This window comes from Meiothermus taiwanensis WR-220 (assembly GCF_003568585.1).
Classification (GTDB): domain Bacteria; phylum Deinococcota; class Deinococci; order Deinococcales; family Thermaceae; genus Meiothermus; species Meiothermus taiwanensis.
Window position 1 is genome coordinate 497,914 of the sequence record NZ_CP021130.1, and the last position, 110,958, is coordinate 608,871.

General features: G+C 61.7%; 113 protein-coding genes, 2 tRNA genes and 1 pseudogene (1 of these 116 only partly in view). 64 read left to right on the forward strand and 52 right to left on the reverse strand.

All coding sequences use genetic code 11. From position 1 onward, the window contains the following. A protein-coding gene (locus MTAI_RS02525) for a hypothetical protein (RefSeq protein ID WP_027887503.1) crosses the window boundary here: on the forward strand, positions 1 to 519 show its 3' portion. It extends 72 nt beyond the left edge of the window; the window shows 519 of its 591 coding nt (coding positions 73-591); the start codon falls outside the window, past its left edge; its stop codon occupies positions 517 to 519. 5 nt (positions 520 to 524) lie between these two features. Here the strand turns inward: MTAI_RS02525 and hisD are convergent, their stop codons facing one another. Together hisD and MTAI_RS02535 are read right to left on the reverse strand one after the other, a co-directional pair. Then, complete coding sequence (hisD, locus tag MTAI_RS02530; RefSeq protein ID WP_376738252.1) at positions 525 to 1,724, reverse strand: histidinol dehydrogenase; 1,200 nt, start codon at positions 1,722 to 1,724, stop codon at positions 525 to 527. A 155-nt stretch (positions 1,725 to 1,879) separates the two neighbouring features. Then, positions 1,880 to 2,671 carry a DUF3108 domain-containing protein gene (locus MTAI_RS02535; RefSeq protein WP_027887505.1) on the reverse strand — a complete coding sequence of 264 codons (792 nt, stop codon included), beginning with the start codon at positions 2,669 to 2,671 and terminating at the stop codon, positions 1,880 to 1,882. Positions 2,672 to 2,894: 223 nt separating this feature from the next. On the opposite strand from MTAI_RS02535, the gene aceA reads away from it, so the two are divergent. After that, positions 2,895 to 4,190, forward strand: a complete 1,296-nt coding sequence (gene aceA / locus MTAI_RS02540) for an isocitrate lyase (RefSeq protein WP_027887506.1) — start codon at positions 2,895 to 2,897, stop codon at positions 4,188 to 4,190. A 50-nt stretch (positions 4,191 to 4,240) separates the two neighbouring features. Here the strand turns inward: aceA and abc-f are convergent, their stop codons facing one another. After that, positions 4,241 to 6,124 (reverse strand): ribosomal protection-like ABC-F family protein, encoded by a 1,884-nt coding sequence (gene abc-f, locus MTAI_RS02545; RefSeq protein WP_027887507.1) that lies wholly within the window; start codon positions 6,122 to 6,124, stop codon positions 4,241 to 4,243. A 45-nt stretch (positions 6,125 to 6,169) separates the two neighbouring features. Next, complete coding sequence (locus MTAI_RS02550; RefSeq protein ID WP_027887508.1) at positions 6,170 to 6,739, reverse strand: glycerol-3-phosphate acyltransferase; 570 nt, start codon at positions 6,737 to 6,739, stop codon at positions 6,170 to 6,172. 126 nt (positions 6,740 to 6,865) lie between these two features. On the opposite strand from MTAI_RS02550, the gene MTAI_RS02555 reads away from it, so the two are divergent. Then, complete coding sequence (locus MTAI_RS02555) at positions 6,866 to 7,879, forward strand: LacI family DNA-binding transcriptional regulator (protein ID WP_027887509.1); 1,014 nt, start codon at positions 6,866 to 6,868, stop codon at positions 7,877 to 7,879. 122 nt (positions 7,880 to 8,001) lie between these two features. Here MTAI_RS02555 and MTAI_RS02560 read toward each other — a convergent pair whose 3' ends face one another. The 7 genes from MTAI_RS02560 to mqnE all read right to left on the reverse strand — a co-directional run bounded on the left by MTAI_RS02560 (position 8,002) and on the right by mqnE (position 14,881). After that, positions 8,002 to 8,373 (reverse strand): hypothetical protein, encoded by a 372-nt coding sequence (locus tag MTAI_RS02560; protein WP_223299735.1) that lies wholly within the window; start codon positions 8,371 to 8,373, stop codon positions 8,002 to 8,004. A 375-nt stretch (positions 8,374 to 8,748) separates the two neighbouring features. Continuing rightward, on the reverse strand, positions 8,749 to 9,051 hold the full coding sequence (locus MTAI_RS02565; protein WP_027887511.1) for a Rieske (2Fe-2S) protein: 303 nt from the start codon (positions 9,049 to 9,051) through the stop codon (positions 8,749 to 8,751). 1 nt (position 9,052) lies between these two features. Then, positions 9,053 to 10,387: a Fe-S cluster assembly protein SufD gene (gene sufD / locus MTAI_RS02570; RefSeq protein ID WP_027887512.1), complete on the reverse strand. Its 1,335-nt coding sequence runs from the start codon at positions 10,385 to 10,387 to the stop codon at positions 9,053 to 9,055. A gap of 146 nt (positions 10,388 to 10,533) precedes the next feature. Next, entirely contained in the window at positions 10,534 to 11,943 is a 1,410-nt protein-coding gene (gene sufB, locus MTAI_RS02575; RefSeq protein WP_027887513.1) for a Fe-S cluster assembly protein SufB, read from the reverse strand. 11 nt (positions 11,944 to 11,954) lie between these two features. Continuing rightward, on the reverse strand, positions 11,955 to 12,710 hold the full coding sequence (sufC, locus tag MTAI_RS02580; protein ID WP_036196936.1) for a Fe-S cluster assembly ATPase SufC: 756 nt from the start codon (positions 12,708 to 12,710) through the stop codon (positions 11,955 to 11,957). 149 nt (positions 12,711 to 12,859) lie between these two features. Beyond that, the gene (locus MTAI_RS02585; RefSeq protein WP_027887515.1) at positions 12,860 to 13,672 is read right to left on the reverse strand and encodes a menaquinone biosynthetic enzyme MqnA/MqnD family protein; all 813 of its coding nucleotides are present in this window, start codon (positions 13,670 to 13,672) and stop codon (positions 12,860 to 12,862) included. Positions 13,673 to 13,693: 21 nt separating this feature from the next. Then, positions 13,694 to 14,881, reverse strand: a complete 1,188-nt coding sequence (mqnE, locus tag MTAI_RS02590) for an aminofutalosine synthase MqnE (protein WP_027887516.1) — start codon at positions 14,879 to 14,881, stop codon at positions 13,694 to 13,696. A 501-nt stretch (positions 14,882 to 15,382) separates the two neighbouring features. Between mqnE and MTAI_RS02595 the strand changes: the two genes are divergently transcribed. The 42 genes and pseudogenes from MTAI_RS02595 to MTAI_RS02800 all read left to right on the forward strand — a co-directional run bounded on the left by MTAI_RS02595 (position 15,383) and on the right by MTAI_RS02800 (position 47,574). Then, entirely contained in the window at positions 15,383 to 17,395 is a 2,013-nt protein-coding gene (locus tag MTAI_RS02595) for a GGDEF domain-containing protein (protein WP_150118014.1), read from the forward strand. Positions 17,396 to 17,477: 82 nt separating this feature from the next. Further along, positions 17,478 to 20,252, forward strand: a complete 2,775-nt coding sequence (locus MTAI_RS02600) for a CHAT domain-containing protein (RefSeq protein ID WP_187388584.1) — start codon at positions 17,478 to 17,480, stop codon at positions 20,250 to 20,252. A 186-nt stretch (positions 20,253 to 20,438) separates the two neighbouring features. Further along, a complete protein-coding gene (locus MTAI_RS02605; RefSeq protein ID WP_425373722.1) occupies positions 20,439 to 21,599 on the forward strand; it encodes an ABC transporter substrate-binding protein in 1,161 nt (386 codons plus the stop codon). A gap of 271 nt (positions 21,600 to 21,870) precedes the next feature. Then, positions 21,871 to 23,154, forward strand: coding sequence for an NAD(P)/FAD-dependent oxidoreductase (locus MTAI_RS02610; protein ID WP_027887520.1), 1,284 nt, complete (start codon positions 21,871 to 21,873; stop codon positions 23,152 to 23,154). Between the two features lie 607 nt (positions 23,155 to 23,761). Further along, positions 23,762 to 24,831, forward strand: a pseudogene (locus MTAI_RS02615) (integrase core domain-containing protein); the annotation flags it as partial. 249 nt (positions 24,832 to 25,080) lie between these two features. Continuing rightward, positions 25,081 to 25,497, forward strand: coding sequence for a 30S ribosomal protein S12 (gene rpsL / locus MTAI_RS02620; protein ID WP_013014872.1), 417 nt, complete (start codon positions 25,081 to 25,083; stop codon positions 25,495 to 25,497). 46 nt (positions 25,498 to 25,543) lie between these two features. Beyond that, positions 25,544 to 26,014, forward strand: a complete 471-nt coding sequence (rpsG, locus tag MTAI_RS02625) for a 30S ribosomal protein S7 (protein ID WP_027888959.1) — start codon at positions 25,544 to 25,546, stop codon at positions 26,012 to 26,014. 2 nt (positions 26,015 to 26,016) lie between these two features. Then, positions 26,017 to 28,110, forward strand: coding sequence for an elongation factor G (gene fusA / locus MTAI_RS02630; RefSeq protein ID WP_027888960.1), 2,094 nt, complete (start codon positions 26,017 to 26,019; stop codon positions 28,108 to 28,110). 64 nt (positions 28,111 to 28,174) lie between these two features. After that, on the forward strand, positions 28,175 to 29,392 hold the full coding sequence (gene tuf, locus MTAI_RS02635; protein ID WP_063843310.1) for an elongation factor Tu: 1,218 nt from the start codon (positions 28,175 to 28,177) through the stop codon (positions 29,390 to 29,392). A gap of 12 nt (positions 29,393 to 29,404) precedes the next feature. Next, a complete protein-coding gene (rpsJ, locus tag MTAI_RS02640; protein WP_013014868.1) occupies positions 29,405 to 29,719 on the forward strand; it encodes a 30S ribosomal protein S10 in 315 nt (104 codons plus the stop codon). Beyond that, entirely contained in the window at positions 29,719 to 30,363 is a 645-nt protein-coding gene (gene rplC / locus MTAI_RS02645; protein WP_027888538.1) for a 50S ribosomal protein L3, read from the forward strand. Before rpsJ ends, rplC begins: the two co-directional genes overlap by 1 nt. Continuing rightward, a complete protein-coding gene (gene rplD / locus MTAI_RS02650) occupies positions 30,363 to 30,983 on the forward strand; it encodes a 50S ribosomal protein L4 (protein WP_027888539.1) in 621 nt (206 codons plus the stop codon). The genes rplC and rplD overlap by 1 nt, the downstream gene beginning before the upstream one ends. Beyond that, entirely contained in the window at positions 30,983 to 31,273 is a 291-nt protein-coding gene (locus MTAI_RS02655) for a 50S ribosomal protein L23 (protein ID WP_013014865.1), read from the forward strand. Before rplD ends, MTAI_RS02655 begins: the two co-directional genes overlap by 1 nt. A gap of 185 nt (positions 31,274 to 31,458) precedes the next feature. Further along, positions 31,459 to 32,286: a 50S ribosomal protein L2 gene (gene rplB, locus MTAI_RS02660; protein ID WP_027888540.1), complete on the forward strand. Its 828-nt coding sequence runs from the start codon at positions 31,459 to 31,461 to the stop codon at positions 32,284 to 32,286. Between the two features lie 9 nt (positions 32,287 to 32,295). Then, on the forward strand, positions 32,296 to 32,574 hold the full coding sequence (gene rpsS / locus MTAI_RS02665; RefSeq protein WP_013014863.1) for a 30S ribosomal protein S19: 279 nt from the start codon (positions 32,296 to 32,298) through the stop codon (positions 32,572 to 32,574). Positions 32,575 to 32,695: 121 nt separating this feature from the next. Then, the gene (gene rplV / locus MTAI_RS15215; RefSeq protein ID WP_223299656.1) at positions 32,696 to 33,082 is read left to right on the forward strand and encodes a 50S ribosomal protein L22; all 387 of its coding nucleotides are present in this window, start codon (positions 32,696 to 32,698) and stop codon (positions 33,080 to 33,082) included. After that, positions 33,075 to 33,836 carry a 30S ribosomal protein S3 gene (gene rpsC, locus MTAI_RS02675; protein ID WP_027888542.1) on the forward strand — a complete coding sequence of 254 codons (762 nt, stop codon included), beginning with the start codon at positions 33,075 to 33,077 and terminating at the stop codon, positions 33,834 to 33,836. Before rplV ends, rpsC begins: the two co-directional genes overlap by 8 nt. Positions 33,837 to 33,838: 2 nt before the next feature. After that, entirely contained in the window at positions 33,839 to 34,264 is a 426-nt protein-coding gene (rplP, locus tag MTAI_RS02680; protein ID WP_027888543.1) for a 50S ribosomal protein L16, read from the forward strand. Beyond that, complete coding sequence (gene rpmC, locus MTAI_RS02685; protein ID WP_027888544.1) at positions 34,242 to 34,466, forward strand: 50S ribosomal protein L29; 225 nt, start codon at positions 34,242 to 34,244, stop codon at positions 34,464 to 34,466. The genes rplP and rpmC overlap by 23 nt, the downstream gene beginning before the upstream one ends. A 14-nt stretch (positions 34,467 to 34,480) precedes the next feature. Beyond that, positions 34,481 to 34,774, forward strand: coding sequence for a 30S ribosomal protein S17 (gene rpsQ, locus MTAI_RS02690; protein WP_027888545.1), 294 nt, complete (start codon positions 34,481 to 34,483; stop codon positions 34,772 to 34,774). Beyond that, a complete protein-coding gene (gene rplN, locus MTAI_RS02695; protein ID WP_013014857.1) occupies positions 34,771 to 35,139 on the forward strand; it encodes a 50S ribosomal protein L14 in 369 nt (122 codons plus the stop codon). The genes rpsQ and rplN overlap by 4 nt, the downstream gene beginning before the upstream one ends. A gap of 204 nt (positions 35,140 to 35,343) precedes the next feature. Further along, positions 35,344 to 35,673, forward strand: a complete 330-nt coding sequence (gene rplX, locus MTAI_RS02700) for a 50S ribosomal protein L24 (RefSeq protein ID WP_013014856.1) — start codon at positions 35,344 to 35,346, stop codon at positions 35,671 to 35,673. 11 nt (positions 35,674 to 35,684) lie between these two features. Then, positions 35,685 to 36,233: a 50S ribosomal protein L5 gene (gene rplE, locus MTAI_RS02705; RefSeq protein WP_013014855.1), complete on the forward strand. Its 549-nt coding sequence runs from the start codon at positions 35,685 to 35,687 to the stop codon at positions 36,231 to 36,233. Positions 36,234 to 36,289: 56 nt separating this feature from the next. Further along, positions 36,290 to 36,559 (forward strand): 30S ribosomal protein S14, encoded by a 270-nt coding sequence (rpsN, locus tag MTAI_RS02710; protein ID WP_013014854.1) that lies wholly within the window; start codon positions 36,290 to 36,292, stop codon positions 36,557 to 36,559. A gap of 162 nt (positions 36,560 to 36,721) precedes the next feature. Beyond that, complete coding sequence (gene rpsH, locus MTAI_RS02715; RefSeq protein ID WP_027888546.1) at positions 36,722 to 37,117, forward strand: 30S ribosomal protein S8; 396 nt, start codon at positions 36,722 to 36,724, stop codon at positions 37,115 to 37,117. Then, the gene (gene rplF, locus MTAI_RS02720; RefSeq protein WP_027888547.1) at positions 37,117 to 37,656 is read left to right on the forward strand and encodes a 50S ribosomal protein L6; all 540 of its coding nucleotides are present in this window, start codon (positions 37,117 to 37,119) and stop codon (positions 37,654 to 37,656) included. Before rpsH ends, rplF begins: the two co-directional genes overlap by 1 nt. A gap of 14 nt (positions 37,657 to 37,670) precedes the next feature. Further along, positions 37,671 to 38,009: a 50S ribosomal protein L18 gene (rplR, locus tag MTAI_RS02725; RefSeq protein WP_027888548.1), complete on the forward strand. Its 339-nt coding sequence runs from the start codon at positions 37,671 to 37,673 to the stop codon at positions 38,007 to 38,009. Between the two features lie 79 nt (positions 38,010 to 38,088). Then, positions 38,089 to 38,577 carry a 30S ribosomal protein S5 gene (gene rpsE / locus MTAI_RS02730; RefSeq protein WP_027888549.1) on the forward strand — a complete coding sequence of 163 codons (489 nt, stop codon included), beginning with the start codon at positions 38,089 to 38,091 and terminating at the stop codon, positions 38,575 to 38,577. Beyond that, positions 38,577 to 38,753 carry a 50S ribosomal protein L30 gene (gene rpmD, locus MTAI_RS02735; RefSeq protein WP_013014849.1) on the forward strand — a complete coding sequence of 59 codons (177 nt, stop codon included), beginning with the start codon at positions 38,577 to 38,579 and terminating at the stop codon, positions 38,751 to 38,753. The genes rpsE and rpmD overlap by 1 nt, the downstream gene beginning before the upstream one ends. Further along, on the forward strand, positions 38,750 to 39,211 hold the full coding sequence (gene rplO, locus MTAI_RS02740; protein ID WP_027888550.1) for a 50S ribosomal protein L15: 462 nt from the start codon (positions 38,750 to 38,752) through the stop codon (positions 39,209 to 39,211). The genes rpmD and rplO overlap by 4 nt, the downstream gene beginning before the upstream one ends. A 1-nt stretch (position 39,212) precedes the next feature. Continuing rightward, complete coding sequence (gene secY, locus MTAI_RS02745) at positions 39,213 to 40,535, forward strand: preprotein translocase subunit SecY (protein WP_013014847.1); 1,323 nt, start codon at positions 39,213 to 39,215, stop codon at positions 40,533 to 40,535. 11 nt (positions 40,536 to 40,546) lie between these two features. Beyond that, the gene (locus MTAI_RS02750; protein WP_027888551.1) at positions 40,547 to 41,122 is read left to right on the forward strand and encodes an adenylate kinase; all 576 of its coding nucleotides are present in this window, start codon (positions 40,547 to 40,549) and stop codon (positions 41,120 to 41,122) included. A gap of 22 nt (positions 41,123 to 41,144) precedes the next feature. After that, a complete protein-coding gene (gene map, locus MTAI_RS02755; protein WP_027888552.1) occupies positions 41,145 to 41,936 on the forward strand; it encodes a type I methionyl aminopeptidase in 792 nt (263 codons plus the stop codon). Between the two features lie 26 nt (positions 41,937 to 41,962). After that, positions 41,963 to 42,181: a translation initiation factor IF-1 gene (gene infA / locus MTAI_RS02760; protein ID WP_013014844.1), complete on the forward strand. Its 219-nt coding sequence runs from the start codon at positions 41,963 to 41,965 to the stop codon at positions 42,179 to 42,181. Positions 42,182 to 42,232: 51 nt separating this feature from the next. Beyond that, positions 42,233 to 42,346, forward strand: coding sequence for a 50S ribosomal protein L36 (gene rpmJ / locus MTAI_RS02765; RefSeq protein ID WP_013014843.1), 114 nt, complete (start codon positions 42,233 to 42,235; stop codon positions 42,344 to 42,346). Positions 42,347 to 42,372: 26 nt separating this feature from the next. Further along, positions 42,373 to 42,753, forward strand: a complete 381-nt coding sequence (rpsM, locus tag MTAI_RS02770) for a 30S ribosomal protein S13 (protein ID WP_027888553.1) — start codon at positions 42,373 to 42,375, stop codon at positions 42,751 to 42,753. 150 nt (positions 42,754 to 42,903) lie between these two features. Continuing rightward, positions 42,904 to 43,305: a 30S ribosomal protein S11 gene (rpsK, locus tag MTAI_RS02775; RefSeq protein ID WP_013014841.1), complete on the forward strand. Its 402-nt coding sequence runs from the start codon at positions 42,904 to 42,906 to the stop codon at positions 43,303 to 43,305. Positions 43,306 to 43,415: 110 nt separating this feature from the next. Continuing rightward, positions 43,416 to 44,033 carry a 30S ribosomal protein S4 gene (gene rpsD / locus MTAI_RS02780; protein WP_027888554.1) on the forward strand — a complete coding sequence of 206 codons (618 nt, stop codon included), beginning with the start codon at positions 43,416 to 43,418 and terminating at the stop codon, positions 44,031 to 44,033. Positions 44,034 to 44,077: 44 nt separating this feature from the next. Continuing rightward, positions 44,078 to 45,049, forward strand: coding sequence for a DNA-directed RNA polymerase subunit alpha (locus MTAI_RS02785; RefSeq protein ID WP_027888555.1), 972 nt, complete (start codon positions 44,078 to 44,080; stop codon positions 45,047 to 45,049). Between the two features lie 67 nt (positions 45,050 to 45,116). After that, positions 45,117 to 45,602, forward strand: coding sequence for a bL17 family ribosomal protein (locus MTAI_RS02790; RefSeq protein WP_027888556.1), 486 nt, complete (start codon positions 45,117 to 45,119; stop codon positions 45,600 to 45,602). Between the two features lie 100 nt (positions 45,603 to 45,702). Further along, complete coding sequence (locus MTAI_RS02795; protein ID WP_027888557.1) at positions 45,703 to 46,803, forward strand: amino acid ABC transporter permease; 1,101 nt, start codon at positions 45,703 to 45,705, stop codon at positions 46,801 to 46,803. A gap of 27 nt (positions 46,804 to 46,830) precedes the next feature. After that, positions 46,831 to 47,574: an amino acid ABC transporter ATP-binding protein gene (locus MTAI_RS02800; RefSeq protein ID WP_027888558.1), complete on the forward strand. Its 744-nt coding sequence runs from the start codon at positions 46,831 to 46,833 to the stop codon at positions 47,572 to 47,574. A gap of 31 nt (positions 47,575 to 47,605) precedes the next feature. Here the strand turns inward: MTAI_RS02800 and MTAI_RS02805 are convergent. Beyond that, positions 47,606 to 47,681 (reverse strand) — tRNA-Asn (locus MTAI_RS02805). A 126-nt stretch (positions 47,682 to 47,807) separates the two neighbouring features. On the opposite strand from MTAI_RS02805, the gene dnaB reads away from it, so the two are divergent. The 3 genes from dnaB to uvrA all read left to right on the forward strand — a co-directional run bounded on the left by dnaB (position 47,808) and on the right by uvrA (position 52,816). Further along, positions 47,808 to 49,163 carry a replicative DNA helicase gene (dnaB, locus tag MTAI_RS02810; protein WP_027888559.1) on the forward strand — a complete coding sequence of 452 codons (1,356 nt, stop codon included), beginning with the start codon at positions 47,808 to 47,810 and terminating at the stop codon, positions 49,161 to 49,163. Between the two features lie 36 nt (positions 49,164 to 49,199). Next, the gene (locus MTAI_RS02815) at positions 49,200 to 49,802 is read left to right on the forward strand and encodes a hypothetical protein (protein WP_027888560.1); all 603 of its coding nucleotides are present in this window, start codon (positions 49,200 to 49,202) and stop codon (positions 49,800 to 49,802) included. Between the two features lie 74 nt (positions 49,803 to 49,876). Beyond that, positions 49,877 to 52,816 (forward strand): excinuclease ABC subunit UvrA, encoded by a 2,940-nt coding sequence (gene uvrA, locus MTAI_RS02820; RefSeq protein WP_027888561.1) that lies wholly within the window; start codon positions 49,877 to 49,879, stop codon positions 52,814 to 52,816. On the opposite strand, the gene MTAI_RS02825 is transcribed toward uvrA, so the two are convergent. The 5 genes from MTAI_RS02825 to lptB form a co-directional block, all read right to left on the reverse strand. Next, on the reverse strand, positions 52,813 to 53,433 hold the full coding sequence (locus tag MTAI_RS02825) for a deoxynucleoside kinase (RefSeq protein ID WP_027888562.1): 621 nt from the start codon (positions 53,431 to 53,433) through the stop codon (positions 52,813 to 52,815). The two genes, uvrA and MTAI_RS02825, sit on opposite strands and share 4 nt — an antisense overlap. Before the next feature lie 13 nt (positions 53,434 to 53,446). Then, positions 53,447 to 54,067: a deoxynucleoside kinase gene (locus tag MTAI_RS02830; protein WP_027888563.1), complete on the reverse strand. Its 621-nt coding sequence runs from the start codon at positions 54,065 to 54,067 to the stop codon at positions 53,447 to 53,449. A 101-nt stretch (positions 54,068 to 54,168) separates the two neighbouring features. Continuing rightward, positions 54,169 to 55,227 (reverse strand): S1C family serine protease, encoded by a 1,059-nt coding sequence (locus MTAI_RS02835; protein WP_027888564.1) that lies wholly within the window; start codon positions 55,225 to 55,227, stop codon positions 54,169 to 54,171. 271 nt (positions 55,228 to 55,498) lie between these two features. After that, positions 55,499 to 56,944 carry a DUF3084 domain-containing protein gene (locus tag MTAI_RS02840; protein WP_027888565.1) on the reverse strand — a complete coding sequence of 482 codons (1,446 nt, stop codon included), beginning with the start codon at positions 56,942 to 56,944 and terminating at the stop codon, positions 55,499 to 55,501. A gap of 26 nt (positions 56,945 to 56,970) precedes the next feature. Continuing rightward, positions 56,971 to 57,741, reverse strand: a complete 771-nt coding sequence (gene lptB / locus MTAI_RS02845; protein WP_027888566.1) for an LPS export ABC transporter ATP-binding protein — start codon at positions 57,739 to 57,741, stop codon at positions 56,971 to 56,973. 130 nt (positions 57,742 to 57,871) lie between these two features. On the opposite strand from lptB, the gene gltX reads away from it, so the two are divergent. Beyond that, entirely contained in the window at positions 57,872 to 59,311 is a 1,440-nt protein-coding gene (gltX, locus tag MTAI_RS02850) for a glutamate--tRNA ligase (RefSeq protein WP_027888567.1), read from the forward strand. A 15-nt stretch (positions 59,312 to 59,326) separates the two neighbouring features. Here gltX and ppsR read toward each other — a convergent pair whose 3' ends face one another. Both ppsR and MTAI_RS15080 read right to left on the reverse strand, forming a co-directional pair. Then, positions 59,327 to 60,142: a posphoenolpyruvate synthetase regulatory kinase/phosphorylase PpsR gene (gene ppsR / locus MTAI_RS02855; protein WP_027888568.1), complete on the reverse strand. Its 816-nt coding sequence runs from the start codon at positions 60,140 to 60,142 to the stop codon at positions 59,327 to 59,329. 54 nt (positions 60,143 to 60,196) lie between these two features. Continuing rightward, the gene (locus tag MTAI_RS15080) at positions 60,197 to 61,210 is read right to left on the reverse strand and encodes a hypothetical protein (protein WP_198525971.1); all 1,014 of its coding nucleotides are present in this window, start codon (positions 61,208 to 61,210) and stop codon (positions 60,197 to 60,199) included. 410 nt (positions 61,211 to 61,620) lie between these two features. Between MTAI_RS15080 and ppsA the strand changes: the two genes are divergently transcribed. Continuing rightward, positions 61,621 to 63,993 carry a phosphoenolpyruvate synthase gene (gene ppsA / locus MTAI_RS02865; RefSeq protein WP_027887362.1) on the forward strand — a complete coding sequence of 791 codons (2,373 nt, stop codon included), beginning with the start codon at positions 61,621 to 61,623 and terminating at the stop codon, positions 63,991 to 63,993. Positions 63,994 to 64,029: 36 nt separating this feature from the next. On the opposite strand, the gene MTAI_RS02870 is transcribed toward ppsA, so the two are convergent. Genes MTAI_RS02870 through pyrE form a run of 3 tightly spaced genes read right to left on the reverse strand, consistent with a single transcriptional unit; the run spans position 64,030 to position 66,732 of the window. Continuing rightward, positions 64,030 to 65,037, reverse strand: coding sequence for an NAD(P)H-dependent glycerol-3-phosphate dehydrogenase (locus tag MTAI_RS02870; RefSeq protein ID WP_043982233.1), 1,008 nt, complete (start codon positions 65,035 to 65,037; stop codon positions 64,030 to 64,032). A 55-nt stretch (positions 65,038 to 65,092) separates the two neighbouring features. After that, entirely contained in the window at positions 65,093 to 66,157 is a 1,065-nt protein-coding gene (locus tag MTAI_RS02875; RefSeq protein WP_036196922.1) for a stage II sporulation protein M, read from the reverse strand. 23 nt (positions 66,158 to 66,180) lie between these two features. After that, on the reverse strand, positions 66,181 to 66,732 hold the full coding sequence (gene pyrE / locus MTAI_RS02880; RefSeq protein ID WP_027887365.1) for an orotate phosphoribosyltransferase: 552 nt from the start codon (positions 66,730 to 66,732) through the stop codon (positions 66,181 to 66,183). 38 nt (positions 66,733 to 66,770) lie between these two features. Between pyrE and MTAI_RS02885 the strand changes: the two genes are divergently transcribed. Continuing rightward, positions 66,771 to 67,514, forward strand: a complete 744-nt coding sequence (locus MTAI_RS02885; protein ID WP_027887366.1) for a DEAD/DEAH box helicase family protein — start codon at positions 66,771 to 66,773, stop codon at positions 67,512 to 67,514. Next, positions 67,507 to 68,589 (forward strand): enolase C-terminal domain-like protein, encoded by a 1,083-nt coding sequence (locus MTAI_RS02890; protein WP_027887367.1) that lies wholly within the window; start codon positions 67,507 to 67,509, stop codon positions 68,587 to 68,589. Before MTAI_RS02885 ends, MTAI_RS02890 begins: the two co-directional genes overlap by 8 nt. A 292-nt stretch (positions 68,590 to 68,881) precedes the next feature. Here the strand turns inward: MTAI_RS02890 and MTAI_RS02895 are convergent, their stop codons facing one another. Further along, entirely contained in the window at positions 68,882 to 69,751 is an 870-nt protein-coding gene (locus MTAI_RS02895; protein WP_027887368.1) for a GNAT family N-acetyltransferase, read from the reverse strand. Between the two features lie 90 nt (positions 69,752 to 69,841). On the opposite strand from MTAI_RS02895, the gene MTAI_RS02900 reads away from it, so the two are divergent. The 3 genes from MTAI_RS02900 to MTAI_RS02910 all read left to right on the forward strand — a co-directional run bounded on the left by MTAI_RS02900 (position 69,842) and on the right by MTAI_RS02910 (position 73,285). Beyond that, positions 69,842 to 70,735, forward strand: a complete 894-nt coding sequence (locus tag MTAI_RS02900) for a diacylglycerol/lipid kinase family protein (protein ID WP_027887369.1) — start codon at positions 69,842 to 69,844, stop codon at positions 70,733 to 70,735. A gap of 115 nt (positions 70,736 to 70,850) precedes the next feature. After that, positions 70,851 to 72,845, forward strand: coding sequence for a GGDEF domain-containing phosphodiesterase (locus MTAI_RS02905; protein WP_043982253.1), 1,995 nt, complete (start codon positions 70,851 to 70,853; stop codon positions 72,843 to 72,845). A 170-nt stretch (positions 72,846 to 73,015) separates the two neighbouring features. Next, entirely contained in the window at positions 73,016 to 73,285 is a 270-nt protein-coding gene (locus MTAI_RS02910) for a hypothetical protein (protein WP_027887371.1), read from the forward strand. A 36-nt stretch (positions 73,286 to 73,321) separates the two neighbouring features. Here MTAI_RS02910 and MTAI_RS02915 read toward each other — a convergent pair. Next, positions 73,322 to 73,398, reverse strand: a tRNA-Arg gene (locus MTAI_RS02915). A gap of 152 nt (positions 73,399 to 73,550) precedes the next feature. On the opposite strand from MTAI_RS02915, the gene mnmA reads away from it, so the two are divergent. Next, entirely contained in the window at positions 73,551 to 74,648 is a 1,098-nt protein-coding gene (gene mnmA / locus MTAI_RS02920; protein WP_027887372.1) for a tRNA 2-thiouridine(34) synthase MnmA, read from the forward strand. A 128-nt stretch (positions 74,649 to 74,776) separates the two neighbouring features. Here mnmA and MTAI_RS02925 read toward each other — a convergent pair whose 3' ends face one another. From MTAI_RS02925 to MTAI_RS02950, 6 genes are read right to left on the reverse strand one after another with little or no spacing between them, the layout of a single operon-like run. Then, positions 74,777 to 75,787: an Ldh family oxidoreductase gene (locus tag MTAI_RS02925; RefSeq protein WP_027887373.1), complete on the reverse strand. Its 1,011-nt coding sequence runs from the start codon at positions 75,785 to 75,787 to the stop codon at positions 74,777 to 74,779. Next, the gene (locus MTAI_RS02930; protein ID WP_027887374.1) at positions 75,787 to 76,542 is read right to left on the reverse strand and encodes an SDR family NAD(P)-dependent oxidoreductase; all 756 of its coding nucleotides are present in this window, start codon (positions 76,540 to 76,542) and stop codon (positions 75,787 to 75,789) included. The genes MTAI_RS02925 and MTAI_RS02930 overlap by 1 nt, the downstream gene beginning before the upstream one ends. A gap of 9 nt (positions 76,543 to 76,551) precedes the next feature. After that, positions 76,552 to 77,277, reverse strand: coding sequence for an SDR family NAD(P)-dependent oxidoreductase (locus tag MTAI_RS02935; protein WP_027887375.1), 726 nt, complete (start codon positions 77,275 to 77,277; stop codon positions 76,552 to 76,554). A 3-nt stretch (positions 77,278 to 77,280) separates the two neighbouring features. Beyond that, a complete protein-coding gene (locus MTAI_RS02940) occupies positions 77,281 to 78,564 on the reverse strand; it encodes a TRAP transporter large permease (protein ID WP_027887376.1) in 1,284 nt (427 codons plus the stop codon). Then, a complete protein-coding gene (locus MTAI_RS02945; RefSeq protein ID WP_027887377.1) occupies positions 78,561 to 79,019 on the reverse strand; it encodes a TRAP transporter small permease in 459 nt (152 codons plus the stop codon). The genes MTAI_RS02940 and MTAI_RS02945 overlap by 4 nt, the downstream gene beginning before the upstream one ends. Before the next feature lie 49 nt (positions 79,020 to 79,068). Next, positions 79,069 to 80,046 carry a C4-dicarboxylate TRAP transporter substrate-binding protein gene (locus MTAI_RS02950; RefSeq protein ID WP_027887378.1) on the reverse strand — a complete coding sequence of 326 codons (978 nt, stop codon included), beginning with the start codon at positions 80,044 to 80,046 and terminating at the stop codon, positions 79,069 to 79,071. A 155-nt stretch (positions 80,047 to 80,201) separates the two neighbouring features. On the opposite strand from MTAI_RS02950, the gene MTAI_RS02955 reads away from it, so the two are divergent. Together MTAI_RS02955 and MTAI_RS02960 are read left to right on the forward strand one after the other, a co-directional pair. Next, positions 80,202 to 81,227: a LacI family DNA-binding transcriptional regulator gene (locus tag MTAI_RS02955; protein WP_027887379.1), complete on the forward strand. Its 1,026-nt coding sequence runs from the start codon at positions 80,202 to 80,204 to the stop codon at positions 81,225 to 81,227. 123 nt (positions 81,228 to 81,350) lie between these two features. Next, on the forward strand, positions 81,351 to 82,280 hold the full coding sequence (locus tag MTAI_RS02960) for a sodium:calcium antiporter (RefSeq protein ID WP_027887380.1): 930 nt from the start codon (positions 81,351 to 81,353) through the stop codon (positions 82,278 to 82,280). Positions 82,281 to 82,374: 94 nt separating this feature from the next. Here MTAI_RS02960 and MTAI_RS02965 read toward each other — a convergent pair whose 3' ends face one another. From MTAI_RS02965 to MTAI_RS02990, 6 genes are all read right to left on the reverse strand, one after another. Further along, complete coding sequence (locus MTAI_RS02965; protein ID WP_027887381.1) at positions 82,375 to 83,631, reverse strand: ABC transporter substrate-binding protein; 1,257 nt, start codon at positions 83,629 to 83,631, stop codon at positions 82,375 to 82,377. 83 nt (positions 83,632 to 83,714) lie between these two features. After that, entirely contained in the window at positions 83,715 to 84,863 is a 1,149-nt protein-coding gene (locus MTAI_RS02970; RefSeq protein ID WP_063843309.1) for a carbohydrate ABC transporter permease, read from the reverse strand. Between the two features lie 93 nt (positions 84,864 to 84,956). Then, positions 84,957 to 86,210, reverse strand: a complete 1,254-nt coding sequence (locus tag MTAI_RS02975) for a carbohydrate ABC transporter permease (protein WP_027887383.1) — start codon at positions 86,208 to 86,210, stop codon at positions 84,957 to 84,959. A gap of 140 nt (positions 86,211 to 86,350) precedes the next feature. Further along, positions 86,351 to 87,127, reverse strand: coding sequence for a succinate dehydrogenase/fumarate reductase iron-sulfur subunit (locus MTAI_RS02980; protein ID WP_027887384.1), 777 nt, complete (start codon positions 87,125 to 87,127; stop codon positions 86,351 to 86,353). A 1-nt stretch (position 87,128) separates the two neighbouring features. Continuing rightward, positions 87,129 to 88,958 (reverse strand): fumarate reductase/succinate dehydrogenase flavoprotein subunit, encoded by a 1,830-nt coding sequence (locus tag MTAI_RS02985; protein WP_027887385.1) that lies wholly within the window; start codon positions 88,956 to 88,958, stop codon positions 87,129 to 87,131. A 12-nt stretch (positions 88,959 to 88,970) separates the two neighbouring features. Continuing rightward, entirely contained in the window at positions 88,971 to 89,627 is a 657-nt protein-coding gene (locus MTAI_RS02990) for a succinate dehydrogenase (protein ID WP_245453128.1), read from the reverse strand. Between the two features lie 366 nt (positions 89,628 to 89,993). Between MTAI_RS02990 and speD the strand changes: the two genes are divergently transcribed. Further along, complete coding sequence (gene speD / locus MTAI_RS02995) at positions 89,994 to 90,434, forward strand: adenosylmethionine decarboxylase (protein ID WP_027887387.1); 441 nt, start codon at positions 89,994 to 89,996, stop codon at positions 90,432 to 90,434. 9 nt (positions 90,435 to 90,443) lie between these two features. On the opposite strand, the gene MTAI_RS03000 is transcribed toward speD, so the two are convergent. Then, complete coding sequence (locus MTAI_RS03000) at positions 90,444 to 91,241, reverse strand: IclR family transcriptional regulator (RefSeq protein ID WP_027887388.1); 798 nt, start codon at positions 91,239 to 91,241, stop codon at positions 90,444 to 90,446. 129 nt (positions 91,242 to 91,370) lie between these two features. On the opposite strand from MTAI_RS03000, the gene aceB reads away from it, so the two are divergent. Further along, positions 91,371 to 92,945, forward strand: a complete 1,575-nt coding sequence (aceB, locus tag MTAI_RS03005) for a malate synthase A (RefSeq protein ID WP_027887389.1) — start codon at positions 91,371 to 91,373, stop codon at positions 92,943 to 92,945. A gap of 196 nt (positions 92,946 to 93,141) precedes the next feature. Here the strand turns inward: aceB and MTAI_RS03010 are convergent, their stop codons facing one another. Beyond that, a complete protein-coding gene (locus MTAI_RS03010) occupies positions 93,142 to 93,873 on the reverse strand; it encodes a single-stranded DNA-binding protein (protein ID WP_027887390.1) in 732 nt (243 codons plus the stop codon). Positions 93,874 to 94,476: 603 nt separating this feature from the next. On the opposite strand from MTAI_RS03010, the gene MTAI_RS03015 reads away from it, so the two are divergent. Together MTAI_RS03015 and pth are read left to right on the forward strand one after the other, a co-directional pair. After that, complete coding sequence (locus MTAI_RS03015) at positions 94,477 to 95,097, forward strand: 50S ribosomal protein L25 (RefSeq protein ID WP_027887391.1); 621 nt, start codon at positions 94,477 to 94,479, stop codon at positions 95,095 to 95,097. 254 nt (positions 95,098 to 95,351) lie between these two features. Next, positions 95,352 to 95,960: an aminoacyl-tRNA hydrolase gene (gene pth, locus MTAI_RS03020; protein WP_043982241.1), complete on the forward strand. Its 609-nt coding sequence runs from the start codon at positions 95,352 to 95,354 to the stop codon at positions 95,958 to 95,960. 209 nt (positions 95,961 to 96,169) lie between these two features. Here the strand turns inward: pth and pstB are convergent, their stop codons facing one another. The 4 genes from pstB to pstS form a co-directional block, all read right to left on the reverse strand. After that, positions 96,170 to 96,979 carry a phosphate ABC transporter ATP-binding protein PstB gene (pstB, locus tag MTAI_RS03025; RefSeq protein WP_376738251.1) on the reverse strand — a complete coding sequence of 270 codons (810 nt, stop codon included), beginning with the start codon at positions 96,977 to 96,979 and terminating at the stop codon, positions 96,170 to 96,172. 14 nt (positions 96,980 to 96,993) lie between these two features. Next, complete coding sequence (gene pstA / locus MTAI_RS03030; RefSeq protein WP_027887393.1) at positions 96,994 to 97,824, reverse strand: phosphate ABC transporter permease PstA; 831 nt, start codon at positions 97,822 to 97,824, stop codon at positions 96,994 to 96,996. Positions 97,825 to 97,834: 10 nt separating this feature from the next. After that, complete coding sequence (gene pstC / locus MTAI_RS03035; protein ID WP_036196924.1) at positions 97,835 to 98,821, reverse strand: phosphate ABC transporter permease subunit PstC; 987 nt, start codon at positions 98,819 to 98,821, stop codon at positions 97,835 to 97,837. A gap of 62 nt (positions 98,822 to 98,883) precedes the next feature. After that, positions 98,884 to 99,963, reverse strand: a complete 1,080-nt coding sequence (gene pstS / locus MTAI_RS03040) for a phosphate ABC transporter substrate-binding protein PstS (protein ID WP_027887395.1) — start codon at positions 99,961 to 99,963, stop codon at positions 98,884 to 98,886. A 173-nt stretch (positions 99,964 to 100,136) separates the two neighbouring features. Between pstS and mobA the strand changes: the two genes are divergently transcribed. Next, positions 100,137 to 100,685, forward strand: coding sequence for a molybdenum cofactor guanylyltransferase (gene mobA, locus MTAI_RS03045; protein ID WP_036196925.1), 549 nt, complete (start codon positions 100,137 to 100,139; stop codon positions 100,683 to 100,685). A 13-nt stretch (positions 100,686 to 100,698) separates the two neighbouring features. Here mobA and MTAI_RS03050 read toward each other — a convergent pair whose 3' ends face one another. From MTAI_RS03050 to MTAI_RS03085, 8 genes are all read right to left on the reverse strand, one after another. After that, on the reverse strand, positions 100,699 to 101,316 hold the full coding sequence (locus MTAI_RS03050; protein WP_027887397.1) for a YceH family protein: 618 nt from the start codon (positions 101,314 to 101,316) through the stop codon (positions 100,699 to 100,701). Positions 101,317 to 101,336: 20 nt separating this feature from the next. Beyond that, entirely contained in the window at positions 101,337 to 102,755 is a 1,419-nt protein-coding gene (gene xylB, locus MTAI_RS03055; RefSeq protein WP_027887398.1) for a xylulokinase, read from the reverse strand. Positions 102,756 to 102,783: 28 nt separating this feature from the next. Further along, positions 102,784 to 103,638, reverse strand: a complete 855-nt coding sequence (locus MTAI_RS03060) for an ATP-binding cassette domain-containing protein (RefSeq protein WP_027887399.1) — start codon at positions 103,636 to 103,638, stop codon at positions 102,784 to 102,786. A 4-nt stretch (positions 103,639 to 103,642) separates the two neighbouring features. Further along, positions 103,643 to 104,629 (reverse strand): ABC transporter permease, encoded by a 987-nt coding sequence (locus MTAI_RS03065; protein WP_027887400.1) that lies wholly within the window; start codon positions 104,627 to 104,629, stop codon positions 103,643 to 103,645. 169 nt (positions 104,630 to 104,798) lie between these two features. After that, on the reverse strand, positions 104,799 to 105,803 hold the full coding sequence (locus tag MTAI_RS03070; RefSeq protein WP_027887401.1) for a sugar ABC transporter substrate-binding protein: 1,005 nt from the start codon (positions 105,801 to 105,803) through the stop codon (positions 104,799 to 104,801). Between the two features lie 51 nt (positions 105,804 to 105,854). After that, entirely contained in the window at positions 105,855 to 106,895 is a 1,041-nt protein-coding gene (locus tag MTAI_RS03075) for a LacI family DNA-binding transcriptional regulator (protein ID WP_027887402.1), read from the reverse strand. 498 nt (positions 106,896 to 107,393) lie between these two features. Continuing rightward, complete coding sequence (locus MTAI_RS03080; RefSeq protein ID WP_027887403.1) at positions 107,394 to 107,888, reverse strand: hypothetical protein; 495 nt, start codon at positions 107,886 to 107,888, stop codon at positions 107,394 to 107,396. After that, on the reverse strand, positions 107,888 to 108,244 hold the full coding sequence (locus tag MTAI_RS03085; protein WP_027887404.1) for a DUF6152 family protein: 357 nt from the start codon (positions 108,242 to 108,244) through the stop codon (positions 107,888 to 107,890). Before MTAI_RS03085 ends, MTAI_RS03080 begins: the two co-directional genes overlap by 1 nt. A 159-nt stretch (positions 108,245 to 108,403) precedes the next feature. On the opposite strand from MTAI_RS03085, the gene MTAI_RS03090 reads away from it, so the two are divergent. Further along, positions 108,404 to 108,976, forward strand: coding sequence for a phospholipase A2 (locus MTAI_RS03090; RefSeq protein ID WP_036196926.1), 573 nt, complete (start codon positions 108,404 to 108,406; stop codon positions 108,974 to 108,976). Positions 108,977 to 108,990: 14 nt separating this feature from the next. On the opposite strand, the gene pdxY is transcribed toward MTAI_RS03090, so the two are convergent. Both pdxY and MTAI_RS03100 read right to left on the reverse strand, forming a co-directional pair. Next, positions 108,991 to 109,872 (reverse strand): pyridoxal kinase PdxY, encoded by an 882-nt coding sequence (pdxY, locus tag MTAI_RS03095; RefSeq protein ID WP_027887406.1) that lies wholly within the window; start codon positions 109,870 to 109,872, stop codon positions 108,991 to 108,993. 161 nt (positions 109,873 to 110,033) lie between these two features. Beyond that, on the reverse strand, positions 110,034 to 110,924 hold the full coding sequence (locus MTAI_RS03100) for a histone deacetylase family protein (protein ID WP_027887407.1): 891 nt from the start codon (positions 110,922 to 110,924) through the stop codon (positions 110,034 to 110,036). Positions 110,925 to 110,958: the final 34 nt, after the last annotated feature.

Below are 110,958 nucleotides of genomic sequence, written 5' to 3' on the forward strand. Positions count from 1 at the left end.
CTGCGCCAGGCCGCCGCCGAACTGGACGAGGGCCGCCCACCCTCCCCCGATCTTGCCGCCAGCCTGGTTGAGGTTTCGCAGGCCTTTGACGGGCTGCACGCAAGGGTGCAGCGCCTGCTGGGGGGTGGGCCGATTGAGCCACTCTTACCGAAGGTGCTGGAAGCCCTCGAGGCCCACCGCAAGGCGCTGGAGGCGGCCGCCCTGCGCCAGCAAGCCCTGAATGTGCTGGAGCAGGTGAGCAGCCTGGTCTACCGGGGCGGTGAGGAGTTCCTGCCGCTGTCTGCGGTGCAGTTCGATGCTTTGGGCCTGATGCGCCAGCAAAAGGAAAGCACAGAACTCAACGCGACCGTTCTGGCTTTGGCTAACGGCAGCCACCCCTACAACCTGCTGATTAAGCTGGTGGTGGACAAAGGCATGAGCAACGAAGAGTGGGTTAGGGTGTACCAGCAGGTGGCCCAGGAGATCGGCCAGGATATTGCTGTGGCGGCTGCACGCGGCCAGATTGTGCTGCCCGAGTAAACCATCTACCCCTTGGCCCTGCGATCCAGGGCCCGGGCGTGGGCTTCCAGGCCCTCTTCGCGGGCCATGCAGGCCCCGAGCGCGGCCAGCTTGCTGGCTGCTGCCTGGTTGAGACCCACCACCGGGATGACCTTGAGAAAGTCCCGCAGGGCCAGCCCACCCCCAAAACGGGCCGTGCCGGCTGTGGGCATGACATGGCTGGGGCCGGCGATATAGTCGCCGAGGGCCTCGCAGGAGTGCTCACCTAGAAAAACCCCGCCAGCGTTGCGCACCTGTCCCAGCACGGCCAGCGGGTCGTTTACAGAAAGGCAGAGGTGCTCGGGGGCGTAGAGGTTGGCGAGCTCGAGGGCCTGTTGGAGGCTTTCTACCAGCACCAGACCGCTACGCTGCAGGGCTTGCCGGGCAATGCTGGCCCTTGGCAGGTCGGCCAGCTGGCGCTGAAGCTCTTCCTCCACACGCTCCAGCAGTTCACGGTAGGACGAAAGCAGCCAGGCTTCGGAGTCGGGGCCGTGTTCGGCCTGGGCCAGCAGATCGGCGGCCAGCAGCTTGGGGTCGGCGGAGGCATCGGCGATGATGAGGGTCTCGGTGGGCCCGGGCAGCCCCTCCATGCCCACCACCCCATACACCTCGCGTTTGGCCAGCACCACGTAGCGGTTGCCGGGGCCCATGATTTTATCCACCCGGGGGATGGTCTCGGTGCCGTAGGCCAGCGCTGCAACGGCCTGGGCCCCACCCATGGCAAACAAGCGGTCGGCGCCGGCCACCCAGGCTGCGGCCAGAATGCCCGGATGTACCCGTGGGGGGGAAGCCAGCACAATCTCGCCCACCCCGGCGACCTTGGCCGGGATCGCGGTCATCAATACCGTGGAAAGCAGCGGAGCCGAGCCCCCCGGTACATACACCCCTACCCGATCCAGCGGGCGCACCAGCTGGCCCAGCACCCCATCGGCGCCGGCCTCCAGGAACCCGCCCAGGGGCTCCCGCCGGTAGAAGGCCTCGATGCGTTCTTTAGCGGTCTCGAGGGCATCCCGCAGATCGGCGTCCAGATTCTCGTAGGCTTCGCGCCAGACCCGCTTGGGAATTTCTTCCACGGGGTGCCCGTCGATCTCCTGGCTGATGCGTTGCAGGGCCGCGTCGCCCTCTTGTTCGACCTGGCGTAGAATCGACCGAACTGTCTCCAGCGCATCGCCGTACTCTACGGTCATGCGGCGGTTTTTGAAGTGTTCGTGGATCTGTTCAGGGGTTTTGATCATAAAGGCCCTTCTGTTCGGTACACACAGCGTGGCAAAACACCTCTACCCCAGCGTTGTAGGGTTTGGCTGGCTGACGTCGACTGTTGATCGTCATGGCTGGTTCTGTCTCAGGTATACCGCCGGCGACGTCGGCGCCGCCGGGCGGGGGCTTCGTTCTCCCGCTCTTTTGGGGGCTCACCGGACACCACCCGGGCTTTGGGAGGGTCGCTCGAGCCCCCCTTAGGCCGGCCTGCGTCACGCTGGCTCTTGGGGTGCGGTGTGACCTCCTGGTTCTTTTCCAGTGGTTGGGGTCGTTGCCCGGGCTCGAGGCGCTGGATCTGCACCAGATCGGCTTCAAAAACGTGCTCCCCCACCTTTTGCGTAAAGCGCACCGGGTAGCCCTCCTGATCGAAGTACAGCAGGCTAAGCCCCGGACGCAGGCGGTAGACCCGCACGCTTTGCGCTTCCACCCCGCCGGTCGCCAGGGCCTGGTCGGGCAGGCGCTCCACATAGGCCCGGCCCCCCACCAGGGTAAATCGCTCTACCTGGCCTACTGCGATATCAAGCCCGCCCACGGCCAGGATCAGGGAGAGGGGGTCGTGCATCGGGGTGAGGTAGGGGATGGCGAAGTCGTCCTTGCCCTGGCTGACTGTAACCAGGCCGTCCTCCGTCGAGAATTCCACCTCCATCACCCGGGCTCCGTTGCCCTCGACCCGTTCGCGGTAGCGGCGGGGTAGCCCTTCGGGGTTTAGCTCGCTCTCCCAGCGCTGGCGGGTCTTGGGCAGCGGCAGTTCTACACTGGCCTCGAGCACCACCCGCAGGCCATCCCGGCGCGGCTCGATGGTAAGGCGTTGCTCGCCAGCTGGGTGCCCGGCATACCGCAGGGTGTATCGCAGCGCAGTTGGAACCGCCCAGTTCATGCCTTACATCCTACCAGGCTCAGTTTAAACCCAGTTTTTCAGCCCCAACAGCCTGGAGTACCCAGAAAGCTGCCACACCAAGAGCAGACTATCTACACTTGTGTGTAAAATATCTTACGTGTAAGCAGATAAATAGTACACATTTTTATAAGTGTTGCTCTTTTTGATATACACAGTTGGATTTTGGGGTGCGCAAGCCATACTCAAAGCAGGAGGAAGGGCCATGTCCAAACTGACCCCCGAGATGAAACTGGAAGCCGACAAACTCCGCCGTGAGTGGGAGACCAATCCCCGCTGGAAAGGTATCAAGCGCGATTACACCGCCGAGGATGTGGTGCGCTTGCGCCCAAGCCTGCTGCCCGAGCAGACCTTAGCCAGGGCGGGGGCCGAGCGCTTGTGGGAGCTTTTGCACACCCGCCCCTATGTGAACACCTTTGGCGCCTACACCGGGGCCCAGGCGGTGCAGATGGTCAAGGCCGGCCTCGAGGCCATCTACCTCTCGGGCTGGCAGGTGGCCGCCGATGCCAACCTGGCCTGGCAGACCTACCCCGACCAGTCGCTCTACCCGGCCAACTCGGTGCCGCAGATTGTGCGCCGCATCAACAACGCCTTACAACGGGCCGACCAGATCGAGCGCGCCGAGGGCAAGACCGGCCGCTACTGGTACGCCCCCATCGTGGCCGACGCCGAGGCCGGGTTTGGCGGCCCCCTGAACGCCTTTGAGCTGATGAAGGCCATGATCGAGGCGGGCGCAGCCGGGGTGCACTGGGAAGACCAGCTTTCCAGCGAGAAGAAGTGCGGGCACTTAGGCGGCAAGGTGCTGATTCCCACCTCGCAGCACATCCGCACCCTGAACGCCGCCCGGCTGGCCGCCGATGTGATGAACGTGCCCACCCTGATCATCGCCCGCACCGATGCCGAAGCCGCCACCCTGCTCACCAGCGACATCGACGAGCGCGACAAACCCTTTGTGAAGGAAGGTGAGCGCACCCCCGAGGGCTTTTATCGCATTCGCAACGGCCTCGAGGCCTGCATCACCCGTTCGCTGGCCTATGCCCCCTACGCCGATTTGCTGTGGATGGAGACCAGCACCCCCGACCTGGAGGTGGCCCGCAAGTTCGCCGAGGCCATCCATGCGGTCTACCCCGACAAGATGCTGGCCTACAACTGCTCGCCCAGCTTCAACTGGAAAAAGAACCTCGACGACGAGACCATCGCCAAGTTCCAGCGCGAGCTGGGGGCCATGGGCTACAAGTTCCAGTTCATCACCCTGGCCGGCTGGCACAACCTCAACTACCGCACCTTCGAGCTGGCCAAGAGTTACAAGGAGCGCGGCATGACCGCCTTTGTGGAGCTGCAGCAGCTCGAGTTTGCCGCCGAGAAGGATGGCTTTACCGCGGTCAAGCACCAGCGCGAGGTGGGCGCGGGCTACTTCGACGAGGTGCTCATGGCCATCACCGCCGGGCAGGCCTCCACCGCGGCTTTGGCCGGCTCCACCGAGGAAGCCCAGTTCCATTGATTGGAGCCGAAAGTCAGCAGGCCGATAGCGGGCAGCCGCTATCGGTTTTTTTACAGGGCTTCCAGTTGCTCCGATACCTCGGCCCAGCGGGCAAAGGCTTGCTCGAGCTGGGCTTGGAGCCGGTGTTGTTCCTCGGCCATCCGGGCGTACTCGAGGTGGTGCAAAGGCTGGTTGGCCTGGGCCAGCAGGGCCTGAAGCTGGGCCTCGAGCCCGGTTATCTCGGCCTCCAGACGCTCTTTTTCCCGCTCGAGGTGCCAGCGGCCCTTGACCCTGCCGGGCCTGGCGGTGGCGGTGGGGTTCTGGGGCTTGGGGTCGGGGCTTTTCTCGGGCGCTGCGCGCACACTCCGGCGCTCCAGATACTCGCCGGGCGGGGCCGGGTAGTCGGTGAACTGCCCGTTATGGAGGTGCCAGGTACGGGTAGCCAGTTGGTCGAGGAAGGCCAGGTCGTGCGAGACCAAGAGCAGCGTGCCGGGGTAGCTGAGCAGGGCCTGCTCGAGGGCCTCCACGGTCTTTAGATCGAGGTGGTTGGTGGGCTCGTCCAGGATCAGCAGGCTGGCCTGCTGCAGCGAGAGCGAGAGCAGGGCCAGCCGGGCCCGCTCCCCGCCCGAAAGGTGCTTGACCTGCTTGAACTGGGCCTCGTAGGGAAACATCCAGCCCCCCAGCGCAGCATGGGCCTTCTCGCCCAGCATGCGGTAAAGGGTCTCGAACAGGGTGAGCTCGGGGTCGAAGCCGGAGAGCTTTTGGTCGTAGTAGCCGATCCGCACCCCCGGCCCGGTTTTAACCCGCCCCGCCGGATGATCGGAGGGCAGCAGGCCCAGAAGCACCTTGAGCAGGGTGGTCTTGCCGGCCCCGTTGGGGCCGATCAGGGCGATGCGCTCGCCCTTGCGCACCAGCAGATGGGGTATCTGGAACAGCAGGCGCCCTCCCAGGCTTTTGTGCAACTCCCAGCCCTCCAGCACCCGCTCGGCGGTGGCTTCCTTCTCCAGGGGGAAGCGGATCCGTACGCCGGGCTCGTCTTGCTCGGGCGGCTGTACCGCCTCCTCCTCGAACTGGGCCATACGGGCTTCCAGGCTGTGCAGGCGCCGGGCGTGCTTGGCGCTGCTGTGGGCCCAGCGCTGGGCCTGCTCCAGGATGCCCTCGCGCCGCTCCTTCTCCTTGAGCCAGTTGGCGTACTCACGGGCTTCCTGCTCCTCCTGAAGCGCACGCTCGCGGCGAAAGGCCGAGTAGTTGCCCTCGTAGAGCCGGATCTGCCCGCGGCGCAGCCAGGCCACCCGCTGGGTTACCTGGTCGAGGAAGCGCCGGTCGTGTGAGACGGTCAGAATGGCACCACCGTAGGATTGCAAGAAACCCTCCAGCCAGGCGGTCATCTCGAGGTCGAGGTGGTTGGTGGGCTCGTCCAGCAAAAGCGCGTCCGCCCCCGAGAGCAGCAAGGCCCCCAGGGCCAGGCGCCGGGCCTCCCCCCCCGAGAGCACGCCGGCCTTCTCCTGCTCACGTCCCGCAAAACGCAAACCCTTGAGCACCGCCTCGTAGCGGGCCCGCTGCTGGTAGCCGCCAACGGCCTGATAACGCTCGTGCAGCGCCTCCCAGCGGTGGTAGATCTCGGGGTCGGCCAGATGGGCCTCGAGCCGGGCCAGCTCGGCCTCCATGGCCTGCACTCGAGCAAACCCCCGCTTGAGCACCGACTCCACAGTGTCGGCGGGGCCGTACTGGGGGTCTTGGGCCAGAAGCTCCAGATGCACCCCCTCACTCCGGTAAATCCGGCCCGCGCTGGGCTCCAGCTCGCCTACCAGCAGGCGCATGAGGGTGGTCTTGCCCGAGCCGTTGGCCCCGACCAGGGCCAGACGGTCGCCATGGCGCAGCTCCAGGTTTACCCCGGCCAGCAGGTCGCGGGCCCCCAGGGTGTACTCGAGGTTCTCGGTTAATACAATCCGCACAAAGGCCAGTTTAGCAAGTGGGCTACGACCGATACGCGCAAGCTTTTACAGCTTATTTGTAGCCAGGCGCAGGCCCCGCAGGGCTACGGTGAGGCTCACCAGCAAAAGAGCCCAAAACCCCATCCCGGTGGGCCAGAACGCGATAAGCGCATACGCGTATCCCACCACAGCCCCTACCGGAATGGGGTACCAGCTCTGCCGGTGGCTTTTCCAGTACAACTGCCAGTAAAAGCCCGCCACCGCCAGGCCAATAACCACCGCTGTTAGGGTGATGCCGGGGTGCAGGAAAAGGAAAAAACCCAGGCTGGGGGCGATGCCGCCCCCACCGCGAAAGCCGAAGAAAAGCGGCCAGTTGTGCCCAGCCACCACCGCCGCCCCCATCAGGGGCAGGGCCCAGGGGGTCTGGAGAAGTCCGCTCAGGTAGGCCACCAGACTCCCCTTGGCGGTATCGGCCAAGGCCACCAGCACCCCCCAGGCCGGCCCAAACTGCCGCCAGGTACCGCTGGCGCCGGGGGTATCGCGCTCGGCCAGATTGATGCCCTTGATGGCCCCCACGATGCGTCCAAAGCTTAGCGAGCCCAGCAGATAGGCCAGCACCACCCACAGCAGATCCATAACTGCTGATATGGTATCCCGTTTTGCAGCCGATTCGGGACGGGGGGCCTGAGCCCCTGATACAAATTGTCTGATAGACTATATTTGGCTTTAAGAAAGGGCTTCCACGCAGAAGAGGAAACTTACGTGGCTAAACGCAAACCCACCATTCACGAAGTGGCGCATCTAGCCAAAGTCGGAATCGGAACAGTTAGTCGAGTGCTCAACAACCATCCCTCGGTTCGCTCCGAGACCCGCGAGCGGGTGCTGGCGGCCATGTCCAGCCTGGGCTACAGCCCCAACCCGCATGCCCGGCGGGTGGCTGGGGGACGCAGCTACACCGTCTCGCTCATCCTGCCGGTGATCTCCACCGAGTTTTATAACCGGCTGCTCGAGGGCATTGAGCAGGTGCTCAGCGAGGAACGCTACGAGATTGCGCTTTTCCCCATTTTCTCCCCTCAGCGTTTGCGGCGTTACTTGGAAAGTCGTTCGTTGGCGTATCAAACCGATGGGTTGCTGGTGGCCTCGCAGGGACTGGCGCATCTTCTGCCCGACCAGAAGTTCCCTACCGAGCGTCCTGTGGTGTTGGTGGATGCACACAGCACCCGCTACGACTCGGCCTACGTGGACAACTACCTGGGGGGTCGCATGGCCGCGGCCCACCTGGCCCAGTTTCCTGGTGCGCATTTTGCCATCCAGATGCAAGAAGAGCTCGATGAGGTCATGCGCAATACCGTAGGGCAGGAGCGGGTGGCCGGGTTTCGGGATGGGCTCGAGCAGGCCGGGCGTAAACTGCCCAAGGCCCACGTCTTCAAATCGCGCTTTTCAGCCGAGGGTGGGCGACTGGCCCTGCAACACTTTATGCGGCAGTCCAAACCGCCCTACAACATCTTCGCCGGGGCCGACCTATTGGCTTTGGGGGTGTTGGAGGAGGCCGAGCGGCAGGGGCTCGAGGTCGGCGAGGAGGTGCGCTTGCTGGGCTTCGATGGGCACCCCTGGACCGAGGCCCGGGGCCTCTCGACCCTTGCTCAGCCCATCGAGGACATGGGGGCCGAGGCCGCCCGCCTGTTGCTCGATCGCATTCGGGGCTATAAAGGCAGCCCTCGAGCCCGGCGCTTTGAGCCGACCCTAATCATTCGCCAGTCGACCCAGCCCTGCTGAGTGCCCTAATAGTGCCGCTGTTGAGGCTGTCCCACAAATACCCGGTACAGCGTATTTTGCTGTGCTGGGTAAATTGCCTGCTACAGGGGCAGGCAATTGTTGGGAGACGCAATCAGACGCTGTTATACATCCAGCCCGCGCACCCAGAAGGTTTCGCTGTCCAGCGTTAGCTCGAGCTCGAGATCACCCTTGTCGGGGAGCTGTATTCGAAAGTTCCCGCGTTCAGTAATGAAGCTGCTGCGGCTATAGCTGGGTGCGTGAAGGGTGACGCGCAACGCCGGCGGCTTTTGTGCTGCGCCGATCACCTGCCCGACCAGAAACGCTCCATTTGGGCCGCGTTTGAGCGAAAGATCGAGGTAGAAGCTGCCTATTTTGTAGAGTCTGTTCCACACATTCAGCAGGCCCTGATGCCGTTGTGGGGCGCCGAGGGCGTGACGCGAATCCATGATCAGGATTCCGTCTTTGTGCGTTGAGGGTGGGCTTAAGGGCATCATGGGTTCCAGTCTGGCGCTTGGGGCGTTGCAGCCCCTGCATTCAGCAAACCTTAGGATAGTGCCCCTTTCACAGGACAAGTTCAGATTTGACCGTTACGTCAGGCTGGATGATCTCAAGCTTCCAGATCCAGCACAACGTAGCGTTAACTCCAGCCCAGGGGTGGATTTATACCAGATTCGGTTAGTTCGGCGTTGGAAGGCAGCGAACCAACCCGACCGAAGTTATCCGCGTAGCGGAGGGCGATACCGCCCCTTGGAAGGGATGCGCTTTCTTCGTCGAGCGTAGCGAGGGGTGTGCTCTAGGATGCAAAAAGATAACGCTAATTCAAGAAAAACACCCCCTCGAGGTCGAGGGGGTGTAGCGCTAACTGCGGGTCAGACCTCGAGCCAGACCTGCCCATCCTCCAGCCGGGCCTTGTAGGCCTTGACCGGGCGGGGTGCGGGCAGGGTGGCCTTGCCGGTGCGCAGGTTGAATTTGGCCCCGTGGCGGGTGCACCGGATGTTTTCACCTTCGATGGGGCCATCGGAGAGCGGGTTTTTGTCGTGGGTGCAGATGTCCGAGATGGCGAAAATTTCCTCGCCGGCGTGGATGAGCAGCACCGGGGTTTTCTCGCCCTCCACCCGCACCACCAGGCGGCCATTCTGGAACTCCTCGAGGCGGGCCACAGGGATCCACATACTAGACGCGCACCTTCTCCTCGATGATGCTCTCGATGTACTGCCTGAGAGGCTCAATGGGAATGCGGGTGAGCACATCGGCCATATGGCCCTTGACCAGGATCTGCTGGGCCAGGTGGCGCGGCAGGCCCCGGCTCATCAGGTAGAAGAGCTCCTCGGGGGCCACCGGCGCGGTGGAGGAGCCGTGGGAACACTTCACGTCGTTGGCCCCGATCTCGAGCTGCGGCACGCTGTCGCTGCGGGCATCTGCGGATAGGAGCAGGTTGCGGTTGGTCTGGTAGGCGTCGGTCTTCTGGGCCCCCTGCTCCACCTTGATAAGGCCCGCGTACACCGTGCGGCTCTGATCCTTGGCCGCACCCTTGTAGAGCACGTCGGAGTAGGCGTGGTCGGCCACGTGGTGCTGGAGGGTGTAGTGATCCACGTGCTCCTGGCCGGTGGTGAAGTACAGGCCCAGCATCTCCGAGGAGGAGCCCGGCCCCAGCATCTCCGACTGCACCTCGGCCCGGCTGATGGAGGCCCCCATGTTCACCACCAGGTCGTTGAGGGCGGCGTCGCGCTGGAGGTGGGCCCGCTGGCGGTGGAAGTGGTAGAAGCCCTGGCCCAGAAGCTGGATGTGGGCGTGGCGCACCTTGGCCCCGTTGCCCACGATAATCTCGGTGGAGGAGGTGTTCACCGAAGGGGCCACCCTGGCCGGCGAGATGTACTCCTCGATGTAGACGGCCTGGCTGTTCACGTCCCCCACAATCAGGGTGCGCGAGCTGGAAAGCCTACCGCCTTCCAGGTACTTGAACACGCCAATGGGCTTGCTGAACTCCACGTTCTTGGGGATGTACAGGAACACCCCGTGGGTGAAGAGGGCCGCGCCCAGGGCGGGAATTTTGGAGTTCTCGGGGCGGTTCTTCTGCGCGCCCACCAGGTCGTGCCAGTTGACGGCCTGGAAGAGGTTAGCCTCCACCAGCTCGGGGTGCTGGGCAAGGGCCTGGTGCAGGCTGGTGAAGATAACGCCCTGTTGCCGGTACTCCTCCGGTAGCTCCACGTGTACCAGGTCGGCCCCCACGAACACCGCATAGCCCGAGAGCTGGGCCTGGGCCAGGCGATCCTGGACGGCCTGGGGAATCTCGCTTACACCGCCCTTGGGTAGCTCGAGCGGCAGCTCCTCGAAGGGCACCTCGGTGATGTCGGTGTACTTCCACTCCTCGGTGCGGGTGGTGGGGTAGGGCAGCTTGGCGAAGGTCTCCCAGGCCTCCAGCCGCTTGGTCTGGAGCCACTGGGGCTCGCCTAGTTTTTTGGAGACCTCTAGAACGAGGTCGCGGGAAAGGCTCGAGGTAAGTTCCACTTATTCTCCTCCTGGTTGAACGGCGTGTTGCGCACGACCAAAACACCCTGCTTATACGGCGGCACGGCAATGGTCTGGGTCTCGGTATTCACCGAAAACGCTTCTGTGATCGCCAAACCGAACCCTATACAATGCCTCGGAAACGGTTAGCCTACGCTGCCTTCCATCTCGAGCTCGATCAGCCGGTTCAGCTCGACGGCGTACTCCAGGGGCAGCTCCTTGGCCACAGGCTCAATAAACCCGCGCACAATCAGGGCGGCGGCCTCGTCCTCGGGCAGGCCCCGGCTCTGCAGGTAGAAGATTTGCTCGTCGTTGAGGCGGCTCACGGTGGCCTCGTGCCCCACCGTGGCGGTGTCGTCCTCGATCTCCATGTAGGGGTAGGTGTCGGTGCGCGACTCCTCGTTGATCAAGAGCGCGTCGCACTCCACGTTCACCTTGACGTGCTTGGCCCCCTCGTAGACCTTGATCAGGCCGCGGTAGCTGCTGCGCCCCGAGCCTTTGGAGATGCTCTTGGAGACGATGGAGCCGCCGGTGTGGGAGGCCGCGAAGATCAGCTTGCCGCCGGCGTCCTGGTGCTGGCCGGTGTTGGCAAAGGCGATGGAGAGGATGTCCGAGCGGGCCCCTTCCTCCACCAGGTAGCTGCTGGGGTACTTCATGGTCACCTTGGAGCCCAGGTTGCCGTCCAGCCACATGTGGTAGGCGTCCTTCTTCACCAAAGCCCGCTGGGTGACCAGGTTGTACATGTTGTGCGGCCAGTTCTGGATGGTGGTGTAGCGGCTCTTGGCCCCCTGGTTCACCACAATCTCAATCACGCCGGAGTGGAAGGAGTCGGTGGTGTAGACAGGGGCGGTGCAGCCCTCGATGTAGTGCACCTCGGCCCCTTCGTCCACCACGATGATGGTGCGCTCGAACTGGCCCAGCTCGGCGGTGTTGACCCGGAAGTAGGCCTGCAGGGGCAGGTCTACCTTGACCCCCTTGGGCACATACACAAAGCTCCCACCCGACCAGACCGCCGAGTTGAGGGCGGCGTACTTGTTGTCTTCGGGTGGAATGACCGTGGCAAAGTACTCCCGGAAGAGGTCTTCGTGGTGCTTGAGCCCCTCCTCGATGGAGACGAAGATCACGCCCAGGCGCTGGAGCTCCTCTCTGACCTGGTGGTACACCATCTCCGAGTCGTACTGGGCACCCACCCCAGCCAGCACCTTGCGCTCGGCCTCGGGAATGCCCAGCCGTTCGTAGGTGCGGCGGATCTCCTCGGGCACCTCGTCCCAGCTCCGCGCGTCGCGCTTCTCGGTGGGCTTGGCGTAGAAGTAGATCTCGTCCATGTTGAGGCCCGAGAGGTCGGCGCCCCAGGTTGGAACCGGCTTGGACTGGTAGATTTCCAGGGCCTTGAGGCGGAACTCCAGCATCCAGGCCGGCTCGTCTTTGTGGTAGCTGATGGCCTCCACCACCCGCCGGTTGAGGCCTTTTTCGGCTTTCCAGACCGGCTTCACCTCGTCCACAAAGCCGTACTTGTATTCATTCCCAATGTCTTCGATCAGGATGTTATCGGACATACGGGCTCCTTTCAGTTCGACACGGCCAGCTCTTTGACCCAGTCGTAGCCCTGCTCCTCGAGCTTCATCGCCAGCTCGGGGCCGCCCGAGGTGACGATGCGGCCATCAATCATCACGTGCACCACATCCGGCACGATGTAGTTGAGCAGGCGCTGGTAGTGGGTGATCAGGAGCGCGCCAAAGTTGGGGCCGCGCATGGCGTTGACGCCCTTGGCCACCACCTTCAGAGCGTCGATATCCAGGCCGGAGTCGGTCTCGTCCATGATGGCATAGGTGGGCTCCAGCACCATCATGTGCATGATCTCGTTGCGCTTTTTCTCGCCCCCGGAGAAGCCGTCGTTGAGGTAGCGGGTCAGGATGCTCTCGTCCCACTCGAGGGTCTCCAGGGCCTTTTGCAGCTTGCCGTAGAACTCCGTCAAGTTAACTTCGCCACCTTTTTTGGCCTGCAGGGCCAGGCGCAAAAAGTTGGCGTTGGAAACCCCCGGAACCTCCACCGGGTACTGGAAGGCCAGGAAGAGCCCCTTGCGGGCCCGCTCATCGGCCTCCATCTCCAGGATGCTCTCCCCGTCCATCAGGATGTCGCCCTTGGTGATCTCGTAGCTGGGGTCGCCGGCGATGATCTTACCCAGGGTGCTTTTGCCGGCCCCGTTGGGCCCCATGATGGCGTGCACCTGGCCCTTGGGCAGCACCAGGTTAACCCCGTTCAGAATGGTTTCACCGTCTACGATTCTGGCATGCAGGTTGCGGATTTCCAGTTGGTTCACCATGATATTCCCCTTGTGTTGGCTTGCTCGAGTGGGCTCTTACTGCGAATCACTCGCAATAAGAGTATAGGCGCTATGGCCCAGAATGTATAGTGGTTTAGTCGGGATTCTGCTACCTGGGTTACAAAGTCCAGCGTCCGGGGCGGCGGACTCTACACATCCCAGTAGTCGTCGGGGTAGGGCAGGCCCACGGCCTTGGCGAAGGCCTCGAGCCCCAGTCGATCGGGGGCCTCGAGGTGGTAGCGGAAGTTCCACAGATAGTGCTGCATCAGCCGCTCAGGCACACCCAGGCGCTGGGCCTCGGTGCCGGCCACGGCGGCCAGGTTGCCCAGACCCAGCGAACGGGCAGACCGCAGCCGGCGGACAATCTCCGGGGGGGGCGGGGCGTTGCGGCGGGTGGCCCAGACCCCAAACACAAAGGGCAGCCGGGTTCGCTCGAACCACTTCATCGACAGGTCGGTGATGCGGATGCCTTCGATCTGATTGGGAACCTGGTGCACCGACTCGGGGATGATGGAAAGCAGACCGTAGTAGGTGGTGATGGCCCGGTCGCCGATCAGGAGTACGGCGTCGTACTGCTCCAGCAGCTCCAAGCCCCCCTGCGCCGGGGTGTACTGGGCCTGGATCCCGTCGGCCTCGAGCAGGTACTGCAAAAGCCGTACCGAGGTGGCGCTTTCGGTGGTCAGGGCAATGCGTTTTAGATCGTTCCAGGGGATGCGGTGGAACAGATTGACCGAATACACCGGCCCCAGGTCGGCCACGCTAAAGTCGGGCAGGGGACGCAGTTGGTGGGCGTGCTCGAGGTAAAAGTACGACGAGACCAGGCTCAGGTCTACTGAGCCCTCCAGAAGCCAGCGGTTGAGCTCGGTGGGTACGCCATAGCGAAAAGCCAGCCCGTCCCCCTCCTCTAAGAAGTGATAGAGCGGTGCGGTGTTGGCGTAGCGGGGAACACCCAGGATGTACATGGCGGCGTTGAGGTCGGGGGCCTAGTGGGTGGCCGCCCTGGGGGCGCGGCTTCCACTGGCAATGGGCGCTTCGAAGACACGCAGCTCGTTGTACAGCGCATCCCGTTCCACCGGTATCCGCCCGGCGGCCTGGATGAGCTGCACCATCTTCTGGCGGGAGAGCCCCAGCGGTGAGGTGGCCCCCGCGGCATGGGCGATGTGTTCCTCAATGATGGTGCCGTCGATGTCCGAGACCCCCCAGTCCAGCGAGACCTGCACCAGGTCGGAGGAGATCATCACCCAGTAGCCCTTGATGTGGTCGAAGTTGTCCAGGTAAAGCCGGGCCACCGCCAGGTTGCGCAGGTCGTCCAGGCCGGTGGTGAACTCGGTCTTGCCCAGGTTGAACGCCAGGGCGTTGGCGTCGGGCTGGAAGGCCAGGGGGATAAAGCTATAAAAGCCGCCCGTCTCGTCCTGCAGGCGGCGCAGCCGATCCATATGGTCGAGGCGTTCCTCCAGGGTCTCGATATGCCCATACAGCATGGTGGCATTGGTGCGGATCCCCAGGCTGTGGGCCTCCCGGTGGATCTGCAACCATTTTTCAGCCTTGACTTTGTTCTTGGCGATCTGCTTGCGCACCCGCTCGGCGAAGATCTCCGCCCCACCCCCCGGCAGGGCCACCAGGCCGGCCTCCTTGAGCTCGCGCAGCACCTCGAGGGTGGGCTTCTTGCTGATTTTGGAGAGGTGCTCGATCTCGGCGGCGGTGAAGGCCTTGACCTGAATGCCGGGGAAGTTTTCGTTCAGGGCCCGCACCATCTGGGGGTAGTAGCTCCAGGGGCGGTTGGGGTGGTGGCCGCTGGACATGTGCAGCTCGGTAAGGCCCGGCTCCCACTTCTCCCGCACCTTGGCCACTACCTCCTCCACGCTGTAGTCCCAGGCCCGCGCCTCGCCTTTTCTGGCCGCAAAAGCACAAAAGGTGCAGCCCACATAGCAGATATTGGTGAACTCGAGCCGCAGCGAGTGCACAAAGTAGGTTTTGGAGCCGTGCTTGCGCTCGCGTACCCGGTTGGCTAGGCGCATTAGGGTGTTGTAGTCGGGGGTGTGGTAGAGCACCAGGCCCTCTTCGAAGGTGAGGCGCTCGCCAGCCTCTACTTTTTCTACAATCGGAAGTAGCTTGGGGTCGCGCACGGGGGCATACTGCCAGGCCCCGGCATGGGAAGCCGCCGCATTCATCGAGACAATCCTAACACCACCCGCCCAGAAGGCCATGTTGCTTAGCTGACGATTGGCCCGATCCTGCGATGGGGTCGGTACCCAAGCGAAATGATGCGGTTGGGGTGCTCTGGATGCGGGGTGTCTTTGGAGAGGGCCGGTACGTAACGGTTATACCCATCACCCTACCCCGGAAGGGGGGGTATTCTGATTTTGGAAATCGTTGGTGGTGTTTCCGGAAGGAGAAGTATGAAAGCATCCCTGCTGGTTAGGAGGCTATTTTGCAGTGGATTCAGGCGCTATGTCTTTGTGTGCCCTGGGGCTTGTTGTGCAAGTGTGAATGACCCGGCTTGGATCTGATGGCTTGCGTGGATGTCACCGCATTTTTTAATGAGGTTGTGAGGCTGGGTATGTTTTTGACCGAGGTTTCTGGCTGGATTGGGGTGCGTTTTAAGAAAATTGGTATACCATGCCGCCTCCGCCCGGCTGTGCGCCCGCTTCGTTGCTTGAAGGGTTGCTGCCATGTCTGAAGGACGCCTGCCCCGCCGATTGCGCCTGCCTCGAGCCCCTGCGCAGGCGAAAACCCAGCGAACACCCCCGGTGGTACCGGCCTCCCTGATCGAGCGTCTGCTGAAGGGGGGGCTATCCTCCGCCCTCGAGCAGACCCTGAGCGAGCTGCAAGATGAGCTGCCCGGGGTGGCGCAGGCCTTGTTTTGGGTGCGTACCGGCCCCAACCACTTCAATCTAGGGGCGGCTCGGGGGGTTGCCAAAGCCGTTCTTGAGGAGCTGGAGGAGGTGCCGGAGTCTTTTATCAGATCGGCCTACCTGGGGCCGCCCGAAGGATGGTTGGGTGGGGTGGCGCAGCTGGATGGCCGGCCCCACCTCCTGGCCCAGCTGTTCGGAATACAGCCGGCCGAAGCCGCGCTCGAGGTGCAGGAAGCCCCGGCCAACCTAACCCTGCCCCTGGCGGTGGAGCAAAAGGTTTGGGCCGTGCTGCACCTCCATGCAACGGCCCAGCAGCTGGATGCGGCTGGGGTAGGCTGGGTCGGGCGGTTTGTCTCGAGCATCGCACCCATCTTGCACGAGGTGTACGTGCGTGAGCAGGCTGAGCGGCAGTCCCTGTGGCTATCGGCCATCAATGCCCTGCTGCAAACCTCGCGCGATCAGCCGCTCGAGGTGGTGTTGCAGGACGCCCTCGAGGAGGCCACCCGGCTTTCCGGGGCCGATGGAGCCCGGCTGATCGCCTTTGAAGGATCCGTCATCCGCACCATTGCACAGGCCGGCTGGGGTGCTGGGCTGCCGCTGGAGGCGGCCGTCGCCCGTCCGATGGGGCAGCGCCTGCGCAGCGGCCAGCAGGTGAGCATCCTGCGCTATGACCTGTACCCCGGCCAACGCCCGGAGCTGGTAGAAGCGGGACTGCGCAGCCTGTTTATCCTGCCTATACAGCACCAGAACGGCGAAACCGACGTGTTGCTTCTTTTGAGTACCCGGCCGCGGTGGTCGCCCAAGGCCCAAACCCAGGTGCTTTTGGGCGATATGGCCGCGGCCATTGAGGCGGTGCGAACCGAATGGATCTTGCGGCGTGAGCTGACCTGGGCTGCCCACACCGACCCTTTGACGGGCCTGGGCAACCGCCGGGCTTTCGAACGGGATCTGGAGCAACTAACTTCCCGAAGCGATGGCCAGAAGGTGGTGCTGGTGCTGTTCGACCTGGATGACTTCAAGAGGATCAACGATACCTATGGCCATGTCCATGCCGATCACCTGCTGGAGCGGTTGGGCGGGGTGTTGCGCTTCAAAAGCCGGGCCGGTGACCGCGCGTACCGCCTAAGTGGGGATGAATTCGCCCTGCTGATCGGGGGCTCGAGCTCCATAGACCCGGGCCGCGTTGTTGAGCGCTACCGGGCCTTGCTGGAGGGGATTCGCGTTGCGGGTCAGGTCTACCTAAAAGTGAGCCTCGGCTATGCGACCTTCCCAACCGAGGCCAGTGAGATCGAAAGCCTCTGGCGGCTGGCCGACGACCGGATGTACAAAGACAAAGCGCGGCGCAAGGGCCGTACCCCGCTGTTCGCGCCTTCAGACGACCCCATCCAGTGGAGGTTGCAGCTTGAAACCCCCTTACTTCGGCTGGCGGCCCGATTGGCCCAGGTATTACAGATGGCCCCAGAGGAACAGCAGGTGTTGCAGGCCAGCTGCTATCTGCTCGAGCTGGCCTTGGGTCGTGTTAAGCCCTCGCAGGATGTGCCAATCCCCGAAAGCCTCTTGCTTGAAGCCGCGCGGGTGCTGATGCGCCTGCAAACCTCTTGGGAAGAAGCCCGGCAATCCCAGAATTTGTTGCGCGAACCCGCTCCCTTGGTGCTGCATGTGCTACAGGTGGCCCAGCATTACATCACCGCTACCCAGGCGGTGGAGGGCCGGGCCGCTCGCAGCGTAGAAGAAGCCTTGGAGGAAATTGCAGCCCTGGCCCACCGGCGCTTTGCTCCTGCAGTGGTGGAGGCTTTATACTCTTTGCGGGTATGGCTAAATAGCGAGTAGGCGGCCCGATCGCAGACTCTGATCTGCAACGAATATACGATCCGGCATGGCCGGCGCTCTTTTTGTAAGACAAACCCAGTTCATGAACCGTCACGAGCTGCTCCGCCGCCTGATGGGCGAGTCCGACCCAGTCCGCAGGCGGGCTTGGCTGGAGCCAATGGCCCATGGTGCCGAGGTAACCAGCCTGATTGAGCGCCTAAAAGCGGAGGTGGAGCGCCGCGGGGATGGGGCCTACCAGGCCGGGGAGCGGGCGCTGGAAGCGGCGGCCTGTGCGCTGGGGCTGACGGCCTGCGGCCGCTTTGCCGAGGCCCTGCCCTTCTATGAGGAAGCCAGTCGGGGTCTGGAAAGCCTGGGCTGCAAAGAGGGGGCGGCCCGTTTGGGTATGCGGCAAATTCAAGCCCTGGTTACAACCGGCGAGATGGCGCAGGCCTGGGCTTTGGCCCAGCAGACCCGTGTGTTGTTTATGGAGTTGGGTCTGTTGCGCGAGGCGGCGCTGGTTGACATTCACGTTGGTGCCATCCACTACCGATTGGGGCGTGTGCGCGAGGCCGAGGCGGTGCTTGGGTCTGCGTTGGAGCAGCTCGAGCGCCTGGGGGATAGGGTAGGCCAGGGCAAGGCCCACGGGAACCTGGCCCTGGTCTACGAAGCCCAGGATCGTTACCGCGAGGCTATGAACCACTGCCAGCAGGCGCTGAGGATTTTCAGGGCCCACCACCAGCTCGAAGACTTTATCGGCTGCAGCGTTAACCTCGCCCTGCTCTACCGCAAAGAAGGCCGCCTGAACCAGGCCCTCGACCTGTTGAGCCGGGTTCGGGGGATACATGGCACCCCCAACGCGGCCCGGGCCCAGCTCGCGGAGGCCCGCGTCTACCTCGACCTCAACCTGTGGGCCGAGGCCATCCTGTTTTCCCAGGAGTTGGTGGAGTTTTTTGCCGAGCGGGGTATGCGGATGGAGCTGGCTGAAGCCCTGGTCACCCTGGGTAGCGCCCAGGCCAAGCAGGGTCGGCTCGAGGAGGCCCATCAGACCCTCGAGCGTGCGCGGTCGGGCTGGTTGGCGCTGAACAATGCCATCCAGGCTGCAAGGGTGGAGGTTTTGCTGGCTTCTTTGTATTTACAGTCGGGGCACAACGCACAGGCGGTCGGGCTGGTGGAGCAGGCCCTCGAGGGGCTGGGCGGGGCTCCCTCGGCCAAAGCCCTGGGCCTCAGCGTGATGGCCGAGGCTTTGTTGCGCCAGGGCAACCACTCCAAAGCCAGGCGGCGTCTGGAAGAAGCGGCTTCATTGGCGCTGGGGCTGGGGATGCCCGACCTCATCGTTCGCATCGAGCACCTGCGGGGCCGGGCGGCCGTGCTGGAAAACCGTGTACAAGCTGCCGAACTGCACTTTAAGCGGGCCATCGAGCGCCTCGAGAAGGTGCGGATTCACCTCGGGGTCGACGAGTTTAAGTTGGCCTACCTGGGGGATAAGCTCGAGGTCTACAGCGATTTGATCGACTTGTTGCTGGATCAACAGCGCCTTCATGAGGCCTTTGAATGTGTTGAGCGGGTCAAGTCGCGGGCCTTGGTAGACCTGCTGGCCCAGCGGGGGGAGGGAGAGCCGCCCCAGGGCCGCACCGACTTTGGGGTGGAGCGCTTGCGGCAGGAGCTGGCCGGTGTGCGCCGCGAGCTAAACCAACACCTGGTGGCTTTGGAGGCGCAGGGGCAGGGAACCCGCGGCCACCACAGGGAGAAAATGGTGGCTCTCGAGCAACGGATCATGCGGCTTACTTGCGAGATCAAGCGCCGGCAGCTCGGCGCCAGCACTGCTAAAGAGAGGCCAAATCTGCGTTTGCTCGAGTTGCAGAAAATCCTCCAGCCCGGTGCGGTTTTGCTGGAGTACCACCACACGCGCCGCGGGCTTATGGCTTTTGTGGTAGAAGGCCCCCGCGCGGAGGTGGTGTGTAACCTGGGCTCTTTGGAGCAGGTTCAGCGGCATGTCGAGCAGCTCGAGTTCTTCCTGAGTCGTGTTGCTCAGGGCGGTATCCTGCTCGAAGTTTACGGCGAGGAGACCCTCAAGCGCCTGGTAGATGAGCAGCTCCAGGCCCTGTATCACCTGCTCATCGAACCCTTGCCGCTTCGCTTTTTCGGCCAACCCCTCGTTGTTGTTCCCCATGGGCTGCTTCACGCCGTGCCATTCGCGGCTTTATTTGATGGTGAACGTTACCTGCTCGACCGTGCGGAAGTCTCCTTTACGCCCAGTGCGGCTGTGTACGCTTTGTGCCGTAAGCGCCAGCGCCTCGAGGCCGGTTCGCTGGTTGCTTTTGGTGTTTCCCTCGAGCACATTCCCCAGACCCTTGAAGAGGTCGAACAGATCGGCCGAATCTTCCAGAACGCCCATATCTTTATGGGAGAAAGGGCCACCCTGGAGAATTTCTTTACGGCTGCACCCCAGGCCGGGGTTCTCCACATCGCGACCCACGGGGCTTTCCGCCCCGATAACCCCATGTTCTCGGGCCTACGCCTGGCCGATGGCTGGCTGGCAGCCCGCGACCTGTACAACCTGCATCTGAGGGCCGAACTGGTGGTGCTCTCGGCTTGCGAGACGGGGCTGGCGAAACAGGTCGGTGGTGACGAACTGGTGGGCCTGGCGCGGGGCTTTTTATGCGCCGGTGCTACCAGCTTAATTACCAGCCTGTGGCCGGTGCGCGACGATGCCACAGCCCAGTTCATGGTCACCCTCTACACCCATCTACGGGCCGGTAAACCCATTGCCACAGCGCTGCGCGAGGCCCAGCTCGCCACACGCACGGCTTTCCCCAACCCCTATTTCTGGTCGGCCTTTGCCGTTACGGGTGACCCGCACCGCACCCTTCGCTTGTAGGCAGGCCAATTGGCGGCGGAAGCTGGGAACCTGCCTGGGCATTACGGCCGGTTGCTGTCAGCCAAGCCATCCGCTTTATTGCGCCCTCGAGCTGCCTTGACAATCTGGCTACGAGCATAGAATAGGGTGAAACCTTAGGAGGAAGACGTGAAGCAATGGCTGGCTTCGTTGATCTTGCTGGTTGGAATGGCCTCGGCTCAGACGGAGATCTCGTTTTGGCACAGCATGGACGGCCCCGCCGAGCGGGTGATCGCTCAGTTTGCCAGCGCGTTTAATGCTTCGCAGCGCAACTACCGGGTCACCCCCCGCCTGATTGGCGATTACCGCGAAGGGGAGACCCGCCTGCTGGCGGCGCTGCGGGCGGGTGGTGCGCCGGTGCTGTTCCAGGCCGAGATTCTGCTCTTCCCGCGCCTGGTGGCCGAGGGGGTGGTGCTGCCGCTGGATGAGCTGACCAATACCCTGCCCAAGGCCTTTACCGACGATTTATTCGAGGCGGCCTGGGATTACGGCCTGATTAACAACCGGCGCTACGGGCTGCCTTTCAATACCTCCACCCCGGTGCTTTTCTTCAACGAAAACCAACTGCGGGCCAAAGGGCTCAAGGTGCCCACCAACTGGCGGGAGTTTGAACAGGCGGCCAAGGGCCTGACCAGCCGCACCTCCAAGGGTTTTATCGCCCTTTCGGAGTCCTGGACCTTCGAGGCCCAGGTGACCAGCCGGGGCGGCAACCTCGTAACGGCCGACGGGCGGCCCAACTTCACCTCGAGGGAGGTGGTGGAGGCCCTCGAGTTCCTGCAACGCCTGGGGCGCGAGGGCAGTACCAGCGTGCGCAACCTCTCGGAGAGCTTTTTTGCCCAGACCGATTTCATTCGCACCAAGGGCATGATGGTGATGGCCTCGATTGCCAACTGGCCGGCGGCTGAGAACGCCTCCTTTGCCTTCAAGCTGGGTGTAGCCCCCATCCCCCGTGAACCCAACGGAAAAGTGCCGCTGGGCGGGGCCCAACTGGTGGTGCTGCGCGGGGCCAGCGCCGAGCAGCAGCGCGGGGCCTTCGAATTCTGGCGCTTCCTGATGGAGCCACAAAACATCAAAACCTGGGTGGAGGCCAGCTACTACGTGCCCCTGCGCAAATCGGCCACCCCGCTGCTGGAAGCCTTCTACCGCGAAAACCCCTACCGCAAGGTGGCCTTCGAGCAGGTTGCGGTGGCCCAACCGCGCCCCCGGGTGCCGCAGTTTGCCATCTGGCGGAACTACCTGGAGGAGGCCCTGGAAAAAGCCCTCAAGGGCAACGTACCAGCCCGCCAGGCCCTGGAGGAGGCCCAGCGCAAAGCCGAGGCGGCGCGCTGAGGTTTGAGTGTATTCCAAAGCCGTTCCGGCTGGGCGGGGTGGGATATCCCCGGCAGGATGCTCTTTGGCGTTGATACCGGATTCAAAAAGATAATCTCCAAACAGAAAAACATTTAAGAGGCTATCTTTTTGAATCCTAGAGCACTCCCTTCGGTCGGATCTGGCATGAAAGGTGGCAGAAACCCCTAAACTACTTGTGAAAAGAAGTACAATCGAGTAAGGGGACAAAAGTCCCCAGCAGGTGGGGGCGGGGTTTCCCAGGAGGCATTGGATGGCGAACAAACACGTGGTGGTGCTGGGGGCTGGCTTTGCTGGTTTACACGCAGTGCGCGAACTTTCCCGCGAACCAGGGGTGCGGGTTACGCTGGTCGACCGCAACAACTATCACTTATTCCAGCCGCTTCTGTACCAGGTGGCCACCGCCGGCCTCGAGGCCCCCCAGATTGCTTTTCCCATACGCGCCTTCCTCCGCAAACACAAGAACGCCCGCTTTTTACTGGGTTCAGCCGAGGGTGTGGATCCCCAGGCCAGGGTTTTGTGGGTGGAGGGCCGTCCTATCGCCTACGACTATCTGATTGTGGGCACCGGGGCCCGCACCAACGACTTTGGCCTGCCGGGTGTGGCCCGGTATGGCTACGGCCTTAAAAACCTCGACGATGCCATGAAAATCCGCGATCGGATTCTCTCGGCTTGTGAGGAAGCGGTGCGCACCTCCGACCCCGCGAGGCGCAAGGCGCTACTGACCTTTGTGGTGGTGGGGGGTGGGCCCACCGGGGTGGAGCTGGCGGGGGCGTTGGGGGAACTGCGCCGCCATGTGGTCTCGAGGGACTATCCCGACCTCGACCTGTCGGAGTTTCGGGTTGTGCTAATCGAGGCCGGCCCCCGCCTGCTGGAGGCTTTTGCACCCTCGTCGGCCCAGTACGCACAGCGCTTTCTGGAAAAACTGGGGGTAGAGCTGATGTTGGGCGAGCAGGTGGTGGAAGTGACCCCCGATGCCGTCCGGCTACGAAGCGGCCTCACCCTGCCCAGCTTTACCGTGGTCTGGAGCGCTGGGGTTACGGGGCGGGCGCTGCCTGGGCTAACCCCGGCTCGAGGGAACCGCATAGCCACTACCCCGGAGCTTTATGTGCCCGATCATCCCTCGATTTACGTGGCGGGCGACCTGAATTACTTGGAGTACCGAGATGGCCGCCCCCATCCCCAGGTGGCCCCTACGGCTATGCAGCAAGGGGTGCTGGCCGCCCGCAATATCCTGCGTGAGCTGCGCGGCCAAGAGAAACGCCCTTTCAAATACAAAGAAAAAGGCAGCATGGCTACCCTGGGGCGCAGCCACGCCATCGCCGAGATCGGTGGCCTGAAGATGCACGGTTTTCTGGCCTGGGGGGCCTGGCTGGCGGTGCATCTTTACTATTTGATTGGCTTCCGCAACCGCGTGATGGTGCTTTCCAACTGGGCTTATAGCTACTTCACCTACGACTATGCGGTGCGGATTATGCATAACCGCCACAGCTTTACAGAGCAAGGTGAGCCGTCTGGTGATGCGGTGAGGCTCTAAATTGTGGACTGGCGCGGCTTTGGAATTGCCTCTACAATGGTTTCCTTAATTCGCATACTGGATCACCAATCCAGATTCGGTTGGTTCGGTGCCGCAAGAGGCGAACCAACCTGGCCGAAGGGATGCGTATCTTTCGCCAAGCGCGGCGAAAGATACCCTCTGGAGGTCTTTGCTTTGCATGACAATCTTTATTGAATCCGGTATGAAGGCCCACGGCAGGAGCCAGGGAATATTTACCGACTGGGATACAGGACTGTGCTATGCTTTCGAGCAAACAGGCCCTGGCCTGCCGTAGGCAGCGATAGGTTAGCAAAGGAGGTCTTAATTAAGTCTGAATTCGGCCAGCCGGCTGCGGTACTGCTCGGCCAGCGTAGTGTATTGGGGCCTCCTCCAGTAGGGCGCTGGCCTACCGGGCGCTAAGCCGAACCACCGGCTGAGGCGCCGAACTCACCGAATCTGGTATCATTCTGCTGAATCATTAAGCGTGGCAGCACCGTCTTTGTAGCCGCTCCCCAAGCATATTTGCCCCTGTGCTCGGCCGGATACATGTGAGACTCTGAGCGAAAGAGAATAGGGGGAACCGACTCTGGAAAGGAGGTTCCCCCAGATGCAGCTTACTACAGTTGGAAAACCCCTGCTCAAAGCCGCCAACCAAGCCAGCCAGCTCGAACAAGCAGGCGCCGGCGACCCCGTCGTGGCCGAGCGCCTGCGGAAGCTCAAACTGGTAGAGACCCTCAGAAAAAAGAAAGTTCCCTGGGACGAAGTCCAAAAGCTGGTAGGCATCAGCAAGGCCACCTACCACCGCTGGAAAAAAAGACTCGAAGAACAAGACCTTGCCGGCCTCAAACCCAAAAGCCGCAAACCCAGGAAGCTGCGCCGGAAGGTACACTGGAAACCCGATGTCCTCATACGCATAGAGCGGCTGCGCAAACAAAACCCCACCTGGGGCCGCTGGCGCATCGGGCAGAGACTGCACAGAGAGGGCTACACCCTAAGCGAACGCACGGTAGGACGCATCCTGAGCTACCTGGAGCGAAGCGGCCGGGTGGAGCCGGTGAGCGCTTTCCTGGCCAGAAACCGTAAGGCCCGTTTGCGCAGGAAGAGCCAGCGGCCCTATGCCCGGAGGAAGCCCGCGGAGTACACGGCGCTGCGGCCTGGGGATCTGGTACAGGTGGATACGCTGTGGGTGGATCTGGGGGACGGGACGGGTCTGCGGCAGTTTACGGCGGTGGACACGGTAAGCCGCTGGGGGACGGCGGGGGTGTACAGCCGGGCGAGTGCTAAGACGGCGCTGGATTTTCTGCAGCAGCTGGTGCGGCGATGTCCTTGTGTCATCCGTGCGATCCAGGTGGATGGGGGCAGCGAGTTCATGGCGGAGTTTGAGGAGGGTTGTCGGGTATTGGGGATAGAGCTTTTTGTTTTGCCGCCGAGGAGTCCGAAGCTGAACGGGATGGTAGAGCGGCTGCAGCGGACGTTTCGGGATGAGTTTTACACGCGGGCTTTACCGCTGGGGATAGAGGCTATTCAAGGGGAGCTGGAGGGTTATCTGGAGCACTACAACCTGCACCGGCCGCACATGGCCCTGGGGGGGTTGGCGCCGGTGGAGTACCTGGCTAAGCTACAGGAGGTGTCGGTTCCCCTGGAGTCTCAAATGTATTGACCGATTACAGCCCCTTGATTAACTTTTTGCGCCCGTATATACTTCTAGGGTTGCGTCGCCTCAGGCCAGCCCCGGCCCTGGGGCAACATCGGTTGCGCTCACGGGAAGGCCGTCGCGCACAGCGATTCTTGAGAATCTAGGGGCGAAACGCAGGCTGCCGGCCTGGTTCGCTTCTCGACGGGAACCCCGCACCGAGCGCAGCGCAAGTACGCAGAACTCCGTGTGGGGTTTTCGGTTTTTGAAGAAATCGAGTCAAACGAAAGGATGTGATTACACTGCCAACCATCAACCAACTCCTCCGTAAGGGCCGTACGCCGGTGGTCAAGAAGAGCAAGGTGCCTGCCCTCAAAGGAAGCCCCTTCCGCAAAGGGGTCTGCACCGTGGTGCGCACCGTAACCCCCAAGAAGCCCAACTCGGCGCTGCGCAAGGTAGCCAAGGTGCGCCTGTCCAGCCAGTACGAGGTGACCGCCTACATCCCGGGTGAAGGCCACAACCTGCAGGAGCACTCGGTGGTGCTGATCCGGGGGGGCCGTGTGAAAGACCTGCCGGGTGTGCGCTACCACATCGTGCGCGGTATCTACGACACCCAGGGTGTGAAGGATCGCAAGAAGAGCCGCTCCAAATACGGCACCAAGCGCCCCAAAGCCGATGCCAAGGGTGCAGCGGCCAAGGGTAAGAAGTAACTCTTCCAAGTGCCGCCCTACAGGGCGGTGCGAGCGAGGTTAAAGTATGTCGCGGAGAAGACAAGCAGAAATTCGCCAACTCGAGCCCGACCACCTCTATGGCGATGTGGTGGTCACCGCCTTCATCAACCGGATGATGCGCGATGGCAAGAAGAACCTGGCGGCTCGCATCTTTAGACAGGCCTGTGAGATTATCCAGGAGAAAAGCGGACAGGAGCCCCTAAAGGTGTTTAAGGCGGCCCTGGACAATGTGCGCCCCCGTGTGGAGGTGCGCAGCCGCCGGGTGGGTGGGGCCAACTACCAGGTGCCCGTCGAGGTATCGCCCCGCCGCCAGCAGACCCTGGCCATCCGCTGGATCGTGAACGCCTTCAACAGCCGGGGCGAGCGCGAGGCCCATCAGCGCCTAGCGGCTGAGCTGCTGGAAGCCGCCGAGGGGAAGGGCGGAGCGGTCAAAAAGAAAGAAGACGTTGAGCGTATGGCCGAAGCCAACCGAGCCTACGCCCACTACCGGTGGTAAGTATGTCCGTCAAGACTGGTTTTGACCTAAAACTCTTCCGCAACATCGGGATTGCGGCCCACATCGACGCCGGTAAGACCACCACTACCGAGCGCATCCTGTACTACACCGGGCGCATCCACAAAATCGGTGAGGTGCACGAAGGTGCGGCCACCATGGACTGGATGGAGCAGGAGCGCGAGCGCGGTATCACCATTACCGCAGCCGTAACCACTGCCAACTGGAAGCACAGTGGCACCGGCATCGAGCACCGCATCAACATCATCGACACCCCCGGCCACGTGGACTTCACCATCGAAGTGGAACGTTCCATGCGAGTGCTGGACGGTGCGGTGGCGGTCTTCGACGCTTCCCAGGGGGTGGAGCCCCAGTCCGAAACGGTCTGGCGCCAGGCCGACAAATACCGGGTGCCCCGTATTGCCTTCGCTAACAAGATGGACAAGACCGGGGCCGATATCTGGTTGGTGGTCAACACCATGAAGGAGCGCCTAGGGGCCCGGCCGGTGGTGATGCAGCTGCCCATTGGTCGTGAGGATACCTTCAAGGGCATCGTGGATGTGCTGCGCCAGAAGGCCTACATCTATGGCAACGACCTGGGCACCGACATCAAGGTGGTTGAGATCCCCGAGGAGCTGAAGGCCCAGGCTGCGGAGTACTACGAGAAGCTCGTGGAAACCGCCGCCGACTATGACGAGAACATCATGATGAAGTTCCTCGAGGGTGAGAAGCCCACCGAAGAGGAGCTCGTCCGGGCCATCCGTAAGGGCACCATTGCCATGGAGATCTTCCCGGTGTTCCTGGGGTCGGCCCTCAAGAACAAGGGTGTGCAGCTCCTTCTGGACGCGGTGGTGGATTACCTGCCTTCGCCGCTGGATATTCCTCCCATTAAGGGCAAAACCGAGAACGGCGAGGAGATCGAGCGCCCGGCCGATCCCAACGGCCCCCTGGCGGCCCTGGCCTTCAAAATCATGGCCGACCCCTACGTGGGCCGACTGACCTTTGTGCGTGTGTACTCCGGCACTCTAAGGTCGGGCTCGTACGTGCAGAACACCACCAAGGGCAAGAAAGAGCGTGTGGCCCGCCTGCTCCAGATGCACGCCAACCACCGCGAAGAGGTGGAAGAGCTGCGCGCGGGCGAGCTGGGTGCGGTGGTGGGCCTCAAGGAAACCATCACCGGTGACTCGCTGGTAGGGGATGGAGACGAGGCGATTATCCTCGAGTCCATTGAAGTGCCCGAGCCCGTAATCGACCTGGCCATCGAGCCCAAGACTAAAGCCGACCAGGACAAGCTCGGCGTGGCCCTTGCGCGCCTGGGTGAGGAAGACCCCACCTTCCGCGTCTCTACCGATCCCGAGACCGGCCAGACCATCATCTCGGGGATGGGTGAGCTGCACCTGGAGATCATTGTGGATCGCCTCAAGCGCGAGTTTAAGGTCGATGCCAATGTGGGTAAGCCCCAGGTGGCCTACCGCGAGACCATCACCCGCCCGGTGGATGTTGAGGGCAAGTTTGTGCGCCAGTCCGGTGGGCGCGGGCAGTACGGCCACGTCAAGATCAAGGCCGAGCCGCTGGGCCGGGGTTCGGGCTTCGAGTTCGTCAACGCCATCGTGGGCGGTGTGATTCCCAAGGAGTACATTCCCGCGGTGCAAAAAGGCATCGAGGAGGCCATGCAGTCGGGGCCCCTCACCGGCTTCCCCATCGTGGACATCAAGGTCACCCTCTACGACGGTAGCTACCACGAGGTGGACTCCTCGGAAATGGCCTTCAAGATCGCTGGCTCGATGGCTATCAAAGAGGCCATGGAGAAGGGTGGTGCAGCCATCCTCGAGCCCATCATGCGCGTCGAGGTCATCACCCCTGAGGAATTCCTGGGCTCCATCATCGGCGACTTGAACTCCCGTCGTGGGCAGATTCAAGGCATGGAAGAACGGGGCAACGCTCGGTTGGTGCGGGCCTTCGTTCCTCTGGCCGAGATGTTCGGCTATGCCAACGATATGCGCTCGATGAGCCAGGGGCGGGCCCAGTTCTCGATGTTCTTCGACCACTATGAGCAAGTGCCCCAAAACATCGCACAGAAGCTGATTAAGGGGCAATGAACAACCGGGTTGGGGTCAACCCGTGACCCCAACCCCCGATCACCACAGAAGGAGTGAAACTGCTATGGCGAAAGGCGTATTTGAGCGCACCAAACCCCACGTGAACGTGGGCACCATTGGACACGTAGACCACGGGAAGACCACCCTGACGGCGGCGATTACCTTTGTGGCGGCGGCGGTCAACCCCAACGTGGAGGTACAGGCCTACGACCAGATCGATAAGGCCCCGGAGGAGAAGGCCCGCGGCATCACCATCAACACCGCCCACGTGGAGTACGAGACCGAGAAGCGCCACTACTCCCACGTGGACTGCCCCGGCCACGCCGACTACGTCAAGAACATGATCACCGGGGCGGCCCAGATGGACGGGGCCATCCTGGTGGTCTCGGGCACCGACGGCCCCATGCCCCAGACCCGCGAGCACATCCTGCTGGCACGCCAGGTGGGGGTGCCTTACATCGTGGTCTTCCTGAACAAGATCGACATGGTGGACGACCCCGAGCTTTTGGATCTGGTGGAGATGGAGATCCGCGACCTGCTCAACCAGTACGAGTTCCCCGGGGACGACACCCCCATCATCCGCGGCTCGGGCCTGAAGGCGCTGGAGCACATGATGGCGAACCCCAAGACCCAGCGGGGTGAGAACGAGTGGGTGGATAAGATCTGGGAGCTGCTGGATGCCATCGACTCCTACATCCCCACCCCCCAGCGGGATGTGGACAAGCCCTTCTTGATGCCGGTGGAGGACGTGTTCACCATCACCGGGCGTGGTACCGTGGCCACCGGCCGGATTGAGCGCGGGAAGATCAAGACCGGTGAGGAAGTGGAGATCGTGGGGCTGCGGGAGACCCAGAAGACCGTGGTGACCGGGGTGGAGATGCACCGCAAGACCCTGAGCGAAGGGATTGCCGGGGACAACGTGGGGCTGCTGTTGCGGGGTGTGAGCCGCGAGGATGTGGAGCGGGGCCAGGTGCTGGCCAAGCCGGGGAGCGTCACGCCCCACACCAAGTTCGAGGCCTCGGTCTACGTTCTGAAGAAGGAAGAAGGGGGTCGGCACACCGGCTTCTTCACCAACTACCGCCCGCAGTTCTACTTCCGCACCACCGACGTGACCGGGGTGGTGGAGCTGCCCAAAGGGGTGGAGATGGTCATGCCCGGTGACAACGTCACCTTCACCGTCGAACTGATCAAGCCCATCGCCATGGAAGAAGGCCTGCGCTTCGCCATCCGTGAAGGCGGTCGCACCGTGGGCGCCGGCGTGGTGGCAAAAATTATCGAGTAAGGGAGGCCCTGAATGCCAAAGATTCGCATCAAACTTCGGGGCTTCGACCACAAGAGCTTGGATGCCTCGGCAGCCAAGATCGTGGAGACGGCCCGCCGCAGCGGGGCACAGGTTTCCGGCCCGGTGCCGCTGCCGACCCGTATCCGTCGTTTTACCGTGCTGCGGAGCCCCTTTAAGCACAAAGACAGCCGGGAACACTTTGAGCTGCGCACCCACAACCGACTGGTGGATATTTCCGACCCCACCCCCAAGACCATCGAGGGGCTGCGCAACCTCGACCTGCCCACCGGTGTCGAGATTGAGCTCAAGATGCTAGGAGGCCGCTAATGAAGGGCATCCTTGGGACTAAAGTGGGCATGACCCAGATCTGGAAGGGCGATAAGGCTGTGCCTGTAACGGTAATCCTGGCCGGCCCCTGCCCGGTGGTACAGCGCAAAACCATCGAGAAAGATGGGTATGAAGCGGTGCAGCTCGGCTTCCAGAGCCAGAAGCCCCAGCGGGTTAACAAGCCTGCGAAAGGTCATTTCGCCAAGGCCGGGGTGGAGCCGGTGAAGTACCTGCGCGAGATACGGGGCTTCAACCCTGAGGGCGACACCGTGACGGTAAGCATTTTCAATGTGGGGGAAGTGGTGGATGTAACCGGCACCTCCAAGGGTCACGGCTTTACCGGCGTGATGAAGAAGTGGAACTTTGCCGGTGGTTACGACTCGCACGGTGCCCACAAGATTCACCGCCATGGGGGTTCGATCGGTAACCGCAAGACCCCGGGCCGGGTTTTCAAAGGCAAGAAGATGGCCGGGCGCTGGGGCAATGAGCGGGTGACGATCCAGGGCCTCGAGGTCGTGGATGTGCTCGAGAACGAAAACCTGATTCTGGTCAAGGGGTCGGTGCCGGGGGCCAACGGCAGCCTGGTGGTGGTGCGCCAGACCAGTAAGGTGCCCGCCGTCAAGGCCGGAAAGGGAGGTAAGTGATGTACAACCTTCCGGTACTCGGAAGCAACAAGACTGTGGAAGCGGCGCTTCCCGAACAAGTGAAGAGCCATGTGCTCTACGAGGTGGTGCGCTGGCAGCTGGCTTCGCGCCGCCGGGGTACTGCGGCTACCAAAACCCGCGGCATGGTGAACTTCACCACCAAAAAAATGTACGCGCAAAAACACACCGGCCGGGCCCGCCACGGCGACTACGGCGCCCCCATCTTCGTGGGAGGTGGTACGGTTTTTGGGCCGCAGCCCCGCGACTACAGCTACACCCTGCCCAAGAAGGTGCGCAAGCTGGGCCTTGCGATGGCTCTGGCCGACCGTGCCAAGGAAGGTAAGTTCTTCCTGGTGGAAGACTTCCAGGGTGTGAATGGCAAAACCAAGGAGTTTGTGGCCTGGCTCAAAGCCCACAACCTCGAGGGCCCTTCCATCCTGCTGGTCACCAGCGACGAAAAAGTAGCCCGTGCGGCCCGCAACCTACCCAAGGTGCGGGTGCTGGCCCCCGAAGGACTCAACGTCTACGACATCATGCGTCAGGAGGCCTTGGTAATGGAGGCCTCGGCCTGGCCTGGTGTGCAATCCAGACTGGGTCAGGGGGAAGGGGGTGAGGCCTGATGAAAACGCCCCATGATGTGATCATTCAACCCGTTTTGTCGGAGAAGGCGTACAGCCGGTTCGCCGATGGGGTCTATACCTTCTGGGTGCACCCCAAGGCCAACAAGACCGAGATTGCCAACGCCGTGGAGGCCGCCTTCAAAGTCAAGGTGGTGCGGGTTAATACCCAGAACGTGCTGGGCAAGCACAAGCGCCTGGGCCGCTTTATGGGTAAGCGCCCCGACCGCAAGAAAGCCATCGTGACGGTGGCACCTGGACAGAAGATTGAAGCCCTGGAAGGACTGATCTGAGCCGGTTTGTTCCGAATGTAAGGGTTTTGATCGAGGGGGGCAAGTTTTGGAGCAAGTGATGCCCTCCAACCGCCTCGAGACCGAGCGTACATGCGCATCTCACGGCGCTGGACGATGACGGGGCAAAAATCCACTTGGCATCAGGGCGACTCGGTTAGCCCGTATCAAGTGAGAGGAAGAGCAAAATGGCAGTAAAGAAATTCAGACCCTATACCCCATCGCGCCGCTTTATGACGGTGGCCGACTTCTCTGAGCTGACCAAAAAGCGCCCTGAGAAGAGCCTCACCGCCCCGATGAAAAAAACCGGGGGGCGCAACAACCAAGGCCGCATCACCAGCCGTTTCATCTCCGGTGGGCACAAGCAGCTTTACCGCATCATCGACTTCCGTCGGCGGGATAAAGCTGGCATTCCTGCACGGGTAGCAGCCATCGAGTACGACCCCAACCGCACCGCCCGGATTGCCCTGCTGTTCTACCGCGACGGCGAAAAGCGCTATATCCTGGCCCCCGATGGGCTGAAGGTCGATACTATCGTCTCCAGCGGCCCCGAGGCGCCCATCTCGGTGGGCAACGCCCTACCGTTGCGCTTTATCCCGGTGGGTACGGTGATTCACGCAGTGGAGCTCGAGCCCGGCAAAGGTGCCAAAATGGCCCGCAGCGCCGGCACCAGCGTGCAGGTGCAGGGCCGCGAAGGCGATTACGTGATTTTGCGCCTGCCCTCCGGTGAGCTGCGCAAAGTGCACGGCGAGTGCTATGCCACCATTGGGGTGGTATCCAACGCCGATCACAAGAACATCGTGCTGGGCAAGGCCGGCCGTCGGCGCTGGTTGGGTCGCAAAGGCCATGTCCGCGGTACCGCCATGAACCCGGTGGATCACCCTCACGGTGGTGGGGAAGGCCGGGCGCCGCGGGGCCGTCCACCGGTCTCGCCCTGGGGCCAGCAGGCTAAAGGTCTCAAGACCCGCAAGAAAAAGAAGCCCTCGAGCGCACTCATCGTGTCTCGTCGCAAGTAGAGGTGAACTATGCCACGTAGCTTGAAAAAAGGAGTTTTTGTGGAAAGCCACCTGCTGGAAAAAGTCGAGGCGATGAACGCCAAAGGCGAAAAGCGGGTGATTAAGACCTGGAGCCGTCGGAGCACCATTGTGCCCGAGATGATCGGCCATACCCTGGCGGTTTACAACGGTAAGCAGCACGTGCCGGTTTATATCACCGAGCAGATGGTGGGGCATAAGCTGGGCGAGTTCTCGCCTACCCGCACCTACCGCGGCCATAGCAAAGAGGCCAAGACCGCTAAGAAATAAGGGGTGGAGAATGGAAGCTAGAAAACGTCTTAAGAAAGGCGAGCGCAGCGATATCCGCAAAGACCTGCGCGACGTACACTACCCCGGTTCGGCGGGCTTGCAGCGCTACGCCAAGCTCTCGTTGCGCAAGCGTAGTGAGACCCTCAAAGAAGAGAAGCCCCACACCTACGCCCTGGCCACGGCCCGCTATGTCCGCATGTCGCCACGCAAAGTACGCCTGGTGGTGGACCTGATTCGGGGTAAGAAGCTCGAGGAAGCTCGAGCCATCCTCAAATACACCCCCCACCGGGCTGCGGAGGTGGTGGCCAAGGTGCTCGAGTCGGCCGCGGCCAATGGTATGAACGACGATCGCAAAAACATGATCGAAGATCAGATCTATGTCAAAGCGGCCTATGTGGACGAGGGCCCGGCCATTAAGCGGGTGCTGCCTCGAGCCCGTGGCAGTGCCAACATGATCAAGAAGCGTACCAGCCACATCACCATCATCGTGGGGGAGAAAAATGGGTAACAAGATCAATCCCGTGGGGCTGCGCCTGGGTATCACCCGCGATTTTGAGTCGCGCTGGTACGCCGGCAAAAAGGCCTACGCCAAAACCCTGGAAGAAGATCGTCTAATCCGCGCCCTTATCGAGAAAGAGCTGTACCAGGCCGGCCTGGCCCGCATCGATATCGAGCGCGCCGCTGATAACGTTACCGTAATGGTTTATGCGGCCAAGCCCGGTGTGGTGATCGGGCGCGGGGGCGAGACCATCAAGCGCCTGCGCGAGACCTTGCAAAGCCGGTTTCCTGGTAAGACCGTGGCCCTCAACGTACAGGAGGTGGGTAACCCGAACCTCTCCGCGCCTTTGGTGGCCCAGCGTGTGGCTGAACAGATCGAGCGCCGTTTCGCGGTGCGCCGCAGCATTAAGCAAGCGGTGCAGCGGGTGCGGGAGTCGGGCGCACTGGGGGCCAAAATCGTGGTCTCGGGCCGTATCGGGGGTGCCGAGCAGGCCCGGGTTGAATGGGCTGCCGAGGGGCGGGTTCCCCTGCACACCCTGCGGGCCAACATCGACTATGGAACGGCCAGGGCCGAGACCACCTACGGCTCGCTTGGGGTCAAGGCCTATATTTTCATGGGTGAAGTGATCGGTGGTAAGAAGGTGGTGCCGGGCGCTGCGCCCGCTGCTCGTCCAGCCGCACCAAAACGCGATCAGGAAGGTAAGCCTCGTCGCCGCTCGGCGGTTCGCAAGGCTGGGGCGACGGGTAAAGAAGGGGGCGAATAAGCATGCTGATGCCCAAGCGCATGAAATACCGCAAGGCCCATCGGGGTCGTATGCGCGGTACGACCAAGGGCGGCGACTATGTAGCCTTTGGCGACTGGGGTTTGGTGGCGATGGAACCCTCCTGGGTTACCAGCCAGCAGATTGAGGCGGCCCGTGTGGCCATGGTGCGCCACTTCCGCCGTGGCGGTAAAATTTTCATCCGTATCTTCCCGGATAAGCCCTACACCAAGAAGCCGCTGGAAGTGCGGATGGGTAAAGGTAAAGGGAACGTGGAAGGGTATGTGGCTGTGGTAAAGCCGGGGCGCGTCATGTTCGAGGTGTCCGGCGTGACAGAAGAACAGGCTCGTGAGGCCTTGCGCCTGGCCGGCCATAAGCTGCCCATTAAGACCAAGGTGGTGAGACGCGATGCCTACGACGAAGCCCAGTGAGCTGCGCAAACTTTCGGTGGCCGAGCTGCAGAAGCGCATCCAGGACACCAAAAAAGAGCTGATGGAGCTGCGCTTCCAGGCCAGCATCGGTCAGCTAGATAAAAACCATCGGGTTTCGGAAGCCAGGCGGGAAATTGCCCGCATGATGACTGTGTTGAGCGAAAAAGTCAAAGCACAGGCGCCCCGCGCCAAGAAAGCCTGAGAGAGGAGTACGCAATGCCTAAAAAAGTTCTTACCGGCGTGGTGGTGAGCGATAAGGCGCAGAAGACCGTTACGGTTCTGGTCGAGCGCCAGATGCAGCACCCGCTGTATGGCAAGGTGATCAAGCAGTCCAAGAAATACCTTGCCCACGATGAAAACGATCAGTACAAGCTAGGGGACGTGGTGGAGATTCGGGAAGCCACCCCCATCTCCAAAAATAAGAAGTTTGTGGTGGTTGGGCGCCTCGAGGAAGGCCGCATGGATCTGGTGGAGCGCTACCTCTTGCGCAAGGAGCGTGGTAAAGCGTGATACAGCAAGAAACCGTACTGGAAGTCGCCGATAATACCGGTGCTCGTAAGATTGCCTGTATCCGGGTGATGGGCGGCCACTACCGCAAGTATGCCAGTGTGGGGGATGTAATTGTGGCCTCGGTGAAGGAGGCCATCCCCCGGGGCATGGTCAAGGAAGGTGACGTGGTCAAGGCGGTGGTGGTGCGCACGGCCAAGGAGATCCGCCGGCAGGATGGTTCTTCTATTCGCTTCGACACCAACGCCGCCGTGATCATCAACCAGCAGAACGAGCCTCGAGGTACCCGTGTTTTTGGGCCGGTGGCCCGCGAGCTGCGCGAGCGCGGCTTCATGAAGATTGTTTCACTAGCCCCCGAGGTACTCTAAGCCTTGAATGGGTTCGCGGGTTCTTGCCGTAGGCAAGTTGTTCCGATACACGGGGGGCCCTAGCTGGGTTCCTCGTCCCGCGCCCAGCCTGCTTTTTGGCAGGCGCTATGAATAGGATGCTTTTTGGGACGGTTTCTGCTAAACTTGGCATTTGGTGTCGAGAAATTGGCAGTTCCGGCCCTAAAGCAAAATCGGAGGAATTGAATGAAGGTACACGTTAAGAAAGGGGACACGGTGATTGTTCTTTCCGGCAAGGAAGGACTTCGCGGTGAAACCGGAAAAGTCAAGGCTGTTATGCCCAAGGAAGGGCTGGTCGTGGTCGAGGGGCTGAACCTTATCAAGCGCGCAGTGCGGCCCAACCCCCGCAACCCCCAGGGGGGCTTTATCGAGACCGAGGCGCCCATTCATGCCTCTAAGGTCATGCCGATTTGCCCGAGCTGCGAGAAGCCGACCCGCATTCGCAAGAAAGTGCTACCGGACGGCACCAAGGTGCGCGCCTGCGCTAAGTGCGATGGTGTGCTGGATACCAAATAAGGGGGTTGTAGATGCCACTGGAAGTTGCCCTCAAGAAGCGTTATCTGGAAGAAATTCGCCCTGAGCTGATGAAGCGCTTTGGCTACGACAACATCATGGCGGTGCCCCGCCTGGTGAAAATCGTGGTCAACCAGGGTCTGGGCGAGGCCAAGGAAGATAGCCGAATTCTGGAAAAAGCTGGTAAAGAGCTGGCGGCCATCACCGGACAGCAACCGGCCATCACCCGTGCTAAAAAGTCGATCTCGAACTTCAAATTGCGCCAGGGCATGCCCATCGGTTTGCGGGTTACGCTGCGCGGTGATCGCATGTGGATCTTTGCTGAAAAGTTAATTCACATCGCCCTGCCCCGCATCCGCGACTTCCGCGGTGTCAACCCCGGTGCTTTTGACGGTCGTGGGAACTACAACCTGGGGCTCCGGGAGCAGTCCATCTTCCCCGAGATCACCTACGATATGGTGGATGCCGTGCGCGGTATGGATATCGCGGTGGTTACCACGGCTAAAACCGATGAGGAAGCCAAAGCCCTGCTCGAGCTGCTTGGGTTCCCGTTCCGCAAGTAGTGCCTTATTTGCTATTATTGGTAGGTTGCATAACTGCGCCAGAAAGGAGGTGAAGCATGGCTAAAAAATCCCAGGTCGAGAAGATGAAGCGCAAGCTCAAGACCATCGCCAAGTACGCCGCCAAGCGGGCCGCCCTCAAGGCAGCGGGTGACTATGCTGCGCTGGCCGAATTGCCGCGCGATGCCAGCCCCACCCGCCACAAGAACCGCTGTGCGGTAACGGGCCGCTCCAAGGCCTATATGCGCTACTTTGGTCTTTCGCGCCTTCAGTTCCGCGAGATGGCCCATAAGGGTCAGCTACCCGGTGTCAAGAAAGCCAGCTGGTAAAGGTTGCTTTGTAGGTCGGCGAGCTTTCGCCGATACCGCAAGGCTATACCGAGGGTGTCCTCTGTGGATGTTCTGAGCTGACAGGTTGGCTCACTTAGCCAAGACCGGGCTCTGCAAACCTCCAGATAAAGCGGAGCCACCCCAGAAGAAGGAGATGCTGTAATGCTTAGTGATCCGATCGCTGATATGCTGACCCGGATTCGCAACGGAGTCCGGGTTTACAAGGAGAGCGTGGATGTGCCTGCTTCCAAGTTTAAGGAGCAGATCGCCAGCATCCTTGTGAAGGAAGGTTTTCTCAAAGGGATGGAGCGCATTGAGGTAGGGGGTAAGCCCTTCCTCCGTCTTACCCTCAAGTATGGTCCCCGCCGGGAACAGGTCATCAAGCACATCCGCCGGGTGAGCCGTCCGGGGCGCCGGGTGTATGTGACCGCCGAGAACGTGCCCAATGTGCGCCGTGGCCTGGGACTGGCCATCGTTTCCACTTCCAAAGGCCTGCTGCCCGACCGTGAAGCCCGCAAACTGGGCGTTGGCGGGGAAGTAATTTGTGAGGTGTGGTAATGAGCCGCATCGGAAAACAACCCATCACCCTGCCGAAGGGTGTGACCGTGGAGGTGGCCCCGGGTTTGGTCAAGGTCAAGGGAGCCAAAGGCGAGTTGGCTGTGCCTGTACACCCCGACTTGATCATCAAGAACGAGGGTGGCACGGTTACGGTTAGCCGTCCTTCGGACAGCCGTACCCACAAAAGCCTGCACGGCCTGACCCGCACCCTGATTGCCAATGCGGTTCAGGGTGTTTCGGTGGGGTTCGTTAAGGAGATGCTGATCAGTGGTACCGGTTACCGTGCAGCCCTGCAGGGTAAGAACCTCGAGCTCACCGTGGGCCACAGCCATAAGGACATCGTTACCCCGCCCAACGGCATTACCTTTGAGGTGCCTGAACCGACCAGGATTCGGGTAATTGGCATCGATAAGCAGCTCGTGGGCCAGGTGGCGGCCAATGTGCGGGCTGTGCGGCCGCCCGATGCTTACCATGCCAAGGGCATCCGCTATGCCGATGAGGTTGTCAAGACCAAGCCTGGTAAGACCGCTGGCAAGTAGAGGAAGGAGATACTGTGGCCCGTTTGACCACTAAAGATCGCCGCAAGTTTCGGGTTCGCAACGCTGTAAAGGCCTCTGGGCGCCTGCGTTTGAGCGTACACCGCAGCTTGCAGCACATTTACGCTCAAATCATTGACGACAGCAAAGGACACACCCTGGTGGCCACCTCGAGCAAATCCCTCAAGCTTTCGGGCAACAAAACCGAAGTGGCCAGAAAGGTGGGCCTGGCTATTGCGGAGGCCGCCAAAGCCAAGGGCATATCTCAGGTAGTGTTCGACCGGGGTGCGTTCAAATACCATGGGCGTGTGAAAGCCCTAGCCGAAGGAGCCCGTGAGGGTGGGTTGGAGTTCTAAGCCGAAGATCGGCAGCCTGAAGCCTAGCCTGTAGAACAGGGTTGCGGGTTGCCATCTTCTGCCTCGAGCGAGGTTGCATATGCCTGAAACCGATTTTGAAGAAAAGATGATCTTGGTGCGCCGTACCTCCAAAACCTACCAAGGAGGACGCCGCTTCCGCTTCGGAGCGCTGGTGGCTGTTGGCGACCGGCAGGGCCGGGTGGGACTGGGCCTGGGCAAAGCCAAAGAAGTGCCCATGGCAGTCCAGAAGGCCAACAACTACGCCAAGCGCGATATGATTGAGGTGCCCTTGCAAAACGGCACCATTCCCCACGAAATCAGCGTGACCTGGGGTTCCTCCACCATCCTGCTGCGCCCTGCGGCACCGGGTACAGGGGTTATTGCAGGCCAGGTGCCGCGCGCGATCCTCGAGCTGGCTGGCATTACCGATATCCTTACCAAGGAACTGGGCTCCCGCAACCCGGTGAACATCGCCTACGCCACCATGGAAGCCCTGCGCCAGCTCCAGACCTGGGAGGATGTAAAGCGTTTGCGCAAAAGCCCGGCTAAATCCGAGGAGGTGGTCTGATGGCGACCCTAAAGGTGCGTTTGGTCAAGAGCCCCATCGGCTATCCCAAGGATCAAAAGGTGGCCCTCAAAGTGCTGGGTTTGACCAAAATGAACCGCGTCCGTGAGATACAGGATAACCCCGCGATGCGCGGTCAAATTCGCAAGGTGGCCCACCTGGTGGAGGTGCTGGAATGAAACTTATCGATATTCGTCCCAACCAAGGGGCCAACAAACAGCGCAAACGTGTGGGTCGGGGCCCTGGATCCGGCCACGGCAAGACCGCTGGGCGGGGCCACAAAGGTCAGAAATCCCGTTCTGGTGGTGTGAAGAACCCGGCGCGCTTTGAAGGTGGGCGCTCCACCCTGATTATGCGTTTGCCCAAACGGGGCATGAAAGGCGCTTCCCACGGGCCACTCAAGCGAGTAGAGTACCAGGTGGTCAATGTGGGTGCCATTGCCAAGCACTTTACTTCGGGCGAGGTGGGCCCGGAGGCGCTGGCCCAGGCCGGCCTGGTGCGCCCTGGCTACCCGGTGAAGGTGCTGGCTCTAGGTGATGCCAATGGAGTGAAGGTGCGGGCTCACAAATTTTCCCAGGCTGCTGTGGAAAAGCTCAAAGCAGCGGGTGGGGAAGCTATTGTGATCGAGGGGGCCTAAGATGCTTGCGGCCTTCCGCTCCGCCATCATCATCCCTGAACTGCGTAAGCGCATTTTGTTTACGCTTTTGGTGCTGGCGTTGTATCGGCTGGGCACGTTCATCCCGACCCCTGGGGTGGATATCGGTAAAATCCGCGAGTTTTTGGGTACCCAGGCGGGCAGTGCCTTGGGGCTGGTCAACCTGTTTTCCGGGGGTAACTTCGAGCAGTTCTCTATTTTCGCCCTGGGTATCATGCCCTACATCACAGCCGCCATCATCATGCAGCTTTTGGTTACGGTCATTCCGGCCCTGGAAAAGCTGCAAAAGGAGGGTGAAGAAGGCCGCCGCATCATCACGCAGTACACCCGCATTGCGGGCATCGCGCTAGGGGCGGTGCAGGGTTTGTTCCTGGCCACCGCTTTTTTAGGCTCAAACAACGGGGCCTTCCTGCTCCCCGGCTGGGAACCGGGCTTCTTCTTCTATTTTGTGGTGGTGGTGACCCAGGTGGCCGGCATTGCTTTGCTGCTCTGGATGGCTGAGCGCATCACCGAATATGGGATTGGCAACGGCACCAGCATGGTGATCTTCGCCGGCATCGTGGCAGCCTGGCTGCCGCAACTGGGCCGTACCTTTGGCCTGGTGCGCACCGGCGAGGTCAACCTGATAGCCCTTCTGATCTTCCTGGCCTTTATTGTGCTGGCTTTTGGGGTAATGGCTGCGGTTCAGCAGGCCGAGCGCCGCATCCCTGTGCAGTACGCACGCAAGCAGGTAGGCCGCAAGATGTTTGGTGGACAGGCCACCTACATCCCCATCAAGCTCAACGCCGCCGGGGTTATTCCCATTATTTTTGCCGCGGCCTTGCTGCAGCTTCCCCTCTTTATTACCGGGGTGTTTCCCGAGTCCACTTTGGCGCAGGGCATCGCCAACTTTTTCACGCCCAACCGTTTCCCTGGCCTGCTGATTGAGGTGCTGCTGATCATCGGTTTTACCTACGTCTATACAGCGGTACAGTTCGACCCGCGCCGCATCTCCGAGAACCTGCGTGAGTACGGTGGGTTTATCCCCGGTATCCGCCCCGGCGAGCCCACTGTGAAGTTCCTCGAGCACATCGTCTCACGTTTGACCCTTTGGGGGGCTATCTTTTTGGGGATCGTGGCGGCTTTGCCCACCATCATGCAGAACGTAACCGGCGTGACCACCCTGACCTTCCATTTCTCAGGCATCAGCCTGTTGATTGTGGTGGGGGTTGCACTGGATACCCTGCGCCAGATTGAGGCCCAGCTGCAGATGCGCAACTACGAGGGCTTTTTGTCCAAAGGGCGTTTGCGGGGCCGCACCCGCTAAGGAGGTCGGAGGTGGCAGAGGCGGTAATTTTCTTGGGCCCCCCGGGGGCGGGCAAGGGTACCCAGGCCAAGCGCCTGGCCCTCGAGCTGGGTTTTCGGCAACTTTCTACCGGTGACATCCTCCGCAGCCACGTGGCACGGGGCACCGAACTGGGCCAGCAAGCCAAACCTCTAATGGAAGCAGGTAAGCTGGTGCCCGACGAAATTATCCTGGGACTGATCGGCCAGGAGCTGGCCGAGATGCCCGATCCCAAGGTCATCTTCGACGGCTTCCCACGCACGCTGGCCCAGGCTGAAGCCCTCGACCGGCTGCTCTCCGAACGCCAGATTCGCCTGCTGGGTGTGCTGCTGGTGACCGCCCCGGAAGAAGAACTGGTTCGCCGGCTGCTGGGGCGGGCCCTGGAAGAAGGCCGCTCGGACGATAACGAACACACCATCCGGGCCCGGATGGTGGAGTACCGTCAGAAAACCCAGCCCCTGGTGGACTACTACAAAAAGACCGGCCAGCTCAAAGAAATCAACGGGTTGGGTAAGGTGGACGAGGTGTACCAGGCCATTCAAAAGGCCCTGGGCTTGGGGGTCTCCTGAGCTGCGGATTGGTAGTTGAGCTATGGCCATCCACATCAAATCGCCCTGGGAAATCGAGAAGATGACCAAAACCGGTCAGCTTCATACCGCTATCTTTGCCGAGGTGGAGCCCCACATTCGCCCCGGGGTAAGCACCTTCGAGCTCGACCAGATCATCCTGCGGGCGATTCAAAAGGCAGGTGGCCAGGCCCCGCAAATCGGTTACCGTGCGGGCGGCACCGTGCCCTTTCCTAGCGCTACCTGTATGTCCATCGACGATGTGGTGGTGCACGGTTTTCCTTCCAAGCGCCCTTTGCGGGAAGGCGAACTCTTGAAGATCGACTTCCTGTTCACCTACGAGGGCTACACCACCGATATGGCCCGCACATACGCCATTGGTAAGGTCTCGCCCGAGGCCGAACGCCTGATGCGCGTGACCGAGGAGGCCTTCTGGGTGGGCTTTAAGTTGTTGCAGCCCGGCCGGCGTATTGGCGACGTGGCAGCGGCGGTGCAGGATTTTGTCGAGCGGCAGCACGGGCTTTGGTGCATCCGGGAGATGGTGGGACACGGTGTGGGGCGTGAATTGCATGAAGATCCCCAGGTGCCCAACTATGGTGAGCCCGGCAAAGGCCCCAAGCTCCGGCCCGGCATGACCCTGGCTTTTGAGCCCATGGTTGCTTTATACCCTGCCAAGATGGTAATATTGGCGGATGGTTGGACGGCTACGGTTGGAAAAGGCAACCTGGCGGCCCACTACGAAAACACGGTACTGATTACCGATTCTGGCCCTCGCCTCCTGACGGGGAGCCAGAAGCCCGTGCCGGTAGAACGGTAGCCAGGATTCGCGCTAGGAGGAGAGGCTTGGCCAAGGAAAAGGACACAATTCGTGCCGAAGGCGTCATCAGTGAGGCTTTACCCAACACCACTTTCCGGGTTCAGCTCGATAACGGCCCCGAGATACTCTGCTACATCTCCGGCAAAATGCGGATGAATTACATCCGTATTCTGCCCGGTGACCGGGTGGTGGTCGAGATTACCCCTTACGACCCTAGCCGGGGCCGGATTGTGTACCGGAAGTGATCCATCCGGCCAGCGCGCAAGGCCCATCCCTATTTTTCTTAAGGAGAAACCATGAAAGTGCGTACCTCAGTCAAGAAAATGTGCGACAAGTGCAAGGTGATCAAACGCCACGGTCGCGTCTATGTGATCTGTGAAGACCCCACCCACAAGCAGCGTCAAGGCTGATGGAAGTTTGGAAAGGAGGTGAATGAATGGCTCGTATTTCTGGTGTAGAAATCCCCCGGAATAAGCGTGTGGATGTTGCTCTAACCTACATCTATGGGGTAGGCCCTGCGCGCGCGAAAGAAGCCCTAGCCGCTACCAATGTGAACCCGGCGACCCGGGTCAAAGACCTGACCGAGGCCGAGGTGGCCCGCCTGCGTGAGTTTGTGGAAAACACCTACAAGCTCGAGGGCGAGCTGCGTGCTGAGGTGGCCGCCAATATCAAGCGCTTGATGGACATTGGTTGTTACCGGGGGCTCCGCCACCGCCGTGGGCTGCCGGTGCGTGGGCAGCGCACCCGCACCAACGCCCGTACCCGCAAAGGCCCCCGCAAAACCGTGGCTGGTAAGAAGAAGGCACCCCGCAAGTAAGGGTTTGTTGCCTTTGGGGGCAATGTTTTGATCTTGACGCAGTTGAACAAAGCTGGAACGCAGATGCATTACCTGCATCGTGTACATGCCAGTTGAGACTCCTGATAGACCTCCGCCGCTGATTTATGGTGGAGTGAGCACGAGGAGAGTATGGCCGAGAAAAAGTCTGCTACAAGTCGTAAGAAGAAAATCAAGCGCCAGGTTACGACGGGTAAGGCGTTTATTCATGCCTCCTACAACAACACCATCGTAACCATCACCGATAACGACGGGCACCCCGTGACCTGGTCGTCCGGGGGGGTTATTGGCTACAAAGGCAGCCGCAAGGGCACGCCCTATGCAGCTCAACTAGCAGCCATGGATGCTGCAAAGAAGGCCCAGGGCTATGGGATGAGCAGCGTGGAAGTGGTGGTACGGGGAACCGGGGCGGGCCGCGAACAAGCCATCCGGGCCCTGCAGGCCAGCGGGCTGCAGGTGCGTTCCATTGTGGACGATACCCCCACGCCGCACAACGGCTGCCGTCCTCGTAAAAAGTTCCGTAAGGCTGTTTAGGTTGTTTTGCTGGGGTGAAACTTTGGTTCCCTGCTTCACCCCCAGATCCTGGGAACCCGGTTGGGAATATAGCTACAAAGCACGTTTCTGACCGATGGAGGAGATAAAGAATGGGTCGTTATAGAGGGCCAATCGTAAAAGTGGCGCGTCACCTTGGGGTGAACATCGCCGAGACCGAAAAAGTACAAAAGTACCTAGATCGCCGTCCCTATGCGCCGGGCCAGCACGGCCAGAAGCGCAAGGGCCGTCCCTCCGACTACGCGGTGCGCTTGCGCGAGAAACAGAAGCTGCGCTTTATCTATGACGTGTCGGAAACTCAGTTCCGCAACCTCTTCGAGGAGGCCAGCCGCAAGAAGGGCGTGACCGGTACGGTGTTCTTGCAATTGCTCGAGAGCCGTCTGGACAATGTGGTTTTCCGCATGGGCATCGCCTCTACCCGCCGCCAGGCTCGGCAGTTTGTGCGGCACGGGCACATTCTGGTCAATGGCAGGCGGGTGAATATTCCCGGCTACCGCGTGCGTCCGGGTGACGAGATCAAGGTCTCGGAAAAGGCCAAGAAGATTGACTTTATTGTGCAAAATGTCGAGCGCTTTAAGAACCGCAAGAGCTTCCCTTGGCTGGAATTCAACGCCGATACTATGACCGGGCGCTTCTTGCGGCTCCCGGAACGGGAAATGCTCTCGTTGCCGGTAAATGAGCAGCTCGTGATCGAGTTCTATTCCCGATAGTTCGTAGCGCGCCGCGCTATCAGCACCTCTGAGGAGGTTCTAGTTTGGAAACCACCAAGACCAAAGCCCCTGTTTTTAACGCCCGCATTGACGGCAATTATGGCGAGTTCGTGCTCGAGCCGCTCGAGCGGGGTTTCGGTGTAACCCTGGGCAACCCCTTGCGCCGCATTCTGCTCTCCTCGATTCCCGGTACCGCCGTTACCAGCGTTTACATCGAAGACGTTCTACACGAGTTCTCCACCATTCCGGGCGTTAAGGAGGACGCCATTCAGCTTATCCTCAACCTCAAGGAGCTGGTTGTGCGTTTTGCCAACCCCGGCACTGGCCCCAAAACCCTCACCCTGCGCGCCAGCGGCCCCAAGGTAATCTACGCTCGCGACCTGGAGTGCCCCCCCGATGCCGAGGTGGTTAACCCCGACCAGTACATCGCTACCCTGGAGGAAAAGGGCAAGCTGGTGATGGAAATTCGTGTAGACGAAGGGGTGGGCTACGTGCCGGCTGAAAAGCACGGCATTAAAGACCGTATCTCCTCGATTCCGGTGGATGCCCTGTACTCGCCTGTGCGCCGGGTGGCCTACCAGGTTGAGGATACCCGCCTGGGCCAGCGCACCGACCTAGACAAGCTGACCTTGCGCATCTGGACCAACGGTGCGGTCTCGCCCATGGATGCGCTCCAACAGGCCGTGGCCATCCTGCGGGAACAACTCGGTTACTTTGATCAGTCACCGGTCATGCGGGTTGAGCCTAAAAGCGCTCCTGCCCCCGCGCCTACCGCAAGCGCTCCTGCTGCACCGGCAGCCGCTGCACCAGCGCCCCGGGGGGTGGGTCTAACCCTGGACGATCTGGGCCTGACTACCCGTGTTTTGCATAACCTCAAGGAAGAGGGCATCGAGAGCGTGGAAAGTCTGCTGGCCTTGTCGGAAAAGGAGCTCAGGCGCGTGCCCGGTATTGGCGATCGCAGCCTACAGGAAATCAAGGACTGCCTGGCCCAGCACGGGCTGGTAATGAAAGACTGAGGTGGCAGGTCGCAAGTCGCAGGTTTGAGCAGACCCAAGACCTGAGACCTCTGCCAAGGAGAGATTCATGCGTCACCAAAAAGCTGGAAGAAAACTCAATCGGAACTCCTCGCACCGCGTGGCTTTGTTCCGTAACCTGGCTAAGAGCCTGCTGCTCTCGGAGAATGGCCGGATTGTGACCACCATTCCCAAGGCCAAGGAGCTTGCAGGCTACATGGACAGCCTCATCACCACGGCGAAGAAAGCACCTACCCTGACCGTACCCGAGGGTGTGCGTTTTACCAAACCCAAGGACAAAAACGGCCAGGAGCGCCCCCTCAAAGAAGGTGAGCGCATGGCCACCCCGGAGGAGCTGGCCGCCTACGCCCAGCGCAACCACCTGCGTCGCCTGGTGCTGCGTGACCTGCATGATCCCAAGCTGGTCAAGAAGCTTTTCGAGGAGATTGCCCCACGCTATGCGGATCGTCCGGGTGGCTATACCCGCGTGCTCAAATTGGCTGAGCGCCGCCGGGGGGATGGAACCCAACTGGCTGTGGTTGAGCTGGTGAAATAGCCCAGCTGGGTGGCATAACCCGGCGCTATTCTGTGCCGTGCTCACACCGGGGGTGCAAGCTCCCGGTGTTGGCTTTGTGTAAAATCACTTACACTTACCCATGACCGAACCAAACTCGAAAGAGCTGCGACGTCGCCATCCCATCCCTCCCAAGGATGGTTTTGGGTTTGCCTTGCTGGCCCTGATCCTGGCGGTGGCCTTGTGGCTGGCCACGGGCTGGGTGATGTGGTTGGTGAAGCAGACCATGACGGCCAACGGCTTCCAGGCTTCCTGGGCCGATGCTTTACTGGTGCTGTTTGCGTTGCTACCCTCTGGGCTTCTATGGTCGGCGCTGCGAAGCCTGGGTCAGGCGCGGCGGGCCCGGCAGGCCTTGCAGAGCGAAAACCTGATTGCGGCCCGGGTGCACAGCTCCGAAGCCCATACCTGGGCCTGGTTTACCCTGGGCTATGTCGGGGCGCTGGTACTGTTTTTGCTGTTTGTGCTGTTTTTTATCGCCAACAACGTGGCTGTTGGGCGCACTTTTTTCCAGCTCGAGCTCATCCGCAACTCCTTTGGCCTTATTTTGCAGGCCTTCTGGGTGAATGTGGTGATTTTTCTGTTCGCGGGGGTTTTTTCCCTCATCTGGGGTCTGGTGGTGGCCATCGCCAAGCTGCTGCCCGGCAAGCCGGCCCAGCCCATCCGCTTTATCGCCACCTTCTACACCGACGCTTTTTTAAGCCTGCCCTCCATCATCGTGATTTACCTGATTGGCTTTGGCCTGCCCCTTACCGGCATCGGCTTTTTCCGCAACCTGCCCCTGGAGGCCCTGGCGGTGCTGGCCCTGACCCTGACCTACGGGGCCTATATGGCCGAGGTCTACCGGGCCGGCCTCGAGAGCATCCACCCCAGCCAGTGGGCCGCGGCCCGCAGCCTGGGCCTGTCCTATGGGCAGACCCTGCGCTTTGTGGTGGTGCCCCAGGCGGTGCGGCGCATTATCCCGCCCCTGCTCAACAACTTCATCGGGATGCAGAAAGACACCGCCCTGGTGAACGTGGTGGGGGTGATCGACGCCTTCAACCAGGCCCGCATCATCGCCTCCAACGACTTCAACCTGTCGGCCGTGACCACCGTGGCCATTCTTTTTATCCTGATCACCATCCCCCAGACCCGCCTGGTCGACCGGCTGGTCGAGCGCGACCGGGCCCGCTTCCGGCAGGGATAGCTGGGTTGCCGACGAGGGAGAGCACACATGAGCTTTTTGGAAATCCGCAACGTACACAAGCGCTTTGGTGCCAACGAGGTGCTGCGCGGCATCAACCTGACGGTGGAGGAGCACCAGGTGGTTTGCCTGATCGGGCCTTCGGGCTGTGGCAAGTCGACGCTGCTGCGCTGTATTAACGGCCTCGAGGAGATCCAGGAGGGGGAGATCCGGCTCCACGGCGACCGCATCACCGGGCCGGGGGTCGACCTCAACGCCCTGCGCCGCGATGTGGGGATCGTCTTCCAGAGCTTTAATCTCTTTCCCCACATGACCGTGCTGCAAAACATCACCCTGGCCCCGACCCAGGTGCTGCGCATGCCCGAGCCCGAAGCCCGGGCCAAGGCCCTGGCCCTCTTGAAGCGGATCGGCCTCGAGCACAAAGCCCAGGCCTACCCCGACCAGCTCTCGGGCGGCCAGCAGCAGCGCGTTGCCATCGCGCGGGCGCTGGCCATGGAACCCATGCTTTTGCTCCTGGACGAGATCACCTCGGCCCTCGACCCCGAGCTGGTCTCGGAGGTGCTCAACCTGCTGCGCGAGCTGGCCCGCGAGGGCATGACCATGATTCTGGCCACCCATGAGATGGGCTTTGCCAGGGAGGTGGCCAGCAAGGTCTGCTTCATGTACGGTGGGGTGGTGCACGAGGAAGGCCCCCCCGAGCAGATTTTTTCCAACCCCCAGCGCGAGCGCACCCAGCAGTTTTTGGCCAGCATCATCGAGGCGGGGCGGCTCTAAGAAAGAAAAACCCAGGTTTCCCTGGGTTTTTTGGCTCCGCGAGCAGGGCTCGAACCTGCGACCACTCGATTAACAGTCGAGCGCTCTACCAGCTGAGCTATCGCGGAACGACGCGCTCTTAGCAGCTAAGAATATAGCAGAGCATGGCCGACTTGGCAAGCACTTTGCCAAACTTTTGGGATTGAATAGAGTAAGAACTTGCTGAATAGGGTTTCTGGAATAGGAGAGTAGCCATGGCAACCACACCGCTCGAGGGCCGTGTTCCCCCCCATAACCTGGATGCCGAGGCCAGCGTGCTGGGCTCGGTGCTGCTGGACAGTGAGGTGCTAGACCGGCTCGAGGGCCTGCTGGCCGCCGATGCTTTTTACAAGGAAGCCCACCGCAAAATCTGGGAGGCCATGGTGGCGCTGCGGGCCCGGCGTGACCCAGTTGACCTGGTAACGCTCTCGGAGGAGCTGCGCCAGAGGGGGGAGCTCGAGAACGTGGGGGGCCTCTCGTACCTGGTGGGCCTCTCGGAGCAGACCCCCACCGCCGCCTATGCCGACTACTACGGACGCATCGTGGCCGAGAAATGGACGCTGCGCAAGCTGATTGCTGCGGCGGGCGAGGCCATGAAGATGGCCTACGACGAGGAGGGAAGCCTCGAGGACATCCTCGATGCGGCGGGGCGCAAGGTGCTCGAGGTCTCCACCCAGGGGGCCCGCTCGGAGTTCCAGAGCATGAAGGAGCTCGTGCACGAGACCTTCGAGCACATCCAAATGCTCTACGAGAACAAGGGCCAGGTCGATGGGGTCAAGAGCGGTTTCCGCGAACTGGACAACATGATTGGGGGCCTGACCAGCGGCTCGCTGAACATCATTGCGGCCCGGCCCAGCATGGGTAAGACCAGCTTCGCCCTGACCATCGCGCAAAACGTGGCGCTGCGGGGCGAGGGCACGGCGGTGGCCATCTTCTCGCTGGAGATGCCCGCGGTGCAGCTAGTCACCCGGATGCTCTGCTCCGAGGCCCGTATCGACATGAACCGCCTGCGGCAGGGCCAGCTCACCGACCGCGACTTCTCGCGCCTGGTGGACGTGGCCGGGCGTATCGCTGAGGCGGCCATCCTGATCGACGACACCTCCGACCTCACCCTGATGGAACTCCGGGCCAGGGCCCGTCGCCTGCATGCCCAACACCGGCTGGGCCTGATTGTGATTGACTATTTGCAGCTCATGTCCGGCCCTGGGGGTGGTAAGAACGGGGGCGAAAACCGCCAGCAGGAGATCGCCCAGATCTCCCGTGGCCTCAAGGGCCTGGCCCGCGAGCTGGACGTGCCGGTAATTGCGCTCTCGCAGCTTTCGCGGGCGGTGGAGTCGCGCCCCAACAAGCGGCCCATGCTCTCCGACCTGAGGGAGTCGGGCTCGATTGAGCAGGACGCCGACCTGGTGATGTTCATCTACCGCGACGAGTACTACAACCCCCACTCCGAAAAGGCCGGCATTGCCGAGATTATCGTGGGCAAGCAGCGCAACGGTCCCACCGGCACCGTGGAGCTACAGTTCCACGCCCAGCACGTGCGCTTCAACGACCTGGCCAAGGACGAAATTTGAACCGGCCTCGAGGCCACCGCCGCCTAAACTGCAAATGTGCGGCTGCTCTTGCTGATTTTGCTGCTGTTTGGGGGCGTTTTTGGGCTGATCCGCTATGTGCAAGCCCGGCCCATCGAGCGCCCACCAGGGGTGTTGGTGGCCCGTGCCCCCCTCCAGGCCCCGCTAACCCCTGAAAGCGAGGTGCGCCTGGAAAAACCGGGTTACCAGTTCAAGCCGGTGGCCTACTTCGAAATTGAAGCCAGGGTGCTTGCCAAGCGGCTGTACCGCTACGACGCGGCTTCGGCCATCTCGCCGGTGGATCTGGCCCTGGGCTGGGGTCGCATGTCCGATACCGACGTGCTGCGCAAACTCAAAATCTGGCAGGCGGATCGCTTCTACTTTTACGCCTGGTTCCGCGAGCCCCCCATCCCGCTGGGCGAAATTATCGCAAGCAGTGCCAACATGCACCTGATCCCCGGCAATCCCAACATCGAGCTGCGCCTGAAGCGCCTCAAACCCGGCCACCTGGTCTGGATTAAGGGGTATCTGGTTCATGTTACCGGCCCCCGGGGTTTTTCCTGGCGAACCTCCACCGTTCGCACGGATACCGGCAACGGGGCCTGCGAGATCGTTTGGGTGGCCGATCTTATCGTGCGATAAAAACCAATCATACCTCATTTTTGCCGTAGCCTATGTTGTTTACATAATCCGAGGGCGGGTGTTATACTCCTCGGATGGACAGGATTATCGTCCGCGGGGCCAAAGAGCACAACCTGAAGAACATTACCGTTGAACTGCCCAGGGGGCAGTTCATCGTCATTACGGGGGTCTCGGGGTCGGGCAAGAGCACCCTGGCCTTCGACACCATTTACGCCGAGGGGCAGCGGCGGTATGTGGAGTCGCTGTCGTCGTATGCGCGGCAGTTTCTGGGGGTGATGGAGAAGCCCGACGTGGAAAGCATCGAGGGGCTTTCGCCGGCCATCTCCATCGATCAGAAGACCACCTCCCATAACCCGCGCTCCACGGTGGGCACCGTGACCGAGATCCACGACTACCTGCGCCTGCTGTTCGCCCGCGTGGGCACGGCCTACTGCCCGCACTGCGGACGGCCCATCGAGCGGCAGTCGGCCACGGAGATCACCGACCGGCTCTTCCGGCAGCCCGAGGGCACCCGGGCCATCCTGATGGCCCCGCTGGTGCGGGGGCGCAAGGGCGAGTACCGCAAGGAGTTCTTGCAGCTCCAGAAAGAAGGCTACGCCCGGGTGCGGGTGGATGGGGTGATCTACACCCTCGAGGAGGCCCTGGGCCTCAAGCTGGAAAAATACGAGAAGCACGACATCGACCTGGTGGTAGACCGGGTGGTCTTGAAGCCGGAGGAGCGCGCGCGCATCGCCGAGTCGGTGGAGCTGGCGCTCTTGCGGGGCGAGGGGCTGATGCGGGTGCTCTACCCCGACAGCGGCCAAGAGGAGCTTTTTTCCGAGAAGTTTGCCTGCCCCGAGCACGGGAGCGTGCTGGAGGAGCTCGAGCCGCGTCTCTTCTCCTTCAACGCGCCCTACGGGGCCTGCCCGGACTGCTCGGGCCTGGGCTACAACCAGGTCTTCGACCCCGAGCTGATTGTGAACCCCGAGCTCTCGCTGGCCGAGGGGGCCATCATCCCCTGGAGCAAGGGCCGCGACAACGGCAAGGGCTACCTGTGGGATCGGCTGCGGGCGCTCTCGGAGCACCTGGGCTTCGACATGAAAACCCCCTTCAAAGAGCTCTCGCCGGAGGCCCAGCGGGCGGTGCTGTATGGCCTGCCCGAGCCCTTCGAGGTGGTCTTCCGGCGCAACGGGCGCGAGACCATGCGCTTTATGGTGAGCTACGAGGGGGTGATTCCCTGGCTGGAGAACCGCTACAACGAGACCGAGTCGGAAGGCCTGCGCGAGGCCCTGGAAGCCTACATGACCCTCAAGGCCTGCCCGGCCTGCGGGGGTACGCGCTACAAGCGCGAGGTGCTCTCGGTGCGGGTGGGGCGGTTCAACATCGCCGAGGTCTCCAACCTGCCGGTGCGCGAGGCCAGGCTGTTTTTCGAGGCCCTGGCCCAGAACCGGGTGGTGGAGGTGGGGGAGGCCCTCGAGGCCTACCGCATCCGCCTCGAGGGCCTGGCCGAGCCCGCCGAGTACCGCAACCTGAACGAGTTCCAGATGCAGGTGGCCGCCCCCATCTGGCGCGAAATCCATAGCCGCCTGGGCTTTTTGGAGGACGTGGGCCTGGACTACCTGACCCTGGACCGCTCGGCCAACACCCTCTCGGGGGGCGAGGCCCAGCGCATCCGGCTGGCGACCCAGGTGGGCTCGGGCCTGACCGGGGTGCTTTACGTGCTGGACGAGCCTTCCATCGGCCTGCACCCCCGCGACAACCAGCGCCTGCTGACCACCCTCAAAAAGCTGCGCGACCTGGGCAACACCCTGTTGGTGGTGGAGCACGACGAGGAGACCATGCGCGAGGCCGACTGGATTGTGGACATGGGGCCGGGGGCCGGGGTGCATGGGGGCGAGGTGGTGGCCCAGGGCCGGCTCGAGGACATCCTGGCCCATCCGCACAGCCTGACCGGGGCCTACCTGCGGGGCAGCAAGCACATTGCGGTTCCCAAGACCCGGCGCAAGGGCAACGGAAAGTGGCTGGTGGTCAAAGGGGCCCGCGAGCACAACCTGAAAGGGGTGAACCTGCGGATCCCCCTGGGCAAGTTTGTGGCCATTACCGGCCCCTCGGGCTCGGGCAAGTCCACCCTGGTGCACGACATCCTCTACGCGGCGCTGGCCCGCGACCTGATGCGGGCCAAGACCATCCCGGGGCGCTTTGAGGGCCTCGAGGGCCTCGAGCACCTCGACAAGGTGATCGAGATCGACCAGTCGCCCATCGGGCGCACCCCCCGTTCCAACCCGGCCACCTACACCGGCATCTTCGACGAGATCCGCGATTTGTTCGCCAAAACCCCCGAGGCCCGCAAGCGCGGCTACGAGGCCGGGCGCTTCAGCTTCAACGTCAAGGGGGGGCGGTGCGAGGCCTGCAGCGGCGACGGCACCAAGAAGATCGAGATGCTCTTTCTGCCCGACCTGTATGTGCAGTGCGAGGTCTGCAAGGGCAAGCGCTACAACAAGGAGACCCTCGAGGTCAAACTGCGGGGCAAGAACATCGCCGATGTACTGGACATGACGGTGGAGGAGGCCCTGGGCTTCTTCGAGAACATCCCCACCATTGCCCGCAAGCTGCAACTGATGGTGGATGTGGGGCTGGGCTACATGAAGCTCGGCCAGCCCTCGCCCACCCTCTCGGGCGGCGAGGCCCAGCGCATCAAGCTCTCCACCGAGCTCGGCCGCCGCTCCACCGGGCGCACCCTCTACATCCTGGACGAGCCCACCACCGGCCTGCACTTCGAGGACGTGGCCAAGCTCCTGAGCGTGCTGCACCGCCTGGTGGACGGCGGCAACACCGTGGTGGTGATCGAGCATAACATGGACGTGGTCAAGACCGCCGACTGGGTGATCGACCTGGGGCCCGAGGGCGGCGCGCGGGGCGGCCAAATTGTGGCCGAAGGCACCCCGGAGGAGGTGGCCCAGGCCCAAAGCCCCACCGGTGCTTTCCTGGCCCGTATCCCCGAGATCGCGCAGAAGGTGGGTGTGGCCGCCGACTAAACCAGCGGCCGGCTCAGACCGTAGGCCTCGAGCATCCGGTACATCAGCTCGCGGGCCTCTTCGTCGTCGGCGTAGTTCACGCTGTCGCTGGAAATCACCAGCACCGGCGAGAGGTCGTAGGCCCCAATCCAGGCCTCGTAGAGGCGGTTGAGCGAGGCCAGGTAGGCGGGGGGGATGTGCTGCTCGTAGTCCCGCCCGCGCCGGGCGATGTGGGCCTGGAGGGTCTCGACCGAGGCCCGCACATAGATGAGCAGGTCGGGCTTGCGCAGGGCCGGTGCGATGCCCTCGTAGAGGGCCAGGTAGGTCTGCCAGTCGCGCTCGCTGAGGTGGCCCGAGATCCGCAGGTTCTGGGCAAAAATAAAGGCGTCCTCGTAGATGGTGCGATCCTGCACCACGTGTCGGGCGGGGTTGATCTGCTCGAGGTGCTGCCGGAGCCGCTTGGCCAGAAAAAACACCTGGGAGTGAAAGGACCAGCGCCCCATGTCGGCGTAGAAGTCGGCCAGGTAGGGGTTTTCATCCACAGTCTCGTAGACCGGCAAAAGCCCGTAGCGCTGGGCCAGCAGCCCGGTCAGGGTGGATTTGCCAGAACCGATGTTGCCTGCAATTGCGATGTACATAGGTTTTGTGCGTCTAGGGTGCGGATGGTGTGGTGGTTTTCTGGGCCAGCCGTGCCTGCACCTGCCGCACCACCCAGTCCTGGTCGGCCTCGAGCTCGGCAAAGTTGAAGTCCTGGGTCTCGAGCACCCAAAGCGCATGGGGGTAGGTGGCAAAATGGTGCTCGTAGAACTCGTGAAGGCGGGCTAGGTACTCCGGTTCTATCTGCTTTTCGAAGACCCGCCCCCGGCGGCGGATGCGCTCCAGAATTACCGGCAAGGGTGCCCGCAGGTAGATGGTCAGGTCGGGGGTGGGAATCTTGGGGGCCAGGCTTCGGTAGAGGTCGTTGTATAGCTCCCACTCGGCCCCGGAAAGGTTCATGGCTGCAAAAATGGCGTCCTTGTCGAAGAGGTAGTCGGCTACCACCCCACCGGTAAACAGGCTGGGCTGGGCCAGGGGCAGCAGCTGCTTGTACCTCGAGAGCAAGAAAAAGACCTGTACCTTGAAACCGTAGCGGACGGGGTCTTGATAGAAAAGCGGCAAAAAAGGGTTTTCTTCCACCACCTCGAGCAGGCACTCGGCGCCCAGCCGCTCGGCCAGCAGCCGGGCCAGGGTGGTTTTGCCTACGCCGATGACCCCTTCAATCGCAATATACATCCGCTTAAGGCTAAAAGCTAAAAGCCCAAAGCGGAAGTCTTGACAAGTGGGGCCGGAAGCCCTTTCCCCGCCCAGCCGGTCGGCACCATGGCCTGGCGTTCTTAGCGCCGGGCGATCATGGTCACGACCACATCCAGCCGCCGTCCGTTGCGCCAGATGGTCAGGTTGACCCGGTCGCCGGGGCGGTAGCGGGCGATGGTCTGGGTGACCTCGCTGGCGTTGCGCATGGTGCGGCCATTAACAGCCAGGATGATATCGCCCAGACTGACCAGCTTGCCGCGCTGGTCGCGCTGGGCCGGGCGCAGTCCGGCCCGGGCGGCTGGGCTGCCGGGCTGCACCTTTTCGATCATGGCCCCGCGGGTGGAAAGCAGGCCCACCCGCCCCAGCAGGATGGGGTCGAGCTCCCCCAGGTCGAGCAGGGTGGCCCCCAGGTTGCCGCGCTGCGGGACGCCGAAACGCTCGAGGTCGCTCACGCTCTGCCGCACCAGGTCGCCCGGAATTGCCACCCCCACCCCGCCCACGCCGCTCAGGTCGCCCAGGGTGGCGTTGGCCACCCCCACCACCCGGCCCTGCAAATCGAGCACCGGGCCCCCGGAGTTGCCCTGCACAATGCGGGCATCGGTAAAGAGCAGGTCGCCAATTTCCGCCCCGATCTCAGGGTCGAGGTCGTTTTTCTCAGCCGAGGTGGGGCCAACGCCGGCCAGAATGCCGTACGAGGCCAGGTTGCGCTGTCCGAAGGGACTTCCGATCACCACCAACCCCATGCCCACCGGCAGGTTTTGTGAGCTGCCAAAGGAAAGCTGGGCTGGGGCGGTCACGCCCTGCACGGTCAGGATGGCGATGTCAATGCCCTTGTCCACCGCAAACACCTGGGCCGGAAAGGTGCGCCCATCGAACAGCTCCACGCTGATGTCGCGCAGATCCTGCACCACGTGGTAGTTGGTGATGATGCGGCTGGGGGCATAAAAAAAGCCGGAGCCGTTGGTGGGGCCTTCGTTGCCGGTCTGGGGGTCGCGCAGAATACCGGATATTTTGACCACTGCGGGCAAAGCCCGGCGGATGACCTCTACCCGGGCCACCTCCTCCGGGGTGGTGAGGCGGGGGGCCTGGGCCAGAGCCTGTGACAGGGTAAGCAGAACCAATAAAATGACCATGCGCATCGTCAACAAACCTTCTACATTCTCATACGCCGGTGTGGAGTTATCAATAGCTGGCCCTGGCTGGCACAAAGGGCGTTTTTCCCCAAGCAGATGGAGTAAACCCGATCAAGAAGGGTTGGGGGGGCTATTTAAGAAACCTTCATCCGATTGGGCTCTGGGGCGGGAGACCCCGACCAAACCTGGTTGGGGAGGTAGAACCCCTGAAAGCCTTAACCTGTGCACGTTAGCACTTGCTTGGGTCGCTGAAGCTGGATCTGGCCGGGGCATGGCATCACGGCAGGAGCCTGAGACCCAGCCGGGGTGGCTCGGTGGGGTAGAGGTTGTCCAGGGCCACCACCACAAGCCGCGCCCCACCCCGCCTACCTAAAAGCTGGGAGGCCAGGCCTACGAATTCCTCAAAGGCGATCCCCCCCTTGGCCAGTTTTTCGGGCACCCAGCCTGCCTCGTTAAGCCGGTTTTCGGCGTTCTGGCTCAGGATATCGAGGCGCCGGCGCAGCTCGGCCTGGCTGGCCGGCAGGATCAGGTAGGTGGAGGCCAGAACATCGCCCTGGGAAAAGGCCTGTTCACGGGCCCGGTACTCGATCACCACCCGCACCCGCCCATCGGCACCGATGCCCTGGATGCGGGCCAGCAACAGGCCCGGTTTGAGGCTGGTGGGGATGGGTTTGATCAGCACATCCACCCCCCGCAAGCCAAGCAGGCGGATGCGGTTATCCACCCGTCGGGTGATCTCGTTCAGGGCGGGCTGTTCGTTACCGGGTTCCACCCGTTCTTCTGCCAGGAGGCTCATGTACAGGCTTTTATCCAGGCTGGCCGCAAGCATCTTATTGCGTTCACGCAGTTGCTGCAGTTCGCGTTGGACTTCAGTGAGGCTGCCCTTGAGTTCGCTGTTCTCCCGCTGGAGGGCCTCGAGCTGGCGGTTGCCATCACTGGCCGGGGCTTGAGGGCTTACCAGCACGGCGATATCCCCCTCGAGGTTGCGCTTCTCGGCCTCGAGCTGGCGCAGGCGGGCCTCGAGCTCTGCAGTGCGGGCCTGCAGAGCTTTCAGGCGGGTTCTGGCTTCGCGGCTGGCGCGCTCGAAGGTTTGCAACTGCTGCTCGGCCTTGCGAGCCTGGGTCACCAGCGCGGCGCGATCGGCCAGCAACTGCGCTTTTTCTTTCTGGAGCTGTTCCTTTTCCTGCAACAGGCTAAGGCGAATCTGCTTGAGCTGCTCGAGGGCTTCGCGTTGAGCGCTGCTAGCCGCCTGGAGCTTTTCAACTTCCTGGCGCAGCTTTTCCCGCTCGACCAGGGCATCCTCGAGATCCTGTCGGGTTTGCCGCTGGAATTCCGCGTTTTGTGCGAGCTGCCGGGCCAGCAGGATGTTGTTCTTCTCAAACTCATCGCGCTCGAGCTTGAGCTGCTCGTACTGGCTGAAAATGCTGGCCGCGCGGTTTTCCAGTCGTTCCACTTCGGTGCGCAGTCGGTCGCGCTCCTGCCGCACTGCTTCGGCCTGCAGTATGGTTTCGCGGGCATCCCGCACCAACAGAAAGAAGGTTCCAAAGGCCCCCAGCGCAATCAGCACCCCGGTTCCAATCGCCACCAGGGTGGCGGTGGTTCTGGGGCGCAAACCTAGAAAGCGCCAGTGGCGCTTGCCCACCCGTTTGGCTACCAGGTCGCCCACGTAGGCCACCAGACCCGCCACCAGCACCAGGAGGATGAGAATGGCCCAGAACGTCATAGGGAATGGATGGGGTGGTGAAAAGGTCAGAGCTCGTACTCGTCGCCCAGGTAGTGGGTGCGTACCCCCGCGTCTCGAGCGAACTCCTCGGGTGAGCCCTGGAAGGCCACCTGGCCATCGTACATCAGGTAGATGCGGTCGGCGATGGCCAGGGTCTCCCGCACCGAGTGGTCGGTGATGAAGATGCCCACCCCGCGCCGTTCGCGCAGCTCGGAGATAAGTTTCTGGATGTCGTGGACGTTCTTGGGATCCACACCGGTAAAGGGTTCGTCCAGCAGGATGAAGTCGGGGTTGGTGCAAAGGGCGCGGGCAATTTCCAAGCGCCGCCGCTCGCCCCCTGAAAGGGTGTAGGCGTATTTGTCGCGCAGGTGGCTAATGCCCAGCTCCTCCAAAAGCTCGGCAGCCCGCTGGGCCCGCTCGGTTTTGGAGAGGGGCTGGAACTCCAGCACCGCCAGCAGGTTCTCCAGGGCGGTCATGCGGCGAAAGGCCGAGGGCTCCTGGGGCAGGTAGCCCAGCCCCAGCCGGGCCCGCTTGTACATGGGCAGCCGGGAGACGTCCTGCCCGCCCAGGCGGATCTGCCCCGCGTTGGGTTCGATAAAGCCGACCAGCATGTAAAAAGTGGTGGTTTTGCCGGCACCGTTGGGGCCGAATAGGGCCACAATCTCGCCTCGGGAAAGCTCGAGGCTCACCCCCCGCACCACCTCCCGCCTGCCGTAGCGCTTGACCAGACCCACAGCCTCGAGGCGGGTGGTGGGGCTGGAGACCGGGCCAAAACTTTTTTGCAGTGCAGCTTCCATTTACCCTCTTAAGGTAACACCCCCCACTTAGGCGGCTGTGAGAGGTAACCCGAGGGTTTTCTGTGGCCTCTCCACTTAAGAAGGCCCTTTGTGCGCCACGCACGCGCGGAGTTGGTATAAGCTATCGGTTATGGTTGTGACCCGCATTGCACCCAGTCCAACTGGTGACCCCCATGTGGGGACGGCCTACCAGGCCCTGTTCAACTACGTTTTTGCCAAGCAGCGTGGGGGCAGGTTTATTGTTCGTATCGAGGACACCGACCGCACCCGCTACAACCCCACCTCCGAGCGGCGCATCCTGGAGATGCTGGACTGGCTGGGGCTTTCCCCCGACGAGTCGCCCATCAAAGGCGGCCCCAACGGCCCCTACGTGCAGTCGCAGCGCCTGCACATCTACCGGCAGCACGTGCAGATGCTGCTGGAAAAAGGAGCTGCCTATCGTGCTTTTGACACCCCAGAAGAGCTGGCGGCGGCCCGCGAGGCCGCGCAAAAGGCCGGCCACAAAGAGCAGGGCTACAACCGGCGCTACCGCGACTACCCGGTCGAGGAGGCCGAACGCCGGGCCGCGGCGGGGGAGCCCCACGTGGTGCGGCTCAAGGTGCCCCTCGAGGGCAAGACCATCGTTCACGACTTGCTGCGCGGTCCCATCGAGTTTGATAATGCGGCCCTGGACGACAAGGTAATCCTGAAGGCCGATGGCTACCCCACCTACCACCTCGCGGCCATGGTAGACGACCACCTGATGGGCGTGACCCACGTGATCCGGGCCGAGGAGTGGATCACCAGCACCCCCTTTCACATCCTGATTTTGCGGGCTTTTGGCTGGGAGGAGCCGGTCTGGTGCCATACCCCCCTGCTGCGCAACCCCGATAAGTCCAAGCTCTCCAAGCGCAAGATGGACACCAGCGTGGACAGCTACCGGGCCCAGGGTTTTCTGCCCGAGGCCCTGCTCAACTACCTGGGCACCATGGCCTGGAGCATGCCCGACGGGCGGGAAATTTTCAGCCTGCAGGACATGATCGAGCACTTTAGCCTCGAGCGCATCAGCCTGGGCGGGCCGGTCTTCGACCTGAACAAGCTCAAATGGATGAACGGCAAGTACATCCGCGAGGTGCTGACCCTGGACGACCTGGCCGAGCGGGTCAAACCCTTCCTCGAGCGGGCCGGGCTTACCTACCCCTCCGAAACCTACCTCAAGCAGGTGCTGGAGGCCATGCGAGCCCGCTTCGAGACCCTGCAGGAGTTCGTGGACAAGTCCCTCTACTTTTTCACCGAGGCCTACCCCATGCAGGAGAAAGCCCTGGCCAAGCTGCGGGAAGGAGCGGCTTTTCTACCCGAGCTATACGAGCAGCTGGCCAGGCTACCGGATATGCTGCAAGACAGCACCGAACCCCTGCTCAGATCCTTCGCCGAGGCCAAGGGCGTCAAGCCCGCCGCGGTGATGCAGCCGCTGCGGGCGGCCCTTACAGGGAGCCTCGAGACCCCCGGTATGTTCGATATCCTGACCCTGCTGGGCCAGGAGCGGGTGCTGAAGCGGCTCGAGCGGGCCATCGAGCTGGTCAAAGCGTAGAGGAGACGGCTCCTATCAGCCGATGCGGCGCTGTAGCCCTGCGCTCTGTACGATGTTGGTGGCAATTTCCTCTATAGAGGCGCTGGTGGTGTCGAAGTAGGGAACCCCCACCCGTCTGAATAACTGCTCCGCCCGGCGCACCTCGTACTCGCACTGCTCGAGCGAAGCATACCGGCTGTTGGGCCGGCGCTGGGTGCGAATCTGATGCAGCCGGCTTGGGGCAATGGTCAGGCCGAACACCTTATCCCTGTAGGCCCTGACCGGCTCGGGCAGTGTGTCGCGTTCGAAGTCGTCCTCGGCCAGGGGGTAGTTGGAGGCCCGTAAGCCATACTGCAGGCCCAAAAACAAGCAGGTGGGGGTCTTGCCGGCCCGGCTGACCCCGATCAGGATCACGTCGGCCATCTGGTAGTGGCGGTCGCCAATTCCGTCATCGGTCGCCAGTGCGAAATCGACTGCATCGATGCGGGTAAAGTAGCCGTTGTCGTTTACGCTGTGCAGCCGGCCCACCCGGCCGGTAGGGGGCTGGCCGAGCTCGCGTTCGAGCGCCCCAAGGTAGGTGCTAAAAAGGTCAAAGTGCAGGGCAGGCGCCGCCTTGAGCTGGTTATACAGCGCCTGATTGGCCAGGGTGGAGAACACAATGGGCCGCACCCGCTCGCGTTCAAAAGTTGAGTTGATCTCGTACACAAGGTTGTACACCTCTTCTTCGGTGTCGATGAAGGGTCGCGTTACATAGCGGAACGAGACCGATTCAAACTGGGCCAGCAAACTCCTGGCGACCGACTCGGCCGTAAGGCCGGTATGGTCTGAGACGATAAACACCGTTCGCTGCATGCCATGCCCCCGTCATACCGGATTCAAATCACCCAAAGCAAAGCCCTCCGGTAGTTAGGTGAGATTATCTCTGACAGGCCTGGGGAAAACCTGATGAAGAAGGATTTCTCGGATCGTCCAAATGCGTTCCGTGAGACCTGCTGCCATAGCCGGAGAACAAGGCTGGTAGCGCCGCCTGCCGATGGGCTCTGGTAGGGGAAGTCGGAGGGAGCGGTGGGGGCGGGCAAAGTTGTAGACCGTCATCCGCCAGTCACCGCGGTGCTCCCGGGACTCAGGCCTGCGGGCAAAGGCCAGGGTCTTGCGCACGGAGAAGGCGTCCATACGCCGGGCCGTGGCGTTGAGCCGCTCAATGGCAGAGGTGTTAGGGGTGGTGTAGCCCAGACGCTCTAACTCCAGGTCAATGCGCTTGCGACTGCCATGGGCCATGCGCAGTCTGACCTCCACCACCCGCCGGCCCTCACGCCGTTTGAGCACCTGGACATGGGCCTGTCGGCGGGTCAGGCGATAGCGCTCTCGCGGCCTCCTGCCGCGAGCCCCTCGCCGCTTGGGCTGGTAGGGGGTTCCGAAGACTTGCGGGAACAGGGTGGCGTAGCATTCCCAGCCATCGCTGAAGAAGGCCAGATCCTGGAAGTCTCTCAGCCGGGCCTTCCCCCCGCGCAGAAGGCGGCGGGCCAGATCCTCGTTGCGCTCGCCCTGCACCCGCTCCACGATCAGGCGGCTTTTGGGTTCGAGCAGCTCCGCCTCCCAGCAGGGCCGGTTCTTGCTCCCGGCGTACCCGTGCCGCTCGTCGGCCTGCAGGCTGCTGCACACCAGGCCCTGCACCTGCTGGTCATGAAACAGCCGCCCGTGCCGACCCAGGCAGCGTTCCAGTCTACGCACGCTCTCCCGGCTCACCTTGAGCAGGCGAGCGGTGGCGGCCTGACTGCTGCCCTCGCTCAGTTGCTCTGCGACCGCTACGGCCTTGGATTCGGGCAGTTTACAGTTCCAGAGGGCCGTTCCCTTCCTTTCGCTGAACTCCTGCCCGCAGCTCTTGCAACGCAGGTATCGTATCTTTTCTGCGCTGTACACTTTGCGTACCTTGAGATTGCCTTGTCCGGTTTTCCCGTACAGCTTGCATCCTTCTATCGGGCATGCCAGACTTGAGAGGGGAGGTTTGTTTGTTTTCACACAACGCAATCTGCGTTGAAAACGGCCTCCCCTTCAACCCCTGTCTGGGATAATCTCACTCTACTACCAAGCCCTCCAGAGGCCATCTTTTTGCATCCTAGAGTCCAACCCTTGCTACGCTCGGCGGAGAAAGCATAGCCCTTGGGTGGGGTTGGTTCGTTTCCAAACTAACCGATATCTAGTAGCAGATAACAGTGTAGTTTATGTGTGTAGCGTCTGCTACACCGAAGCCCGGGCTATAGCTACACCACAATAGCCTACTCCATTTCAATCCCCGCACAAACTACCATCGACTTCAACGGGGTGTACGTATGACATACATTCGTTGGTTCGAGACGCTGGGGATGAAAGACCTCGAGGTGGTAGGGGGAAAAAATGCCTCCATTGGCGAGATGATGTCCAACCTCTCGCAGGCCGGGGTGCGGGTGCCGGGTGGGTTTGCCACCACCGCAGCGGCTTTCCGCGAGTTTTTGCAGCACAATCACCTAGATCAACGCATCGCCGCGGCCCTGCGAGGCCTGGACGTTGACAACGTGGATGAGCTGGCGCGAGTAGGGGCCGAGATTCGCAGCTGGGTGGAGAGCGCCGAGCTACCTAAGGCCCTGGAGGTGGCCATCGTAGATGCCTATATCCGCCTCGAGTCCGCCTCCAAAGGCGGGCTTTCTGTTGCGGTGCGCTCGAGCGCCACCGCCGAAGACCTGCCCGAGGCCAGCTTCGCCGGTCAACAGGAGACTTTTTTGAATGTGCGCGGGATCGATAGCGTGCTGCAGCACATCAAGAAAGTGTTTGCCTCACTGTACAACGACCGGGCCATCGCCTACCGCGTCCACCACGGGTTCGCCCACGAGGAGGTGGCCCTCTCGGCGGGCGTGCAACGCATGGTGCGCAGCGACCTGGGGGCCTCGGGGGTGGCCTTCACCCTCGATACCGAGTCGGGTTTTCGTGATGCCATCTTCATTACCTCGACCTATGGCCTGGGGGAGCTGCTGGTGCAGGGTGCGGTCAATCCCGACGAGTTTTATGTGTATAAGAAAGGCCTGGCCGAGGGGCGCAACACCATCCTGCAGCGCACCCTGGGTACCAAGCTACAGAAGATGGTCTACGCCCCGGAGGGCCGGGGGGTGCAGGCTGTGGAGACTTCCGCAGAGGAGCGCCGCAGCTTCTCACTGTCTGATGCCGAAGTGCTGGAACTGGCTAAACAGGCCCTTCTGATCGAGCAGCACTATGGCCGGCCCATGGACATCGAGTGGGCCAAGGACGGGTTGGACGGACATATCTACATCCTGCAGGCCCGCCCCGAGACTGTGCAGAGCCGTTCGGGACGGGTGCTGGAACGCTTCGAGATGCTCGAGCGCGCACCGGTGCTGGTAACGGGCCGGGCGGTCGGGCAGCGCATCGGGGTGGGCCCGGTGCGGGTTATTAGCCACCCCCGCGAGATGAACCGGGTGCAGCCCGGCGATGTGCTGGTGGCCGATATGACCGACCCCGACTGGGAACCGGTGATGAAAAAAGCGGCGGCCATCGTGACCAACCGGGGTGGGCGTACCTGCCACGCGGCCATCGTGGCGCGGGAACTGAACATCCCGGCTGTGGTGGGGACTGGCAACGCCACCGAGGTGTTGCACGATGGGGAGATGGTCACGGTCTCCTGTGCCGAGGGCGATACCGGTCGGGTGTATGCCGGCACCCCGCGTTTCGAGGTGAAGCGGATTGAGCTGGACAACATGCCGCCCATCCCCACCAAGATCATGATGAACGTGGCCTCGCCCGAGCGGGCCTTCAGCTTTGCCAGCTTGCCCAACGCCGGGGTGGGTCTAGCAAGGCTCGAGTTCATCATCAACAACACCATTGGCATCCACCCCAAGGCGCTTTTGCAGTTCGAGCAGCAGCCCGAAGACCTCAAAGCCGAAATTCTTCGGCGCAGCGCGGGCTACCAAAGCCCGGTGGATTTCTACCGCGAAAAGCTGGCCGAGGGCATCAGCATGATTGCGGCGGCTTTTGCGCCCAATCCGGTTATCGTGCGGATGTCGGACTTCAAATCCAATGAGTACGCCCATCTGCTGGGGGGAAGCCGCTACGAGCCCAAGGAAGAAAACCCCATGATCGGCTTCCGGGGGGCCGCCCGCTACCGCAGCCCGGAGTTTGCCGAGGCCTTTGCCCTGGAGTGCCAGGCGATCCGGGAGGTGCGCGAAGAGAAGGGGCTCACCAACGTCTGGGTGATGATACCTTTTGTGCGCACGGTGGGGGAGGCCAAGGCGGTGATCGAAATCTTGCAAACCCACGGCCTCGAGCGCGGTCGGGACGGCCTTAAGCTGATCATGATGTGCGAGGTGCCCTCCAACGCCATTCTGGCCGAGCGCTTCCTGGAGTTGTTCGACGGCTTCTCGATTGGCTCCAACGACCTGACCCAGCTGACCCTTGCGCTGGACCGCGACTCAGGGCTGGTGGCCGATCTGTTCAGCGAACAGGACGAGGCGGTGAAGTTCTTGCTCGAGCGGGCCATCGGCACAGCCAAGCGCATGAACAAGTACATCGGCATCTGCGGCCAGGGCCCCTCCGACCACCCGGAGTTCGCCCTGTGGCTTGTGCAGCAGGGTATTGAGAGCATCTCGCTCAACCCTGACAGCGTGCTGGAGACCTGGCTGTATCTGGCCGAACAGAGCACTCTAGCGGGGATCAAATAACGCTTTTGGTAGGGTTCGGGCCAGTGGCGTGGGCTTCTACTCCGGCTTGGCCTCGCGGCTCATCAGGCGGATGAGCTCCTGCATGGGATCGGCCCCCTGGTAAACCACCCGGTACACGGCCTCGGTAATCGGCAGGTCGGCCCCGGTGGCCTGATCCCAGGCGTGCAGGGCTTTGACCGTGTAGATGCCCTCCACCACGCTTTTCTGGGCCTCGAGCTGGGCCAGGGTCAGGCCCTTGACGATCTGCTCGCCAGCGGTGCGGTTGCGTGAATGGGGGCTGCTGGCGGTGGCGATCAGGTCACCCAGGCCCGAGAGGCCCATGAAAGTGGCTTCTCGGGCCCCCTGGGCCACCCCAAAGCGGATGATTTCGCGCAACCCCCTGGTAATCAGGGCTGCTTTGGCGTTGTCACCGAGCTTCAAACCATCCACCATACCCGCCGCCAGTGCAATCACGTTTTTGAGCGCCCCACCCAGCTCCACCCCCACCCGGTCGGTAGAGGTGTAGACCCGGAAGCTTTTCCCGGAGAAAACCTGCTGCACCTGCTGGGCCAGCCCCGGTTCCTGGGCGGCCACCACCGCCGCGGCCGGTAAAAAACGGGCTATCTCCTCGGCCAGATTGGGCCCCGACAACACAGCCACCTGCGAAACCCCAGTTACCTCTTCGATGACCTGGCTCATGCGCAGGAGGTGTTGGTCGGTAAACTGCAACCCCTTGGTGACCGAGACATAGGCCTTGGCTTTGGGCAGTTGGACCAGGGTTGCTCGCAGGGCCCTGGAAGGAAGGGCCACGACTGCGAGCTGGGCTTGGTGCAAGGCTTCCTCGGGGTCGGAGGTTGGGTAAAGCCGTTCAGGGAAGACCGCACCGGGTAGGTACTCGCGGTTTTGCCGCTCGAGCTGCATCGCCAGGGCGTGCTCGGGCCGGCGGGCCCAGAGGTATACTGGAACCCCTTTCGACGAGGCCAGCAAAGCCAGGGCCGTGCCCCAGGACCCGGCCCCCAGCACGGCAATGGGGGGGGTGTGGTGGTTTGAGGACGAGATGGACATAACACTGCACCAGTTCTGCGCCAGGTCAGATGGGTGGGTGGGGCCTGTAATTGCTCTATGGACGCATTAGAACCAGGATCGAGAAGGCCTCGTACCAGGCCCCCAAGAGCAGGAAGAAGGCCCCCAGGTAGACGGTGAGACCCAAAGCCCGCAGCCCGGCCCGGTAGCCCTCGCCCCGCAGGGTTTTGAGCATCAGCACCAGCCCACCAAAAGTGACCAGAATGTAGGCCTGTAGCTCCACCACAATGGTGGGTAGGTGCAGCAGGTAATTAACCGTGGGCAGGGCCACTGGGCTCAGGGCAAAGCCCAGTACAAAATAGCGCAACGCGTTGAACAACAGTGCTGGAATACCCAGGAACAAGCCCGGTACGGCCGTGGTCAGCAGCAGGCCGTTGGTGAAGTTCCAGTAAAAGATCACAATGGCAAGGCCCAAAACACCCCCAGCCAGGGCGCTGCCGAGGCCGATTTGCTCGAGCGCCCCACCCACCAGCTCCTGCATCAGCCGCACCATCTGGGGGTTGGTATAGGCCACCAGCCCGCCCAGGGCGAACAAGCCATACAGGCCGATGTTGGTGCCCAGGTACAGCCCCCGGTACTGGCGCACCAGAGCCCAGCCTTCGGCCCACCAGCGGGCCAGGGCGCTGTGGCCGCGCAGGGCCACCAGCCAACCCAGAGAGAGGGCCACAAACAGCGCCCAAGCTACGGGGCTTTTGAGCCAGCCCGGCAGCAGCCCGCCCTCGGGGGCAAATCCGATTCGGGTTACCACTCCTTCGCGGATGGTGACCCGCACCTCGCCGCCGCGCCCAGCCACGGTGGCGGGGAACTTAACGATGCTGCCGCCGGGGATGGGCTCTTCTAGTGGCTCATCCAGATTCACCGATAGCTCGCGGGGTGCGGGAGGGAAGGCCAGGCTCTGCTCGAGCAGCCGGATGGCCTCCTCGGTGGGCTTGCCCAGGGCTTGCGAGGGGTCTACCTGGTATTGGCCGGCCTGCCAGTCCTGCACGGCCTGACGGGCCAGTTCCAGGTTGGACTGGGCCATAGACAGCCCCAACAACAGCCCGACTGCCAGCAGCCATCTGCCAATTGGGGGTGCTACTAGAAAAGCAACGTGTCGCAGCATATGCCTTAGCCTACCAAGTCTGCCTAGACTTCCTGTAAGGGCTCACCCCGCTGGCACAGCGGACAGGTTTCGGGGGCATAGGTGGGAAAGTCGAGTTGTACTAAAGAGCGGTAGGGCACGCTAAACTCGGCCCGGCCTGCGCTGCGGTCTACGATAGCCCCCACTGCCACACAACGCGCGCCTTTGGCCTCGGCGGCCTGGATGGCCTGCTGCACCGAGCCCCCGGTGGTGACCACGTCTTCTACGGCCAGGAAGCGCTCGCCGGGGTGAATGGTCAGCCCTTCGCGCACCCGCATACCCCCTTGGCCGTCCTTTTCGGCGAAAAGGGCCCGCACCCCCAGGGCTTTGGCGGTTACAAAGGCCAGGACAACACCCCCCATGGCGGGGCCTATTACAAAGTCGAGCTCGAGCGTATCGAAAAGCTCGCCCATGGCCTGCCCCACCGCCTCGGCGTATAGGGGGTGCTGGAGCAGGGTGGTGGATTGAAGAAATTTGGGGGAGTGCCGGCCCGAACGCAGCAAAAAGTGGCCCTCCAATAAAGCCCCGGTTTCTTTGTAAAGGTTAAGAACATCCACCGCTCCATGCTACCCGACTCGGCGTAGACTAGAACAGCATGAGTGAGCGTATCCCCCGAGCCAATCTATACCTGCCGGGCCAGGACGCGCCCGAACAGAGCCGCCGGCTGGCTGAAATGCCCCTGCTGATTCTGGTGGGCCTGACCGGTGTGGGCAAAACCAGCCTGCTCGAGCACCTGGGTTACCCCACCCTGCCCGACCGCAGAGAGCTGGTCGACCGTTACGTGTTTCCCTTGTACGGCTGTGCGGAAAAGCAGCTGGATCGCAGCGAACGCTTTGCCCTGACCCGGCGCTTTCGCCAGGAGCACCCTGGTGGGGTGGCGGAGATTCTGCTCAACAGCCGTGCCCTGCCGGCCTGGCCCCTGTTGTTCGATGGTTTGCGCGGCGAAGCGGAGGTCAGCTTTGCCTTGAGCCATCTGCCCCTAAGCCGCTTTGTGGTGCTGGAGGCCCGCGACCTGACCCGCCTTTCACGCCTCCTGACACGGGGGGATGCCTTCGACCGGGTGCGGGTTGAGCAGGATGACCTGACCAACCTGCGTGAGCTGGCCCGGGGGGTGCTGAGCGAGGATGAGCTGGAAGAGGCTTTGAGTTGGAACGTTTCTGTGCCAGAGTTGACCGCCAAGCTCAAGATTGTGGCCGAGGAGCGCAAAAACTACAACCCCGATGGCGTGCGCCGGGCGCTCCAGGGCTCGCCAAGGGCCCTGTTTCTAAACACCGAAACCCTTGGCCTGGCCGAAGAAGCAGCGGCCATCCGGGCCTTTGTGGAGCAGATCCATGCCTAGCATACGGCGAATCATTCCCCGCCCGTTTCGCCTGCCCCTGAGGGGGGCTTTGCGCTGGGGCCGGGCCTCGGAGCTGTCAGCTTTGGAGCACGTTTTGCTCGAGGTTGAGCTTTCCGACGGCTCGATAGGCCGTGCGGAGATTCCGCCCCGGCCCACCATTTACGGCGAAACCTTGGGCACCGTACTGGCGGCGCTGGACTACCTGTCGCCGCAGCTGGTGGGCCTCGAGGTGGAGGACACCGAGGCCATCCAGAAGGTCTTGGGCAACTTCCCCAACAACCCCACCGCCAAAGCGGGGCTGGACATTGCCCTGTGGGAGGCCTGGGCTCATAGCGAAGGGCAGACCCTGTGGCAGGTCTTCGAGCCGCACCACCCCAGGGTGCGGGTCAGCTACATTCTGGGCATTGCCGACGAGGCGGAGATGCTGGCCGATGCCCAAACGGCCTACGCCGCCGGGGTTCGGGTGCTGAAGGTCAAGGTGGGGCGCGATTTGCAAGGCGACCTATCGCGTATAGCGGCCCTCAAGGAAAGCTTCCCTGATGTGGCCCTGTACGCAGATGCCAACGAAACCCTTTCCCCCGAGGAGGCCCCGGCCTATCTGCAAAGGTGGTCTGAAGCTGGGCTTGCCTACGTGGAAGAACCCCTGCCGGTGGGTGAGGTGCGGGCCCGCCAGCGCCTGCGCCGGGCTGCCATCCTGCCCCTAATTGCCGACGACTCGGCCTTTACGCTGCGCGACCTGTGGCGCGAGCTTCAGCTCGATACCTTCGATATCCTCAACCTCAAGCCCGCCCGCACCGGCTACACCCAGACCCTACAGATGCTGGCCCTGAACCGTGCCGAGGGTAAAAAGGCCATGGTGGGCTCACAGGCCCTTTCCAGCTTTGGGGCTTACCAGACCGCGCTGATGGCCTTTCAGGAAGGGGTGAGCGAGCCTTGTGAGCTGGCCTTCCACCTTAAGGCCGAGGGGGGTTTTTGTAGCTTTCCTCCCCTTAGGGAAGGCTGGTTATACTGGGAAGACCTGGCCGGGTGCCGCTTTGATCCCCAGGCCTTTGAGCGCTACGCCCTGCACGTCTGATGGTCGCGGGAACCCGCATCCACAGGTGCCCTGTACTCGATTGCCTGAGCCTTGGCATTCCGCTGCTTTCGCTGGAGCTGCCGTTTGCGCTGTACACCCCGCTCCAGCGCCCGGGCCGGGCGGCCCTGATCAAGGCCCTGGATTCAAAAAGATGGTCATCCAAAGCAAAGACCTCCAGAGGCCATCTTTTCGAATCCTAGAGCACACCCCTCGCTGCGCTCGGCGAGGAAAGCGTACCCCTTCGGTCGGGCTGGTTCGCTGCCTTCCGCGCCGAACTAACCGAATCTGGTATTTAGTAAAGCTCGAGCGCGTAGGTCACAACAGCGCTGGTCTGTTTGAAGCCCAGGCGTTCGTAAAGGGCCTGGGCGGCTTTTTCGTGGTCGTGGGCGCGCACCTGCAGGGTCTCGATGTGCGGATTGGCAAAGGCCCATTCGGCAGCAGCCCCCAACAGCGCCCGCCCCAAGCCCTTGCCCCGGGCCTCCGGCACCACCCCAATGTAGGCGATCTCGGCCCGGGTATCGTCGAGCTCGAGCTCGGCCATACCTACAGGTTCCCCGGTGGCATCGGCATAGGCCATGAATAGCTCGACCTCCGAACCAATAAAGTGCTGGCGCAGCTCTTCATCGGTCCAGTGCAACCGTAGGCTCCAACCATCCTCGGCGCGGCTGTACAGGTTGCGGTAGGTTTGGGGATCGCAGGGTTCGGCCCGCTCAATCTTGTAGCCGGCTGGAACGGGATAGGCCAGATCGGTGCGCTGGATGCAGTAGAAGTAGGTGGTGTGTTCGGCGGAGAAGCCCATCTGCTCCAGCAGGCCTCGAGCCTGGCGGTTGCAGGCTTCGGGAAAGGCGTAGAGCGTCGAAAAACCTTCCTGACGGGCTTTTTTGACCAGATGCTCCAACAGCGCCCTGCCATCGCCCCCACGGATTATGGGGCCCTCCAGGGCCGCTCCTTCCCAGAAGGGCACCAGGGCGCCGTACCCCTGCACCCGGCCTGCTTCAATCCAGACCCAGGCTTTGTCGCTCTCGCCGGCCAGCACCTCCCACCACAAGCCTTCGGGGGTGCGGGCCTCGGGGGCCAGCGAGCGACGCTCGGGCGCCTCGTCCATCCAGCAGAGCAACTCGGCGAGCTGCGATAGGTGGGATTGTGCCACGGGCCGGTTCATAGAACCTTCCTTTGCGAGCAGCGAACGACAACCTCCTTCGAATACTCGTATTGTACAACGTTGGCCTTTGCTAGAATCAGGGGAAACACAATGAAGAACCATACGACCTTTGTCATCAATCCAGCGGCGGGGCGGGGGCGGGTGGGCCAGATGCTGCGGCAGCTCGAGGCCGCTATTGTCCGGCAGGCCCGGCCCTCCGACGCGGAAATCGTGGTTACCCAGGCCCCAGGTCATGCAACCCAGATCGCCCAGAGGGCCGCGCCCGGTAGCCGGGTGGTAGCGGTGGGAGGGGATGGCACGGTGCACGAGGTACTGCGCGGTATCGCTGGATCGGATAAGGCCATTGGGGTGGTGCCCATCGGTAGCGGCAATGACTTTGCCCGCATGGTGGGGTTACACAAACTGCCCCTCGAGGCTGCCTTGCACACCGCCCTGCACGGAACTGTGCGCAGCGTGGATCTGGGCGTGGTCAACCACCGGCCTTTCGGGGCCAGCCTGGGCATTGGCTTCGATGCCGCAGTGGCCCGCAAAGCGCTTTCCGCCCCTACCTTTTTACGGGGAATGCCCCGCTACTTGTACTCGATTTTCGCCGTGCTAAAAGAGCTTGAGCTACCCAACCTCGAGCTCATCCAGGATAACCAGGTTCTCTATCAGGGCCCCAGCCTGCTGGTGGCCCTTATGAACGGCTCGACCTACGGGGGGGGTATTCCCATCGTACCGGATGCGGTGCCCACCGATGGACTGATTTCGGTTGCGGTGGCCGGCCCCTTCAGCCGCCTGGGGGTGGTGGGGATTTTGCCGCAGTTGATCATGGGCAAACACGTGCACCACCCCCGCCTGCACTTCTTCCGCGGAGCCGAGTTCGTTGTTCGCTTCGATCGTCCGGTTCCGGCCCACTCCGATGGGGAGTTGCTCGAGCCCAGCCAGGAGTACCGGGTGCGGATGATTCCGGGCGGACTCCGGGTGGTTCAGTCTGGGGCGTAATCTGCACGGGCTTGTTAACGGCTGGTTTGGTGATGAATAACCATGCGCCCCTGCACACCGCTTGGTACATTAGAATTGTGGCTTCTTAGAGCCCCCAAAGAAAGGATTGGAATTGGTGAACGAAGTTAGCTGGAAACTATTCGCACCGCTCTCCATCGAAGGGGCCACGCTCCTGATTGAGCACCAGGATTTACCCTCTGGTATGGCTATTCGCCTTGGAGGGGCGGGGGGCGTGGTGCTCAAACCCCAGGAAGCCCAGGAGCTTTTGCTCAACCTACTCACCGGTGAGTCCTGGGTGAGCAGTCGTTTGGTCTGGGCTGCACCCCGCCTGCATATCGGGCAAAAAGGCTACAATCTAAACGAACGCGCCAAGCTGGCTCTGATTGAAGCCCTTCAGTCCTTGTTGGTGGAGTCTCAGGGCGTGGCCGTCAACCCCATGCCCAAGGAAACCTGGCAGCGCTCGCTGCTCGAGATCACCCAGCAGCGGTTCGCTAGCGTGGAGGAAGCCCTGCCCAGGCTGGGGGAGATGCTGATCTCGCTGGGCCTCAAAGGTCTTTGTTTGTGGTTGCGGGATGGCAGTGGGCGTACCCTCAAACCAATTGGACAGTACCCCGAAGCCGCCCTGCCCGATGAGCTACAACCCGAGCGCCACCCGGTTTATTTTCAGGTGCTCGAGCGCAACCTGCTGATTGCTGCCGACGACGCTCGGCAGGATGCCCGTATGAACGAGTTGCGCGACATCCTGATCGGCCGTGGCCTGGGGGCGGTATTGCAGGCGGTTCTGCACGGGGAAGGGGGGTTGCGGGGTGTGGTATGGATTGAAAGCATGCAGCCACGTAAGTGGAGCAACGCCGACGAGACCCTGGCCCTGGCCGTGGCCCAGGTGATTGAGCGTATTCTGCGCCCGCTCAAAGACGAGATTAAAATCCAGACCCCCGAGCGTAAGTCGCTGGCGGTTCGGCGCAGCGAGTTTGAACTCAATCTGGCCCAGGCCCTCTCGATGGCGCAACGGTATGAGCGCTCGCTGGCCTTGATGCGCATTCAGATTGACGGGATGAACAAGGCCCAGACCGAACGAGCCGCCCGGGAGATTGCCTACACCCTGCGCCAGAGCGACTCGCTGGCTTACCTGGGTGAACAGGGCTTTGCCCTGCTGCTATCCGAGGTGCGCTGGACGGCTGGGGCCAGCCGGGTGGCGCATCGCTTGCTGGGCCGTTTGCGGGCTGCCCTATCGGGCCTAAAGGTGGGCATTGGGATCGCGATGTATCCCCAAGACGCCACGACTGTGGAAGGCCTCTGGAATCAGGCCGAGCAGGCTTGCCAGGCATCCCTCGAGGCGGGTGGAGGTATCCGCTTGCTGACCCCTGGGGCTGCTGAGTTGCAGGAGGCCATTTCGCAGGACGGCTTGACCTTGCACTTCCAGCCGGTGTTTAACCTGAGCGACCTCGAGCTGGTGGCTGTGGAGGCCCTGGCCCGCTGGCCTAGGCCCAAAGGGCTGCACCAGGCCGGGGAGTTTTTACCTCTGGCCGAGCAGGTGGGCTTGATGAGTGCCCAAGATCGCTGGGCCCTGGAAAAAGTGCTCGAGCAAGCCGCCCTCTGGAGGCCTTCTGGGGTTAACGCCCGCTTCAGTATTAACGTCTCCACCGAAACCCTTATCGATCCAAACTTCCCCAGTGTGCTACAAGAGATGCTCTCGGCTAAGCGCCTCCCCGCTGATACGCTTATTGTGGAGCTGCGCGAGGAGGCCATCCTAAGCGACCTCGAGACCACCAGCCGTAGCCTCGAGATCCTCAAACACCTGGGCGTTCTGGTGGCCCTCGACAACTTTGGTTCCAACCCTATTCCGCTCACCCAGCTCAAGCGGCTGCCCATCGACTGGATCAAGCTTAACCCGGCCCTATCGGTTTCGGAAAACGCCATGCTGGCCAAAGCGGCCATCGATATGGTGCACGCTGTGGGTGCTAAAGCGGTAGCCAAAGGTTTGGAGGAACAGTCTCAGCTTACCCGCATGAAAGAACTGGGCGCCGACCACGGTCAGGGACACATCCTGGGCTGGCCGGTTCCCGCCGAAGATCTGGGGGCTTTGCTGGTCTGGGGCATTGGCTCGTAATGCCGGATTCAAAAAGATAGTCATCGAGGGCGAAGATCTCCAGGGGCTATCTTTTTGCATCCTAGAGTACACCCCTCGCAGCGCTCGGCGAAGAAAGCGCATGGGTTGGTTCGCTGCCTTCCGGCACCGAACCAACCGAGTCTGGTATAAAGCTCTGCTACCATAACTCCATGACCGAAGGCGCGGTGCTGCTGCTGCGGCTGCTGTTGTGGCTTTTTCCTGGTATGCTGGCCTTTCTCTCGGTGCGAGGCTTGCTGACCGGGCGTATCCGCGTGGGCCTGGGTCTGCTGGTGGGTGCTGTGCTGGCGGCCTTCCTGATCAAGCCCATCCCGGTGAGCCTGGCTTTTTTGCTGATCGGTGGGCTGGCGGCCCTAGGGGGCGGGCGCAACCCCCGCTATGCCCGCGAGCTGCGGGAGCGCCTGGAAGAGTGGCGAAAATAAAAAGGCACGGAGCTGGTTAACTCCGTGCTTTTTACCTGGCGGGCGCGGCAGGATTCGAACCCACGACCTACTGATCCGTAGTCAGTCGCTCTATCCAACTGAGCTACGCGCCCTTACGCACCGGTGAGTACCACCAAATGCGTCCTGTAGGTTAACACAGGCGGTGCAAGCTGTCAACAAGGGCGGAGGTGCGGTCAGGGGAAGTGTGCTTTAAATCCTAAAGCCATCGGGTACACTAGTTTAGGAGCCTCGAGGCTCCCTTGATATGGGTAAGCGTGTACTGGCGGCCATGAGCGGGGGGGTGGACTCCTCGGTAAGCGCGGCTTTGCTCAAGGAACAGGGCTACGAGGTCATCGGGGCTATGATGCGCTTCTGGCCCGACAACAAAAAGGACGACTGCTTCGAGACCTGCTGCTCGCCCGACGCTGCCTACGAGGCCCGGCGGGTGGCCGATATTATCGGTATTCCCTTTTACCTGCTCGACTACCGCGAGGAGTTTCAGGAAAAAATCATCAACCCCTTTATCGCGGGCTACCAGGCCGGCGAGACCCCCAACCCCTGCGTGAGCTGCAACACCCGCGTCAAGTTCGACTCGCTTTTGAAGAAAGCCCGGATGCTGGGCTGCGATTATGTAGCAACCGGGCACTACGTCATCAACCGCGACGGGGGGCTGTACCGGGGCGACCCCAAGAAGGATCAGACCTACTTTTTGTGGGGCACGCCCAAAGAGGCCATTCCCCATATGCTCTTTCCGGTGGGGCACCTGGAAAAGCCCCAGGTGCGGGCCCTGGCCGAGAAGTATGGTCTGCCCACCGCCAAAAAGCCCGAGAGCCAGAACATCTGCTTTGTGCAGGGCGACCTGAAGGACTTCCTGGCCCAGCACCTCACAGCCCGTCCGGGACCGCTGATTGACCTCGAGACCGGTCGGCAGATTGGCGAGCATAGTGGGGCACAGTTCTACACGGTGGGCCAGAAAAAGGGCCTGGGTCTGTGGAAGAGCCACCTCGAGCGCTACGTGGTGCAGGTGAATGCCACCACCAACGAGGTGATCGTGGGGCCCAGGGAGGCCTGTATGTGGGGCGGCCTCGAGGTCCACCAGGTCAACCTGCTGGTCGAGGCGCAGAACTTGCCCGAGCGCCTCGAGGTGCAGGTGCGCTACCGCACCCGACCGGTGCCGGCCTGGGTGGAGGCGATGGAAGCAGGGCGGATGGTCATCCGGCTGGAAGAGCCCCAATTCGCTGTCACCCCAGGCCAGTCGGCGGTCTTCTACCAGGGGGAGCGGCTCTTGGGTGGGGGTTTTATTGCCAGGGCCCTTTACAACCAGTTCCAGCCTCGAGCCCTTGCGGCCAGCCAGAGACCTTGATACACCCTTGGACAGGTTCGAATTCCCCTTCCCCTGGATTTCCGAATCGTGGGTGGAGACTATCTTTTTGCATCCGGTATTAGAACTCCAAAGATGGCCTCTGTGAGGGCTTTCCTTTGGAACCGGTATTAGAGGCCCACCGCTTTGGCGGCCTCTGGGCTTAGAGATAGGCCCTCCTGCAGGGCTTTCTGCTCGAGGAGCCACTCGCGTTCGCCTGGCAGCAGAACCCGATCTACGTTCTCTGCGGGGGGCAGGGCCCGAACCCTGCGAATGTACGCGTCTACCTGCCTTCTAAACTGCTCCGCGTCACCAAAAACAGCCGGGTTCAGGGCCATGAAGAAATGGCCCAGGCCCTGGGGGCGTTCGGGGGCGGTGTAGAGCGGGGCGATCTCGGGGCCGATCAGGGCGCCCACCAGTGGGCCGCACAGTATGTCGATGATCAGGCTGATGGCCGATCCCTTGGGCCCCCCAAAGGGAAGCAGGGCACCGGCCAGGGCCCGGTCGGGGTCGTCGGTGGGCCGCCCCTCTGCATCGAGGGCCCAGTTGAGGGGAATGGTTTTTCCACTGGACTTGGCGAGCAGAATCTTCCCGTGGGCTGCCTCGCTGGTGGCCATGTCCAGGGCGATGGGGGGTTCCTCCATTGCCGGGATGCCCACGGCCAGGGGGTTGGTGCCCAGAAAACGAGCGCGCGCCCCCCAGGGGGCCACCAGGGCATCGGCGTTGGAGAGCGCCACACCGATCAGCCCCTTTTCCACTGCCCTGCGCACGAAGTACCAGGCCAGGCCAAAGTGGCTCGAGCGCCGCACCCCCACGGCGGCCAGGCCCACCTTCTGGGCTTTTTCGATGGCCAGCTCCATTGCCTGCAAGCCGGAGGGGATGCCGTGGCCGTCCTGGGCATCCAGCCAGGCCAGGGCCGGGTAATCCGCCAGCAGCACGGGCCGGGCTTGGGGTTTTACCGAGCCCAGCCGGGCGCGCTCGAGGTAGATGGGCAGTCGGATCAGGCCGTGCGAGGCAACCCCCCGCATCTCGGCCAGCACCAGGGATTCTGCGATGGGTAGAGCATTCTCCGGCGTAAAGCCATGGTTTATCAGGATCTGTTCCACCCGCTCGCGCAGTTGTTGCACAGGAATGCCTTGCATCACCAGGGTTCTCCTGTGGTGAAGCCACCGTCCACGTACAGTACGTGCCCGTTGACATATTCGGAGGCTGGGGAGGCCAGGAACACGACAGCGCCGGCCAGATCCCGCGGCTGTCCGGCCCGCCTTACGGCAACGCGCTGTTCCAGGCGCTCGACCCAGAGGGCATCTTGAAAAAGCGCATCGGTCATGTGGGTATGGAAAAAGCCGGGGGCGATGGCATTGACCCGGATGCCCCACTCCCCCCATTCCTGGGCCAGGGTGTAGGTGAGGGTGACCAGCCCGCCTTTGCTGGCGGCATAGGCGGCCCTGCGGGGTAGCCCCCGCGCGCTCATTACCGAGCCGATGTTGATGATCCGGCCATAACCCTGGGCGCGCATGGGCCCGGCCACCGCCTGGGCCATGAAGAAACTGCCGCTCAGGTTGACCTCGAGCACCCGCTGCCATTCGGCGGGGCTTAACTCGAGGGACGGTTTGATCACATGGGTGCCTGCGGCGTTCACCAGGATATCCACCCGCCCGAGTTCGTGTAAAACCTGCTTTACCGCACCCTGAGCCTCTTCGGCGGAGGCGACATCGGCCACCACGGGCAGCGCCCCCAGCTCGCGGGCGCAGCAGTGCAGGCTTTCCTGGTTGCGGCCTAAAAGGGCCACCTGAGCGCCGGCTTCCCTCAGGGCTCGGGCCATCTCCAGGCCCAACCCCCCGGTACCGCCGGTCACCAGAGCCACCCGTTTGTTCAGTTCAAACAGTTCTTTCATGCTACTTCCTCAGTCCATAAGCGCCCCACCGTTGATATCCAGTGTGGCTCCGGTGATAAAACCTGCTTCTTCGGAGACCAAAAAGGCCACGGCTGCCGCGACCTCCTGGGGTTTGCCCAGCCTTCCCAGCGGAATCCCGGATAGCACCCGCTGGCGGGTTTCTTCGCTCCACTGGGCGCTCATCTCGGTCTCGATGGCATGGGGGGCCACGGCATTGGCGGTAATGCCATAGGGGGCCAGCTCCCGGGCCAGGGTTTTGGTGAGGTTGACCACCCCGGCCTTTGAGGGGCCGTAGCCCGGTGCGGAGGTGATGTCCCCTGTTTTGGCCGCGATCGAAACGATGTTGACGATGCGGCCCCAGCCCCCTTTGAGCATGTACGGCGCGGCGTGCTTGGCGCAGTTGAAAGCGCCTTTGAGGTTGACCGCGATAACCCTATCCCAGTCCCCCTCGCTGACGCTGAGCAGGTTGCCACGGCGGATAATGCCGGCGTTGTTGACCAGGATGTCCAGCCGCCCGTGCTGGGCGTAAACCTGGGCCATGAAGGTCTGCGTTTCGGAGTAGCTGGAAACGTCCAGGCGGCCCGCGGTGCCCCCAATGGCCTGGGCGGTTTGCTGGGCGGCCTCGAGATCCAGATCGGCCACAACCACGTGGTGGCCCATGGCCGCGAGCCTTTCGGCGATGGCCTTTCCGATGCCTCGGGCGGCTCCGGTGACAAGGGCGATTCTACGCGACATACTTCACCTGTGGAAAAGCAAGTTGGGCAGTGTGGTAACCAAAGGTGGGAACAAAAGGGCTGCGAGGATGGTCGCCAGTACCGCAACCAGCAACGGCCAGCCTTCGCGCAGATACTCTGCAACCGAGCAGCGCATAATCGAGCAGACGGCGTACATCGAAAGACCCACGGGTGGGGTCAGCAAGCCTATGGCGCAGGTAAGGGCCATCAGCACCCCGAAGTGCACCAGATCGACCCCCAGGGCCTTCATGGCCGGCACCAGTATGGGGGTTGTCAAGATGATCATCACGGTGGAATCCAGAACGGTGCCCAGGACCAGCAGGGCCAGCAGCACGGCCAGGACCACCAGGGTGGTCTCGAGCTGTAGCCCCACCAAAAACTGCCCCAGCTTCTGGGGCCACATCTCCCACTTCATGGCATAGCCGATCAGGGCCGAGCAGGCGATCAGGAAGGAGACCATGCCGATATCGGCCACCGACTGCTTTAGGGCGCGCACCAGGCCGGCTTTCCCCAGTTCCCTGTAGACCACGCTGCCCAGTATGAGGGCATAGACGCAGGCGGCCGCGCCCACCTCCGACGGCACGAAAACCCCGCCCCGTAGCGTGAGGAGCAGGATCAAGGGGAAGATCAGGGCCCAGAAGCTGGCTAGAAAGGCGGAAGCGATCTCGCGCGTGGGGGCTCGGCTGGCCCGCTCGCGGGGGTACTGGCGTTTTTTAGCCAGGAAAGCCACCACCAGCATAAATACCAGGGCCAGCAAAAGCCCTATGCCGATCCCACCGGCAAACAGGCGGCCGATGGAAACCTGCCCGATGCTTCCGTACAGGATAAGGGCGATGCTGGGGGGAATCATCACGGCCAAAAGGCCAGTGAAGCCCTGCAACGCGGCAATGAAGCCGGGGGTGTAGCCTCTTTTTTGCATCTCAGGCCCCAGCACCCGGGCCTGCATACTGGCATCGGCGATGGCCGACCCCGAGACCCCCCCCATCAGGGTGCTGGCCAGCACGCTGACCTGTCCCAGGCCGCCGGCCAGGTGGCCGGTGAGCAGGGTGGCGAACTGCACCAGCCGCCGGGTGACCCCGGCTTCGTTCATTAGATTGCCGGCCAGAATAAAGGTGGGGATGGCAAGGAGGGCGAAGTTCTGGGTCTCCGAGAGCGCGAGCTGAACCGGCATGACCGGCTGGAGGCCGGGCGTGAGCAGGAAAAAGACGAAGCCCGCAATGCCAATGGCGAACACCACCGGCATGCCCAGCAGCAACAGCCCGAGGAAAATAAGAAGCGATACGATCATGCCGGGTTCTCCTTGAGAAGCTGCCTAATTTTGCCCACGGTTGTAATCAGTAAAAGCAGGCTGCCAACCGGTACGCTCAGGGTGACCCAGGCGTAGCTGAGTTCTGGGATGCCCTGGAAGGTGCGAAAGCGGGTGGCATAGGTCATCTCGAGGCCATAAACCAGCAGCGCCAGCAGGAACAAAGCGATCAGGCACAGGTTGAACAGTTTGATGGCCCGTTGCCAGGGTTTAGAGAGCCGCTGCACAAAAATTTCTACGCTCACATGCCGATCCTGCCGGAAGGCCACATCGGCCCCCAGGAAAACCGCCCAGGCGAAGCAAAAGGTCGCCAGGTCGATGCTCCAGCCCAGGGGTTGGCCCAGAAAGCGGCTGATACCGCTTATGAAGACCATGGTGGTTGCGATGGCAAGGAAGACCAGGGCCAGTGATTCTTCGAGTCGATGCACTGTGCTCACAACAGCCCCCAAAGCTTACCCGGGCCGAGAGCGGCCCGGGCGATTGGCTTTAGCGCAAGCCCATCTCCTCGTAGAGCCTGCGGCGGGCATCCAGAAGGCCAAGGCGCTCGTAGGCGGCCTGGCCGGCCTGCCGGAAGGCCTCGAGGTTGACGTTGGTTACGATGGTCATACCCCTGCGCTGCACCTCCCGCTGGGCCATGGCGGTCTGCACCTGGATTTCTAGGGTGACGCCCCGGCCAGCGCTCTCGCATTCTTCCACCAGGATTTGCTGGTAGTTTTTGGGTAGACGCTGGAACCAGGCCTCACCTACCACCTGGAAGTTGACAAGCAGGATGTGTTGCGTCTCGTTTACATAGCGCAGCACCTCGTTCAGGCTCATGTCCAGGATGTTCTGATAGACCAGCTCCACGCCGTCAATGGCGCGCTGCTGTAAGCCACTGTAGATCTCACCGAAGGCCAGGGCGACCGGGGTGGCCCCCAAAGCCCGCACCGATTCCTGCCAGATGGGCGCAGGGGGGGTGCGGATGCGCAGGCCCCTTAGATCTTGCGGGGTTCGGATGGGCCGGTTGGTCATGAAGTGCCGGGCCCCCTGCACCCAGTTCATACAGAGCACCCGGATGCCGTACTGTGAGGCGAGCTGATCGATCCAGCGCTGAACCGATGGGGTTTTGCTAAGACGCTCTACCTGGGCGGGGTTCTGTAGAAAGTAGGGGGCGTTGATCACCGCCATTTCACGGATATAGTTGCCCATCCGCGCGGCGTCGGTGTTCTGCCCGACCGGGATGCCCCGCCGGAGCTGCTCGATGATGTCTTCTTCAACCCCTAGCTGGGCGCTGTGGAAAACCAAAATCTGCAGGTCGCCATTGGTGCGGGCGGCCACCCGCTGGGCCCACTTTTGAAACGCGGCATGGAACGGGTGGGTAGGGGCCAGGACGTGGTTGTAGCGAAGGGTGTAGGTGGGGTTGCCTCCTTGCGCCAGACCGCCTGTGATCAGTAACACGAGGAAAAACCAAGCCAGCTTGTTCATGGTGCCTCCTTTGCTTGCAAAAACCAGCTCGAGCCGTATGGTGACTGTGGGGTCAAGCCATGCCTACCTCCTGTTTGATTTAGTTAGGTAAACGATAACCTAAACACAAAAAGCTTGTCAATACAGAAGAATGAAAATATATTGAGTTAGCGTTTATGAGACCTCGTGCCCGAACCACCCTTGCGGATGTTGCCCGACTGGCAGGGGTTTCTGCCGTTACAGTCTCGAAGGTCTTGAACGGCAAGGGGCACATTTCCCCCGAGACCCAGGAAAAGGTGCAGCGGGCGGCGGCTTTGCTGGGGTATGTGGCCAACACCGCGGCGCGTCGGCTCCGCGGGGGGGCCACCCGCATTCTGGGAATGGTAGTGCCGGAGCTGGTCAGCCCCTACTTTGCAGAGCTGGCTCGAGCCGCCGCCGATGCAGCGGGCCGGTGCGGCTACGACCTGGGCCTGTTCACCACATCTCGAGACCCCCAGCGGGAGCGTGAGCGCATCCAGAGCCTGCTGGGCGGTATGGCCGATGGGCTTTTGTTGGTGGTGCCGGTCGGCGCCAGTGAATTTCTGAGTACGCTTGAACAAAGCCAGGTTCCCATTGTGCTCATCAATTACTTTGGCGGAGCCACCCACCTTCCGGTGGTACGGGGCGAGAACTACGAGGGCACCGTGGCGCTCTTGCACCACCTGCTTGCGCTGGGCCACCGGCGGATTGGCTTTATTGGGGGGGCGGAGCACTCGGGGCAGGCGAAGGAGCGCTACCGGGCCTACCGGGAGGTGATGCGGGCGGCGGGGCTTTGGGATGAGACCTTGGTGCAGCCAGGCGACTTTACCCGCAGAAAGGGCCTGGAGGGGGCTCGAGCGCTGCTTGGGCGGCCCTCACCGCCCACGGCCATTTTTGCCGGTAGCGACCTGATGGCCTTTGGGGTGATGGAGGCTGCACAGGAGCGCGGATTGCAGGTGCCGGCGGATATCTCCATCGCCGGTTTCGACGATAGCCCACTGGCCAGCCTGGTTCCACCGGGGCTTACGACGGTGGCTCATCCCATCGCCGATATTGCCGAGGCCGCGGTGCGCTTGCTGCTCGAGGCCATCGAGGGCAAATCGGTGCGAGACCAGCTGCTGGAATTTCCCAGCCGGCTGGTGGTGCGGGGATCGACCGCCCCTCCCAAAACCCCCCTACCTTGAGTCTGGTATGCTTGTGACAGCAGGCATGAATGGGTAAAGTCCGGGAATTGCGTGCTTCACGCTTCCCCCTGTAGTTGAGCTTACCCAACCGCTGCGCTGGGTATCCGTGGAAACCAATCTAGAATGACTATTTCGTTTCTGACCCTGCTTGCTAGCTTGGCCGTGCTGCTGGGGGCAGCCCGCTTACTCACCCAGTCATCGGAGCGCATTGGCCTCGCTGTGGGGCTATCCAGCTTTATGGTGGGTGTGATCATCGTGGGGGTGGGAACCTCACTGCCCGAGCTGGTGACCGGGCTTTTCTCGGTGCACCAGGGGGTTTCGGAGATTGTGAGCGGCAATGTGCTGGGGGCCAATGCATCCAACCTGCTGCTCATTTTGGGTGTGAGCGCGGTGTTTTCGGTGTTGCGTCCGGTATATCTGGGCGAGGCGTACATCGCCATTGACCTGCACTTTTTAGTGGGTGCGGCGTTTGTGCTGGGGGTGGTGATGTTCGACGGGCTGGTGGGCCGGGTGGAGGGGCTGTGCTTGCTGGCGGTGTATGGGGTGTATGTGGCCTATTTGCTCAAAGAAGGCAGCAGCAAAGTGACTGGGCAGGCTCGAGCCCCCCTGGTCTGGCACGACCTCCTGATCGTGGGGCTGAGCGCGGTGGGTGTCTACTTTGGGGCTGACTGGACGGTGAGCAGTCTACAAGGGCTGGCGGCCGGCCTGGGTGTTCCAAACGCCGTCGTGGCGGTTACGTTGCTGGCTTTGGGTACGACCCTGCCCGAGCTGGTGGTAAGCCTCACTGCCGCACGCCAGGGGAAGGCTTCCATGGCGGTAGGGAACATCCTGGGTTCCTGCGTTTTCAATGCGCTGGTGGTGGTGGGGGCGGGTGCGGTCTACGGCACCGTCAAAGCGCCGCCCGAGCTGACCGGCTTCGCCCTGCCCTTTGTGGTGGGGGCTTCGCTGTTGTTCTACCTGCTGGTGCAGGATCGGCGCATCTCGAGCTGGGAAGGGATGCTGTTCTTGGTGATGTATGGATTGTTTGTGCTGGAGGTCAGCGGCCTGGCTTGAGACGTGAGCAGCATTTGAAGAATGCAATAAAACGCGCGCCTCACGGTAGTGAGGCGCAGCGCGCAACTCCTGTTTGAGCTCAGGGGTGGGAGGTTTAGCGGGTGCGACCGGCCAGTAAGTCCTCAGCAGCTTTCTGGGCCTTGTCTAACGCAGCCTTGGGGGTGGCCTGGCCCAGCACAGCCTCTTTGATGGCCTGTCCCAGGATATCGAAGCGGATCTGCTCCCAATCCGAAAGGGCGGGTTCAAACTTGGCGTAGCGGGCCTGGGTGATAGCCACACCAAAGGCGGGGTTCTGTTTGATGTACTGGGTTACCACAGGGTCGGCGCCCGAGCCTAGGTTGACGGGCACGTAGTTGGTGGCGACCCCGAAAACCGCCTGTACCTTGGGCGAGATCACGAACTTCAAGAAGTCGGCGGCGACCTTTTTCTCTTTTTCGTCGGCTCGCTTGAAGACCACCAGGTTGGTGCCCTGCACCAACCCGAAGCCGGGCTGCTTGTCGGTGCGGCCCGGTAGGGTGGCCACGCCCAGGTCGAATTTGGCCGCCTGCAGGTAGAAGCTGTAACCCGCCGAGGTATCGGTGGAGAAGGCGTAAGGCCCCACGCCGAAGTTGGCGTTAATGAAGCCACTGGTAATGGGCCGGGCCCAGCCCTCCTTGACCCCCTGCACCAGGAGCTCGAGCGTCTCGACGGCCTTGGGCGAGTTGAGCACCAGCTTGCCGTTTTGCAGGTAGCTCCCGCCCAGGGTGAAGAACCAGTACGAGAAGGTCGAGGTGTCGGGCTGGAAGAAGTAGACCGGGGCTTTTTCTCCCTGGGAGATTTGCTTGGCGGTGGCTATGAACGCGTTGATGGTGGTGGGCACCTTGGCGTTGTACTTCTTGAGCAAATCGCGGTTGTAGTACAGAACCTGGATGCTCTTGTTGAAGGGAACCCCGTAGATCTGCTTGTTAAAGGTCACCGCGTTGACAAAAAGGGGGTTGACCCCTTTCAGGTCTATACCCAGCGCGGCCATGGGTGTAAGAGCATCGGACTCGAGGTACAGCGCCATGTTGTTCTCGAAGGCCTGGGCCATGGCCGGCACTTTTCCGCTGGCAAAAGCGGCTTTGATCTTGGTCGAGAGGTCGCGGTAGTTGCCTTGCCCAATTGGGCGCACGCACACCTGGCCGTTTTGGGTTCGGTTGAACTCCACCACCAGGTTCTCCAGGGCGGTCTTGGGGGCACCACCGGTAAAGCCGTGCCACAGCTCGGCCACCACGCTGGCCTTTTCACACTGGCCCTTGATGATCTCCTCGGGCCGCTGCTGCGCTAGGGACAGGCTCAGGAAAGCGAAAAAGGCGATGGTTAGATATTTCATCTCACGTCTCCTTCTCATTTGTTTATACCCACAACAACGTCAGCTAAAGGTCAGGCCACCTATTACATTACCCCATGGTGGGCCTACTTGATTCCACTGCGGGCCACCCCCTGGATAAACTGCTTTTGCGCCAGAAAATACCCCAGCACGATGGGCAAAATGGCCAGCGTTGAGGCGGCCATCAGGGCCCCGTAGTCGCTGCCGGCCTCCCCGATGAAAACCTGCAGGCCCCGCTGGATGGTGTACATCTCGGGCCGGTCGGTCACAATCAGAGGCCACAGCAGGGCGTTGTAGGCGCCCAAAAAAGTAAAGATGCCATAGGTGACCAGCCCCGGTATCGAAAGCGGCAGGGCAATGCGCACCAGCTGCGTCCAGTAGCTGGCCCCATCCATCCGGGCCGCATCGAACAGATCCCTGGGGAGCGACAGATAAAACTGCCGCAGCAGGAAAATCCCGAACACCGAGGCCAGCCAGGGCACCACCAGGGCGTAGTAGGTGTTGATCCACTCGAGCCTCGAGAGCAGGATGTAGCTGGGAATCAGCAGCACCTCGCCGGGAATCATCAGAGTTGCCAGGATCATGAGCCAGACCAGATTCTTACCGGGGAACTCGATGCGGGCCAGGGCGAAAGCGGTCATGGCGGCCAGCAGCAGCCCCACCAGCACCTGGGTTCCCGCAGTTATGAAGCTGTTGAAGAAATACCGCCCAAAAGGAGCGGCCAGCCAGGCCTCGCGGTAGTTGTGGAAGACATAGCCCAGCGCGCCGGGGGCCAGGTTGACCCATTCCAGCCGCCAGTCGTCGCCGCTCGAGCGCACCGCATCGGGGGGTAGCTCGGGCCGGTAGCTCGCGTAGCTTTTGGAGAGCAGCACCACCGCCGGGAGCAGCCGGAAAGACTCGCCCGAGACGTTGGTGAAAGTGATCTCCCAGTGATCCTCCTGGTAGCGGGTGCGGATCTGGGTGCCCTCGGCCCGGGGGTCGCTGAAAGCGCCCACAGCCGTAGGAATAAAGACCTGGGGCTCGGGCCCCATCCGGCCCGTATAGATGCGCAAGGTGACGCTTCGGCCGTCCTGGTAGCCGCCCCAGAGGGGGCTGCCCCCTTCGGCACCTAGCCGGGCGGCCACCCTCCAGTTGGCGGGCTTGAGCCGCTCGGGAACCCAGATGGGCCGGGCCTGCTGGGCCTCCTGGGGGCTTTTCAGGCTGGTAGCCAGCATCCAGTAAAAAGGAAAGGCCATCGCAATGGCCCCTACGCTCAAAACCAGGTAGATCAGCAGGCGGCTCAGGGCATACGGGGGGGTCATGGGGTTCCTTCCTTTGCGTTGTGGAAATCAAGTCTCATAGTTTACCCTGCGCTCGAGCACCCGCTGCTGTACCAGCGTGAGCACCAGAATAACGGTAAACACCACCACCGCGATGGCGCTGGCGTAGGAGAAGTCGGAGTCGCGGAAGCCCTTGTTGTACAGATACAACGTGATGGTCAGGGTGTCTTGCAAGACCCCGCCGGTGGGGGTCATGATCAGCACCTGGGTAAAAACCTGAAAAGCCCCGATCAGGCCCAGCGTGGAAAGAAAGAAGGTAGTGGGGGAGAGCAGGGGCCAGGTGATGTAGCGCTGCTGCTGCCACCAGCTGGCACCATCGAGCTGGGCGGCCTCGTAGTACTCTTTGGGGATGTTTTGCAGCCCGGCCAGAATGACCACCACCTGGTAGCCCAGCAGGTGCCACAGGCTCATCACCATGATCGCCACAAAGGCTACGCTGGGCCCGGCCCAGAAGCCTTGAAGATGGATGCCCAGCGGAGCCATAGCCAGGGCAAAGATGCCCTGCGGGGTGGAGAGCCAGTCCAGCCCTGGCGTGCCGAGCACCCAGTTGAGGAAGCCAAACTCGGGGTGATAGATCCAGTCCCATACCGCTGCAGCCGCGGTGAGCGCCGTAATGTAGGGCAGAAAGTAGAGCGTGCGGAAGAAGCCCAGCAGGCGCACCCTTTCGTTGAGCAAAATCGCGACCACGGTTGCCAGCAGAATGCCCAGCGGAACCGTAAAAATCACGAACCAGAAAGTGTTGCCCATGGCTTTCCAGAACAGAGGATCGCGCGTGAGCAGAATTTCGTAGTTAAGGAGCCCCGCGAACCTGCTCTGTCCGATGAAGTTAAACCGATCCAAAAATGAAAGCCACAGGGCATACAGGCTGGGGAAGATCTGCCAGACCAAGAGCAGCCCCAGCGAGGGCCAGACCAGCACCCAGCCCCAGAAGCTGGCCTGTTCGCGCTCGCTCATCCGGGGCGCCCAGGCCCAGTAAAGAGCGCCCACCCCGAGCAGGGCTAGCAACACGGCCGGGGTGTTGCCGTATCCCCACCCGATACCAACCAGCAGGAGCCCTATACCCGGCAGCAGAGCCGCTTGGAAGCCTCTAAACATCGCCTCGAGGGTCACCCCAAGGAGCAGGATGGCGCCCACCCCATAGGCCCAGGGGGGGAGCAGCTCGAGCGCCACCGCCAGCCGAACCAGGGCCAGCAGTACCGCCATGCCGAGCACCAGGGTGGGCCGATGACCGAGCGAGTGTCCAAGCGTAGACCCACGAAGCATTCGCACGGCGTAAGTCTACCAGGACAGGATTTGTGAGGGGAGCGGGTGGGGGCTCTACCGGCCTGCCTGGTAAGGTCATTGGCTGGATACAAAAAACACCAGCCGCCGGCGGCTGGTGTTTGGGCGTGACCTGATGTGTACTAGTCGTCGGCTGCCTGGCCAGAGGAAGGGGCCTGCGTCTGCTTTTTGCTACCGAACAGCCGCCGGAAGAAGCCCAGGATTGGGTCGTAGTACTCGTCCACCACCCGCTCCTTGAGCGGGATGATGGCGTTATCGGTGATGTGGATGTGCTCGGGGCAGACCTCGGTGCAGCACTTGGTGATGTTGCAGTAGCCGATGCCCCCCTCATTTTTGAGCATATCCAGGCGGTTTTCCACGTCCAGGGGGTGCATCTCGAGGCTGGCGGTACGCACCAGCAAGCGCGGCCCAATAAAGCCGGTTTTTTCGTCGTGCTCGCGCAGCACGTGGCAGACGTTCTGACACAGGAAGCACTCGATGCACTTCCTGAATTCCTGCACCCGGTCGACATCCTCCTGGAACATGATCCAGTCGGTGTTGGGGGCCGGGGTGAAGGGTTTGATTTTTTTGTTGGCCTCGTAGTTCCACTTCACATCGGTGGCCAGGTCGCGGATCACCGGGAAGGTTTTCATGGGCCGCACCGTGACGGGCTTGCTGGTGTCGAGGGTGTCCAGCCGGGTCATGCACATCAGGGTGGGCTTGCCGTTGACCTCGGCCCCGCACGAGCCGCACTTGCCGGCCTTGCAGTTCCAGCGGCAGGCCAGGTCGGGGGCCTGTTCGGCCTGGATCTGGTGGATGGCGTCCAGCACCACCATGCCCTCTTGCACTTCGATGGTGTAGTCCTTCAGCTCACCACCGTTGCGATCCCCACGGAAAACTCTAAAGGTGACGGTCGACATCTCAGGCACCTACCTTGTCGCTGAGTTCTTTGAGGTCTTTGGCCTCGGCTATCTTGCGCAGCTCCTCCGGCATCTCCGGCAGCGGCTCGGCCACCACCGTAAGGGTTCCATCGCTGCTGCGCCGGATGATGTGGTTGATTTTGGCAAAGGTGGGGTCGGGGTCGGGGTAGTCGAGGCGGGCGTGGCCCCCCCGGCTTTCCTTACGGGCCAGGGCGGCCAGCACCACGGCCTCGGAAATCTCCACCATTAGGCGTATATCCAAAGCCGTGTGCCAGCCGGGGTTGTAGGCCCGGCTGCCCGAGACCGAGGTATTCCAGGCCCGCTTTTTAAGGTTGGCCAGAATCTCGAGCTGCGCCTTTAGCTCGCCTTCTTCGCGCATAATGCCAGCGTTTTTCTGCATGGTGGCGCGAAGCTCTTTCATGAGCGCAAAGGGGTTTTCACCCTGGGGGTTGTTGAAGGGCTGCAGGGCTTCGGCGATGTAGGCCCGTACCTGGGCTTCGTCTACCTGGTAGGAGCCACTCTGTTTGGCGGCATACTCGGCTGCGGCCATGCCAGCCCGCCGCCCAAACACCACCAGGTCGGACAGGGAGTTGCCGCCCAGGCGGTTGGCCCCGTGGAGCCCCCCGGCCACCTCGCCTGCGGCGTACAGACCCGGTACGTTGGTGGCCTGGGTGTCCGGGTCGACCCGCACCCCGCCCATCACATAGTGGCAGGTGGGGCCCACCTCCATGGGTTCTTTGGTGATGTCCAGGTTGCCCAGCTTCATGAACTGGTGGTACATGCTGGGGAGCTTCTTTTTGATGTAGTCGGCGGGGCGGCGGCTGGCGATATCCAGGTAGACGCCGCCGTGTGGACTACCCCGGCCTTCGTTAACTTCTTTACGAATGGCCCTGGCCACCACGTCACGGGTCAATAGCTCGGGCGGGCGGCGGGCGTTGCGGTCGCCCTGGAGCCAGCGTTCGGCCTCCTCCTCGGTTTCGGCAAACTCGCCTTTGTAGCGCTCGGGCACGTTGTCGAACATGAAGCGTTTGCCCTCGCTGTTCTTGAGAACACCCCCTTCACCCCGCACACCTTCAGTGACCAGAATGCCCATCACACTGGGGGGCCAGACCATCCCGGTGGGGTGGAACTGAATAAACTCCATATCGATCAGATCGGCACCCACCATGCTAGCCAGCGAGAAGCCGTCGCCGGTGCACTCCCAGGAGTTGGAGGTGATCTGGTAGATGCGGCCCAGCCCGCCGGTGGCCAGCACCACCGCCTTGGCCCGGAAGACCAGGAACTCCCCGGTCTGGCGATTAAAGCCCAGGGCTCCCACCACCCGACCGGCGTCGGTCAGGAGGCGGTAGATGGTGGTCTCCATGTGGGCATGGATGCCCATCTTCACCGCGTGGTCTTGCAGGGTGCGGATGAGCTCGAGGCCGGTGCGGTCGCCCACGTGGGCCAGCCGGGGGTAGGAGTGTCCCCCGAAGTTGCGCTGGTTGATCCGGCCATCGGGGGTGCGGTCGAAGACCGCGCCCCAGCGTTCTAGCTCCCGCACCCGGTCGGGGGCTTCCTTGGTGTAGTTCATCACCATCTTCCAGTTGTTGAGCATGCCCCCGCCTTTGAGGGTGTCGCGGAAATGCACCTTCCAGTTGTCTTCCGGGCGCACGTTGCCCATGGCGGCCGCCATGCCTCCCTCAGCCATCACGGTGTGGGCCTTGCCCAGCAGGCTCTTGGTAACCACCCCCACCCTGGCCCCTTGCTCGATGGCCGCGATGGCGGCCCGTAAACCGGCCCCACCGGCGCCGATTACCAGTACGTCATAGTCGTGGATGGTATAGGATTCCATACTTGGCTCCCTTTAGAACAGGCGAATATCGGTGATGGTGCCCATAGAGCACAGGCGGATATAGACATCGGTGAACCACACCGAGAGCATGCTGACCACGCCCCAGAAGCCGTGGCTCTCGTTAATGCGGCTGATGCGCTGCCACAGGGTATAGCGGGTCTTGTGCTTGGACATGCAGTTGAGGCAGCCGCCCGCCAGGTGCCGCCAGGCATGGCAGGAGAAAGTGTAGTATGAGAGCAGGATCACGTTGCCCAGCATGATCAGGCTCCCGACGCCAATACCAAAGCCATCCTCAAAGAAAAAGGCCTTGATGGCGTCGTACCACAGGAAGGCCACCACCGGCACCGAGAGATACCAGAAGTAGCGGTGCAGGTTGTTGAGCACAAAGGGGAAAGCCCGTTCACCTTTGTAGGCCTTGCGCAGCTCGGGTACGGCACAGGCCGGGGGATCCCAGAAGAAAGCCCTGTAGTAGGCTTTGCGGTAGTAGTAGCAGGTTGCGCGGAAGCCCAGCGGAATCCACAGCACTAAGAAGGCCGGTGAGATGGCCAGCCAGTCGAGGTCTTTAGCGTGAACGCCGGGTAGGGGTATGGAGTAGAAGGGCGATAGGTAGGGCCCATACTCATAGTGTTGTCGATTCAGAGCGACCCAAAAGGCGTAGAGCCCGAACAAGCCCAGGCTCAACACAGTGAAGAGGGGCTCGATCCACCAGGCGTCCTGCCGATCCGTTTTCCGAGATTCTATACCTGTAACAGGTTTCGTACTCATTTCTACTAAACTATAACGGTTTATGAGCAGGTATGGAAACCTCGGTAGGCCACATTGGTCGTGGAGCAGCACTGGTGTAATTAATAACACTCATTCCAAGTTATGGAGGCTGGGCTGCGCCAGGGTGGGGTTTTTGGCTGCTGATTGACATTCTGGATCCTCGAGCCCATAATTGTGGGCTGTTAAGACGCCCCTTGGGTGGCCGTCTGACAAAGCGCTGCGGACAAGGCAATTGTGCTTGAAAGCCGCAAGCTTATGGAGGATACGAGGTTGGAACTGTTTGGTTTTGGCCCGCACCTGATGATTGACGGCTACCACGCAAACCCTGAAAAACTGGCCGATTTTGAACTCGTTCGGCAGGTTCTCGATCAGCTTCCCGAAGAGATGGAGATGACCAAGGTGCTGCCCCCGGTGGTGCAGCGCTACCCGGCGCTGCCAGGCCAGGCGGAGGGGATTACGGGGGTGGTGATCATCGCCGAGAGCCACATTGCCATACACACCTTTCCCAGTGAGCGTTTTATTAGCGTGGACATTTTTTCCTGCAAAGAATTCGACCTGGGCAAAGCCCTCAAGCGGGTGGTGGAGCACTTTGAGATTGGGCGCTACGAGACCTATCTAATTAATCGGGGCAAGGAGTATCCCAAGGATCTCGAGCTGGCCCGGCAGATTGTGGCTGGGGAGCGGGAGTACATAGAGGCCCGCATCGGTTAGCTGGCAGAATTAACCCGACCAGCCCAGCCGGGCTGAGACGGCATCGGCGGCCTGGCGTACCCGCGCGCCGAGTTCGGGCAGGCGCTCGTTGGGAACGCGGGTGGTGGGCGCCGATAGCGACATGGAGGCGACCACCTTGCCCCGGTTGTCGTGGATGGGGGCTGCAATGCAGCGCACCCCGTCTTCGCGCTCTTCGTCATCTAACACATAGCGTTGTTGGCGGGCTTCCTGCAAGGTTTGCAAGAAGCCTTCCAGGGTGGTGATGGTCTTGGCCGTGTAGGGTTTGAAGGGCCCCGCGCCTACAATCCGGCGGATCTCCGGCTCGCTGTGTTCCATGAGCAGGGCTTTGCCCACCCCGGTGCAGTAGATGGGGGCCCTGGCCCCGATGCGGGTGAACATACGGATGAGCTGTCGCCCCTCGACCTGTGCAATATAAATAACCTCGTTGCCATCTAGCACAGCCAGGTTGACGGTTTCATTCAGCTCGTCCACCAGCTTTTCCATCTCGGGCATGGCGGCATCAATCAGCCCACCCCGTGTCAGGAAGGCCGAACCCACCTGATAAGCCCGTAGCCCTACCTTCCAGAGGCCCTTGGACTCATCCCAGTCGGCAAAGCCGCGACGGCGCAGGGTTTCCAGGAGCCGGTAGGCGGTGCTGGGGGAGAGCTCGGTTCTGCGGGCTAGTTCTGAAAGGGAGAGGGTCTCGGCTTCGGAGAGGACTTCCAGCAGGTGCAGGCCGCGCTCGAGCGTCCGTACCTCGCCCACCTCGGTGGAGCGGCTGCGACCTGGGCGGCGTTTGGTGTTCATGGCTTTAGCATAGGGGAGCCGGGTCATTTTTTCAACAAATGGAAAATAATCTCGCAGATTGACAAACCGCTTCGACTGCGGCTAGGCTTTGAGCAAGCCGTGCACCCGGTGGTTTGACAGGAGACTGCTATGAGCGAGATGCCCAAAGGTGTGCAAATTGTAGGCCCCAAACTCCCTGCCTCTGATACGGTGCTGACCCCCGAGGCCCTGGCTTTTCTGGCTGGGCTCCAGCGTGAGTTTAACGCGGTACGTAAGGGTTTGTTGCAGCGTCGCGCTGAGGTGGCCCAGCGCATCCAGGCGGGCGAAAAGCCCGGCTTCCTCGAGCACACCCGGTTCATCCGGGAAGGGGACTGGAAGGTGGCCCCCGCCCCCCCCGACCTCAACGACCGCCGGGTGGAGATTACCGGCCCCACCGAACGCAAGATGATGATCAATGCCCTTAACTCCGGGGCCAAGGTCTTCATGGCCGACTGCGAGGACGCGCTCTCGCCCACCTGGGAAAACGTGGTGCAGGGCCAGCAAAACCTGATGGATGCGGTGCGCCGTACCATCCACCTGAGCACCCCCGAGAAGGAGTACAAGCTGGGTGAGAAAATCGCCACCCTGGTGGTGCGCCCGCGGGGCTGGCACCTGGTGGAGCGGCACCTCCTGGTGGATGACGAGCCCATCTCAGCGAGCCTCTTCGACTTCGGGCTTTACTTCTTCCACAACGCCCATGAGCTCTTGAAGCGGGGTAGCGGCCCCTACTTCTACCTGCCCAAGCTGGAGAGCCACCTCGAGGCCCGCCTCTGGAACGACGTCTTCAAGTTTGCCCAGAGCTATATGGGCATTCCCCAGGGCACCATCCGGGCCACGGTGCTCATCGAGACCATTCTGGCCGCCTTCGAGATGGAGGAAATCCTCTACGAGCTGCGCGAGCACGCCGCCGGCCTCAACGCAGGGCGCTGGGACTACATCTTTAGCTGCATCAAGAAGTTTGCCACCCACGAGGTGCTCTTCCCCGACCGCGCCCAGGTCACCATGACCGTGCCCTTCATGCGGGCCTACACCGAGCTGCTGGTGCGCACCTGCCACAAGCGCGGAGCCCACGCCATTGGGGGGATGTCGGCCTTCATCCCCAGCCGCAAAGACCCTGAGGTAAACGCCAGGGCCATCGAGCAGGTCACCAAAGATAAGGAGCGGGAGGCAGGAGACGGTTTCGATGGCACCTGGGTGGCCCACCCCGACCTGGTGCCGGTGGCCATGGCGGTATTCGATAAGGTGCTGGGCGATAAACCCCACCAGAAAGACCGCCTGCGCGAGGATGTGGACGGCAAGATAAAGGCCGAGGACTTGATTAACTTCGAGGTGCCGGGCGGCAAGATTACCGAGGCGGGGATTCGCAACAACATCAGCGTGGGGTTGCAGTACATAGCTGCCTGGCTGGGTGGAAGCGGTGCGGTGGCCATCTTCAACCTGATGGAAGACGCCGCTACGGCCGAGATTTCCCGCTCGCAACTGTGGCAGTGGCTCCGCAAAGGGGCCCGGCTGGACGATGGACGCACCTTTACTCAGGAGCTATACGCAAAGCTCAAGCAGGAAGAGATGGCCAAGCTGGCGGGCCTGAAGAACCTGGAAGAGGCCGCCCAGCTCCTGGACGAACTGGTATTGCAGCCGGAGTTCAAAGAATTCCTGACCCTTCCGGCCTACGAGCGGCTGGGTTGAAACCTCAGGATGCCCTACCGCTGATTCCCCTTTATCAGGGGCCCTCACGGGAAGCGCAAGCAGGTCTTCAAAATTAGACAACGGGCGAAGCTTCCCGTGGGGTACTGTGCGGGCATCTTCACAGGAATTTGGGTGGACGGCCCGAATGTCCACCCAAAACCCGGCGACGGCTAGAATCCCGAAGGTTGTGGCTGCTCTAGGCGGCTTTGGTCTTGCGTTTGGACTTGGTAGGGCGCTCAGGCACTTCCTGGGCTCGCTCAGCGGGGCGGATACGGGCCAGGGGGGTTACGCGCTGGACTTCTACAACCCGCTTGTAGCGCTTGGTTTTGCTTTCTGGGTCTTCCCAGACTTCGGTTTTGAGCGCGCCTTCCAGCAGCAGCGGCGAGCCCTTCTTCAGGCTGCTAAACTGTGCTGCCTGCTCGCGCCAGGCTTCCAGCTCAACGTAATGGCTTTTGGCTTGCCTGGCTGTAGCGTCCCAGCTCGAGAAGCCCAGGCTGGCCCTGGCTACCAGGGTCTTGCGCGGGGTCTGGCGGATCTCCGGGTCGGTGGTCAGGCCACCGGACAGAATCACCCGGTTCTCGGCCCCGTAGAGCACCGGGCCCTGTTCTTCCTGGCGCACATCGGCGTTTTCCAGTTTGAAGAGATCTTCGCCCACGATGCGCAGGCGCGAACCTTTTTGTCCATCGGCCTCCCAGGACTCGTAGACCAGGCGGCCCATCGCCTGATAGGCTTCTCCATCTACTAGATAATTGGCCCAGTGCTCGGCCATCTTGCCATAAAAGGTCAGATCGGCGCGGGAGAAGATGTGCTCATTGCCAACGGCGCGTTTGCCAACGAGGGTGACCTCGAGCACCGGGGTGCCTTTGGGGGTATAGCGAAGGTGGTGTTTGCTCAAAACGCCACTGATGAAGACTAGGTTGGTGGACATGTTTGGTTCTCCTTGTACGTTACGGTCAGATGCTGTGGGTTTTTGAAGGGTGGATTGTTTGTTGGGCCATAAGAACCTACGCTATGGCCGCTGCAAACGGGCTGGGCCTGGTAGGGGGTGGGGGATTCTCGAGCGTTTTCATCGTTCACATGCGTTGCGGTCTGCACCACAGGGGCGCGCTGGGTAGGGGCTTGGGGTTTCGGTCGGCTCGTTTTGGTGCGTTGCGGTCAGTTCTTCAGTTCTTTTACGTTTGCTTCCTTCCCCCGTTTGGTTGTACCAAATCGGATGGATTTAGACTATAACATAATCAAGGTTTTGTCCAGGGCTTGTAAACCATAGAACAAAACCAAATAAAAAGGCATTTTTTGCAAAACCGAACTCTATTCCGACATCGGCTTGCTGCTGTAACGATGCCTGAATTACGTCGAAAACGTATAGGGGGATCCTAATGTAGATGCCGAATAGATAGGCTTTTCGAGTGGCCGGGGATTATGGTAGACTTTGAAGGCTTGTGTTTTGAACCCTGCTTGGCTGGGGTGGTGTGAGCAGATAAAAATCCAGAGCTGGCCAGTGCTGGCAACGGAAAAGTTTTGGAGGAAGGGAATGGAATACCGCATCAAAGCCCAAATCCGTGGGAATGAAAAACCCATGGCCCTGCGCGACGCCGGCAAGCTGCCGGGGGTGGTTTACAACCGCAGCGAAAACTACAAAGTTACGGTAGATCTCAAGGAGTTTAACAAGGTCTTTATGGCTGCTGGGATCCACCACGTGATTACCCTCGAGCTCGAGAACGGAAAAACTGTGGATACCCTGGTGCGCCAGGTTAACCTGGATAAGCGCCGCCGTCGCCCCGAGCACGTCGACTTCTACGCCCTTTCCGATGAGCCCGTGCTGATGTGGATTCCAGTCAAGATCGAGGGCACCGCGCAGGGCGTGCGTGAAGGGGGTGTGCTGCAGCTTGTCAACAATGACGTTCAGGTCAAGGTTTCGCCCAAAGCTATTCCCCCCTACATTGAGGTCAACGTAAGCCATCTGCGGATTGGTGATAGCATCCATGCCGATGAGCTCAGCCTTCCGCAAGGTGTAACCCTGGCCATGAACCCCCGCGATACCATCGTGGCCATCGTGCCGCCTGAGGACGTTGAGAAGCTGGAAGCCCAGGCCGCCGAAGCTCCTGCCGAGGTTGAAGTCATCAAGAAGGGCAAGACCGAGGAAGAGAAGTAACCATCCCTCGAGCAGCCCAGGGGTCGAGAGCCAGAGCGGTCTCTCGGCCCTTTCTTTTAGCGCCTTGGGCTTTAGTAATACCAGATTCGGTTAGTTCGGCGCCGGAAGGCGGCGAACTAACCCGACCAACGGGAGTGCTCTAGGATTCAAAAAGATAGCCTCTGGAGGTCTTTGCTTTGGATGACTATCTTTTTGAATCCGGTATAAAGTGGTTCTCGGAGAACCCAGTGCAACAAACTCCAAACAACAAAGTTATGTTCTTGATCGTAGGACAGGGAAACCCCGGCCTGCAATACGCCCACACCAAGCACAATGTGGGGTTTTGGGTACTGGATCGCCTTGGTTCAAACTTCCAGCACAAGGACAACGCCCTTATCGCTGAGGTCAAGTTTCGCGCAGCCTCTGGTGAGTGGATTTCGGGTTTGCTTATCAAGCCCACAACCTATTACAACGCCACTGGGGAAGCTGTGGCTCCTCTAGCCCGTTTCTACAAAATTCAACCCAGCCACATTCTGGTTGTTCACGATGAAATGGATCTACCACCCGGACGCTTGCGATTCAAGGTGGGTGGGAGCAGCGCGGGGAATTATGGCCTGGAATCTATTGCAGCCCATTTGGGAACCAGAGAATTCCATCGTTTGCGTATCGGGATAGGTAAACCACCTAGACCCCAGGATGGTGCAGCCTGGGTACTGACGGGTTTTCACCCCGATTTTGTACCGGTGATAGACAAAGTGATCCAGACGGCTGCCGAAGCAGTACAGACCTGGGCTACCGAGGGCATAGATGTCTGCCAAAAAAAATACAACGGCCTTAACTTTGCCGAACCACCCAAACGAACAGAGCCTGAGCAGACCGGTTGACCCCATAGTGCATCTGTGTTCATGCAAGAGGCGTAGGGGGGTGGCCGGGCATGTGATTCACAAGCTCAAGGTCTGAGGAAACCTAACGGTGGCAGGCATTTTACCCAGTACAGCAAAATACGCTGTGCTGGGTATTCGTGGGAAACATTCTAGAGCACTACCTTCGGTCAGGTTGGTTCGCCGCCTTCCCCTGTGGATCTCGGCGCGGCTTAGCCGAAGCGTCCAGTGATATAGGCTTCGGTGCGCTTGTCCTTAGGTGTGGTGAACAAGAGGCTGGTGGGGCCAAACTCCACCATCTCACCATTCAGGAAGTAGCCGGTGAAGTCCGATACCCGGCCTGCTTGCTGCATATTGTGGGTTACGATAACGATGGTAACGTGGTTCTTAAGTTCGGTTAGCAGATCCTCGATGGACTGGGTGGAGATGGGGTCTAGTGCGCTGGTAGGCTCGTCCATCAACAAGACCTCGGGCTCAACGGCAAGGGCCCGGGCGATGCACAGGCGTTGCTGCTGTCCTCCTGAGAGGCTCATGCTGGGGGCATGGAGCCGGTCTTTGACCTCATCCCACAGGGCTGCCTGCCTCAGGGCGCGTTCGGCTGCCTCGTCTAAAAGGGATTTTTTGCGAATGCCTACCAGCCGCAAGCCTGCTACTACGTTGCCGTAAATGGAGAGGGTCGGAAAGGGATTGGGTTTTTGGAAAACCATCCCGATTTTGCGCCGCACCTCCACCGGGTCTACCCCAGCAGCATAGACGTTAATGCCATCCAACAAGACCTCTCCGGTCACGCGGGCGCTGGGGGTTAGGTCGTGCATGCGGTTTAGGGATCGTAGAAAAGTGGTCTTGCCACAACCCGAAGGCCCGATCAAAGCGGTCACCTTGTTGGCGTAGATCGGCATGGTTACGTCTTTTACGCCCGCCTTCTGTCCGTATATTACGGTCACATGGCGGGTCTCGATGCGGGTTTTGAGACTGGGATCAAGGGTCATCTCGGAACTGGCCATGGGTTTGAATTCACGCATCATTTCCAACTCTCCTAGCGCCCGCGGGTCACCCAGCGGGCCAACAGGCTGGTTAGCACAATTAGACCCAACAGCACCACCGCCGCTGCCCAGGCCTGGCGATGCCAGTCTTCATAAGGGCTAATGGCATAGGCATACAGGCGCAAGGGCAGGGTGTCCATGGGCTGCAATAGGTTGTAAGTGAGCAAGGAGTTCCCGAAAGCGGTAAAGATCAGCGGGGCGGCTTCTCCTGCAGCCCTGGCCGTTGCCAGCAACAACCCGGTCACCACCCCTGCTCGGGCCGCTGGCAGAACCAGCGACAAGATAACCCGCCAACGCGGCAGTCCCAAGGCCAGCCCCGCCTCGCGAATGTTCCAGGGTACCAGCTTAAGCACGCTCTCGGTGGTTTTAGCAATGATGGGAACCATGATAAAGGCCATGGCCACTGCCCCCGAGAGGCCGGAAAAGGAGCCCTGGGCCTTGACCACCAGCACATAGGCCAGCAGTCCCTTTAGAACCGCGGGCATTCCGTTGAGGGTGTCGGATAGCAGGCGCAGGGTAGGATTGAGTTTATTCTCGGGATACTCGGCCAGCAAAATACCGGCGGCGATGCCAAAAGGGGTGGCGATTAACAGGCCGGTTCCAGTGATGATGAGGGTGCCGACGATGGCGGGAGCCATCCCCCCCCCTAGTTCGCCGGGGGGTTTGGGGCCTTTGGTGAAAAAGTCCCAGTTGAGTGAAGAAAAGCCGTTGACCAGAGCATAGCCAAGTACCAGGGTAAGCGGCAGGGCGGCCAGGATGGTTCCGGCAATCACCACAATGAGGATTAGACGGTCGCGGGTGTAGCGTGCTTGAAGACTGCGCATGGTCACTCCTCTAAGCCCTTTGGCTCCCTACTTTGAGTTTGTTGAGCAGATAGCTGGCAGCGACATTGACGATAAATGCGATCAAGAAGAGATAAAAGCCCACCCCGATAATGGCTGAATAGTGCAGGTCTTCCACGGCTTCTTTCAGCTCGAGCGCGATCACGGCGGGCATGGTCGAGGCCGGGCCAAAGAGGGTGTAGGGCAGGACATTGCTGTTGCCAATGACCATCGCCACCGCCATCGTCTCGCCCAGCGCACGGCCCAGAGCCAGCATGGCCCCGGCGAAAATACCCCCCCTGGCATAGGGCAGGATAACCGTCTGCATCACCTCCCAGCGGGTGGCCCCCAGTGCATAGGCCCCCTCGCGTTGGGCGGCCGGAACCAGGGCAATCGCATCCCGCGAAAGCGCTGCCGTGAAGGGTATGATCATGCTGGAGAGGATCACGACGCCGGTAAACATCCCGTAGCCTGCGGGATTGCCTAAAAAAGGTACCAGCCCAGGCGCCTTCTCGGCAGCCCACAGGAAGGTGGGCATGTAGATGACCTCGCGCAGGAAGGGTGCCAGTACGAAAATGCCCCAGATGCCATACACCACACTAGGTACCGCTGCCATCAGGTCTACCAGGTAGTTGATGAAGCCGGCCAGCCAGCGGGGGGCATACTCTGCGGTAAAAATCGCCGCTGCGAGGGCTATGGGAAAGGATACCAGCAGGGCGGCGAAGCTGGTGATAAGGGTTCCTAAAACATAGGGCCAGATGCCAAACTCGAGCTTCAAGGCCGGATCCCAGGTGGTGCCGGTCAAGAAACCCCAAAAACCTTCTTTGTTGATAGCTTGTGACCCGCCTAGGTACAGGTAGTACCCCAGCCCCAGGGTCAAAGCGACGATGCTGAGCGCTAAAAGCAAGACTACGCTTAGAAAAATACGATCGCCCCACAGGCGGTAAATCGCCGAAGGAGTCTGTTTGATAAGGGAAGATTGCACGGGAGCCTGTTGCATGCGCACGCCTTTAGTTTACAAAAGAGGTGGGAGCCTGCGAGACCCCCACCTCCCTCCAACACCTAACGGCCTACGATCTCCCGACCGATGGGTTTGCCCTGGTAGGTGATGCGCGAGATCAAGGCCAGCGCACGGGCCTGGGCTACCTCAGTAAGGCGGGCATAGGTGAGGGGCTCATTGAACTTTTGTGCGTCGGTCACCATCCACTTAAGGAGCTGCACAAAAGCCCGGGCCTCGGCCTCGCTCTTGAAGGCTTTGTTTTTGTCCAGTTGCTCGTAGACCAGCATGTAGGCGAAGCTGGAGATGGGATACCCATCAGGGGCCTGGGTATCGGTCAGGGAAACCCGGGCATCACCCGGCAGCACTACGTTGGCGGCGGCGGTGATGGCGGGTAGTTCGGCCACTATAAAGCGGCCCGCGCGGTTCTGTACCGCCCCAAACTGGATGCGGTTCTGTATAGCGTAGGTCACCTCGTTGTAACCAATCGCACCGGGGGTGTTGCGCACCACACCAGCCACCCCTTCGTTGCCGCGCGCACCTACTTTGTTAGCCGGCAGCCAGTTTACGCTGTTGCCCCGCCCCACCTTCTGGGCCCACTCGGGCGAGACCTTGGAGAGGTAGTCTGTCCAGACAAAGGTGGTGCCCGAGCCGTCGGAACGGTGTACTACTGTGATGGGGAGCGGTGGCAGGCGGACGCCCTCGTTCAGCCTGGCGATGGCGGGATCGTTCCAGGTCTTGATGTTGCCTAAGAAGATATCGGCTAGAACCTCACCGGTGAAGTTCAGGCGCTGGGTTACCCCAGGCAGGTTATAGGTAGGCACTACCGCCCCCAGCACAAAGGGAATATTCAGCGCAGGTGAACCGGTATTCCGCCGGATATCGGCCATCTGCTGGTCGTTGAAGGGGTTGTCGGAGACGCCAAAGTGTACGGTCTGTTCGATAAACTGGCGCTGGCCCCCACCTGAACCAATGGACTGGTAGTTGACGCGCACCTGGTTGTTGGTGACTTTGAGGTATTCATCGAAATATTTCGATAAAACCGGGAAAGGAAAGGTGGCCCCAGCCCCGGTCAGGTTGACCTGTGCCAAGCCAGAGCTAGCCAGCCCTAGCAGCGCAGCGGTTGTAACTAGAAGTTTTCTCATCAAAAGCCTCCTTGGCAGTGGTTGGCACAGCACAAATACAGTGCTGCTCTCCGAGGAATAGCTTGTCGGTCTCATGTCAGGAGATTGTCAGGAGAATAGCAAAAAACTGATGATGAATGGAAGATTTGGTTTGTGTGCCGCTGGAGGCCTGATTCCAAACTATATTGGTGGCGATGCGGTGGAGTGGGGCAGTTCTGGCAGGGGGGGTCTCCAGCCGGTTTGGGCAAGACAAGGCGCTGTACATATACAAAGGCAGGCCGCTTATCGCCTGGGTGCTGGACTCGATGGCCGGGGCCTCCGAGCGTCTGGTGATCGCCAACCGGCCCTATCCAGGGCTCGAGGTCTACCCCGACCTCTGGCCGGGGGGGAATACCCTGTCGGGGTTGCATGCAGCCCTCGCGCACGCACGGGAAGACTGGGTGGCGGTGGCCGCCTGCGATCAGCCTTTTCTGAGCCGGGACTTCTGGTTATTTATGCTCGAGCACGCCCGGGCCGGTATCCAGGCGGTGGTGGCGGTTTCGGGCGATTTATACGAACCGTTGGGGGCGCTGTACCACAGATCGCTCGAGGGCGAGGTTTTGCGCCGCCTTGAGGCGGGCAACCTCAAGATACAAGCGCTGCTGCATGACATTCCCCTGATAACCCTGGACAAGCGCGCGCTCGAGGCCCGCTTTGGTTCTTATTTATTTCTAAACGCCAACCGCCCACAGGATCTTCCCTGAATAGGCATTGGCGTCAGCTCAGCATCTTTTTGAGTTCTTCTAACTGGGCTCGCAGGTCGCGAACCTCGGCTTCCAGGGCCTCTAGACGTTGCTCGAGCTCGCTTTTGGCCTCTGTGCGAACAAAGGGGGTTGGCTTTCCAGCCAGCAGATGGGCATAACGCACCTCACGTTCCCCGGGCTGGCGCTCGAGTGGGGTCACCAGGGGGTGGGGGGCCCGGTTGATGAGTCCCCGTAGCACCGCCTCCACTTCCTGCAGCGAGGCGAACCTGTGGTTCATGCTCTCGGCTCGAGCCCGCAGCTCGCCTAGGGTCTGAGGGCCGCGCAGCATCAGCAGGGCCATCAGGATGGTGGCAGGAGCATCTAACTTGAACTCCCGATCCAGAAACTGCCGGTACTTGGGGGCCCTGGCGTTGTGCTCGCGGAACATGCCGCACAGCCGCTTGCGCTGGAGGGCGTCTAGGGCCTCGCGCACCTCGGCTTCGCTCAGGTTGGTAACGGGCTGGCGGTTGTTTTTTTGATTGGCTCCCAGCCGCACGGCGTTCTCGGTCAGGGGGTAGTGGTCGGGGGTGGCGTACTGCTTCTCAATCAGGGTGCCCAGCACCCGAACTTCGGCCTCGCTCAGTAGCTCCATCGGTAGGATTTTATCCCAGTTCAGAACCAGCTCGAGAGCTGGCGGTACAACTGCTTATACCGCTGGTAGCCCTCCTCGTAGATGGGGTTTTGTGGCTCAGAGACGGGAGTTTCGCTTCTTGCAACCTCGAGGGGTATACCCACCGCCATGCCGGCTAGCAGGGCTGCCCCCCGGGCCGAGGCCGAGGGGGTGGGGGTGCTCACCAGGGGGCGGCCCAGCACATCGGAGAGCATTTGCTGCCAAAAGGGTTCCTGGCTGCCGCCGCCCGAGAGGCGCAGCGGGGCCTGGGGGGGAATCGCTGTACCTAAGGCCTCGAGGCCTTCACGGAGGCTGTAGGCTACTCCTTCCAGAGCCGCGCGCATTAAGTGGCCGCGCTGGTGGTGGAGCCTGAGTCCGGCCCAGACTCCCCGGGCCAGGGGGTTCAGGTGGGGGGTGCGCTCGCCGGTCAGATAGGGGAGGAAACAAAGCCCATCGCAGCCTGCGGGTGCTTGCTGGGCCTCCTGGTAGGCTTGCTCCCAGCTCAGGTGTAGCAGGTTGCGCACCCATTCCAGCGCCAGTCCGGCATTCTGCATGGCCGCCAGGGCGTACCACTGCTGGGGTCGGGCTGCCCGGTAGCGGTGGGTGCGCAGCGTAGGGTCTATCTGAAGGGTGTCCAGCAGAACCGCAATTTGCGCACCGGAGCCCACCGTAAGCTGCACCTGGCCGACTGCGAGGCCGCTGCCGAGGAGCGCTGCGGCGGTGTCGGCGGCTCCGGTTGCCACCGGCAGGCCCTCCGGGAGGCCCAGCCAGTGGGCGGCAGCACGGGTAAGGTGCCCGGCAACGGCGCCGGAAGGCAGGATTGGGGGGAGGAGTTCTGCGCGCAGGCCCAGCCGCTCGAGCGCCTCCCAGGCCCAGGTATCGGCCAATAGGTCGTACAGCAGGGTACCGGAAGCATCGGAGGGGTCGCTGGCAGCCTGACCGGTGAGGCGCAGGCGCAGCCAGTCCTTAGGCTGCAAGGCCCAGCGCGCCTCGGTGTAGGGCCGGGGTTCGTGGCGCTCGAGCCAGAGCAGGCTGGGAGCCGCCATGCCCACTACCAGGGGGTTGGCCAGCCTGTGCCGCAGCGACGCGGGGAGGGCTTTGAGCGCACCGAGTTCCTGCACCGAACGGCTGTCGGCCCAGAGGATGGCCGGGCGCAGGGGCTGGCCCGCTGAGTCCGACAGCACCACCCCGTGCATCTGACCGGACAAGCCAACCGCCACCACCTGCGAGGCCAGCGGCCCGACAGCGGCGCGGGTGGCCTCGGCGGCAGCCCGCCACCAGTCCTCGGGGTCGGACTCGGCCCAGCCAGGGTGGGGGGCTGTTACCGGGTAGGGGCGGCTGGCCTCCCCGCGCACCTGCCCGTCGAAATCCAACAGGAGGGCTTTGAGCGATCCGGTGCCCAGGTCAAGGCCCAGCAGCATACCGATCCACCCCACAAGACACCAGGCCCTACAGGGCCAGCGCCTCGGGGCTTAGCTCGGCTGCGCTTTTGGCCCCGGTCATTACCGCTACCGCGTCGGACATGCTGATGGTTTTGGGGTTGACCACCGCGGCCCGCTTACCCAGCCGCTGGATGTGGATGCGGTCGGCAATCTCGAAGACGTGGGGCATGTTGTGGCTGATGATGATCACCGGCAGACCATTATCGCGCACCCTGCGGATGAGCTCGAGCACCATGTTGCTCTCCTTTACTCCTAGCGCGGCGGTGGGTTCGTCCATGATTACCACGTGCCGGGCAAAGGCCGCGCTGCGGGCTACCGCGACCCCCTGGCGCTGCCCACCGGAAAGGGTCTCTACGGCCTGGGTCATGGAGCGGATGCCGATCTTGAGATCTTTCATGTCGGCGATGGCCTCCTCGAGCATCTTTTTCTTGTCAATCCAGCGGATCAGCCGGGCAAACCAGCCGGGGCGCAGAATCTCCCGCCCTAGAAAAAGGTTCTCGGCGATGGTCATGGCTGGGGCCACGGCCAGATCCTGGTAAACGGTCTCGATGCCGTTTCTGCGGGCGTCGATGGGACTGCGGAAATGCACCCGCTGGCCGTCCAGGTATATCTCGCCCGAGTCGGGGATAATTGCACCTGAGAGGGCTTTAATCAAGGTGGATTTACCTGCACCGTTGTCGCCGATAACGGCCAGAATCTCGCCCGCGCGCAGCTCGAAGTCGGTACCGTCCAGGGCAGTCACATGGCCGTAGCGCTTGACCAGGTTGCGGGCCTCCAGCACGATGCGGGGCTTGGTGGTGTTTGAGTCGGGATGAAAGCCCGGCGCTGGCTGCACCGGGGTGGAATTTACCTTGGTGTCCATAGAGCTAACTCCTACGCTTGGAAAGTTGATCGGCGGTCACGGCCAGAATTACCAAAATGCCGGTGATCAACACCTGGTAAACCGAGGAAACCCCCGTAAGGGTCAAGCCGTTGCGGAAGACTCCTACGATGATGGCCCCCAGGAGGGTGCCCAGGATCATTCCCCGCCCGCCGAACAGGCTGGTGCCGCCCAGCACCACTGCGGTGATGGTCTCGAGGTTCTCGGTTTGCCCGGCGTTGGGGTCGGCCACGCTGGTTCGGGAGATCAACAGCCATCCGGCGATGCCATAGAAGAAGCCGGCTACGGTGTAGGTAAGCAGCAGCACCCGCTGGGTGGGAATTCCCATCAGACGAGCGGCTTCAGGGTTGTTACCGACCGCGTATAGATGGCGGCCAGGGGCGGTCTCGCTCAGGAAAAACCAGACCAGCAGGTACAGCACGATCACCAATACAACACCATAGGTGAAGACCGTCTCGCCGATTTTGAAGGTATTGCCCCAGAAGAGGTGGGCTTCCGGCAGACCGCTCACGGTCTGGGCCCTGGAGTAGATCTGGGTCAGGGCGAAGGCGATGTTCATGGTGCCCAGGGTGACGATGAAAGGAGGCAGCTTAAAACGGGTAATCAAAAAGCCGTTTAAAAAGCCGAAAGCAGTGGTCACGGCCATGCCGCACAGAATGGCCAGCAGGGGGGGCATGCCCAGCTCAACAGCAAACTTGGCCATAACCATGGTGCCCAGGGCCATCACAAACCCAACCGATAGGTCAATGCCCGCAGTGAGGATGATCAGGGTCTGGCCGATGGCCAGCACTGCGACCACCGAGATTTGCTGCAGAATCAGGGAAAAGTTCTGGCCAGTTAAAAACCGCTCGGACTGAAAGCTAAAAAACACCACCGCCAGCAAAAGCGCTACCAGCGGCCCCATGATGGTCAGGCTGGGCAGCCTGTCCAGAAGGCTGCGAGGCTTTTGGGTGGTACCTGACTGCTCCGACATGCTCTCCTCGCTTTGATTTTTTGTTCCAAATTGTATCAGGCGTCTGGTCTGAAAATCCGGCTTTATTTGATGTTATTTTGTGAGGTTTTTGCGAAGACGGCCCAGCGTGTAGAACCGCTCGAGTTTTAGGAGATGGGGGAGGAGGCCAGCACCCCCTCCCCGGCTCAGCCTACTGGCCCCAGCAATTGGCCAGACCGAACTTCACATCCTTGCTGCCGACACCCGGCACGGGGTTCTTGGCGATCAGGGTGACGCCGGTGTCCACATAGCCTCGGGCCTTCTGGCCGGTTTTGGCGTATTTGACCCCAGCCGCCACACCCAGCGCGGCCATCTTCAGGGGGTACTGCTGCGAGGTGGCTGCAATAATGCCCCGCTCGACGTTGCGCACCCCCTCGCACCCGCCGTCCACTGAGACGATGATGACATTCTTCTCTTTACCGGCTGCCCTGAGCGCCTGATAGGCCCCAGCGGCGGCCGGTTCGTTGATGGTATAGACCAGGTTGATGTTGGGGTTTTTCTGCAGGCAGTTTTCCATGGCGGTTTGGGCCTTGGCCCGGTCGCCATAGGTGTCGGCCATGCAGACCACCTCGGCGGGCTTGGCGAGCTCGTTGCTTTCCTGCGGCAAGCTCGGCAAACCAAAGCCGGCCAGGAAACCGTTGTGACGCTGCGCGCCCACGGGGTGCCCGGGGAAGAGGTCGAGGGTGGCGATGACCGGTTTTTTGCCCTTCATGACTGCTGCGGCATACTCGCCGATCAGCACCCCGGCCTGGTAGTTGTTGGTAGCAAAAAGGGCATCCACTGCATCTTCGGGATCGGTGGGGCTATCCAGCGCAATTACCTGTACCCCGGCGGCTCGAGCCTTTTGAATGGCGGGCACGATGGCTTTGGCATCGCTGGGGGTAATCAGGATGGTGTTAACCCCGGCTGCCACCATGTTTTCGATAGCGGCCACCTGTCCTGCATTGTCACCGTCGGTTTTCCCTGCGGCGCTGATAAACTTGGCACCCAGCCGCTGGGCTTCCTTCTGGGCTCCTTCCTTCATCTTGACGAAGAAGGGGTTGGACTCGGTTTTGGTGATGAGCCCTATGTAAGGGGTTTTGTCCTGGGCGGTAACCAGCCCAAGCGCGGCGACGCCTGCTGCCAACAAACCTGTAATAGTGAGTACTCTACGCATGGTTTCTCCTCCTTGGCTAAAAAAGCAACCTTAACCCAAAACCTGTTTTTTCTAGTTTCGCCTCCTTTTTTTGAGCCCATTTTTACGACCGCCCGGGGGGGCGGTGGACTCCCGAAGAATGAAGCTGGTATCCAGCCGGATGCTGGTAGGCAGGGTGTCCTGGCCGCGGCTGAGCGAACTTAGCAGAGTTTCGCAGGCCAAGAAACCCAGCTCGTAGGTGGGCTGGGCTACTACGGTGAGGGCTGGTTCGATGGTTGCGGCCCAGCGAGAATCGTCAAATCCGACCACCGACAGCTCCTGGGGGATGCGGATGCCCATCTCGCGTAGGGCCAGTACCGCACCCACGGTCATCTCGTTGTTTCCCACGAATAAAGCTGTGGGCCGTTTATCGCTGGGCAAGGACAGCAGGGCTTTGGCCGCCTCACGACCATCGGCTTCGCGGTGATTGCCAAGTAGCACCAGGGTCTCGTCATAGGGGATGCCTGCGGCCTGCAAGGCCTCGCGGTAACCCTGCAGGCGCTCGACCGCGGTGGAGATGTCCAGGCGCCCTACGATCATGCCGATGCGTCGATGGCCCAGATCGATCAGATGCTGCACAGCTTTACGGGCCCCACCCACGTTATCGACCATGACCGTGCGGATGCCGGGGGTTCCACTGGTGCGATCGAGCTCTACGATGGGTAGCTTGGTTACGAGCTTGAGGTTTTCTTTGGCCTGGGGGCTGGGCACGATCAGGAGGCCTCGAGGTTGGTGCCCGCGCAGCACATTGAGGGCGCGCCGCTCTTTTTCTGGGTCTTCGTCGGTATTGAATAAGAAAACCGTGTAGTTGTGTTTTTCGGCGGCGTCCTGTACGCCTTTGGCTAGCGTGGCATGGAAGGGGTTTAGAATATCGGTAATGATCAGCCCGAGGGTCTGGCTGCTGCGCTGGCGCAGGCTGCGGGCGAGCTGATTGGGCTGGTAGCCCAGCTCCTGGGCCGCTTGCAGGATGCGTTTGCGGGTGGCTTCGGCCACCATCTCCGGGCGGGATAGCGCCCGCGAAACCGTAGCGGGGGAGACCTGCGCGAGCTTAGCGACATCATCAAGGCTGACCATATGCAATCGTTTGCAGTGCAGGATTTACAAAAAAGCCGCTCCATATGAGAAACACTCGATTGAAAGAAGGTCTGCGGGCGTACTTTTTTGCAATCGTTTGCAATTGTTGTGACCATATTTCTAACACATTTGACTCTGAAATGCAATAGCTTCTTTACAAGCCACCTATGGAACACGTTTGTTGGGAGTAGGTGGGAACAACTGGTTTGGTATGCCAGACTGTCTCGTTGCCACGGGGTAGTGGAGCTGTTTGGTGCGGTTTTTTCGGTTGGTTTTTGAGGCGTGTTGAAGCAGGATAAGGCTGGGTGCTGGGGGAAGGGTTCGCGGGTGGTGAGTAAGGTGTCAAATAACCAACCCCCAGGGGTTTTTCCTGCTAGGCTGGAGGCATCCTTCGGGGGTGTTTGGATCGGGTAGCCTCGAGGGGAGGTGTTTCCGAACCTACACCGCTCAAAGCACACCTTCCGAAGTAAGCTCGGCGGCTCGAGGGGAGCCGCCTTTTTATCCGTAATAGGCAATTAACCGCCCCAAGGCAATGACGGCCGTCCAGACCCCCAGCGAGAATAGCGCGTTCAGCTTGGCCGCCAACGGCGGGTGGACATGCTGATTCCAAGCCTGAAGACCCCGGGCGGTGCGGGTGTGAAAGATGAGGGCATTGACCCCGGCCAGGCCAATCAGGGCCAGCTTGCTCAGGAAGATGGGGCTAACCCCAATGCTTTTTGCATCGCTCAACAAAAGCAGAAAACCGCTTAGCGCGGCCAGGGCAAAGCCCGCCCAGGCCACGGGTAGCAGATGGGCGGCCATCTGTTGCACGGGGATTTGCCTGGATACCCCCAGCAAACGCAGATCGAACAGAGCAGCCGCCCCCACCAGCGCACAGAATCCCAGGATGTGCAGGATTTCTACCGTAGGGTACAGCCACTCCGACTGGCGCATGGCCAGCGCGAGCGGGGTGGCGTGCAGCCAGCCCAGCCAGGCCGTCCAGGCTTCACGCATCAGCGTAGTTCGACGGTTTTGCCATCCACAATGATGCGTTCAGCCCGCATTTCCTCGCGTTCGGTGCGGTGTGGATAGCCCACCACCGTGACCCGTGTCCCCACCTTGAGGCTGCCGTTGGGCAGCCCCCGGGCCTCCATCCTCGAGGGCGGGGCCAGCACCACGTACCACCTGCGCTGCATCATCAGACCGGTGGGGGGAACCTCTATCCAGATGGTGACATGAGGAAACTCGAAGGTAACCTCGGTGATGGTGCCGGTGGCGGTAATGACCCGGCTGGCATCGTAGCTGCTCCAGCCGTGGTGGGCCAGGGCCAAGCCCAACAGCAACCCTCCTGCAAGCCAGACTTTTCGCATAAGGCCTCCTTGTTCGCCGAGGGATGTAGGTGAAGACGTTTTTTCATGATCGTTGAGAAAGGAGCGCGGGTGTGTGGGGTGACTTACCCTGTGAAGAAGCTGACATAGCCGTGGTAAGCTATCGGCGCAAAAGAGGCATCTTTGAAAGGGGGTTGGATTATGCAGCTAAGGCGCTTTGTGACGGGAGTACTGGTTTTGTTGCTGGCGGCCTGCAGCCAGCCTGCTGCCGAACAGACATCGGCATCCATTGTGGAGGACATGCGCCAGTTAGGGGTCGAGCCCGCGGCCATTGCGGCCTATACCGAGGCGTTGCAGAACCTTGAGCAGGCCCGGCTGGCCCTGCAAAGCCTGAGCGCGGGTGATTTGCTGCTGGTGCAAAACATCGCCTTGGGGAGTGTGGCCAACTACGAGGCCTACTACAATGCACGTACCAGCTATCCGCAGTTTGACTGGAGCCGCAATGGGTGTTCGGCGCCGGAAGGGCTGGGGCTGGGCTACCGCGAGACCTTCCGGCCGGCCTGCAATGTGCACGACTTTGGCTATGCCAACTTTCCACGTTTCCCCAGCCTCTACAACGAGACCGGGCGCAAACTTGCTGACGACAACTTTCTGGTGAACATGAACCAGATCTGCCGCCCCAAAAGCCTCTTGAGCCGGACGGCTTGCTACTCGGCGGCCTATGCCTACTACCTGGCGGTGCGTTCGGCTGGCTGGGCTTACTTTTACGATTAGCCGTGAAGTAGGGCTCATCCCACTCGCTCGGCGGCAAAGCGACGGCTGGGGCGGACGTATTCGTCCTGGGCAGCGATGAGCTGAATTTCCCGGGTGTTCATCTGGTGGGTGAGCAGCAGCAGGTTGTACATAGCCGAGACGGCGTGCTCGAGGCTCTGGGCTACCTGCTGGGTCTGGAGGTAGTGCCCCAAGAACAGGGCTGCAATGGCGTCGCCGGTTCCGTTGCGGGGGGGCTCGAGGGGAATGCGGGGGGTGCGCACCAACCAGGCCCCCTCATCGGCTACGGCAAGGGTTTCGATGGTGTTTTCAGGGGCTTCTTGGCGCAGCAGGCTGGTCACCACCACGATGCGGGGGCCGCCCGGGTGCATCTGGGCTCGAACCATGCGGGCCGCCTCGAGCGCCTCCGGCAGGGTTTTTGTGGAAAGCCCGGTGAGGAGCTCGAGCTCGAACTGGTTGGGGGTGAGGATGTCGGCCTGGGGCAGCACCTGGGTTTTGATGATCTCGGGTATTTCCGGGCGTACGAACAGGCCCCGCCCCTCGTCGCCCATCACCGGGTCGCAGCAGAACAATGCGCTGGGGTTGAGCTGTCGTACCTTGCCCAGGGCCGATAGAATGGCCTCGGCCGTACCGCCGCTACCCATATAACCCGACAGCACCGCGTCGCACTGGCCCAGCACCTCGCGCTCAGCGATGCCCTCGACCACGGCCACCAGGTGCTCGGGCGGCAGGATCATGCCCTTCCACTGCCCGTAGCCGGTATGGTTGGAGAACTGCACAGTGTGAATGGCCCAGACCTCGAAGCCCATGCGTTGCAGCGGAAACACCGCGGCGGCGTTGCCAACGTGGCCGTAGCTAACCCAGCTTTGGATGGAAAGGATGTTGCGGGGCGGTTGCATGGGGGCAGTTTATCGCACACCGCCCATTACAAAGCAGCGTATGTGTCGCAGGATGCATTGGCTGTGGTGGCGGCGAGGGGTGCGCTGTATGGGGATGGCATCCAGCGAACCAGCCCAACGCCTTCTTCGCCGAGCGTATGGAGGGCTTGGCTTTGTGGGAATCAGCGGTTCTCGAGCGTCTCGAGGGCCAGGCGGTAGGTCTGGGCATGGCCGGCCACGGTCACCTGTGGGTCGCGGTTGTAGCCCCCGCCCATCACCACCACCAGGGGTTGGCTGGCTTGCCTGACCTTCTCAAATACCATCCGATCCCGTTCGGCCAGTCCTTGCAGGCTCAGACCCAGGCGCCCGAAGCGGTCGTTTTGCAGCACGTCCACCCCGGCGTTGTAGAAAACCAGATCCGGGCGGTGGGCGAAGGCCCGTTCCAGCGCAGGCTTCAGCGCTTCCAGATACGCTGCATCGCCGGTGGCATCCGCCAATCCTACGTCCAGGTCGCTTTCCTCTTTTTTAAGGGGATAGTTGCGCTCGGCGTGCACCGAAAGGGTAAAGACGGTGGGGTCGTTCCGAAAAAAAACCGCCGTGCCGTTGCCCTGGTGGGCATCGAGATCCACGATCAGCACCCGGCCATCCCAGCCCTGGGCCCGCAGGTAAGCAATTGCTACAGCCACATCGTTGAACAGGCAGTACCCCTCGGCCCGCCCCGGATAGGCGTGGTGGGTGCCCCCGGCCAGGTTGAGGCCTAGGCCGGTCTGAAGCGCGTCCTGGGTGGCGGCCAGGGTTCCGCCTGCTGCGTGCAGCGCCCGGGTGAGCAGGCTCTGGCTCCAGGGCAGCCCCACCTTGTGGGCCTCCTGGCGGTTCAGCCCATCGAACCGGAGCTTTTGTAAATACCCCTCATCGTGGGCCAGGGCCAGGGTCTCCCAGGCGATGGCCGGGGCGGGTTGTACGTCCAGCTCGTCTTGCAGCGCCTCGGCGACCCCGGCGTACTTGTACTTGGGGAAAGGGTGGTAATCGGGCAGCTCGAGGGTGCAATGGGCGGTGGAGTAGGCGCGGCGCATCGGGATCAGAATGCCACAAACCCTCAAGGGGCTG

Excerpts from the sequence above, each read along its gene's own strand:
- hisD (WP_376738252.1), bottom strand. The coding sequence starts at position 1,724 with ATGACCGTAGAGTACGGCGATGCGCTGGAGACAGTTCGGTCGATTCTA.
- MTAI_RS02535 (WP_027887505.1), bottom strand. The coding sequence starts at position 2,671 with ATGAACTGGGCGGTTCCAACTGCGCTGCGATACACCCTGCGGTATGCC.
- aceA (WP_027887506.1), top strand. The coding sequence starts at position 2,895 with ATGTCCAAACTGACCCCCGAGATGAAACTGGAAGCCGACAAACTCCGC.
- MTAI_RS02550 (WP_027887508.1), bottom strand. The coding sequence starts at position 6,739 with ATGGATCTGCTGTGGGTGGTGCTGGCCTATCTGCTGGGCTCGCTAAGC.
- MTAI_RS02560 (WP_223299735.1), bottom strand. The coding sequence starts at position 8,373 with ATGATGCCCTTAAGCCCACCCTCAACGCACAAAGACGGAATCCTGATC.
- MTAI_RS02565 (WP_027887511.1), bottom strand. The coding sequence starts at position 9,051 with ATGTGGATCCCTGTGGCCCGCCTCGAGGAGTTCCAGAATGGCCGCCTG.
- sufB (WP_027887513.1), bottom strand. The coding sequence starts at position 11,943 with ATGTCCGATAACATCCTGATCGAAGACATTGGGAATGAATACAAGTAC.
- sufC (WP_036196936.1), bottom strand. The coding sequence starts at position 12,710 with ATGGTGAACCAACTGGAAATCCGCAACCTGCATGCCAGAATCGTAGAC.
- MTAI_RS02585 (WP_027887515.1), bottom strand. The coding sequence starts at position 13,672 with ATGTACATCCTGGGTGTTCCCCGCTACGCCAACACCGCACCGCTCTAT.
- mqnE (WP_027887516.1), bottom strand. The coding sequence starts at position 14,881 with ATGAATGCGGCGGCTTCCCATGCCGGGGCCTGGCAGTATGCCCCCGTG.
- MTAI_RS02595 (WP_150118014.1), top strand. The coding sequence starts at position 15,383 with ATGTCTGAAGGACGCCTGCCCCGCCGATTGCGCCTGCCTCGAGCCCCT.
- MTAI_RS02600 (WP_187388584.1), top strand. The coding sequence starts at position 17,478 with ATGAACCGTCACGAGCTGCTCCGCCGCCTGATGGGCGAGTCCGACCCA.
- MTAI_RS02605 (WP_425373722.1), top strand. The coding sequence starts at position 20,439 with ATGGCCTCGGCTCAGACGGAGATCTCGTTTTGGCACAGCATGGACGGC.
- MTAI_RS02610 (WP_027887520.1), top strand. The coding sequence starts at position 21,871 with ATGGCGAACAAACACGTGGTGGTGCTGGGGGCTGGCTTTGCTGGTTTA.
- rpsG (WP_027888959.1), top strand. The coding sequence starts at position 25,544 with ATGTCGCGGAGAAGACAAGCAGAAATTCGCCAACTCGAGCCCGACCAC.
- fusA (WP_027888960.1), top strand. The coding sequence starts at position 26,017 with ATGTCCGTCAAGACTGGTTTTGACCTAAAACTCTTCCGCAACATCGGG.
- tuf (WP_063843310.1), top strand. The coding sequence starts at position 28,175 with ATGGCGAAAGGCGTATTTGAGCGCACCAAACCCCACGTGAACGTGGGC.
- rpsJ (WP_013014868.1), top strand. The coding sequence starts at position 29,405 with ATGCCAAAGATTCGCATCAAACTTCGGGGCTTCGACCACAAGAGCTTG.
- rplC (WP_027888538.1), top strand. The coding sequence starts at position 29,719 with ATGAAGGGCATCCTTGGGACTAAAGTGGGCATGACCCAGATCTGGAAG.
- rplD (WP_027888539.1), top strand. The coding sequence starts at position 30,363 with ATGTACAACCTTCCGGTACTCGGAAGCAACAAGACTGTGGAAGCGGCG.
- MTAI_RS02655 (WP_013014865.1), top strand. The coding sequence starts at position 30,983 with ATGAAAACGCCCCATGATGTGATCATTCAACCCGTTTTGTCGGAGAAG.
- rplB (WP_027888540.1), top strand. The coding sequence starts at position 31,459 with ATGGCAGTAAAGAAATTCAGACCCTATACCCCATCGCGCCGCTTTATG.
- rpsS (WP_013014863.1), top strand. The coding sequence starts at position 32,296 with ATGCCACGTAGCTTGAAAAAAGGAGTTTTTGTGGAAAGCCACCTGCTG.
- rpsC (WP_027888542.1), top strand. The coding sequence starts at position 33,075 with ATGGGTAACAAGATCAATCCCGTGGGGCTGCGCCTGGGTATCACCCGC.
- rplP (WP_027888543.1), top strand. The coding sequence starts at position 33,839 with ATGCTGATGCCCAAGCGCATGAAATACCGCAAGGCCCATCGGGGTCGT.
- rpmC (WP_027888544.1), top strand. The coding sequence starts at position 34,242 with ATGCCTACGACGAAGCCCAGTGAGCTGCGCAAACTTTCGGTGGCCGAG.
- rpsQ (WP_027888545.1), top strand. The coding sequence starts at position 34,481 with ATGCCTAAAAAAGTTCTTACCGGCGTGGTGGTGAGCGATAAGGCGCAG.
- rplX (WP_013014856.1), top strand. The coding sequence starts at position 35,344 with ATGAAGGTACACGTTAAGAAAGGGGACACGGTGATTGTTCTTTCCGGC.
- rplE (WP_013014855.1), top strand. The coding sequence starts at position 35,685 with ATGCCACTGGAAGTTGCCCTCAAGAAGCGTTATCTGGAAGAAATTCGC.
- rpsN (WP_013014854.1), top strand. The coding sequence starts at position 36,290 with ATGGCTAAAAAATCCCAGGTCGAGAAGATGAAGCGCAAGCTCAAGACC.
- rpsH (WP_027888546.1), top strand. The coding sequence starts at position 36,722 with ATGCTTAGTGATCCGATCGCTGATATGCTGACCCGGATTCGCAACGGA.
- rplF (WP_027888547.1), top strand. The coding sequence starts at position 37,117 with ATGAGCCGCATCGGAAAACAACCCATCACCCTGCCGAAGGGTGTGACC.
- rpsE (WP_027888549.1), top strand. The coding sequence starts at position 38,089 with ATGCCTGAAACCGATTTTGAAGAAAAGATGATCTTGGTGCGCCGTACC.
- rpmD (WP_013014849.1), top strand. The coding sequence starts at position 38,577 with ATGGCGACCCTAAAGGTGCGTTTGGTCAAGAGCCCCATCGGCTATCCC.
- rplO (WP_027888550.1), top strand. The coding sequence starts at position 38,750 with ATGAAACTTATCGATATTCGTCCCAACCAAGGGGCCAACAAACAGCGC.
- secY (WP_013014847.1), top strand. The coding sequence starts at position 39,213 with ATGCTTGCGGCCTTCCGCTCCGCCATCATCATCCCTGAACTGCGTAAG.
- map (WP_027888552.1), top strand. The coding sequence starts at position 41,145 with ATGGCCATCCACATCAAATCGCCCTGGGAAATCGAGAAGATGACCAAA.
- rpmJ (WP_013014843.1), top strand. The coding sequence starts at position 42,233 with ATGAAAGTGCGTACCTCAGTCAAGAAAATGTGCGACAAGTGCAAGGTG.
- rpsM (WP_027888553.1), top strand. The coding sequence starts at position 42,373 with ATGGCTCGTATTTCTGGTGTAGAAATCCCCCGGAATAAGCGTGTGGAT.
- rpsK (WP_013014841.1), top strand. The coding sequence starts at position 42,904 with ATGGCCGAGAAAAAGTCTGCTACAAGTCGTAAGAAGAAAATCAAGCGC.
- rpsD (WP_027888554.1), top strand. The coding sequence starts at position 43,416 with ATGGGTCGTTATAGAGGGCCAATCGTAAAAGTGGCGCGTCACCTTGGG.
- MTAI_RS02790 (WP_027888556.1), top strand. The coding sequence starts at position 45,117 with ATGCGTCACCAAAAAGCTGGAAGAAAACTCAATCGGAACTCCTCGCAC.
- MTAI_RS02795 (WP_027888557.1), top strand. The coding sequence starts at position 45,703 with ATGACCGAACCAAACTCGAAAGAGCTGCGACGTCGCCATCCCATCCCT.
- MTAI_RS02800 (WP_027888558.1), top strand. The coding sequence starts at position 46,831 with ATGAGCTTTTTGGAAATCCGCAACGTACACAAGCGCTTTGGTGCCAAC.
- dnaB (WP_027888559.1), top strand. The coding sequence starts at position 47,808 with ATGGCAACCACACCGCTCGAGGGCCGTGTTCCCCCCCATAACCTGGAT.
- uvrA (WP_027888561.1), top strand. The coding sequence starts at position 49,877 with ATGGACAGGATTATCGTCCGCGGGGCCAAAGAGCACAACCTGAAGAAC.
- MTAI_RS02825 (WP_027888562.1), bottom strand. The coding sequence starts at position 53,433 with ATGTACATCGCAATTGCAGGCAACATCGGTTCTGGCAAATCCACCCTG.
- MTAI_RS02830 (WP_027888563.1), bottom strand. The coding sequence starts at position 54,067 with ATGTATATTGCGATTGAAGGGGTCATCGGCGTAGGCAAAACCACCCTG.
- MTAI_RS02835 (WP_027888564.1), bottom strand. The coding sequence starts at position 55,227 with ATGCGCATGGTCATTTTATTGGTTCTGCTTACCCTGTCACAGGCTCTG.
- MTAI_RS02840 (WP_027888565.1), bottom strand. The coding sequence starts at position 56,944 with ATGACGTTCTGGGCCATTCTCATCCTCCTGGTGCTGGTGGCGGGTCTG.
- lptB (WP_027888566.1), bottom strand. The coding sequence starts at position 57,741 with ATGGAAGCTGCACTGCAAAAAAGTTTTGGCCCGGTCTCCAGCCCCACC.
- gltX (WP_027888567.1), top strand. The coding sequence starts at position 57,872 with ATGGTTGTGACCCGCATTGCACCCAGTCCAACTGGTGACCCCCATGTG.
- ppsR (WP_027888568.1), bottom strand. The coding sequence starts at position 60,142 with ATGCAGCGAACGGTGTTTATCGTCTCAGACCATACCGGCCTTACGGCC.
- ppsA (WP_027887362.1), top strand. The coding sequence starts at position 61,621 with ATGACATACATTCGTTGGTTCGAGACGCTGGGGATGAAAGACCTCGAG.
- MTAI_RS02870 (WP_043982233.1), bottom strand. The coding sequence starts at position 65,037 with ATGTCCATCTCGTCCTCAAACCACCACACCCCCCCCATTGCCGTGCTG.
- MTAI_RS02875 (WP_036196922.1), bottom strand. The coding sequence starts at position 66,157 with ATGCTGCGACACGTTGCTTTTCTAGTAGCACCCCCAATTGGCAGATGG.
- MTAI_RS02885 (WP_027887366.1), top strand. The coding sequence starts at position 66,771 with ATGAGTGAGCGTATCCCCCGAGCCAATCTATACCTGCCGGGCCAGGAC.
- MTAI_RS02890 (WP_027887367.1), top strand. The coding sequence starts at position 67,507 with ATGCCTAGCATACGGCGAATCATTCCCCGCCCGTTTCGCCTGCCCCTG.
- MTAI_RS02895 (WP_027887368.1), bottom strand. The coding sequence starts at position 69,751 with ATGAACCGGCCCGTGGCACAATCCCACCTATCGCAGCTCGCCGAGTTG.
- MTAI_RS02900 (WP_027887369.1), top strand. The coding sequence starts at position 69,842 with ATGAAGAACCATACGACCTTTGTCATCAATCCAGCGGCGGGGCGGGGG.
- MTAI_RS02910 (WP_027887371.1), top strand. The coding sequence starts at position 73,016 with ATGACCGAAGGCGCGGTGCTGCTGCTGCGGCTGCTGTTGTGGCTTTTT.
- mnmA (WP_027887372.1), top strand. The coding sequence starts at position 73,551 with ATGGGTAAGCGTGTACTGGCGGCCATGAGCGGGGGGGTGGACTCCTCG.
- MTAI_RS02925 (WP_027887373.1), bottom strand. The coding sequence starts at position 75,787 with ATGCAAGGCATTCCTGTGCAACAACTGCGCGAGCGGGTGGAACAGATC.
- MTAI_RS02930 (WP_027887374.1), bottom strand. The coding sequence starts at position 76,542 with ATGAAAGAACTGTTTGAACTGAACAAACGGGTGGCTCTGGTGACCGGC.
- MTAI_RS02935 (WP_027887375.1), bottom strand. The coding sequence starts at position 77,277 with ATGTCGCGTAGAATCGCCCTTGTCACCGGAGCCGCCCGAGGCATCGGA.
- MTAI_RS02940 (WP_027887376.1), bottom strand. The coding sequence starts at position 78,564 with ATGATCGTATCGCTTCTTATTTTCCTCGGGCTGTTGCTGCTGGGCATG.
- MTAI_RS02950 (WP_027887378.1), bottom strand. The coding sequence starts at position 80,046 with ATGAACAAGCTGGCTTGGTTTTTCCTCGTGTTACTGATCACAGGCGGT.
- MTAI_RS02955 (WP_027887379.1), top strand. The coding sequence starts at position 80,202 with ATGAGACCTCGTGCCCGAACCACCCTTGCGGATGTTGCCCGACTGGCA.
- MTAI_RS02960 (WP_027887380.1), top strand. The coding sequence starts at position 81,351 with ATGACTATTTCGTTTCTGACCCTGCTTGCTAGCTTGGCCGTGCTGCTG.
- MTAI_RS02965 (WP_027887381.1), bottom strand. The coding sequence starts at position 83,631 with ATGAAATATCTAACCATCGCCTTTTTCGCTTTCCTGAGCCTGTCCCTA.
- MTAI_RS02970 (WP_063843309.1), bottom strand. The coding sequence starts at position 84,863 with ATGGCCTTTCCTTTTTACTGGATGCTGGCTACCAGCCTGAAAAGCCCC.
- MTAI_RS02975 (WP_027887383.1), bottom strand. The coding sequence starts at position 86,210 with ATGCTTCGTGGGTCTACGCTTGGACACTCGCTCGGTCATCGGCCCACC.
- MTAI_RS02980 (WP_027887384.1), bottom strand. The coding sequence starts at position 87,127 with ATGTCGACCGTCACCTTTAGAGTTTTCCGTGGGGATCGCAACGGTGGT.
- MTAI_RS02985 (WP_027887385.1), bottom strand. The coding sequence starts at position 88,958 with ATGGAATCCTATACCATCCACGACTATGACGTACTGGTAATCGGCGCC.
- MTAI_RS03000 (WP_027887388.1), bottom strand. The coding sequence starts at position 91,241 with ATGAACACCAAACGCCGCCCAGGTCGCAGCCGCTCCACCGAGGTGGGC.
- aceB (WP_027887389.1), top strand. The coding sequence starts at position 91,371 with ATGAGCGAGATGCCCAAAGGTGTGCAAATTGTAGGCCCCAAACTCCCT.
- MTAI_RS03010 (WP_027887390.1), bottom strand. The coding sequence starts at position 93,873 with ATGTCCACCAACCTAGTCTTCATCAGTGGCGTTTTGAGCAAACACCAC.
- MTAI_RS03015 (WP_027887391.1), top strand. The coding sequence starts at position 94,477 with ATGGAATACCGCATCAAAGCCCAAATCCGTGGGAATGAAAAACCCATG.
- pth (WP_043982241.1), top strand. The coding sequence starts at position 95,352 with ATGTTCTTGATCGTAGGACAGGGAAACCCCGGCCTGCAATACGCCCAC.
- pstB (WP_376738251.1), bottom strand. The coding sequence starts at position 96,979 with ATGCGTGAATTCAAACCCATGGCCAGTTCCGAGATGACCCTTGATCCC.
- pstA (WP_027887393.1), bottom strand. The coding sequence starts at position 97,824 with ATGCGCAGTCTTCAAGCACGCTACACCCGCGACCGTCTAATCCTCATT.
- pstC (WP_036196924.1), bottom strand. The coding sequence starts at position 98,821 with ATGCAACAGGCTCCCGTGCAATCTTCCCTTATCAAACAGACTCCTTCG.
- pstS (WP_027887395.1), bottom strand. The coding sequence starts at position 99,963 with ATGAGAAAACTTCTAGTTACAACCGCTGCGCTGCTAGGGCTGGCTAGC.
- mobA (WP_036196925.1), top strand. The coding sequence starts at position 100,137 with ATGCGGTGGAGTGGGGCAGTTCTGGCAGGGGGGGTCTCCAGCCGGTTT.
- MTAI_RS03050 (WP_027887397.1), bottom strand. The coding sequence starts at position 101,316 with ATGGAGCTACTGAGCGAGGCCGAAGTTCGGGTGCTGGGCACCCTGATT.
- xylB (WP_027887398.1), bottom strand. The coding sequence starts at position 102,755 with ATGCTGCTGGGCCTTGACCTGGGCACCGGATCGCTCAAAGCCCTCCTG.
- MTAI_RS03060 (WP_027887399.1), bottom strand. The coding sequence starts at position 103,638 with ATGGACACCAAGGTAAATTCCACCCCGGTGCAGCCAGCGCCGGGCTTT.
- MTAI_RS03065 (WP_027887400.1), bottom strand. The coding sequence starts at position 104,629 with ATGTCGGAGCAGTCAGGTACCACCCAAAAGCCTCGCAGCCTTCTGGAC.
- MTAI_RS03070 (WP_027887401.1), bottom strand. The coding sequence starts at position 105,803 with ATGCGTAGAGTACTCACTATTACAGGTTTGTTGGCAGCAGGCGTCGCC.
- MTAI_RS03075 (WP_027887402.1), bottom strand. The coding sequence starts at position 106,895 with ATGGTCAGCCTTGATGATGTCGCTAAGCTCGCGCAGGTCTCCCCCGCT.
- MTAI_RS03080 (WP_027887403.1), bottom strand. The coding sequence starts at position 107,888 with ATGCGTGAAGCCTGGACGGCCTGGCTGGGCTGGCTGCACGCCACCCCG.
- MTAI_RS03085 (WP_027887404.1), bottom strand. The coding sequence starts at position 108,244 with ATGCGAAAAGTCTGGCTTGCAGGAGGGTTGCTGTTGGGCTTGGCCCTG.
- MTAI_RS03090 (WP_036196926.1), top strand. The coding sequence starts at position 108,404 with ATGCAGCTAAGGCGCTTTGTGACGGGAGTACTGGTTTTGTTGCTGGCG.
- pdxY (WP_027887406.1), bottom strand. The coding sequence starts at position 109,872 with ATGCAACCGCCCCGCAACATCCTTTCCATCCAAAGCTGGGTTAGCTAC.
- MTAI_RS03100 (WP_027887407.1), bottom strand. The coding sequence starts at position 110,924 with ATGCGCCGCGCCTACTCCACCGCCCATTGCACCCTCGAGCTGCCCGAT.